At 39.3% G+C, this 115343-nt stretch carries 98 protein-coding genes and 1 tRNA gene (2 of these 99 only partly in view); 44 read left to right on the forward strand and 55 right to left on the reverse strand.

From position 1 onward, the window contains the following. On the forward strand, positions 1 to 279 hold the 3' portion of the coding sequence (locus tag RBH95_RS16135) for a tetratricopeptide repeat protein (protein ID WP_307900593.1). It extends 1713 nt beyond the left edge of the window; 279 of the gene's 1992 nt are visible here — the last part of the coding sequence; its start codon lies off the left edge, out of view; the stop codon is at positions 277 to 279. Here RBH95_RS16135 and RBH95_RS16140 read toward each other — a convergent pair whose 3' ends face one another. Continuing rightward, entirely contained in the window at positions 280 to 855 is a 576-nt protein-coding gene (locus tag RBH95_RS16140; RefSeq protein ID WP_307900594.1) for a DUF3109 family protein, read from the reverse strand. Positions 856 to 979: 124 nt separating this feature from the next. Between RBH95_RS16140 and RBH95_RS16145 the strand changes: the two genes are divergently transcribed. From RBH95_RS16145 to RBH95_RS16155, 3 genes are read left to right on the forward strand one after another with little or no spacing between them, the layout of a single operon-like run. Further along, a complete protein-coding gene (locus RBH95_RS16145) occupies positions 980 to 1567 on the forward strand; it encodes a MarC family protein (protein WP_307902268.1) in 588 nt (195 codons plus the stop codon). A gap of 14 nt (positions 1568 to 1581) precedes the next feature. Beyond that, positions 1582 to 1785 (forward strand): hypothetical protein, encoded by a 204-nt coding sequence (locus tag RBH95_RS16150; protein WP_307900595.1) that lies wholly within the window; start codon positions 1582 to 1584, stop codon positions 1783 to 1785. After that, complete coding sequence (locus RBH95_RS16155; RefSeq protein WP_307900596.1) at positions 1785 to 2387, forward strand: NAD(P)/FAD-dependent oxidoreductase; 603 nt, start codon at positions 1785 to 1787, stop codon at positions 2385 to 2387. Before RBH95_RS16150 ends, RBH95_RS16155 begins: the two co-directional genes overlap by 1 nt. A gap of 6 nt (positions 2388 to 2393) precedes the next feature. Here RBH95_RS16155 and RBH95_RS16160 read toward each other — a convergent pair whose 3' ends face one another. The 3 genes from RBH95_RS16160 to RBH95_RS16170 all read right to left on the reverse strand — a co-directional run bounded on the left by RBH95_RS16160 (position 2394) and on the right by RBH95_RS16170 (position 5278). Beyond that, entirely contained in the window at positions 2394 to 3986 is a 1593-nt protein-coding gene (locus RBH95_RS16160) for a S41 family peptidase (protein ID WP_307900597.1), read from the reverse strand. Between the two features lie 47 nt (positions 3987 to 4033). Continuing rightward, a complete protein-coding gene (locus tag RBH95_RS16165) occupies positions 4034 to 4465 on the reverse strand; it encodes a dCMP deaminase family protein (RefSeq protein WP_307900598.1) in 432 nt (143 codons plus the stop codon). Between the two features lie 222 nt (positions 4466 to 4687). After that, the gene (locus tag RBH95_RS16170; RefSeq protein ID WP_307900599.1) at positions 4688 to 5278 is read right to left on the reverse strand and encodes a HupE/UreJ family protein; all 591 of its coding nucleotides are present in this window, start codon (positions 5276 to 5278) and stop codon (positions 4688 to 4690) included. Between the two features lie 179 nt (positions 5279 to 5457). On the opposite strand from RBH95_RS16170, the gene RBH95_RS16175 reads away from it, so the two are divergent. The 6 genes from RBH95_RS16175 to RBH95_RS16200 all read left to right on the forward strand — a co-directional run bounded on the left by RBH95_RS16175 (position 5458) and on the right by RBH95_RS16200 (position 8817). Then, positions 5458 to 5907, forward strand: a complete 450-nt coding sequence (locus RBH95_RS16175) for a LexA family transcriptional regulator (protein ID WP_307900600.1) — start codon at positions 5458 to 5460, stop codon at positions 5905 to 5907. A 193-nt stretch (positions 5908 to 6100) separates the two neighbouring features. Continuing rightward, complete coding sequence (locus RBH95_RS16180; protein ID WP_307900601.1) at positions 6101 to 6589, forward strand: hypothetical protein; 489 nt, start codon at positions 6101 to 6103, stop codon at positions 6587 to 6589. Positions 6590 to 6601: 12 nt separating this feature from the next. Continuing rightward, positions 6602 to 6994, forward strand: coding sequence for a hypothetical protein (locus RBH95_RS16185; RefSeq protein WP_307900602.1), 393 nt, complete (start codon positions 6602 to 6604; stop codon positions 6992 to 6994). Between the two features lie 34 nt (positions 6995 to 7028). Beyond that, positions 7029 to 7883, forward strand: coding sequence for a DUF5777 family beta-barrel protein (locus RBH95_RS16190; RefSeq protein ID WP_307900603.1), 855 nt, complete (start codon positions 7029 to 7031; stop codon positions 7881 to 7883). 17 nt (positions 7884 to 7900) lie between these two features. After that, on the forward strand, positions 7901 to 8260 hold the full coding sequence (locus RBH95_RS16195; protein WP_307900604.1) for a hypothetical protein: 360 nt from the start codon (positions 7901 to 7903) through the stop codon (positions 8258 to 8260). 11 nt (positions 8261 to 8271) lie between these two features. Then, positions 8272 to 8817 (forward strand): YceI family protein, encoded by a 546-nt coding sequence (locus tag RBH95_RS16200; RefSeq protein ID WP_307900605.1) that lies wholly within the window; start codon positions 8272 to 8274, stop codon positions 8815 to 8817. Between the two features lie 77 nt (positions 8818 to 8894). Here RBH95_RS16200 and RBH95_RS16205 read toward each other — a convergent pair whose 3' ends face one another. From RBH95_RS16205 to RBH95_RS16235, 7 genes are all read right to left on the reverse strand, one after another. After that, positions 8895 to 10349, reverse strand: a complete 1455-nt coding sequence (locus tag RBH95_RS16205; protein WP_307900606.1) for a TolC family protein — start codon at positions 10347 to 10349, stop codon at positions 8895 to 8897. After that, a complete protein-coding gene (locus RBH95_RS16210; protein WP_307900607.1) occupies positions 10339 to 13581 on the reverse strand; it encodes an efflux RND transporter permease subunit in 3243 nt (1080 codons plus the stop codon). The genes RBH95_RS16205 and RBH95_RS16210 overlap by 11 nt, the downstream gene beginning before the upstream one ends. A 21-nt stretch (positions 13582 to 13602) precedes the next feature. Continuing rightward, entirely contained in the window at positions 13603 to 14685 is a 1083-nt protein-coding gene (locus tag RBH95_RS16215) for an efflux RND transporter periplasmic adaptor subunit (protein WP_307900608.1), read from the reverse strand. A 154-nt stretch (positions 14686 to 14839) separates the two neighbouring features. Further along, positions 14840 to 15256 carry a hypothetical protein gene (locus RBH95_RS16220; protein WP_307900609.1) on the reverse strand — a complete coding sequence of 139 codons (417 nt, stop codon included), beginning with the start codon at positions 15254 to 15256 and terminating at the stop codon, positions 14840 to 14842. A 201-nt stretch (positions 15257 to 15457) separates the two neighbouring features. Beyond that, positions 15458 to 15844: a hypothetical protein gene (locus RBH95_RS16225; protein WP_307900610.1), complete on the reverse strand. Its 387-nt coding sequence runs from the start codon at positions 15842 to 15844 to the stop codon at positions 15458 to 15460. Positions 15845 to 16146: 302 nt separating this feature from the next. Beyond that, the gene (gene trxA / locus RBH95_RS16230; RefSeq protein WP_076662457.1) at positions 16147 to 16446 is read right to left on the reverse strand and encodes a thioredoxin; all 300 of its coding nucleotides are present in this window, start codon (positions 16444 to 16446) and stop codon (positions 16147 to 16149) included. Continuing rightward, positions 16436 to 16834: a DUF302 domain-containing protein gene (locus RBH95_RS16235; RefSeq protein WP_307900611.1), complete on the reverse strand. Its 399-nt coding sequence runs from the start codon at positions 16832 to 16834 to the stop codon at positions 16436 to 16438. Before RBH95_RS16235 ends, trxA begins: the two co-directional genes overlap by 11 nt. Positions 16835 to 16991: 157 nt before the next feature. Between RBH95_RS16235 and RBH95_RS16240 the strand changes: the two genes are divergently transcribed. The 3 genes from RBH95_RS16240 to RBH95_RS16250 all read left to right on the forward strand — a co-directional run bounded on the left by RBH95_RS16240 (position 16992) and on the right by RBH95_RS16250 (position 19576). After that, the gene (locus tag RBH95_RS16240) at positions 16992 to 17399 is read left to right on the forward strand and encodes a gamma-glutamylcyclotransferase (protein ID WP_307900612.1); all 408 of its coding nucleotides are present in this window, start codon (positions 16992 to 16994) and stop codon (positions 17397 to 17399) included. Between the two features lie 88 nt (positions 17400 to 17487). Beyond that, entirely contained in the window at positions 17488 to 19173 is a 1686-nt protein-coding gene (locus RBH95_RS16245) for an RluA family pseudouridine synthase (RefSeq protein WP_307900613.1), read from the forward strand. A 58-nt stretch (positions 19174 to 19231) separates the two neighbouring features. Then, positions 19232 to 19576: an SdpI family protein gene (locus RBH95_RS16250; RefSeq protein WP_307900614.1), complete on the forward strand. Its 345-nt coding sequence runs from the start codon at positions 19232 to 19234 to the stop codon at positions 19574 to 19576. A gap of 89 nt (positions 19577 to 19665) precedes the next feature. Here RBH95_RS16250 and RBH95_RS16255 read toward each other — a convergent pair whose 3' ends face one another. Beyond that, positions 19666 to 20124, reverse strand: coding sequence for a hypothetical protein (locus RBH95_RS16255; RefSeq protein ID WP_307900615.1), 459 nt, complete (start codon positions 20122 to 20124; stop codon positions 19666 to 19668). Positions 20125 to 20493: 369 nt separating this feature from the next. Between RBH95_RS16255 and RBH95_RS16260 the strand changes: the two genes are divergently transcribed. After that, positions 20494 to 21300 carry a response regulator transcription factor gene (locus RBH95_RS16260; RefSeq protein WP_307900616.1) on the forward strand — a complete coding sequence of 269 codons (807 nt, stop codon included), beginning with the start codon at positions 20494 to 20496 and terminating at the stop codon, positions 21298 to 21300. Positions 21301 to 21425: 125 nt separating this feature from the next. Then, the gene (locus RBH95_RS16265; protein ID WP_307900617.1) at positions 21426 to 24062 is read left to right on the forward strand and encodes a glycoside hydrolase family 3 C-terminal domain-containing protein; all 2637 of its coding nucleotides are present in this window, start codon (positions 21426 to 21428) and stop codon (positions 24060 to 24062) included. Between the two features lie 40 nt (positions 24063 to 24102). Here the strand turns inward: RBH95_RS16265 and RBH95_RS16270 are convergent, their stop codons facing one another. Further along, positions 24103 to 24942, reverse strand: coding sequence for a hypothetical protein (locus tag RBH95_RS16270; protein WP_307900618.1), 840 nt, complete (start codon positions 24940 to 24942; stop codon positions 24103 to 24105). Between the two features lie 346 nt (positions 24943 to 25288). Here RBH95_RS16270 and RBH95_RS16275 point away from each other — a divergent pair, with 346 nt between their 5' ends. After that, positions 25289 to 27493: a heavy metal translocating P-type ATPase gene (locus tag RBH95_RS16275; RefSeq protein ID WP_307900619.1), complete on the forward strand. Its 2205-nt coding sequence runs from the start codon at positions 25289 to 25291 to the stop codon at positions 27491 to 27493. A 73-nt stretch (positions 27494 to 27566) separates the two neighbouring features. Here RBH95_RS16275 and RBH95_RS16280 read toward each other — a convergent pair. Then, positions 27567 to 27648: transfer RNA gene (locus tag RBH95_RS16280), tRNA-Leu, on the reverse strand. 148 nt (positions 27649 to 27796) lie between these two features. Between RBH95_RS16280 and RBH95_RS16285 the strand changes: the two genes are divergently transcribed. The 3 genes from RBH95_RS16285 to pth all read left to right on the forward strand — a co-directional run bounded on the left by RBH95_RS16285 (position 27797) and on the right by pth (position 30079). Further along, on the forward strand, positions 27797 to 28738 hold the full coding sequence (locus RBH95_RS16285) for a ribose-phosphate pyrophosphokinase (RefSeq protein WP_053990799.1): 942 nt from the start codon (positions 27797 to 27799) through the stop codon (positions 28736 to 28738). A 12-nt stretch (positions 28739 to 28750) separates the two neighbouring features. Then, positions 28751 to 29374, forward strand: coding sequence for a 50S ribosomal protein L25/general stress protein Ctc (locus RBH95_RS16290; RefSeq protein WP_307900620.1), 624 nt, complete (start codon positions 28751 to 28753; stop codon positions 29372 to 29374). Positions 29375 to 29512: 138 nt separating this feature from the next. Continuing rightward, complete coding sequence (pth, locus tag RBH95_RS16295) at positions 29513 to 30079, forward strand: aminoacyl-tRNA hydrolase (protein ID WP_307900621.1); 567 nt, start codon at positions 29513 to 29515, stop codon at positions 30077 to 30079. A gap of 50 nt (positions 30080 to 30129) precedes the next feature. On the opposite strand, the gene RBH95_RS16300 is transcribed toward pth, so the two are convergent. Beyond that, the gene (locus tag RBH95_RS16300; RefSeq protein WP_307900622.1) at positions 30130 to 32673 is read right to left on the reverse strand and encodes a reprolysin-like metallopeptidase; all 2544 of its coding nucleotides are present in this window, start codon (positions 32671 to 32673) and stop codon (positions 30130 to 30132) included. A 483-nt stretch (positions 32674 to 33156) separates the two neighbouring features. Here RBH95_RS16300 and RBH95_RS16305 point away from each other — a divergent pair, with 483 nt between their 5' ends. The 12 genes from RBH95_RS16305 to RBH95_RS16360 all read left to right on the forward strand — a co-directional run bounded on the left by RBH95_RS16305 (position 33157) and on the right by RBH95_RS16360 (position 46136). After that, positions 33157 to 35121, forward strand: a complete 1965-nt coding sequence (locus tag RBH95_RS16305; RefSeq protein WP_307900623.1) for a M43 family zinc metalloprotease — start codon at positions 33157 to 33159, stop codon at positions 35119 to 35121. A 143-nt stretch (positions 35122 to 35264) separates the two neighbouring features. After that, complete coding sequence (locus RBH95_RS16310) at positions 35265 to 36197, forward strand: bifunctional riboflavin kinase/FAD synthetase (RefSeq protein ID WP_307900624.1); 933 nt, start codon at positions 35265 to 35267, stop codon at positions 36195 to 36197. Beyond that, a complete protein-coding gene (locus RBH95_RS16315; protein WP_307900625.1) occupies positions 36190 to 37503 on the forward strand; it encodes an HTTM domain-containing protein in 1314 nt (437 codons plus the stop codon). The genes RBH95_RS16310 and RBH95_RS16315 overlap by 8 nt, the downstream gene beginning before the upstream one ends. A gap of 43 nt (positions 37504 to 37546) precedes the next feature. After that, positions 37547 to 38815 (forward strand): serine--tRNA ligase, encoded by a 1269-nt coding sequence (serS, locus tag RBH95_RS16320; RefSeq protein WP_307900626.1) that lies wholly within the window; start codon positions 37547 to 37549, stop codon positions 38813 to 38815. Between the two features lie 395 nt (positions 38816 to 39210). After that, positions 39211 to 40989: a tetratricopeptide repeat protein gene (locus RBH95_RS16325; RefSeq protein WP_307900627.1), complete on the forward strand. Its 1779-nt coding sequence runs from the start codon at positions 39211 to 39213 to the stop codon at positions 40987 to 40989. A 142-nt stretch (positions 40990 to 41131) separates the two neighbouring features. Beyond that, on the forward strand, positions 41132 to 41458 hold the full coding sequence (locus RBH95_RS16330; RefSeq protein ID WP_307900628.1) for a DUF4286 family protein: 327 nt from the start codon (positions 41132 to 41134) through the stop codon (positions 41456 to 41458). Between the two features lie 71 nt (positions 41459 to 41529). Continuing rightward, on the forward strand, positions 41530 to 42312 hold the full coding sequence (rsmA, locus tag RBH95_RS16335; protein WP_307900629.1) for a 16S rRNA (adenine(1518)-N(6)/adenine(1519)-N(6))-dimethyltransferase RsmA: 783 nt from the start codon (positions 41530 to 41532) through the stop codon (positions 42310 to 42312). 11 nt (positions 42313 to 42323) lie between these two features. Further along, positions 42324 to 43697: a magnesium transporter gene (mgtE, locus tag RBH95_RS16340; protein WP_307900630.1), complete on the forward strand. Its 1374-nt coding sequence runs from the start codon at positions 42324 to 42326 to the stop codon at positions 43695 to 43697. A gap of 8 nt (positions 43698 to 43705) precedes the next feature. Further along, positions 43706 to 44641: a 2-hydroxyacid dehydrogenase gene (locus tag RBH95_RS16345; RefSeq protein ID WP_307900631.1), complete on the forward strand. Its 936-nt coding sequence runs from the start codon at positions 43706 to 43708 to the stop codon at positions 44639 to 44641. A gap of 77 nt (positions 44642 to 44718) precedes the next feature. Further along, positions 44719 to 45177 carry a DUF1801 domain-containing protein gene (locus RBH95_RS16350; protein WP_307900632.1) on the forward strand — a complete coding sequence of 153 codons (459 nt, stop codon included), beginning with the start codon at positions 44719 to 44721 and terminating at the stop codon, positions 45175 to 45177. An 18-nt stretch (positions 45178 to 45195) separates the two neighbouring features. Next, entirely contained in the window at positions 45196 to 45582 is a 387-nt protein-coding gene (locus RBH95_RS16355; RefSeq protein ID WP_307900633.1) for a VOC family protein, read from the forward strand. Positions 45583 to 45683: 101 nt separating this feature from the next. Next, complete coding sequence (locus tag RBH95_RS16360; RefSeq protein ID WP_307900634.1) at positions 45684 to 46136, forward strand: TM2 domain-containing protein; 453 nt, start codon at positions 45684 to 45686, stop codon at positions 46134 to 46136. Positions 46137 to 46161: 25 nt separating this feature from the next. Here the strand turns inward: RBH95_RS16360 and RBH95_RS16365 are convergent, their stop codons facing one another. The 3 genes from RBH95_RS16365 to RBH95_RS16375 are packed head-to-tail and all read right to left on the reverse strand — an operon-like array spanning position 46162 to position 49757. Beyond that, positions 46162 to 48003, reverse strand: a complete 1842-nt coding sequence (locus RBH95_RS16365; RefSeq protein ID WP_307900635.1) for a lysophospholipid acyltransferase family protein — start codon at positions 48001 to 48003, stop codon at positions 46162 to 46164. 22 nt (positions 48004 to 48025) lie between these two features. After that, positions 48026 to 49276 carry an aspartate kinase gene (locus RBH95_RS16370; RefSeq protein WP_307900636.1) on the reverse strand — a complete coding sequence of 417 codons (1251 nt, stop codon included), beginning with the start codon at positions 49274 to 49276 and terminating at the stop codon, positions 48026 to 48028. 1 nt (position 49277) lies between these two features. After that, a complete protein-coding gene (locus RBH95_RS16375) occupies positions 49278 to 49757 on the reverse strand; it encodes a GNAT family N-acetyltransferase (protein WP_307900637.1) in 480 nt (159 codons plus the stop codon). A 124-nt stretch (positions 49758 to 49881) separates the two neighbouring features. Between RBH95_RS16375 and fbp the strand changes: the two genes are divergently transcribed. Then, positions 49882 to 50895, forward strand: a complete 1014-nt coding sequence (gene fbp / locus RBH95_RS16380; protein WP_307900638.1) for a class 1 fructose-bisphosphatase — start codon at positions 49882 to 49884, stop codon at positions 50893 to 50895. 49 nt (positions 50896 to 50944) lie between these two features. Here the strand turns inward: fbp and RBH95_RS16385 are convergent, their stop codons facing one another. Further along, the gene (locus RBH95_RS16385) at positions 50945 to 51376 is read right to left on the reverse strand and encodes a TerB family tellurite resistance protein (RefSeq protein ID WP_307900639.1); all 432 of its coding nucleotides are present in this window, start codon (positions 51374 to 51376) and stop codon (positions 50945 to 50947) included. Positions 51377 to 51715: 339 nt separating this feature from the next. Here RBH95_RS16385 and mfd point away from each other — a divergent pair, with 339 nt between their 5' ends. From mfd to RBH95_RS16400, 3 genes are read left to right on the forward strand one after another with little or no spacing between them, the layout of a single operon-like run. After that, positions 51716 to 55081 carry a transcription-repair coupling factor gene (gene mfd / locus RBH95_RS16390; RefSeq protein WP_307900640.1) on the forward strand — a complete coding sequence of 1122 codons (3366 nt, stop codon included), beginning with the start codon at positions 51716 to 51718 and terminating at the stop codon, positions 55079 to 55081. Further along, the gene (locus RBH95_RS16395) at positions 55078 to 55947 is read left to right on the forward strand and encodes a DMT family transporter (RefSeq protein ID WP_307900641.1); all 870 of its coding nucleotides are present in this window, start codon (positions 55078 to 55080) and stop codon (positions 55945 to 55947) included. Before mfd ends, RBH95_RS16395 begins: the two co-directional genes overlap by 4 nt. A gap of 52 nt (positions 55948 to 55999) precedes the next feature. Further along, positions 56000 to 57304, forward strand: coding sequence for a TlpA disulfide reductase family protein (locus RBH95_RS16400; RefSeq protein WP_307900642.1), 1305 nt, complete (start codon positions 56000 to 56002; stop codon positions 57302 to 57304). 41 nt (positions 57305 to 57345) lie between these two features. On the opposite strand, the gene lysM is transcribed toward RBH95_RS16400, so the two are convergent. After that, positions 57346 to 57831 carry a peptidoglycan-binding protein LysM gene (gene lysM, locus RBH95_RS16405; RefSeq protein ID WP_307900643.1) on the reverse strand — a complete coding sequence of 162 codons (486 nt, stop codon included), beginning with the start codon at positions 57829 to 57831 and terminating at the stop codon, positions 57346 to 57348. A 615-nt stretch (positions 57832 to 58446) separates the two neighbouring features. Here lysM and RBH95_RS16410 point away from each other — a divergent pair. Then, a complete protein-coding gene (locus RBH95_RS16410) occupies positions 58447 to 59448 on the forward strand; it encodes an NAD(P)H-dependent glycerol-3-phosphate dehydrogenase (RefSeq protein WP_307900644.1) in 1002 nt (333 codons plus the stop codon). 6 nt (positions 59449 to 59454) lie between these two features. Here the strand turns inward: RBH95_RS16410 and RBH95_RS16415 are convergent, their stop codons facing one another. From RBH95_RS16415 to RBH95_RS16450, 8 genes are all read right to left on the reverse strand, one after another. Further along, positions 59455 to 59850, reverse strand: a complete 396-nt coding sequence (locus tag RBH95_RS16415; RefSeq protein WP_307900645.1) for a hypothetical protein — start codon at positions 59848 to 59850, stop codon at positions 59455 to 59457. 57 nt (positions 59851 to 59907) lie between these two features. After that, positions 59908 to 60501: a TetR/AcrR family transcriptional regulator gene (locus tag RBH95_RS16420; RefSeq protein WP_307900646.1), complete on the reverse strand. Its 594-nt coding sequence runs from the start codon at positions 60499 to 60501 to the stop codon at positions 59908 to 59910. Between the two features lie 18 nt (positions 60502 to 60519). Beyond that, entirely contained in the window at positions 60520 to 61932 is a 1413-nt protein-coding gene (locus RBH95_RS16425; RefSeq protein ID WP_307900647.1) for an efflux transporter outer membrane subunit, read from the reverse strand. Between the two features lies 1 nt (position 61933). Beyond that, entirely contained in the window at positions 61934 to 65077 is a 3144-nt protein-coding gene (locus tag RBH95_RS16430; protein WP_307900648.1) for an efflux RND transporter permease subunit, read from the reverse strand. A gap of 23 nt (positions 65078 to 65100) precedes the next feature. After that, complete coding sequence (locus RBH95_RS16435; RefSeq protein WP_307900649.1) at positions 65101 to 66228, reverse strand: efflux RND transporter periplasmic adaptor subunit; 1128 nt, start codon at positions 66226 to 66228, stop codon at positions 65101 to 65103. Positions 66229 to 66249: 21 nt separating this feature from the next. Further along, complete coding sequence (locus tag RBH95_RS16440) at positions 66250 to 66750, reverse strand: GbsR/MarR family transcriptional regulator (protein WP_307900650.1); 501 nt, start codon at positions 66748 to 66750, stop codon at positions 66250 to 66252. 121 nt (positions 66751 to 66871) lie between these two features. After that, positions 66872 to 67891, reverse strand: a complete 1020-nt coding sequence (gene pheS, locus RBH95_RS16445; RefSeq protein ID WP_307900651.1) for a phenylalanine--tRNA ligase subunit alpha — start codon at positions 67889 to 67891, stop codon at positions 66872 to 66874. 35 nt (positions 67892 to 67926) lie between these two features. Next, on the reverse strand, positions 67927 to 68283 hold the full coding sequence (locus RBH95_RS16450; protein WP_307900652.1) for a hypothetical protein: 357 nt from the start codon (positions 68281 to 68283) through the stop codon (positions 67927 to 67929). Between the two features lie 111 nt (positions 68284 to 68394). On the opposite strand from RBH95_RS16450, the gene RBH95_RS16455 reads away from it, so the two are divergent. Further along, positions 68395 to 68934 carry a CvpA family protein gene (locus tag RBH95_RS16455; RefSeq protein WP_307900653.1) on the forward strand — a complete coding sequence of 180 codons (540 nt, stop codon included), beginning with the start codon at positions 68395 to 68397 and terminating at the stop codon, positions 68932 to 68934. Here RBH95_RS16455 and RBH95_RS16460 read toward each other — a convergent pair. Genes RBH95_RS16460 through RBH95_RS16475 form a run of 4 tightly spaced genes read right to left on the reverse strand, consistent with a single transcriptional unit; the run spans position 68931 to position 74024 of the window. Beyond that, positions 68931 to 71123, reverse strand: a complete 2193-nt coding sequence (locus RBH95_RS16460) for a PepSY domain-containing protein (protein WP_307900654.1) — start codon at positions 71121 to 71123, stop codon at positions 68931 to 68933. The genes RBH95_RS16455 and RBH95_RS16460 overlap by 4 nt on opposite strands. Positions 71124 to 71134: 11 nt before the next feature. Continuing rightward, the gene (locus RBH95_RS16465; RefSeq protein ID WP_307900655.1) at positions 71135 to 71620 is read right to left on the reverse strand and encodes a DUF2271 domain-containing protein; all 486 of its coding nucleotides are present in this window, start codon (positions 71618 to 71620) and stop codon (positions 71135 to 71137) included. A gap of 12 nt (positions 71621 to 71632) precedes the next feature. Further along, complete coding sequence (locus RBH95_RS16470) at positions 71633 to 73114, reverse strand: ankyrin repeat domain-containing protein (protein ID WP_307900656.1); 1482 nt, start codon at positions 73112 to 73114, stop codon at positions 71633 to 71635. A gap of 4 nt (positions 73115 to 73118) precedes the next feature. Continuing rightward, positions 73119 to 74024, reverse strand: a complete 906-nt coding sequence (locus RBH95_RS16475) for a DUF6607 family protein (protein WP_307900657.1) — start codon at positions 74022 to 74024, stop codon at positions 73119 to 73121. Between the two features lie 72 nt (positions 74025 to 74096). On the opposite strand from RBH95_RS16475, the gene RBH95_RS16480 reads away from it, so the two are divergent. Together RBH95_RS16480 and RBH95_RS16485 are read left to right on the forward strand one after the other, a co-directional pair. Then, positions 74097 to 76172: a TonB-dependent siderophore receptor gene (locus RBH95_RS16480; protein WP_307900658.1), complete on the forward strand. Its 2076-nt coding sequence runs from the start codon at positions 74097 to 74099 to the stop codon at positions 76170 to 76172. A gap of 25 nt (positions 76173 to 76197) precedes the next feature. Next, entirely contained in the window at positions 76198 to 76824 is a 627-nt protein-coding gene (locus RBH95_RS16485) for an HmuY family protein (RefSeq protein WP_307900659.1), read from the forward strand. 69 nt (positions 76825 to 76893) lie between these two features. Here RBH95_RS16485 and RBH95_RS16490 read toward each other — a convergent pair whose 3' ends face one another. The 15 genes from RBH95_RS16490 to RBH95_RS16560 form a co-directional block, all read right to left on the reverse strand. After that, positions 76894 to 77520: a carbonic anhydrase gene (locus tag RBH95_RS16490; RefSeq protein ID WP_307900660.1), complete on the reverse strand. Its 627-nt coding sequence runs from the start codon at positions 77518 to 77520 to the stop codon at positions 76894 to 76896. 12 nt (positions 77521 to 77532) lie between these two features. Next, positions 77533 to 79389 carry a SulP family inorganic anion transporter gene (locus tag RBH95_RS16495; protein ID WP_307900661.1) on the reverse strand — a complete coding sequence of 619 codons (1857 nt, stop codon included), beginning with the start codon at positions 79387 to 79389 and terminating at the stop codon, positions 77533 to 77535. A 164-nt stretch (positions 79390 to 79553) separates the two neighbouring features. Then, positions 79554 to 80183: a carbonic anhydrase family protein gene (locus tag RBH95_RS16500; RefSeq protein ID WP_307900662.1), complete on the reverse strand. Its 630-nt coding sequence runs from the start codon at positions 80181 to 80183 to the stop codon at positions 79554 to 79556. 35 nt (positions 80184 to 80218) lie between these two features. Continuing rightward, positions 80219 to 81010 (reverse strand): universal stress protein, encoded by a 792-nt coding sequence (locus RBH95_RS16505; protein WP_307900663.1) that lies wholly within the window; start codon positions 81008 to 81010, stop codon positions 80219 to 80221. Positions 81011 to 81016: 6 nt separating this feature from the next. Beyond that, a complete protein-coding gene (locus tag RBH95_RS16510; RefSeq protein WP_307900664.1) occupies positions 81017 to 82609 on the reverse strand; it encodes a SulP family inorganic anion transporter in 1593 nt (530 codons plus the stop codon). Positions 82610 to 82691: 82 nt separating this feature from the next. Further along, the gene (locus RBH95_RS16515) at positions 82692 to 82994 is read right to left on the reverse strand and encodes a hypothetical protein (RefSeq protein WP_307900665.1); all 303 of its coding nucleotides are present in this window, start codon (positions 82992 to 82994) and stop codon (positions 82692 to 82694) included. Between the two features lie 55 nt (positions 82995 to 83049). Further along, positions 83050 to 83808, reverse strand: a complete 759-nt coding sequence (locus RBH95_RS16520; protein ID WP_307900666.1) for a tetratricopeptide repeat protein — start codon at positions 83806 to 83808, stop codon at positions 83050 to 83052. A 1-nt stretch (position 83809) separates the two neighbouring features. Further along, positions 83810 to 85585 (reverse strand): BatD family protein, encoded by a 1776-nt coding sequence (locus RBH95_RS16525; RefSeq protein WP_307900667.1) that lies wholly within the window; start codon positions 85583 to 85585, stop codon positions 83810 to 83812. A 36-nt stretch (positions 85586 to 85621) separates the two neighbouring features. Next, positions 85622 to 86467 (reverse strand): tetratricopeptide repeat protein, encoded by an 846-nt coding sequence (locus tag RBH95_RS16530; RefSeq protein ID WP_307900668.1) that lies wholly within the window; start codon positions 86465 to 86467, stop codon positions 85622 to 85624. 135 nt (positions 86468 to 86602) lie between these two features. Then, a complete protein-coding gene (locus tag RBH95_RS16535) occupies positions 86603 to 87640 on the reverse strand; it encodes a VWA domain-containing protein (protein ID WP_307900669.1) in 1038 nt (345 codons plus the stop codon). A gap of 50 nt (positions 87641 to 87690) precedes the next feature. Continuing rightward, positions 87691 to 88695: a VWA domain-containing protein gene (locus RBH95_RS16540; RefSeq protein WP_307900670.1), complete on the reverse strand. Its 1005-nt coding sequence runs from the start codon at positions 88693 to 88695 to the stop codon at positions 87691 to 87693. Between the two features lie 12 nt (positions 88696 to 88707). After that, positions 88708 to 90420, reverse strand: coding sequence for a BatD family protein (locus tag RBH95_RS16545; RefSeq protein WP_307900671.1), 1713 nt, complete (start codon positions 90418 to 90420; stop codon positions 88708 to 88710). Between the two features lie 15 nt (positions 90421 to 90435). Further along, the gene (locus RBH95_RS16550; RefSeq protein WP_307900672.1) at positions 90436 to 91302 is read right to left on the reverse strand and encodes a DUF58 domain-containing protein; all 867 of its coding nucleotides are present in this window, start codon (positions 91300 to 91302) and stop codon (positions 90436 to 90438) included. A 97-nt stretch (positions 91303 to 91399) separates the two neighbouring features. Then, complete coding sequence (locus RBH95_RS16555) at positions 91400 to 92401, reverse strand: MoxR family ATPase (protein ID WP_307900673.1); 1002 nt, start codon at positions 92399 to 92401, stop codon at positions 91400 to 91402. A gap of 154 nt (positions 92402 to 92555) precedes the next feature. Further along, the gene (locus RBH95_RS16560) at positions 92556 to 93617 is read right to left on the reverse strand and encodes a DUF4382 domain-containing protein (protein WP_307900674.1); all 1062 of its coding nucleotides are present in this window, start codon (positions 93615 to 93617) and stop codon (positions 92556 to 92558) included. A gap of 311 nt (positions 93618 to 93928) precedes the next feature. Here RBH95_RS16560 and RBH95_RS16565 point away from each other — a divergent pair, with 311 nt between their 5' ends. Further along, positions 93929 to 94681: an SDR family NAD(P)-dependent oxidoreductase gene (locus tag RBH95_RS16565; protein ID WP_307900675.1), complete on the forward strand. Its 753-nt coding sequence runs from the start codon at positions 93929 to 93931 to the stop codon at positions 94679 to 94681. Positions 94682 to 94699: 18 nt separating this feature from the next. Beyond that, on the forward strand, positions 94700 to 95833 hold the full coding sequence (locus RBH95_RS16570; RefSeq protein WP_307900676.1) for an ATP-binding protein: 1134 nt from the start codon (positions 94700 to 94702) through the stop codon (positions 95831 to 95833). Positions 95834 to 96070: 237 nt separating this feature from the next. On the opposite strand, the gene RBH95_RS16575 is transcribed toward RBH95_RS16570, so the two are convergent. The 4 genes from RBH95_RS16575 to RBH95_RS16590 all read right to left on the reverse strand — a co-directional run bounded on the left by RBH95_RS16575 (position 96071) and on the right by RBH95_RS16590 (position 101044). Next, positions 96071 to 96595 carry a hypothetical protein gene (locus RBH95_RS16575; protein WP_307900677.1) on the reverse strand — a complete coding sequence of 175 codons (525 nt, stop codon included), beginning with the start codon at positions 96593 to 96595 and terminating at the stop codon, positions 96071 to 96073. Positions 96596 to 96611: 16 nt separating this feature from the next. Further along, on the reverse strand, positions 96612 to 97514 hold the full coding sequence (locus tag RBH95_RS16580) for an OmpA family protein (protein WP_307900678.1): 903 nt from the start codon (positions 97512 to 97514) through the stop codon (positions 96612 to 96614). A gap of 148 nt (positions 97515 to 97662) precedes the next feature. Then, a complete protein-coding gene (locus tag RBH95_RS16585; RefSeq protein WP_307900679.1) occupies positions 97663 to 99414 on the reverse strand; it encodes a T9SS type A sorting domain-containing protein in 1752 nt (583 codons plus the stop codon). Positions 99415 to 99490: 76 nt separating this feature from the next. Beyond that, positions 99491 to 101044, reverse strand: coding sequence for an aldehyde dehydrogenase family protein (locus tag RBH95_RS16590; protein ID WP_307900680.1), 1554 nt, complete (start codon positions 101042 to 101044; stop codon positions 99491 to 99493). Positions 101045 to 101280: 236 nt separating this feature from the next. Between RBH95_RS16590 and RBH95_RS16595 the strand changes: the two genes are divergently transcribed. The 3 genes from RBH95_RS16595 (at position 101281) to RBH95_RS16605 (ending at position 107989) form a co-directional block, all read left to right on the forward strand. Further along, positions 101281 to 106860 (forward strand): Ig-like domain-containing alpha-2-macroglobulin family protein, encoded by a 5580-nt coding sequence (locus RBH95_RS16595; protein WP_307900681.1) that lies wholly within the window; start codon positions 101281 to 101283, stop codon positions 106858 to 106860. A gap of 81 nt (positions 106861 to 106941) precedes the next feature. Next, positions 106942 to 107673, forward strand: coding sequence for a YqjF family protein (locus RBH95_RS16600; RefSeq protein WP_307900682.1), 732 nt, complete (start codon positions 106942 to 106944; stop codon positions 107671 to 107673). 10 nt (positions 107674 to 107683) lie between these two features. Further along, positions 107684 to 107989, forward strand: coding sequence for an antibiotic biosynthesis monooxygenase (locus RBH95_RS16605; RefSeq protein ID WP_307900683.1), 306 nt, complete (start codon positions 107684 to 107686; stop codon positions 107987 to 107989). Positions 107990 to 107999: 10 nt separating this feature from the next. Here RBH95_RS16605 and RBH95_RS16610 read toward each other — a convergent pair whose 3' ends face one another. The 4 genes from RBH95_RS16610 to RBH95_RS16625 all read right to left on the reverse strand — a co-directional run. Continuing rightward, positions 108000 to 110363: a T9SS type B sorting domain-containing protein gene (locus RBH95_RS16610; protein ID WP_307900684.1), complete on the reverse strand. Its 2364-nt coding sequence runs from the start codon at positions 110361 to 110363 to the stop codon at positions 108000 to 108002. A 152-nt stretch (positions 110364 to 110515) separates the two neighbouring features. Next, positions 110516 to 112420, reverse strand: coding sequence for an OmpA family protein (locus RBH95_RS16615; RefSeq protein ID WP_307900685.1), 1905 nt, complete (start codon positions 112418 to 112420; stop codon positions 110516 to 110518). An 18-nt stretch (positions 112421 to 112438) separates the two neighbouring features. Then, entirely contained in the window at positions 112439 to 113344 is a 906-nt protein-coding gene (locus tag RBH95_RS16620; protein WP_307900686.1) for a type IX secretion system membrane protein PorP/SprF, read from the reverse strand. 28 nt (positions 113345 to 113372) lie between these two features. Further along, a protein-coding gene (locus tag RBH95_RS16625) for a choice-of-anchor L domain-containing protein (RefSeq protein ID WP_307900687.1) crosses the window boundary here: on the reverse strand, positions 113373 to 115343 show its end. It continues 3870 nt past the right edge of the window; only the last 1971 of its 5841 coding nucleotides appear in the window; its start codon lies beyond the right edge, outside the window; it ends in the stop codon at positions 113373 to 113375.

Genomic DNA, 115343 nt, shown 5'->3' on the forward strand with positions numbered 1-115343 from the left:
CTACATGCTTCCAAAACCACCGATGACTATGTTACAATTTCCATTACAGACAACGGCATTGGAAGATTAGAGTCTGAAAAAATCAACAAGAATAAATTACTGAAAAGAAAATCTGTTGGTATTGCCTTAACTAAAGCAAGGCTTTCCAATTTTTACAAAACCTATACCAGTCCCTATAAAATTGAAGTAGTAGATCTATACGACAACAACCATAGACCTACAGGGACCAAAGTCATTATCCACATTCCAACACGCTCTAGCGTTCTTAGAACAGCGTAATCACTTAGTCTTTTCGAACTTTTCAGCAACTTTTTCTAATTCAGAATACCAGTCTTCACCAAACTTTCGAACAAGCCCTTGTTTGGCAAATTTGTAAACTGGCACCTGAAGCTCCTTACCTAAACTACAGGCATCATCACAAATGTGCCACCTGTGGTAATTAACAGCCGAAAACTCACTGTAATCCTGCACTCTAATAGGATACAAATGGCAGGACACCGGCTTTTTCCAGTCAATATCTCCTTGGTTATAGGCCTCCTCTATTGCACAAAGCGCTGTCCCCTTTTTATCAAAAATCACATAGGCACAATCTGCCCCATCAATCAAAGGCGTTTCCAAATCGCCATCTTCCGTGGTTATAAAAGTTCCCTGTGACTCTATGGCAGCAATACCTTTTTCTCGCAGATAAGGTTTTACTTTTGGGTAAATCTCTTCTAAAATACGCGATTCCTCTTCATCTAAGGGCGCCCCAGCATCGCCATCGATACAACAGGCTCCCTTACAAGCAGACAGGTTACACACAAAATCATTTTCTATGATTTCTTCTGAAACTATGGTTTTTCCTAACTGAAACATGTGGCAAAGATACGTCATATTCCAACAAAATAAATCCTTTGAAAAGCAATTAAATTTTACCCACTTTTATAAAGCTCATTAATTTGTAAATCCCGAAATTTGCCAAAAATTTCAACATAACATGATACAACTCAACATAAAAGAAATCATTACCACCTTTATGGTACTGTTTGCCGTAATAGATATTATAGGCAGCATTCCCATTATTATAGATCTCAGAAAAAAAGCAGGACATATCCAAAGTGAAAAAGCCGCCATCATTGCCGGAATCATTATGATTCTATTCCTCTTCTTGGGTAAAAGTATCTTATCAATGATAGGTATAGGCGTAAACTCATTTGCGGTGGCAGGAGCCTTTGTTCTATTTTTTATCGCCCTAGAGATGGTTTTAGGAATCACCCTATACAAAGAAGAAGAAAGCAACGCTATGAATGCCAGTGTTTTTCCCTTAGCATTTCCATTAATCGCCGGTCCCGGTAGTTTAACAACGATTTTATCTTTGCGTGCGGAGTATCACTTAGAAAACATCATCATTGCAGTCATTCTGAACGTTATATTTATCTACATTGTCCTTAAGACTTCTGTAAAAATTGAACGCATGATTGGCCAAAACGGCATCAGTATCATCCGAAAAATATTTGGTGTGATATTATTAGCCATTGCCGTAAAATTATTTGCCCATAACATTAAAGCCCTTTTTGAACTCGCTTAAAAACTTTTGTTACCATGAAAATATTTATCATCATATTTACAGTTATCGCCTCTGCACTAATCATATTCAACATTACTCAAATTGATTTTAGTGCTCCTTTTAAAGGGCAAAGCATTATCGCCCTTATTACAATCTTAGCTTCGCTTTGCGGTATTGTACTCCTTCAAATTTTAAGGATTTCAAAACGCATTGAGAAAAACTTAAAAAATAAAAGATAATGTTTGACGCTCTAATTATTGGAGGAGGCGCTTCGGGAATGTCCTGCGCCTTAGTATTAGGCTCTGCAGTCAATAAGGCATATGCCAAAGACAAGCAAATTGGCATTATCATGCACCAAAAGGCATCGCATCTTCAAAATGCAATATTCAACAATGCTTTAGGGTTGCCAACAGGCACTACCGGCCAATCCGTTTTGGACGATGGAAGCAAACAACTCGCCAACAATTACCCGCATGTCGTACAAATTGAAAAAGAAAAGGTTTTGGAAATACAACCTGCTGCAAACGGATTTAATATAATTACCAACAAAAACAGCTACACTTCTAAAATTGTTGTTGTAGCCGTAGGATACACCAACCTACTATCCATCAAAGGTCTAGAAACTTACATTGCTCCACATCCACGAGCAGAGGCTACCAAAGAACGCATCTGGCTGCAAAATGAGGACCACCTTGTCGCGGAAGGCCTATATGTTGCCGGAACTTTAGCTGGTTGGAGAAGTCAATTTAATATTGCTGCTGGAAGCGGTGCACAAGTAGCCACAGACATCTTGACCCTTTGGAACAACGGAATACAAAGTCATGTTCACGACAAATTATAAGAAGTATTAGTTCCCTTCGCTTAATTTAACCACTTCCAAGATCATATCATCGGAAGCATTTATGATGCGCTCATAGGTATTACCGCCATAAAGTTGGTCTGCAAGATCAGCCTTAATCATTCGTTTGATGGCATCGTGATAAGCCACAAAGGTCATTTTTACACGTTCTCTCTTATTCAAATACTCCTGGAATTTAACCACTATATCGTCACTAACTTCAAAATTTTGAATAAAATCTTCCTTATCTACATCACCATAAACACTCCTGTCTCTATCCAACTCCTCAAACACAAAATTACTCACATAACCCCTGCGCTTTATATAGGTTAATGTCTCATTGTGCACACTGCTATCCAGCGGTACAAATATGTCAGGAATAATACCTCCTCCTCCGTAAACAATTTTTCCTTTAGGGGTTACAAATTTCAACGAATCGGCTACTTCAATATTCTCTTCTTCAACAAGTTCACCATTGCGTAATCGCTTGTAATAATCGTTATAATATTCTTCATTATGACCATTGTGGTAAGGCCGCTGAATAGAACGGCCGGTAGGAGTGTAATATCTTGAAACGGTTAACCTCACGGCACTTCCATCTCCCAAGGCCATTTCGCGCTGAACCAAGCCCTTACCATAGGAACGTCTACCAATGATAGTTCCCTTATCGTTATCCTGAAGTGCTCCAGCCACAATCTCACTGGCAGAAGCTGAATTTTCATTAATAAGAATATAAACCTCACCCTCTTCAAAATCACCATTTCGGGTAGCATAGCTACGCTCTATTTTTCCCGCCTTATTTTTTGTAAACAAAATAAGCTTATCGTCTTCCAAAAACTCATCTACAATCTGTTCGGCAATCCCCAAAAAGCCCCCTGGATTATCTCTCAAATCCAAGACCAATTGGGTAGCCCCGTAATCCTGAAGCTGGTCCAATGCCGATTTAAATTCCCGATAAGTAGACTCTGCAAATCGATTAATTTTAATATATCCCAATCTGGAAGTAAGCATGTAAGAGGCATCCACACTTTTTATTGGAATGACAGTCCGTTTGATATCGAAGTCAAGCAGTCTATCTTCTCCCTTTCTGTAAACTGTTAAATGTACTTTGGAATTCTTCTCTCCCTTCAGTTTTTGAATAATGTCATCATTGGACCATTGCCGCCCGAATATAGAATCGCCATCGGCAACAATAATTCTATCTCCCCCCTTTATCCCGGCTTTTTCACTAGGCCCTCCTTCAACGGGCCTAATTACCGTCACGGTGTCTTTGTAAGTATAGAAGCTCACACCTATCCCCACAAAATCCCCTTTCATATTTTCCGAAACCCGTTCCATTTCACCCTTTGGAATATAGGTAGAATGCGGGTCTAGATTATCCAAAATTCCGTTTACGGTAACATCAACGATGCTATCTGTATTTACATCGTCAACATATTCATATTCGATATAATCTATAAGCCGATTGAGTTTATCCTTTTTGCTATTGGACGTAAACAGCCTATCCGAGGTGTCTGCAAAATTCAATTTACCCCCAATAAACACCCCAACAGCAACAGCCATTCCAACAATTAACGGTATGTATTTTTTCTTAAAACTCAATTCACTATCTCAACTTGCAATTCCTTTATACAGATATCAGGGCACCATCAATCTTCCAAATCCTCGATCAACTCCAATTCAATTCCCGCCTTCTCCAAAAATCGAAGCCCCGAATCGTCTTTGTAAGGTTGTTGATACACGACTCTCACAACTCCTGCCTGATGGATAAGTTTACTGCATTCCTTACACGGCGACAACGTAATGTACAAAGTAGCTCCTTTACAGGACTGAGTTGAAGACGCCACTTTTAGAATAGCATTAGCCTCGGCATGTAACACATACCATTTGGTGTAGCCTTCATCGTCTTCGCAATAGTTTTCAAATCCGGTAGGAGTACCATTGTACCCATCTGAAATAATCATTCTATCCTTTACTATGAGGGCCCCAACTTGCTTACGCTTACAATGTGATAATTTCCCCCACTCCTTAGCAATTCTTAAATACGCCTTGTCATAGCGCAACTGTTTCTTTTTCGGCATTTAGTATGTTTATAATAATCTGGGCGCAACGTACCTGCACCACAAAAAAGATACAAAAGTATGTCTGCAATCTTTATTCTAATATGATTTCCCACCATTTTATGGGTAAAAAGGGATACGTTTACACACTTGCAAACGCTATAACGAAGATAACGGGTTCATATTTTAATTGCAACGGGTTTAGAGTTAAAGTTTTACAAAACCCTAATTTACGCATACTCCTTAAAATAGGTATCCACTGTGCATTAATACGGGTACCAAACCTCCCAAGACCATTGCCGAAACCACCATAACCCAATCCCGTTTTGAGAACCTAAAAATGGTCTCTCCCAAGAATCCCAAAAACAAAATGATAAAGGCAATTATGAGCTGCCCCATTTCCAATCCTAATGACAATTCCAAAAGCGTTACCAATTTCATGTCTGCGGCATGCACTACTCTCCCAAAAATCCCCACATAGCCCATTCCATGAACCAACCCTAAAAACAAGGTCGCAAAAAACAAGACACCTATTTTTTCATTTTGGGCCTTCTTGCCAGAAGTAAATACATTATACAGTGCAATAATTAAAATAGTGCAAAGGATTAAAAAATCAACAAGCGAACCTTTGATCCTGATAACATCGTAGATTGCCAAAGCCAAAGACAAAGAATGCCCTAAAGTAAACAAGGTAATTAAAAACAGTACGCGTTTCCAATCCTTAAATGCAAAAGGCACCAACAAGACAATTAAAAATAAAATGTGATCGTAGGCTTTAATGTTCAGCACATGGTACATACCTTGCTGCAGGTGAGTCAAAAAATCGGCTAGCATAATTAATTACAATTTGGGATAAGTCAAAGTTACGATTAATGAGGAACTGGCAAAACAAATTTTAACATAAGAAGCTCTTTAAAATTTCTAGATGTTTATACTTTTTAATGTAATTTTAAAACCTTGTGTAACGTGATTCCGTTTACTCAACAAAACACTAACAGCCAAAACTAAACCAAATGTCCTTAAAGTTTTTAACCCCTAAAAACAGCCTAGAGTTTTTTACTCCTGACACTGAAAATTCTCTTGAAATAACATTAGCACAAACTGGAATTTCGGCAGGGTATCCTTCTCCAGCAGAGGACTACAACGACTCTAAAATTAGCTTGGACCAAACCTTGGTTCGCAATAAGGACACCACATTTTACGCCAAGGTAAGCGGCCAATCCATGATAGGGGCTGGACTTGATGACGGTGATCTTTTGGTTGTAGACAGAAGCCTAAGCCCTAAACACAATAAAATAGCTGTATGTTTTATAGATGGAGAGTTTACCGTAAAACGGCTTAATGTTACCTCCGAAGGCGTATTCCTAATGCCGGAAAACCCAGCTTACAATCCCATAAAAGTTAATACTGAAAGTAACTTTCAAATATGGGGCGTTGTCACCCATGTTGTTAAAAAGATATAATCATAAACGGCAAGCCGTTATTGATTAGACTTGACGCTAATTTTCCAGGCTCTTTATCTCATCTTTGATAGGTAGAAAAAATCTACTCTTTAGAATTATTTTCTTTGATAAAAGTATTTTACTAACTTTCATATAAATTATTAACATTTTAAGTGATTTTATCTTAAGTGTTAAAGCTAAATTCAATTCTGTTATGAAAAATACGTTTCTTGCCGGCGCCCTAATTTTAATGACCTTTTCTGTGTTGTTTTCCAGTTGCTCTTCTGATGATGACAACAACAACCAAAATAACAATGATGCTATTATTAGCGAAGTTGAAGATATTGCTGAATCCGGAAATTGGATCATCACCTCCTTTATCGATTCAGGTCAAGACGAAACTAATCATTTTACTGGATACACCTTCACCTTTGCGGCAAGCGGTACCTTAACTGCCACTAACGGCACTACTACCATGACAGGAATGTGGTCTATTACAGATAGTAACAGTAGTAATGATGATGACAGCAACAGTAGTGACGACGTAGATTTCAACATCTTTTTTAATGTGCCAGACACCAATGACTTTGAAGATCTAAATGACGATTGGGACATTGACACCTACAGCAGCTCAACAATTAAATTAATGGACATCAGTGGAGGCAATGGAGGTACTGATATATTGACTTTCCAAAAATTATAAACCTCCAAAGACATGAAATCAACTCGCAATTGGCTTTTCATTATTGCCATAATTGCCATCGTGGCCATTTTGGGGTACAATTACATTTATCATGACCACAGAAATATTGAAAAAGAAGCGCCTACTTTTACTGTAGAAGCTCAAACATTGGTCTCGGAATTTGCTACAGACCCCACAGCTGCCGAAACAAAATATCTCAATAATACCATTGCCGTTACAGGACTGGTTACTGAAAGTACTTCGCAAAGCATTACGCTTAACAACAAGATATTCTGCCAGCTATCGCAACCTACAAATTCAAGTATCTCCCAAGGCCAAACCATTACTCTTAAAGGTCGCGTAATTGGCTATGACGATCTTTTGGAAGAACTGAAATTAGACCAATGCAACCCAATCAACAACTAACTCTTAACAACCCTTTATTGAATTATTATCACATATGAAGCACCTCTATTTTTTACTTTTTCTATTTTGCATTCCATTTTTAACCTTTTCACAAGAAGATTTATTAAGCGAAATAGACACAGACACTATTGTAGACCCCTATGTTTCTGCCGTTTTTAAAGGTCTTAAAATCGTTAATTTTGAATCCACCAAACTCGTCGCCAAAAACGAATTTACCTTTGTAGTGGCCCACCGATTTGGTAGTATCGAAAATGGATTCGACACCTTCTTTGGACTTGACGATGCCGTAACCCGACTTAATTTCATCTATGGTATTAGTGACGGTTTCAACATTAGCGTTTCCAGAAGCTCCTATCAAAAAATTTATGAAAGCGCCATTAAATACCGTCTTTTTAGACAGGAAACCAATGGGTTTCCTCTAACTATTGTAGGCTATAATTCGCTATTGATAAATACAGCATTAGATGAGGATAATCTTCCAAAACTAGAATTTAAACATCGATTGGGATATACAGCGCAATTACTCATTTCAAGAAAAGTGACCAAAAATCTATCTCTGGAATTGGCTCCAACCTTTTTCCATGACAATTATGTGCAGCTTGATGAACAGGACAACTCGCAATTTGCCCTTGGTTTTGGTGGGAGATATAAATTATCGACCAGATGGTCACTAAATATGGACTACGGATGGCATCTCAACCGCGCCTCAAATTCACCATTCAAAAACCCCTTATCTATTGGCGTAGATTTGGAGACGGGAGGTCACGTATTCCAAATGCATTTCACCAATGCACAACCCATGAACACCAACGGATTCCTAGGACAAAGCACCGGCGACTGGTCTGACGGAGACGTTTATTTTGGATTTAACTTAAGCAGAGTATTTTAATAACACAAAAAAAAACTATGAAATTAACTTACACCTCAATTTTAGCCTTATTGTTATTGTTTAACTGTTCCAACGATAGCGAAGACGACTTAACCGACGATACCCCTATTACAGAAACAATTACCTATAACGAGCATATTAAACCAATCATGGATAATAATTGCATCAACTGCCACAGCAATCCACCAGTAAATGGTGCACCAATGGCATTGACAACTTATGAAACTGTAAAAGAATCTATGTTGAACAGAAATCTTTTTGGACGTATCACGACAGATAACACAGCATTGTTAATGCCTGTTGGAGGTCCTAAATTGCCACAAAACCTCATTGACCAAGTTGAGCAATGGGAAACAGATGGCCTACTTGAAGAATAAATACCATTATTATGAAAACACTTGTCTACCTCCTGCTATGCCTAAGCCTTACAACAGGCTTTGCCCAGGAAAAGTATCTCACGAAAACAGGAACCCTAGAGTTTGAAGCTTCAGTACCCTCCTTTGAGGAAGTGGCCGCCAAAAACACGTCGGTAACCGCTATTTTAAATGCTGACAATGGTGAATTTGCCTCATTGGCATTGGTAAAAGGATTTCGGTTTAAAAATGCCCTCATGGAGGAACATTTCAATGAAAACTATGCGGAATCCTCAGAATTCCCGAAAGCGACCTTTAAAGGCACTTTCAAAGATTTTGACAAGAATAGCCTTTCAGGGAAACAGCAATTCACCATAGATGGAGAGCTGATCTTTCACGGGGTTACCAATACCCTAAAGGACATTCCCGTGACTATAGAAAAACAAGGAGATCAACTCGTCCTAACAGGAAGTTTTGTGGTGCTCATTTCTGATTACAACATCAAAATACCGAGTATTGTTGAGAATAAAATTTCCAAAGATGTTAAAGTGAGTTTCAACTTCACATTAGACAAGAAATAACAAAAACAAACCCCCATTGTACTTTTCAGTACACATGGGGGTTCTCATCAACCAACCATAATTCCTATACCAAGGAATTAATTCCATCCGCCCCCGAGGGCTTTATACATTGTTACAAAAGCAGTCATTTGCTCTTTTTTGGTTTCTACCAATTCCATCTTCGATTCCAACGCATCCCTTTGGGTCAACAACACTTCCATATAGTCTGCTCTCGCCGACCTAAAGAGTTTATTAGTAATATCGATAGACTTCGTTAAAGCTTCCACCTGTTGCTCTTTCAAGTGGTAACTTTCTCTCAAATTATCAATCTTGGAAACCCCATTGACCACTTCAATGTAGGCGCCCAAAATGGACTTCTCGTATTCAAAAATGGCCTGCACCTGCCTGTCATTGGCATTAAAATATTCCGCCTTAATGGCATTTCTGTTGATAAGCGGTGCCACCATATCTCCTGCCAAAGTGTACAGCAATGAGGTTGGCGTATTGAATAGATATTTCAAACTGAAAGCCTCCAAGCCAACACCAGCCCTAATAGTAAAGGAAGGGTAAAAATTAGCCTTGGCCACTTTGACATCCAATTTGGCAGCTGCCAATTCGTATTCCGCTTGACGGATATCGGGTCTATTGGCTAACAATTGCGATGGGACTCCTACAAAAATCGTGTCCATTTCGGTATCGATAAACCCTTCAGATTCGCGATTGATATGTTGAGGCGATCTTCCTATCAAGAAATTGATTCGATTTTCGGCCTCTACCACTTCCTGTTTTACTGAATACAGTTCACTCTTGTTCTTGAAAACCTCAGCTTCCAAACGCTGAACCCCCAATTGGGTAGCCTTGGCTGCTTGCTTTTGAAGACGAATGGTCTTTAAAGCATCTTGCTGCAATTGTAAGTTTTGAGTGATAATGGCCAATTTATTATCTAAAGCCTGAAGCTCATAATAGGATTCCGCCACTTCAGAAATAAGATTGGTCACCATAAAGTTCTTCCCTTCCACCGAAGACAAGTACTCCATAACTGCTGCCTTTTTGGAATTGCGTAACTTTTTCCACACATCCACTTCCCAAGAAGCAACAGCTGCCACTTGAAAGTTAGGCAACGGCTCTGGAAACTCTTCGCCAGGTCTGATATCCGTATTGGCATCGTTGGCACCTTGACTGGTATAACGTCCCACTTTTTCTACTTCACCAGCGGCTTGAATATCGACATAAGGTAAATACTCTCCTTTTCGAGCACGAATTTCATTCTTAGCCATATCCACTTGCATCAACATGATATTAAGCTCTTGATTGTTCACCAAAGCCGTATCGATCAAAGCCGTTAAATAGTCGTCTTTGAAGAATTCCTTCCAATTGATCTTGGCAGAATTGCTCGTATCCACCACAACCTGCTCTGAGAAAGTTTCTGGCAATGCCGTATTCTCATCCCTAACTTCCTTTGTGGGCACACAACTGCTAAAGGCGAACAGCACAAACCCCACAAGTGCTCCAATTTTGAAATTGAAGATTTTAAAAACTGATTTATTTTCCATTGTTTCGTTTCATTAGTTTTTTGATTTGTTTGTTCATCTCTTTCAGTCGCTGCCTTAAAGCACTTTCTTCTTCACCACGTCTCACAAACTCTTCAGAAATTGGCTCTTGGTGCTCGTCCTTGATCAAGCTTCTGCCTTCTGCCATTTTTCCAAAAATGTAATACAGCCCAGGAATGACAACCACTCCAAAAAGAGTTCCAATCAACATACCTCCTAAAGAAGAGCCTCCAATGGTTCTATTTCCGATAGCCCCAGCACCAGAAGCGATTACCAAAGGCACCAATCCAGCTATAAAGGCAAACGATGTCATCAAAATAGGTCGGAACCTCATTTTGGCTCCTTCAATAGCCGCTTCCAAAACGGTAGCACCCTGCCTGTGCCTTTGCACCGCAAACTCCACAATAAGCACGGCGTTTTTACTTAGCAATCCAACAAGCATGATCATCCCGATTTGCGCATATACATCATTGGATAGCCCCATAGCCTTCAACATTAAAAACGATCCAAACACTCCAATTGGCAATGACAACAACACTGCCAACGGCAACAGGAAACTCTCATATTGAGCTGCCAATACAAAATACACAAAGATCAATACCACGATAAACACATAAAGAGCGTCGTTACCGCGTTGCGCTTCGTCGTACGAAAGCCCTTCCCAAGCAATATCATACCCACCAGGCAAGGTTTGCTGCGCTACTTCTTGAATGGCCTTAATGGCATCATCACTAGTATAGCCTTTAGAAGGCAACCCTCGAATGGCTGCGGAATTGTACAAATTGTATCGGGTAATCTCGTTAGGTCCCAATTTCTTTTCCAATGTCATAAAAGAAGAATAGGGCACCATTTCTCCTTCTTCGTTTTTCACAAAAAGTTTTTCCAAATCGGTTGGCAAGCTGCGGTACTCTGGAGCTGCTTGGGTGTAGACCTTAAAGAAACGCCCAAACTTGATAAACCCTTGCTCGTAGGTACTACCAATTAGAATATTGAGGTTTTCCATGGCATTTCCAATGGAAACCCCTTTTTGCATGGCTGCCTTATTATTGATCTTCAACTCATATTGAGGATAATTGGCCGCAAAGAAGGTAAACAATCCGCTCAATTCCTTACGCTGTCCCAAAGCTTCCAAAAACTCGTTGTTGATTCTTTCAAATTCATGATAATCGGTGCCATTGGTTTTATCCAATAATCTTAAGGAGAACCCTCCCGAGGACCCGAATCCTGGTACCGCAGGTGGTTCGAAATATTCAATGACCGCTCCAAGATCCTTGCTTTCCTCTTCCAGTTCTTCCATGATCTCGTGTACCGAATGCTTACGGTCCGACCAGGGCTTAAGGTTGATCAAACAGGTTCCTGCGTTGGAACCACGACCTTCGGTCATAATTTCATACCCTGCCAAAGACGATACCGATTCCACGCCTTCAATCTCTTCACACATCGCCTGAAGTTTTCTAGCGACATCATTAGTACGCTCCAAAGTAGCTCCCGGCGGCGTTTGAATGATGGCATAAATCATCCCTTGGTCTTCACTTGGAATAAATCCAGAAGGCACCACTTTATTCACCAATCCAGTTCCAATACAGAAAGCTATCAGCACCCCAAACGTAATCACCCTTCTATGAACAATGAGCTTCAGGAATCCTACATAGCGTCCCGTCAATCTTTCAAAAAGACGGTTAAAACTATCAATGAAACGGTTCAACAAAGATTTCTTTCTAGGCTGCCCATGATTGTTCTTTAAAATCATGGCACACAATACAGGCGTTAATGTCAAGGCCACTACAGCTGAAATTACAATAGCACCTGCCATGGTAATGGAGAACTGTCTGTAGAACACCCCTACTGGCCCAGTCAAAAATGAAATAGGGATAAAAACCGAAACCATTACCAAGGTAATCGCAATAATAGCCCCTCCAATTTCACCCAATACTTTACTGGAAGCCTGATAAGGCGTGAGATGCTCTTCTTCCATCTTGATATGGACAGCCTCCACAACCACAATAGCATCATCCACTACAATACCAATGGCCAATACCAAGGCAAAAAGGGTAATAAGGTTAATGGACAAGCCGAATATTTGCATCACAAAAAAGGCCCCCACCAAGGATACCGGAACGGCAATAATGGGGATTAAGGTAGAACGCCAGTCTCCCAAGAATATGAACACCACAATAGCCACCAAGATGAAAGCATCTCGAAGCGTGTGCAATACCTGTTCTATGGAAGCATCCAAGAAATTGGAAACATCATAACTGATTTTATAATCCACCCCTGGAGGCAAATCTTCCTTAAGTTCCTTTAATTTTTCCTTTACGGCCTTGATTACATCACTACCGTTACTTCCAAAGGTCTGCTTTAACACGATAGAAGCCGAAGGCTCCCCATCGAGATTGGAATAGATATCGAAGAATTCACTCCCCAGTTCCACATCGGCAATATCGCCTAGGGTAATCATTTCCCCTTCGGAATTGGCTCTTACAATAATTTCCTTGTACTCTTCAGGCTCGTTATAACGGTCACGATAGGTCAATACATACTCCAAGGATTGGGATTTTTTCCCAGAACTCCTACCAATACGTCCTGGACGTGCAAGAATACTTTGGTCCTCCATAGCCTCAAGCACTTCTTCCGCCGAAATATTATAGGCACGCATACGGTCTGGTTTCAACCAAACCCTCATAGCAAATTTACGGCTCCCTAAAATTTGGGCACTCGCAATTCCGTTGATCCTTTGAATCTCTGGAACTATTCGGGTGTACGCATAATTGTAAAGAAACTTTTCATCTGTATTGCCCTTCTTGGTATACAGGTTCACATACATCAACATACTAGGCTGAACCGGCGTAATAATCACCCCTTCCCTTTGCACCAATTCTGGCAAAAGCGGCATTACTTGGTCCACTCTGGTCTTGACCCGGACGACTGCATCGTTGGGATCAGTACCTGGATCGAAAATAATTCTTACCGTTCCTTCACCCGCACTGGTGGCATCGGAAGCAATATATCGCATTCCTTGCACTCCATTAATGGCGGTTTCCAAAGGAATCAAGGTTGACTTTACCAAAACATCGGCACTCGACCCTGGATAGGCTATGAATATGTTAACGGTGGTTGGGGCGATTTGGGGAAATTGCGAAATAGGCAATTGCTTTATTGCCAATAACCCCACAAAAACTATCATTACCGAAATGACAATAGCCAATACCGGTCTATGAATAAACTTTTTAAACATGATCTAAAATTTTTGGGATTATTATTCAGCGTAAACGTCCAAATGGGCCAAAACCTCATCTGGTTGCTCTAGCTCATAAGCAATTTTCTGACTGTCCTTAACCAAACGGATGCCTTCCAAAAGAATGATATCCTTTTCATCAAGACCACCTTCAACCACAAACAAATGCGAGAGCTCTGCGCCTACCTTGATTTCCTTTTGTCTAACAATGTGGTCCTGATCTACCACAAACACGTAACGTTTATCCAAAACCTCAAAAGTAGCCTTCTGCGGAATCAACATGGCATGTTTTAAAGGCGTCGTCATCAAGACCGTTCCTGTTTCACCATGACGCAAAATGCCATCAGGATTTTGAAAGGTCGCTCTAAAGGCAATATTTCCTGTTTCGTTATTGAATTCTCCTTCAATAGTTTCAACAACACCTTTTTGGTTGAATGTTTTATTGTTTGCCATTAACAAACGAACTTCCTTTTTATCGTCTTTGTTTTGGCTCATGACATAATCCAAATACTCGGCTTCAGGCACATTGAAATATACCCACATCTGACTGTTGTCTGAAAGCGTTGTCAACAACTCGCCTTCTTCCAACATACTGCCCTCACGCACATGCAGATGGTCCATTATTCCATCAAAAGGCGCTTTAATATTGGTAAATCCTAAATGGGTTTCTGCCAAAGCTACTTCTGCCTTAGACTTTTCGTAATTAGCCTTTGCCAGGGCCAATTCGTTTGGAGACACAACATCATTGTCTGCCAACAATTTGGTATTTTGGTATTCAATAGAAGCAGCCTCACTTTCCGCCTTTGCCTTTTGAAGTTCTGCTTGATAGATATTCGGCATGATCTGGAACATCATCTGTCCCTTTTTCACCTTTTGACCTTCATCTACTCTAATGTCTTGCAGGTAGCCCTTTTCCATGGCTCTGATCTCGATATTTCGGATGGAGTGCACCTGACAGACATATTCCTTGGTAATGGAAGTGTCCCTATACACAGGATTGGTTACCTGAAAGGTCCGTTCTTCGTGCTTTTCTTCCTTGTGCGAGTTACAACCTACACTACATGCCATGGCCAATAGACCAACGTAAATTGGGAATCTCTTCATAATAATTTTTGTTTGTATAAAGCTCCTTGGCTTTATGTTTGAATAGTTTGAAAAAAGTATGAATTGAAATAGGCAATATGTCTGCTAAAAGGTCTAGATCCTTAGGACACATTACAGAAGTTAGGCAATACTAAATTGCCCTAATACGTAAAAATCAAATCCTGAACACTTGGTACAGGACGGATATTTTTTGGGATGGTAAATGCGCATGGCACTTACTAAAAGGTAGGTGTTTCTTCTTTTCCAGAAGAATGAAGCCAGTGGCTATGGCAAAACAAATAGCCGCAAAGTAGGAGCCTTGGCTTTGGAGAAGTTTATCAAAATCGTAAAGGTGAGCACTTTCTTCTTCAGGTTCTGCAATGGAAACTTCCAATAACGGAATTTCCTTTTCGGAATTGGACCATCCCTTGGTAACGAATGCTCCTTCCTGATGCTGTTGCTCGATAGTTTGAGATTGATTAGCAACAATTTCTCCTTGCCCATTCACCGTAAGATTGGCATAGGCTTGGCCGTACCCAAACACGAGTACCGCACATACAAATAAAAGATATTTGAGAAATGTTCTAATCATTTGGGAGGCAAAACTAAAAGAAGCGAAGAACCCAAACAAATTTTAAACATTAAATATTTGCAAAAAAGTGTTGCTTTTATGAATTCCCTTATTTTGGATGATTGAATTTAGAAATACTGAAAAAAGGACCAACCCTAAAACAATAAATCGCAAACACCTATCTACCAAAGACCAAACACAAGCAACAAACGCACGAAGAAATCAGGAAGCCTCTCCTTCCAATTCTGCCATTTTCTTACCAACATGGGCAATTACCTCATTGTATTCCTTAGTAGGACTAAAATCAATGAACTTGACATTTTCCTGAACTATGGCCGTGTGACCTGCAGGTAAATAAAATACATCACCCTCTTGTAACAGGTCTTCTTTCCCATCGTCATAAAGCACCAAAAGTGCCCCTTCAATAATGTATCCCCAATGCGGGCAATGGCAACTGTTGTTGTCCAAGCCGTCTAAAAGTGGCGTAAAGTCGGTTCCGGCTGGCAACTCATTATAACAAGCGGTCATTGCTCCTAAATCGGCCTGAGCACGCATAATCGAATCTGGAGACTGCATGGTAGTGGGGATGTTTTCCTTGTTGATTTTCATGACCCTATGATTTAATTATCAGAAAGTTACGAAAAAATATACTCATTTTAACAGCGGAAATACGACAGTTATCCACAGGCAAATTTTCAAGACACCAAAAACCATCTCTTAACATTTCTCACCTAAAGTTAAGCATTCCTTAACCCAAGAAACCCATCATTTCGCTCATGAATAAGTTTCTTTGCCACTCTTTAACTGGACAACTATCGATGGGACTGTAATTAGCATGTCTTCTTAAATCATCGATAAACTCGAGGTGAAAGGCGTGGTTTCAGCTCCCACGCCTTTTTTATTTCACCTTATTAAGAATTTGATTTAATCACCTGAATAATATCTTCCTTCTGAAGCACTCCAGATTGTCGCCACACCTGTTGTCCATTTTTAAAAAGCAACATTGTAGGCACACCCCTAACCTGATACTTAGCTGCCAAGGCATTATTCTTATCCACATCTATTTTTACAATCTTAACGGAGTCGCCAAGACTTTCCTTGACCTGTTTCAAAATAGGCGCCAACATTTTACAGGGCCCACACCAATCTGCAAAAAAATCTACCAATACAGGGGTATCGGCATTGACAATATCATTAAAACTACGCTTCATTGTTAAGGTTTTTGATCACATTTTCTAATTTGGAACTCACTTCTTGGGCAACATCCTTCAAGGTGTCGTTACCCACGGCCTGCATAGACACCATGGGGTTGATACAGGAAACTTCCATTTGGTTAGGACCAAGCTCCTGAACAATAAAGTTACAGGGCAACATAGTTCCTATTTTATTCTCTGCCTGAAGTGCCTTATAGGCAAATGGCGGATTACAGGCACCCAAAATTTTATAGTTCTTGATATCCACATCTAACTTATTTTTCAAAGTTTGCTTCATATCTATTTCCGTTAATATACCAAAACCTTCCTGTTTCAATAAAGCAGTTACTTTATCTATGGTTTCATCAAAAGTTCCCATTGTGTTTGTTGAAAAATAATAACTCATATTTTTATCGATTGATTTACAGTTATTTAAAATACAAAGTTAAGAAAACCCAACTTTTTTATCGTGACCTAGGTTACAGTATTTGAACAGATAATTACTCTAAGTCAAACCCAATTTTTTATATTTTTAAAAACCAAAAGGCAACATTCTTGTAAACATGACTCCCTTAGAAAAAGATTATTTATTTGTTTATGGTACTTTATTAAAAGATACAGGACACGAGATGTCCCGCTTTTTACTTGAACATGCGCAATGGATAGGCGATGGTTATTTTTACGGTAAACTGTTTAAGGTAGACAATTATCCAGGAGCTATTTTAAGTGACGATTCCAAAGATAAAGTCTTCGGAAGCATTTACCAGCTTAGCAATACCAATCGTGTTTTTGAAGTTTTGGATAGTTACGAAGGCATCGATCCCAACTCCACAGAACCAGATCTCTACAAACGTATGAAAGTTGATTCCCATCTAGAAGATGGCAACACAGTTTCATCATGGGTGTATATTTACAATCTAGACACAGAGCACCTGGAACAGATCCACTCAGGAAACTACTTGACGCCCTAAAAATCACACTTGCAAGCCTTAGCCTCCCTTAACGACAAAGCTAACATTCATTATTATTTCGTTTCTTTGCGGCACTTTTTCAGAAGCTATGCAACATTTTGGCGACACATTGATACATCCCTTAAAGGCGGATTCGGGAGTGGACTTACCGGAAAAATTCACATTTCCATTTTACTACCAACCTCATGCCTTATGCATACAGGCAGCACAGGATTTGCAAATCTATTTGGAAAACCAAACCGATTTTGAGCATAATTTTGGTTTAGCTCCAGAAATGCAAGGCTTGGTTATTGGAAAAATGTTTGGAGTGATGGTCGTTAAAAATCAACAGGACGAATTGGCTTATCTAGCAGCCTTTTCTGGAAAATTAGCTGAAAGCAATCACCTTAAAGGCTTTGTTCCAACTGTATATGACACCTTAAACAAAGAAGGTTTTTACAAAAAGGGAGAAGCCCAGCTTAATGAACTCAATAGAACCATTGAAACCCTTGAAAGTGCTAACGACTTACAAAAAGCCAAAGAGCATTTAGCCAAAAGTAAAAAGGAAGCCGAAAAAGAACTTTCAGACTTTAAGGCCATGATGAAGACTAAAAAGAAAGAACGCAACAAACAACGGGATGAAGCCAAAGAAGTTTTAAGCGACAGTGACTATCAAGTCCTTTTTGAAAGGTTGAAAAGGGAAAGCATCGGGTATCAAATTCAGTTAAAACAACTGAAACAACATTGGGAAACCCTAATTAAAGATGCTGAATTAAATTTGGCAAAAGTCATCGCTCCCATCAACAAACTGAAAGAAAAAAGGGCATCACAATCGGCTTATCTACAAAAGCGACTTCATGAACAGTACCGTTTTTTAAATGCCGAAGGCCTTTCAAAAGATTTATTGGACATTTTTAAAGACACAACCTCCCCTGTTCCCCCAGCAGGATCGGGAGAATGCGCTGCCCCTAAGTTATTTCAATACGCCTATCAAAACCAATTGCAGCCCATTGCCATGGCAGAATTTTGGTGGGGTGCCTCTCCAAAATCTGAAGTGCGTAAACATAAACAGTTCTACCCTTCTTGCCGCAGCAAGTGCGAACCCATTTTGGGACATATGATGCAAGGCTTAAACGTGGAAGACAATCCCATTGAGCAATCCATAACCTATGACAAGGAATTGGACATTGTGTTTGAAGACGAGCATCTTTTATTAGTGAACAAACCACACGAATTTTTGTCAGTTCCAGGGAAGACCCAAAACCAATCGGTGTTGACAAAAATGAAACAATATCTACCAAAAGCAAAAGGTCCACTACTAGTACATCGTTTAGACATGTCTACGTCTGGCTTACTATTGGTAGCCAAAAACGAGCGCACTCACAAATTACTGCAAAGACAGTTTATAGAACGTACCGTAAAAAAACGTTATGTAGCACTTTTGGACGGCGAATTAGCCACCACCGAAGGCACCATAGATTTACCGTTACGTGTTGATTTGGACAACAGACCTCAACAATTGGTCTGCTACGATTACGGAAAGCCGGCCAGAACAAATTATGAAGTAGTATCTGTAGAAAATGGAAAAACCCGTATTCACTTCTATCCAATTACGGGACGCACGCACCAACTACGTGTCCATGCAGCGCATAGTAAAGGCCTACAAATTCCAATAGTAGGCGATGATTTGTACGGCACCAAAACTGATAGATTACACCTTCATGCCGAACGTTTAACATTTACGCACCCTGTTTCCAAAGAGGTCATAACCATCATTTGCGAAGCGCCATTTTAAAAATAAAGGCATTACTTACTTTTTAAAAAAATTGTATTTTAGACAAAAAAGTTCCCAAATGCCAGTAGACAATCCTTTATTTCTAATTCCGTCCAGTTCAGGAGTCATCTTTATCTTACTTGGTCTAATCATGCTAAAATTTCCTCCCAAAACCATCAACCCTATTTACGGTTACAAAACTGGCAGTTCCATGAAAAATCAGGAACGCTGGGATTTTGCCCAAGTTTACGCCGCAAAAATATTAATGATAGCTGGAGCTTTCCTTATACTATTTAGTCTATTGGGATTTGTATTTACACCATCCCATAGCACAGCCAGCGCCTTGGGCATGGCTGCATTAATTGGCTCTGTGATTGGCATGCTGATTAAAGTAGAATATGCCTTGAAGCAAAAGTTTCGCTAATACTAGACTATTTACTTACAACCACAGATTCTGATCAACATAAAAAAACCACCTATTTCTAGGTGGCTCAATACAATGAACACTGGGCTCTAAATTTTCGCTATCATAGGAAGCGCTGTTTGCAATTCATTGTCTATAGAGGTTTGCACATACCGTTCAAACTGGACAAACTGAGAGGCCTTTTTGGCTCCAAATTCCTTTTCGAACTTTTTATAGTATTTCCATTGAATTTTATCGCTCTTATCCCTTATTGAAAAGGTTTCCTTCACAATATCGTTTGCTTCTTCATTGGACAGAGATCCATACTGATAGACATATTTCTTTAGTAAGGTGATACGCCTGTCTACCAAATCTTCTCTCTCCAATGAATATTCATCGTAAATCTCCCAAAACCTAGCAATTTCAGTAGCATCCAAACCCATAAACTCTCCAAGGGCTATTTTCTTTTCCGAATTAAACAGATCCTTGAAAGCTTCCAGTTCGGAATCTTGGGCATTCATCTGAAAACCCAATAAAACCAACGCAACAAAAATAATATTTCGCATCATTTGATATGTTTTTTCAATTGTAATTAATTAAGGGACACGAAGTTATTGCTTTATTGGGAAAAATCAAAAAATTAAACACTCTAACACACTCAAAATCAACCATAAAACATAATTCTCAATTTTATCAACTAATTTTTAGAAAGAAAGCAACCAAAACTTCATTTTAAAGAAAAATATTACACATCAAAGGGAGCACGGACTCCCATTTCCAAAGTCCACAACATTTGGCTGGCTCAAATTCCACTTCAATTTTCAACTTACACACCCCATGCTCAACCTTTCGTCGATGAAATATTATTTTCATCTATAAAAATTGCAACAACTGTCTTATCTAAATAATTTAATTATCACCCAATTAGCTAAACAAAAATGGATTCTCACAACCAACCAGAGAGTATTATTAACTTTTGGAAAGAAAATTATACTCAAAACATAGCGAAAGCAGAGGCTTTTAAAAACACGGAGCAACTCATAAAAATCGCGAATATTTTTTCGCCAGGAGCCAGTTATTATTACATCCTCAACCTTAAAACCTTGGATTTGGAATATATCTCCCCAAGTGTTGAGCAAATTTTGGGCATCCCATCGGAAGAGGTTACCATGGAAAAAATGCTGGAAAAAGTTCAACCAGGAGAATTCCAAAAGATTTTAAAAAAGGAAAAGGTAATTCAAGATTTTTTCTTCCAGTTTTTACCTAAAAATGACATTCTTAATTACAAAATAATATTTACCTACAACCGGCTTGACGACGCCCAAAAAATAAAAACTATGATGGTTCAAACCTCCATTATAGCACTTAGCGAAGAAACGCTTCCCAAACATATCATAAGCATTCATACGGACATTAGCCACCTCAAAGCAAAATCCTTAGATCAGGTGTCGTTTATAAACCTGGAAGGAGAAAAATCCTATTACAATATAAATATAGACAAGGATTATTTTTGCCCACAAAACTCCTCAGACCAAAAGACGGATTGGATAGAAACCATTACCAAACGAGAACAAGAAATCATACAGCATTTAGCCAAAGGGAAAAGCACTAAAACCATCGCGAATCTTCTACACATTTCAGCCGAGACCGTAAAAACACATAGAAGAAACATTGCTTTAAAATCTGGCGCCAGCAATACTGCAGAATTAATTAGCCTGTGCATTAATGCCGGAATGATCGTTTAAACTTAACTTAAAAATAGATTCGAAAATAAGATTTTGCAACACTAAAAACTTATAAAAGACATCTTTTTCATACAAATTTCTTGGCAAACTTTTACCTTTAGGCTAAATAAGGAACACCAAACTAAATGAATATTAAACCAAACACTTCAAAAAAGTGCTTCGTTGCCTTTTTTCTATTTTTAAGTTATTTGGGCATTGCTCAAAACACCGAAATTGACTTTTCTTATTTAAATACTAATTTATCCTTTGAAAAACGAGTTGATATTTTGGTTAACCAGATGACTACTGAAGAAAAAATCAGTCAATTAGTGAATGATGCTGATGCTATTCCAAGATTAAAGGTCCCTCAATATAATTGGTGGAACGAATGTTTACACGGTGTTGCCAGAGCAGGTTATGCTACGGTATTTCCTCAATCTATTTCTGTAGCAGCTTCGTTTAATAAATCGCTTTTAAAAGAAATTGGCGATGTAATATCTGATGAAGCCAGAGCCAAACATCACGAATTTGTTAGAAACAATAAAAGAGGAATCTACACGGGCCTCGATTTTTGGTCACCCAATATCAATATATTTCGTGACCCTCGTTGGGGACGCGGACATGAAACCTATGGAGAGGATCCTTTTTTAACAGGAGAGTTAGCTTCTCAGTTTATTCTAGGACTTCAAGGTGAAGATTCTAAATATTTAAAAACAATCGCTACTTCAAAGCATTTTGCGGTTCACTCGGGCCCTGAAGCATTAAGACACTCTTTTGATGTGGATGTAAGTGACAGAGATTTATACGAAACGTATCTACCAGCTTTTAGAAAAACAGTTATGGATGCTAAGGTTTACTCCATCATGGGGGCTTACAACCGATTTAGAGGTGAATCGTGTAGCGGTAGTGATTTCTTATTAAACAAGATATTAAGAGACGATTGGGGCTTTGATGGTTATGTTGTCAGCGATTGTGGTGCTATTCGAGATATTCATACAGGCCACCATATAGCAAAAACCGAAGCCGAAGCTGCTTCCATTGGACTAAAAGGAGGTTGTGACCTAAACTGCGGAAGTTACTACAACAATTTAACAGAAGCTTTAGAGGAAGGTTTAGTAAGTGAAGAAGACATCAATATTGCAGTAAAGCGCACTTTGCTAGCGCGATTTAAACTGGGAATGTTTGATAGTGAAAATGACGTTGAATTTTCAAAAATCCCATATAGTATTGTTTGTTCCGATGCGAACAACAGTTTAGCTAAAAAAGCAGCGCTGGAAAGTATTATCCTTTTAAAAAACAGCGATAATTTATTGCCGTTAGACAAAAATAAACTTAACAAAATCGCTATTATTGGTCCCAATGCAGACAATTGGGAATCGCTTTTAGGTAACTACCACGGTACTCCTAAAAATCCGGTTACCTTTTTAACAGGCTTAAAAAATAAAGTAGAGCCTGTTATTGAAATATCATATGCTGAAGGCTGTCACCTTTCCGAAGAAAAATTAAACCTGAAGCCCATTCCTTCTGTGTTTTTTGAAACTCTTGACGGTAAACAAGGTTTAGAGGCTTCATATTTTAATAATGTCAAATGGGATGGCTCACCTGTTTTACAACGTATAGATGATAATATTGATTTTTCATGGCAAAACGATCCGATCTCTATTGATTTAGATGATAATTTCTCTGTACTTTGGAAGGGTTACTTGGTGCCACAAACATCAGGTTCCTATGAACTAGCGATTTTATCAAAACGAGGGATGTCCCTAAAAATTGAAGGACAAGATATTACTAATGGTAAGGGTTCTGCGCATCACCCTAAATACGCTACCAGCATTTTAAATCTAGAAGCAGGAAAAAAATATGAAATTGAGGTTAGATATTTTAGTGATGAAACCAATGCTCTGGCACAAATGCTTTGGGCTAGAACAGATACCTATAAAATTCAAGAAGCTGTTGAAACAGCGAACAATGCTGACCTTTCTGTTGTCGTGCTAGGATTATCACAGCGCCTGGAAGGCGAAGGTGGTGATAAAAAAGACTTAGATTTACCACAACAACAAACCGAACTACTTAAAGCCATAAAAGCCACTGGTAAGCCCGTGATTTTAGTTATTAATGCGGGAAGTGCACTGGCTATTAATTGGGCAAAGCAACATGTAGATGCCATTATTAATGTGGGATACCCTGGTGAAGAAGGCGGTAATGCGCTGGCAGATGTCATTTTTGGAGATTATAACCCTGCTGGAAGATTACCAATTACCTATTATAATTCACTAAAAGATTTACCGCCTTTTGAAGATTACAACATGAAAGGGAGAACCTATCGTTATTTTGAAGGCGAGCCGCTTTATCCTTTCGGGTATGGCTTAAGCTATACGACGTTTAAATATTCTGATTTAAAATTTCCAAAGCAAATCAAAGCTGGAGAAAATCTTGACGTATCTGTTACCGTTACAAATTCAGGAAACCGCTCTGGCGATGAAGTTATTCAAGTGTATTTAACCGACGAGAAAGCATCAACTCCAAGACCTATTAGACAACTTGTAGCATTCGACCGTATCTATTTAAAACCAAACGAATCTAAATCCATTAAAATTTCAATAACTCCAAGACAGCTTTCATTAATTAATAAGCAAACAAAACGGGTTATTGAGTCTGGTAATTTCACACTTTTTGTTGGTGGTGAGCAACCAGGTTTTACGGAAGCCAACAACGCAACGTCTACCGAAGTTATTTCAGGAGCATTTAAAGTTAAAGGGACTTTGGAAATAGAGGGTTTATAAAATTTCTTTAAGTAAGTAAATAGGCTAGACAAATAAAGCACTAGTGCTTTGTGCCAAAGGGACTGCGTTTCAATAAATATTTCATACCCGCCGAATAGGCATCTGTACCACTACCAAAAGGATTCCTAGTTTCTGAATACACATTTTTCCCTTGATCGTTAAAAACACTCAAGGTAATGTGAGTATCATACATTATAGTAGTGCTAGAATTAGTTGAGGTCACCTCGGTTCCTTTTGTTTTTTTATCTCGATCATCACGTTTTTGCTTTTCATTATATGAATTGACACTACTTCCGTAAGAGCGCGCCCCTTTATTCTGAAGGTCACAAGTACCATACAACACATACTCCACTCCCAGCATCTTCGCCATATCCCCAGGAGGCGTTGTTCTCACTTGATCTGGGGAAATTCCATTCTGACTCAACAATGCTTCGGTAGTCATAGGGTCTTGAATAGTATACATCCCTGCCTTTTCAGCTCTCAAAATAAATACACAATCATTCTGCATTTGTTTGCCCATACTATTTGGGTCCACAGCCGGATCATTTGTATTTACATTAAAAGGCATCACAGCAATCTTGTTACGTTTATCGGCGGCAGTTTTCAAAGGGTCTGCTGCAGCGACCTTTTGGTTAATCACCTCAACCCTACCACTAGAAAAAATAATTTTTTCAATCTCGGATTTCTTTAATGTATATTCCAAATCTTCACCACTATGCACAAATTTTACGGTGCTATCATCCAGTCCTAAAATTTTACCAGTTTTTTCTTCCCCACTAAGCATAATTACCTTATCCTGGGCATATACTTGAGCCATAAATCCGAAAGTCAAAAATAAAAAGAGGATAAAAAAAGACCTCTTGGTGCATAGTGTTTTCATAGGTGTAGTTTTTATTGTTGGTTGTTAGACTTTTCAGATATTGCTCTCTAAATATAATTAAAAACAATCATCTGACAAACAAATAATTACAACACATCACACTCTTTTATATAAGCTTTACTCCATTCTTTAAAAATGGTACAACACAAAGCTTCATAACTAAAAAGCATCTTTCTTAAATTATCCTTAAACTGATTTCTTATAACATCAAAACTAGAAACGATTTACTTATAATATATAATCACTCTAAACCAAAATTAAAGTATATTTAATGTTATAACTGACGGTTACAAAAACAACTCTTCACCTTTGCAAAAAACGTCCCAACAGCATTGATATTTTAATTATGCCAAAGCTACATATTGAAATAAAAGAAATTAGACATGCTAGAAAGGCTCGAAGAATTGAAGAAATTTTAAGAAACAAAATTGACGTCAATTTTGTTTCTGTTTCAGCTTCGGGAATGGTCCAATTAGAATGGGACAACAATAATGGCCAGACCAATCCATCCACCATCATCCAATCCATAGAGCAATTAGGGTTTAAAATCGGGCAGATTCATAGTGCACCCCAAAAAAATAAATCGACTGGGCATCACGAAATTTCCTCAAAACTCCTGTTTTTTGGAGAAAACACCGAATTATATTTTGCCATAATCAGTGGGGTATTTTGGCTATTTGGGTTGGTCATTTCCCTGTCTTTTAACACTGTCCAAAGTGTTCCCACCACCCTTTTTGTTATCAGCTGTTTTTGGGGTGGATTTTTCACCTTCATTACGGCTGGTAAAGATTTGTTGAAAAGACAGTTTGAAATAGATTTTCTCATGCTATTTGCTGCTGTAGGTGCTGCAGCCTTGGGCAAATGGGGAGAAGGGGCACTACTGCTATTTTTATTCAGTTTGGGCCATGCCTTGGAACATTACGCGATGAAAAAAGCGAGAAAATCGATCAGAGCACTCTCCGATTTAACACCTCCCGTAGCATTAGTCAAACGAGATAATGCTGTAACAGAGGTTAGGGTTGAGCAATTAATGGTAGGAGATATTATCGTGGTTAAGCCCAACACTAAAATTGCAGCCGACGGGGTAATAATAAAAGGAACCAGCGCCGTTAACCAAGCGCCAATTACAGGGGAAAGCCTTCCTATTGACAAACGTCCCAGCCTACAATGGAAAAATGAAAATGACATAAATAAGTTAACGCCTGAAAATCGCGTATTTGCAGGTACGATAAATGGCAGCGGCGTTTTGGAAGTGAAAGTTTTAAAGCAAGCAAAAGACAGCACCCTCTCCAGATTGATCACTTTAGTAAAAGAAGCTGAAACCCAAAAATCCCCTACACAACACTTAACAGACAAGTTTGAAAAATACTATGTCCCCATAGTTTTGATTGTGGTGATATTACTGTTGTTTGCCTTTTTAATCATTAACGAGACCTTTCAACAAAGTTTTTATAGGGCCATGTCAGTATTAATTGCTGCTTCGCCTTGTGCCCTAGCCATCTCCACACCAAGCGCAGTTTTGGCAGGAATAGCAAGGGCTGCTCGACAAGGCGTTTTGATAAAAGGCGGGCGACCATTAGAAGACTTAGGTGCGCTTAGTGCCATTGCTTTTGATAAAACAGGAACGCTCACGGAAGGCAAACCTAAACTTACCAACGCCATTCCTTACGGAAAAACGACCAAGGAACACTTATTGAAAGCTGCGGTAGCGGTAGAGGCATTAAGCGACCATCCATTGGCAGCAGCTATTGTGGAAGGTGGAAAGAAAGAATTGGGAGCAACAGACATTCCCGAAGCCGAAAATTTAGAAGCCTTGGTAGCAAGAGGCATTAAAGCCTTTTGGCTGGATTCCGTTATTCACATAGGAAATAGGCGGCTCCTAACAGAAATAACAGGTGAAGAAATCCCACCTGAAATTGACCGAAACATGTCAAAACTCGAGTCCGAGGGGCATACCGCCATGATTGTTCATCAAGACAAAGACTATTTGGGGGTCATCTCAGTGATGGACGTGGCCCGCCCAGAAGCCATAGAGACACTTTCAGCCTTAAAGGAACTTGGCATTAAAAGAATGATAATGTTAACAGGAGACCATCAAAAGGTTGCGGATGCCATTGCGAAAAACATAGGTATTACCGATCCTTTGGGCAGCCTGCTTCCAGAAGACAAAGTAACAGCCATTGAACAATTAAAAGCTACAGAAAAGGGCAGTGTCGCTATGGTGGGAGACGGCGTTAACGATGCTCCTGCCATGGCAAAAAGCACGGTAGGAATCGCCATGGGAGCGGCTGGTTCAGACGTGGCCTTGGAAACTGCCGACATCGCTTTAATGGCAGATAAATTGAACAACCTCCCTTTCGCCATTGGACTTAGTCGAAAAGCGAAGAGAATTATAAAACAAAACCTGATCATCAGTTTAGGAATGGTTGCAATTCTTGTACCATTAACGATTTTGGGCATGGTGGACCTGGGCCCTGCCGTTATAGGTCATGAAGGCTCAACATTAGTGGTCGTTCTAAATGCCTTACGGTTGTTGAAGTATAAACTGTAAAGTGGTTTAAACAAATAGAAGGCAACCCATAAAAACACAAAACCCGATTAATCTAGGATTAACCGGGTCTTTGTACCTTGGGTGGGAATCGAACCCACACTTCCGAAGAAACTGGATTTTGAATCCAGCGCGTCTACCAATTCCGCCACCAAGGCTTGAAATCGGATTGCAAAATTATAAATTATTTTCGTTCTCGCAAGAAAAATTTAGAACTTTTATTCTTTTAGACTTAAAATAAATTCATAAATTTGCACCTCATTTAACAAACCGAATTTTAATTCGTTACAAAACAAACATTTACCAATGCCTAATGTAGCTACAGAAGCCAAAATTTTTACCTGTACACAAAGCAGGGAACTCGCTGAAAAAATAGCCGAGAACTTTGGTGTTAAATTGGGGAACGTGATTACCTCAACTTATAGCGACGGAGAGTTTCAACCTTCTTACGAGGAATCTATTAGAGGAACTCGCATTTTCATTATTGGATCTACTCACCCTGGACCTCAAAACTTAATGGAAATGCTATTGATGATTGATGCCGCCAAGCGTGCTTCTGCTAGACACATTACTGCTGTATTGCCATATTTTGGATGGGCCAGACAAGACCGTAAGGACAAACCTCGAGTGCCTATTGCTGCAAAATTGGTTGCCAAAATGCTGGAAGCCGCAGGGGCAACCCGTATCATCACTATGGACTTGCACGCAGACCAAATTCAAGGATTCTTTGAAAAGCCGGTAGACCATCTCTTTGCATCTACTATCTTTTTACCGTATTTGGAAAGCTTAAACTTGGACAATTTAACCATTGCATCTCCTGACATGGGAGGTTCTAAAAGAGCTTATGCCTATTCCAAAGCATTGAGTAGTGATGTAGTTATCTGTTACAAGCAACGCGCCAAAGCCAACTTAATTTCCCATATGGAGCTTATTGGTGATGTAACTGGCAAGAATGTGGTTTTGGTTGATGATATGGTGGACACCGCTGGAACCTTAACAAAAGCAGCCGATTTGATGATGGAAAGAGGCGCCTTAAGCGTTCGCGCAATTTGTACCCACCCTATTCTTTCCGGTAGCGCCTACGAGCGTTTGGAGAATTCAAAATTGGAGGAATTGATTGTTACAGACTCTATTCCTTTAAAACAAGAAAGCAGCAAAATTCGCGTATTGACATGCGCCGAGCTGTTTGCCGATGTAATGCACAACGTGCACTACAACAAATCTATTAGTAATAAATTTTTAATTTAATATAAACAACAAATGAAATCAATTACAATCAATGGATCTCAAAGAGAAAGCGTGGGCAAAAAAGCAACGAAAGCCTTGCGTAATGCTGGACAGGTTCCTTGCGTATTATACGGAGGAGATAAGCCAGTACATTTCTCAGCACCTGAATTAGCATTCTCCAAACTGGTTTATACGCCTGATGCGCATACAGTTGTGATTGCTTTGGAAAATGGCGATACTTACAACGCTGTTTTACAGGACATCCAATTTCACCCTGTAACTGACAGAATTCTTCACATCGATTTCTACCAGTTATTCGAGGACAAAGAAATTACTATGGATATCCCAGTTCACATTATCGGTACTTCCAGAGGGGTATTAAATGGTGGTGTATTGCGTAAAAACAAGCGTAAACTTAGAGTGAAGGCACTTCCTGCTAACTTACCAGATTTTATCGAGGCAGACATTACGCCTTTGAGAATTGGTAGCAAGCTTTACATTACAGCTTTAGAAAATGAAGCGTATAGATTCTTACACCCAGACAACACTGTAGTATGTCAAGTAAGACGTTCTAGAGCAGCCATGAACGTGTCTGATGACGATGAAGATCTAGATGACGATGCAGCTGAGACACCAGCAGCAGAAGCTCAAGAATAGATTTAAAATCTTATATTCAAAAAGCATCTCCATTTGTGAGATGCTTTTTTATTTTTACACAAACAATCATGTATGTGTAGACTGTTTTTTAATTTCTTTAAAAGAAAAACTTCGGTTTTAGACAATGACATTCATTCCATGAAAAAATTTCTAATAGTAGGCCTTGGTAACATTGGTGATAAATACACCGAAACCCGACATAACATAGGATTTAAGGTATTGGATTATTTAGCCGACAAGGAATCCCTCACTTTTGAAACCCAAAAATTAGGTGATATTGCCACTTACAAATTAAAAGGAAGGCAGTTTATTCTTCTGAAACCAAACACCTATATGAACTTGAGCGGAAAAGCCGTTCAATATTGGCTCACCAAGGAAAAGATTCCTATGGAAAACCTTTTGGTAATCACGGATGATTTAAATCTTCCATTTGGGACCCTTCGCCTGAAAACCAAAGGCAGCGATGGTGGACATAATGGACTAAAAGACATACAGGACAAATTGCAAACCACTAAATACAATCGTTTCCGGTTTGGTATTAGCGATGCTTTTGCCAAAGGCAGACAAGTGGATTATGTTCTAGGTGAATGGACTCCTGAAGAAACCGAAAAGCTTCCCGAGCGACTGACAAAATCCATCGAACTGATCAACTCATTCGGGTTGGCAGGCGTTACCAATACAATGAACACTTTTAATGGAAAATAAAAAAGGAGCGATTAAATAATCGCTCCTTTTTATTTTATTTCTTCTTCTCGCTATTCAACAATAATCTTTTTGGTCGCGCTGCGTTCACCATCATTTACCGTAACCAAATACATTCCAGAATATACATTGCTCAAACTTATAGTTTGATTGAAATCCGATGAATTATCAAAAGCCTTTCCATATATCAAACGCCCTCTAATATCGTATACATCCACCTGAATATCATTCCCTGAATGAGAATTCAATTTAATAGTAAACTCTCCTTTATTAGGATTAGGAAATATATTGAATTCGTTAGCTGCAAATTCATCAATTCCTAATGAACTATTGGTCAAAGCACATAATTCAATATACCAAGAGTTTAAAGTTCCTTGGTCCGAAGAATAAAAATCAGTTATAGCCAATTGCCATTCTCCTTCTGCATTCAAATCTGAGAAGGTACTTAAAGGTGTTTCTGGTATAAATACTCCACTTACAGGATTGCTACAAGAAATGACACTTCCCTCATCATCAAAAACCACATCTAAATCATCTTGTCCATCATTGCAATTTCTATCATATAGCGTAACTACGGTCTCCCCATCTGGATGTCTCAATTCCAAAAACAAGTCCCCCGACCAATTATGCGAAATATCTGTGTATACTTTAATTGATTCAATCACCTGAGAATCTTCAATATTAATAGAACTTAACAAAATGTCTCCAGGGCTGTTTGCTCCAACACCATCCGGAATTTCTAAATTTAGATCTCCAGAATCATACTGCACACAGGTATACCCCAAAGCAAACACCTGAGAATTTACAGCATAATAAATATTATCTACCGCTTGCACCATTACCCGACAAAAAAACGATGGCAAAACATCCGGAATAACGATATCCTCTTGCCCATCATTAGGGGTATTTTCCGCCAAGACAATATCAAAACTATCGCCGCCATTAGTTGACAACAAGATGTTGACATGGGAAGTATTGATATTGTTTGCTGTAGTCCCAGCAACATCCCAAGTCACAGTTTCCGTTTCACCACTATTCCAAACAATACCTTCTTCATTTTGAGAAGTCACTGCAAAGGGCCCTGCATCAGCATTCACTGTTACAGTCATTAAATCTGCGTCCGTTTGACCGATTCCATTTCCAACTCCACTCCCATTATCACGAACCAAAAAGGCAAAATTCAAATCTCTAGACACTGAAGGGGTCACCTCCCATGTTGGTGTTAAATTACCATTCAAAACATCTTCTAGTTTTGGAAGGTAGCGCTGAGGGGAATCTGTGGGCAATAAAGAGCGATACACAGGACCCGTTGTCCATGTTGACATAGGAGTTGAGTACTTACCTGTAGGAGATGCATCATTTTGAGACCAGTTATAAGTTAATGTTTCAATACCATCAACATCGGTAGCCGAACCCGTCAAAACAAAAGCAGTACTAGCGGGAATTACATAATCGTTTCCAGCATTTGCTACTGGGGCTTGATTTACCAAATCTGTTTCTTCAGCACAATTATTTCCTACTCCCGTTTTAACATTATCCGTTATTTGTTTGACACTAATATAGTTGAAATGTGCATCACTATTACTTTGTACGTTTGGGTAACAAATACCAGCATATCCCATAATAGAACTACCACTACCTGGCTCAACTTCACTTTCACCATTTCCACTGAAACACTGTACACTTGATTGCGTATGGTATGCGCCAAACTGATGCCCCATTTCATGAGCCACATAGTCTATATAAAAGGCATCCCCAACAGGATTTGGACTACCGGTAAAACCTCTTCCTTTATGAAAACTATATTGAGAAGACGAAGCACAAACACAACCTATACAACCTGCATTCCCTCCCCCAGATGTATTAAAATTATGCCCAATGTCATAATTTGCCACCCCTATAACATCATCCAAGGTTTCAGCTGTTTTAAAATTATATTCTCCCTGCCATGGGTCTGAAAAAGAACTTAAATAAATCACCTCATCATTGTTAGGTATAAATTCCATGGTAATGGCAAGATCACGTTCATAAATTTCATTTACACGATTCATTGTAATCACCATTTGCGCCTGAACATTTGCCTTTTGAGTAGCAACATCTCCTGACCCAGCAAATAATGCACCGTACTCCCCTGTACAAGACAAGGCTAATCTATAGGTACGCAATTTTTCATCATCAGCAGCTACTCGCTGCGTAGTCACACCGTCATCAATTGAGTCTAAAGAAAGGCCATCTTCCTGTAAACAAGAAAAATCTTGTGTATTAAGACCCAAGTCAACTTTTTGATAGACCATATAATTTTTAAGATCCTCCGTATAAGGATCTATATATACAGTACTTTGTTTACCTGAAAGCACCAGAGCATGCAAACCAAACTGCGTCAAACTAAAACGCATTGAAGCCGTTGGATCCTCAATACCAAAAGCCTTGTAAGTTTTAATCATAGGGTATTTTGCTGCTAATACAGGATCCATAATTGGAGATTCCAAGACTCTGAACGACTGGAATTCTCCATTGGCTGAAGGAAATTCGATAACAGTATTGGATTTTCCTGAAATACTACCTCGTAAGGGAGCATTTTCAAGAATCTCCTTCAATTTATCAAGATTTAAAGTAAAAACCTTGAATGTATTGGGTTGAGAAGCCCTTTGTATTTTTTTAGACGTTTCCAAACTTCTAACATCTGCCCTGACCCAATATGTGTTTCTAGACTGAGAAAACATTACTGAGCTACTTAGTGCAAATACCAAAAGCCAGAAAAATTTAAGGTAATTTAACATCATTATTAATCAATTTTTAGGAATTCCTGCGAATATATCATATAATCTCAAAAGCAAAAAAAATACCCCGAATTAACCTTTAACTTTAACACTATTATTACTAGGACATTATAGCAATCAAACACTTTCACAACATTTCTATACCTATCATGAGATAACAAAAATAAAATTGCCAACAGCAAACAACCACCCATAACCTTTAGCTAACCAGAGACTACATTCCTTCAACATTTAACACTTTTATCATCAATATTTTATATTTTGGCCCCTCAAAACATAACATTACACTTTTACAAAAAAATGAAAAAAACTACTTTTAACTTAATGCTTTGGGGCTGTATGGCACTATCGCCATTCCTAAAAGCACAAAATCCCGAAACTACCCAAATCCGGACTTGCTTAACTGACGAGCACAACCAACAATTGCTAAACAAGCACCCAAATATGATGGGAAGCGAAACCTACGAAAATAGGTTAGCACCTAAAATTGAAACCTTAAAAACTCAAATCAAAAATTCAAATGGACAACGTAGCCTTCAATACACCATACCTGTGGTGGTACACGTCATCCATAATGGAGAACCAATTGGAACGGGGGCCAATATCTCTGACGAACAAGTACTGTCACAAATTCAAGTTTTAAATGAGGACTACAGAAGAATGGCTGGTACCAATGGATTTAACACGCACCCTGACGGAGCAGACGTGGAAATAGAATTCTGCCTAGCCTCAAGAACTCCAGATGGCTGTGTTACTACAGGAATAGATCGCATTGACATGTCGAACATAAACACAACATGGGCAAGCCCCAATACCATCGATGCCGTTCTAAAGCCTGCTACCATATGGGACGCTTCTCAATATATGAACATGTGGTCTGTTAACTTTGGCAGCAATGGTTTATTGGGCTATGCTCAATTTCCTGGAGGGCCAGCAAACACAGATGGTGTTGTATCAGACTACCGCTTTTTTGGAAGTAATGATGCGGAGGGAGTAACTATACCTGGTGTATACAATTTAGGAAGAACTATGACCCATGAAGTAGGGCACTATTTAGGTCTCTATCACACCTTCGAAAGTAATGGTGCAGGTAATGGTTGTAGTGGAAATGGAGATTACTGCGATGACACACCTGCGGTTGCTTCCGGAAATTACGGATGCCCCTCAAATTTAGATTCTTGCCCCTTCCCAAGTGGAATGCCCGATATGGTAGAGAACTACATGGATTACACCAATGATGCTTGCATGAATGTCTTTACCAATGATCAAAAAGCGAGAATCTTGGCCACATTACAAAATTCTGCTAACAGACCGAATTCAACCTCTTCCGATGCCTGCACAGCCTTAGCTGCTGTTAATGACGATGCATCCATCGAGATAAGATCTATGGATACGGATGCCTGCACAGGAACGGTTTCTGCTAACGTAAGGATCACAAACTATGGTGAAAGCACCTTAACCTCTGCAGAAATCAATTGCGATATCGATGGTTCCGACTCTGAAGTTTACTCATGGACAGGATCATTGGGTTATGGCGAATTTGAAGATATAACCCTCCCTACATTGATAAATTCCGCGGCAGGAGATCACAATTATAATGCCGAGGTAACAACTGCCAACAACAACTTAGATCAGCGCGACTGTAACAATTTTGTATCCTACCAGTTCACAAGTGCAGAATCATACGCCTCAACCACACAAGTTCATTTAACTTTAGTCACTGACGATTATGGAGCTGATACTGAATGGGAGTTCAGAGATAGTGAAGGAACAATTCTATATTCAGAAAGCTATTCAAATTTTGATTCGAATACGACATTCAATTACTCCTTTGATGTTATTGCTGATGAATGCTACACTTTTTTAATAACAGACTCTTGGGGAGATGGTTTAACAGACGAAGGAGGTTCCTACACTTTAACCACAGATGACGACACCGTGATCCATACAGGTAGTGATTTCGGTGATTCTGAAGAAACATTAATATCCACTTATACATTGAGTACAGAAGACTATTTTAGAACAACTGCTATTTCTTTGTACCCAAATCCTGTTAGTTCGCAACTGAATATATCTTTGGGAAGCTCTAACAACCTTCCAGATTCGTATGAGATATTTAACATTCTTGGACAGTCTATTCTACAAAAATCAATTACAAATAGTTCTGACTTGTCAATTAATACTTCTGCGTTTAGTAACGGCATGTATTTTATAAAACTTACTAAAGAATCAAGTAGTACAACATTGCGATTTATCAAAAAATAACCGCTTATATTAATCTTCTTTGGTAATTAAATTTGATTAAAGGGCTAAAGAAGTATATATCATAAAAAAGGAGGATTGAAATTATCAATCCTCCTTTTTTATTTTAAGGCCTTTAATACCTATTTTTACACAAAAAAGTAGGCTTGAAACTGCACAATTCTCCAACAACATATATAGATAAACCTTCTGTAATAACCATAGGCACTTTTGATGGTGTACATATTGGCCATCAAAAGATTATCAAACGCCTTATTACAACAGCTAAAAAGGAAGGATTGGAATCTGTTATACTCACTTTTTTTCCACACCCTAGAATGGTCCTTCAAAAAGATGCCAACATCAAACTCTTGAACACCATTTCAGAACGTCAGGAAATTTTAGAACAAACTGGCTTAAACCATTTAATTATAAAATCTTTCACCAAAGATTTTGCTAATTTATCAGCCCATGATTATGTCAAAAACATTCTGGTAGATGAATTACATGCCAAACATATTATTATTGGTTACGACCACCGTTTTGGAAAAAACAGAAGCGCCAACATTGAAAACCTAAAAACTTACGGCAAGGAGTTTGATTTTGAAGTTGAAGAAATCTCTGCGGAAGATATTGAAAATGTAGCCGTAAGCTCCACCAAAATAAGATCAGCTTTAAACAACGGAGATGTAGCCACAGCCAATTCTTATTTAGGCTATCATTATTTCTTAACAGGAACCATATCAAAAGGTAAAGGACTGGGCAAACAAATTGGTTTTCCAACTGCCAATATTCACATCGAGGAAGCGTATAAACTTATTCCAAAAAATGGAGTGTATGTTGTAAAATCACAATCAAACCAGCAAACGGTTTTTGGGATGATGAATATTGGCACCAACCCAACAGTAAATGGAAAACAACAATCCATCGAAGTTCATTTTTTCGATATCGATGAAAACCTTTACGGTAAAACCGTTCGTGTTGAACTATTGCACCGTCTAAGGGATGAACAAAAATTTGGGTCGGTGGCTTTATTACAGGAGCAGTTAAAAATGGATCGGGAAAATTCCCTTAAATTCATTGCCAACATTAATGACTAAAACCTTATTCAAACATATAGACAATAGTGCCCTAGTAATATTTAGGGTTATCTTTGGATTTCTATTAGTTTGCGAAAGTATTGGTGCCATCTTCACGGGATGGATCAAGCGTACCCTTATAGACCCCGAATTCACATTCTCATTTATTGGTTTTGAATGGCTACAACCATTACCCGGAAATGGCATGTATTTCTACTATGCTGTTATGGGGCTATTTGGTCTTTTCATTATGCTTGGCTACAAATACCGTTGGAGTATGTTGGCTTTTACCCTAATGTGGTCTGCAACTTATTTTATGCAAAAGTCATCCTATAACAACCATTATTACTTGTTGATACTTCTTAGTGCCATAATGGTCATCCAACCTGCCAACAGATATGTTTCATTGGATGCCAAGCTACATCCCGAAATCAAAAGTACTTCGATGCCTCAATGGTGTAAATATATTTTCGTGGTGCAGCTATTCATTGTTTACACCTATGCTTCTATTGCCAAAATATACCCAGACTGGCTCGATGGTTCTGCCATTGGGTTGATCTTAAAATCCAAACAGCATTATTTTTTGGTTGGCGAACTTTTGCAACAAAAATGGGTTCACTACTGCCTAGCCTATGGAGGCATTTTGTTTGATGGTTTGGTAATTCCTCTTTTGCTCTGGAAACCAACCCGTAAATATGCCTTTATTGCTTCCGTTTTTTTCCACTTATTTAACTCATTTGTATTTCAAGTTGGTATTTTTCCCTATTTATCCTTAGCCTTCAATCTCTTCTTTTTTGATCCAAGAACCATTCAAAAACTTTTCCTAAAAAACAAAAAGTTTTATGACAAAGGAGACATCATCATTCCAAAGTACCACAAAATTATTGTAGGTATCTTTGTCCTGTACTTTTTGGTTCAAATTGCACTTCCGTTAAGGCATCATTTAATACAAGACGATGTACTATGGACCGAAGAAGGACACCGTTTATCTTGGCGAATGATGTTAAGAGCAAAAAGCGGCATGGCCAATTACAAAGTAATCGATAAAGCTACAGGCAAAGAATTACCCATTAGACTTACCGATTACCTCACTCAAAAACAAATTAGAGGAGCAAAAGCAAAACCCGACATAATATGGCAGTTTTCACAACGACTCAAAAAAGATTTTGCCGATAAGGGATTTGAAGTACAAGTATTCGTTACCTGCTTTGTAAGTGTTAATGGAAAACCTCGCCAGCAACTTATAGACCCTAATGTAGATCTGGCCAATGTACCATGGGAACCCTTCAAACATAGCTCGTGGATTTTGCCCTCAAAACAAGATTGATTTTATAGCTAATTCCTTAAATTTGTTGCTTAAATTTTAAAGCATGCTACAAGTACCTTTTATTAGAGACAACCAAGCCGATATTATTGAACGTTTGTCAAAACGAAATATCGATGCCACCGAAATGATAGAAAACGTCCTTAACCTTGATGAGGATAGAAGACGTTTCCAAACACAATTGGACAATATATTGGCTGAATCCAATAGTATCTCCAAAGAAATTGGAATGTTGTTCAAATCGGGAAAAGTAGCAGAGGCCAATGCCCTTAAGGAAAAAACAGGTCAGTTGAAAGAAGACTCAAAAACACTTTCTGACCAACTTAACGAAACCACAGAAGCTCTAAACCAGTTACTGTATAAAATACCTAACGTTCCTAACAAAATTGTTCCTGCTGGCAATACCGATGAGGACAATGAAGAAATATACCGTGAAGGAGAGGTTCCCGTTTTACCAGAAGGCGCCTTACCCCATTGGGAATTGGCCAAGAAATATGACATCATAGATTTTGAATTAGGAAATAAAATAACCGGCGCAGGCTTTCCCGTGTATAAAGGGAAAGGAGCTCGATTACAGCGTGCCCTTATTTCTTACTTCCTTGATAAAAATACCCAAGCAGGCTATACCGAATACCAATTACCGCATCTGGTAAATGAAGCCTCTGGATTTGGGACTGGTCAGTTGCCAGACAAAGAAGGCCAAATGTACCATGTTACGGAAGATAATTTGTATTTGATACCCACTGCGGAGGTCCCTGCAACAAACATTTTTAGAGATGAAATGTTGAATAAAACAGATCTACCTATAGCCCTAACAGGATATACACCCTGTTTCAGAAGGGAAGCAGGAAGTTATGGAGCACACGTAAGAGGTCTAAACCGTCTGCATCAATTTGATAAAGTTGAAATTTTACGCGTGGAGCATCCAGAAAGGTCGTACCAAGCTTTAGAGGAAATGGTTGAACACGTTAAAGGTATTCTTAAAGAATTGAAACTCCCATATCGTATCTTACGTTTATGTGGTGGCGATTTAGGATTCACCTCTGCCCTTACTTATGACTTTGAAGTTTTCTCAACAGCCCAAGACCGTTGGTTGGAAATTTCTTCGGTTTCCAATTTTGAAACCTTTCAAGCCAATCGTCTTAAATTAAGATTTAAAAATGCCGATGGCAAAAAACAGTTATGCCATACACTTAACGGTAGTTCACTAGCTTTGCCAAGGGTATTGGCAGGCATCTTGGAAAACTACCAAACCGAAGACGGTATAGAAATTCCAGAAGCACTTATTCCATACACGGGATTTGACAAAATATAATCAGTAAGAAAAAACTGTAAAAAATCGATAAAAGGCAAAAAAAACATGTCATTCGTCGATTTTTTGTAGTTTTATTTTGATTTTTTGTAAATAAGTCTGAAGTTAGTACAGCGATTAAAATAACCTACTTATGAAAAATCTTAAACGCATAATTATACTTGTTTCACTTATTGTGTTGGTAAGTAAAATTTTCTTTTAATAAAGGACTTCATAAAGCCCACATATAGCATTAAAAATTGCCACAGCAGAATAATTGAATCATTTTAAAAAATAATGATTAATAGCACATTTATTTTGGCTGGTAATGCCCGAACCCTAGGGTTCGGGCATTTTTTTTATCAAAACATTCACAACAAGTGGCAGCCTCATTGCTTATATTTACATAAATTAGCCTTATGAAGAAGATAGTTTTACTTGTTATCACGCTATGGAGTACTTTGGTTTTATCCCAAAGCGAGCAACTTGCAGACAACTATTTTAAACAAGGTGACTTTGAAAAGGCGCTTATTATCTACCAACAATTAGACCAAGCGAAGCCGGGCTCAACCAAATACCTTTACAAAATTGTTGAGACCTATCAACAGTTGGAACAGTATGACAAGGCTGGCCAAATGTTATCCGACCGCATCAGTAAAAGCTCCTTTCCTACCCTACTTATTGAAATGGGCTACAATTACCAATTACAGGACAGCCTAACCCTAGCAGACCAATATTATGATGAGGCCATTCAAAAGATAGAGGAGCGTCCAATTTATGTGAGTAGTATCGCCAGAAAGTTTGAGGAACATTCGCTACTGGACAAAGCTATTATTGTTTACAAGCGAGGCATCCAACTTAATCCAGACCATAACTACAACATACAATTGGCCCGCATTTATGGCGAACAAGGTAATGTCGAGCAAATGTTCTCCAATTATATTGACTATATCGAAGATAAACCAGAGTTTATTAATAATGCCAAAAGAGCATTTAGCGATTTTGTTTCTGAAAACAAGGACAACGAAAACAATGTCCACCTCAAAAAATTGCTGCTAAAAAAAATACAAACCAATCCAGAGGTCTATTGGTACGAGCTCCTAAGTTGGCTATATGTTCAAGAAAAAGATTATTCAAAATCCTTTACCCAAGAAAAAGCACTATATAAACGCAACCCAGAGAGCCTGGATCGTATCATGGAATTGGCCCTGGTAGCCATGAATGAAAAAGATTATGAAATAGCTACAGATATTTTTGAATACACTCTTCAAAATTCACAAGATATCTCCAGCATTTTGAAAGCCCATCAATTTCTTTTGGAGATCCAAACCATTAATGCCACTCCCAAGGATTACAAAAACATAGACGAACAATATCAAGCCATTTTTGGTGAATATGGTATTTATGAGCAAACCGTTCCGCTTCAGATTGCTTATGGAAATTTTCTGGCCTTTTACAAACATGATCCCGAAACCGCCAGTAAATTCCTAAAAAAATCACTTCAATTGGAGCTTTCAGATTTCCAAGAAGCTACTGTAAAATTAAAACTTGCCGATATTTTGGTGTATCAGGAAAAATTCAACGAGGCTTTGATTTTCTATTCCCAAATTCAGGCCAACCTAAAAAACAGTACTATCTCCCAAGAAGCTCGCTTTAATGTAGCCAAGACCAGTTATTACAAGGGTGATTTTGAATGGGCCGAATCACAACTAAAAATCCTGAAATCCTCAACGTCACAACTTATAGCCAATGATGCGTTAGACCTTAAATTATTGATTTCAGACAATAAATACGAAGACTCCCTTCATGTTGCCCTTAAGCTTTACGCCAAAGCCGATTTGATGGCCTTTCAAAACAAAACAGACGAAGCCATAACATTATTGGACAAAATACTTGCCGAACACAAAGGAGAAAGCATAGAAGACCAAGCCTTGTTCAAACAAGCGCAACTATTTGAAAAGAAAAAGCAATTTGAAAAAGCTGCCAACAATTACCAAGTGATCATTGCCAATTACCGCGACGACATTTTGGCAGATGATGCCTACTACTATTTAGCGGAACTCTACACCAACCAACTAGGACAACCGGAAAAGGCAAAAGAGCTTTACGAAAAAATCATTTTCAATCATGAAGACAGCATCTATTTTGTAGAAGCCAGAAAGAAATTTAGAATGCTTCGTGGAGATGCTATCAATTAATTACACCCACCTCCTTTTCCTACCAAACAATTCACAGATATCCGCTTAGAATTACAAAAATTAGGCTTATCTTATGAAAAAAGAACAAAAGCCTTTGAAGATGATAGGGAACTCCTGTTATTTGCAAAAAAATACCTAAACTATGATTATCTACAACGTCACAACACATATTGATGAGACCATACAAGAAGAATGGTTGGAATGGATAAAATCTGAACACATCCCACAGGTATTGGCCACAGGAAAATTTAAAGAAGCAAAACTAACCAGGGTTTTGGTCGAAGAGGAAAAAGGGGGCCTCACATTTTCCATTCAATATAGAGCTTTGTCCAGAAAGGCATTGGACGAATACTATGAAGTGTTTGCCATGCAGTTGCGCAATGAAGGACTCAAAAGGTTTGCCGATAAAATGCTTGCCTTTAGAACCGAATTGGAAATCATTGATGAATATTCGGTAGATTTTAGTTAATTCCTGTTCCAAGCAAAGCTCCAATTAATTCATTACACCTCCGGTAAAATACTTATAAAACAATTGCGTTTATGGCACATCAACATCAGGTAAAAGCAAAGAAACATTTAGGACAGCACTTTTTAACCGACGAGTCCATAGCCGAAAAAATTGCAGACTCCTTATCATTGCAAGGGTACAAACACGTCCTTGAGATAGGTCCAGGTATGGGAGTGCTTACCAAGTACCTCTTAAAAAAAGACATCACCACACATGTTATTGAAATTGACACGGAATCTGTTGAATACCTAAAAAGCCACTATCTCCACCTTTCAGACCGTGTTATCGAACAGGACTTTTTAAAATATGATCTTACCAAGGTTTTTGGAAATGAGCCCTTCGCCATAATTGGTAATTATCCATACAATATTTCATCGCAAATTGTGTTCAAAGCATTGAACATGCGAGACCAGATTCCTGAATTTTCGGGCATGTTCCAAAAAGAAGTAGCGCTGCGAATTTGCTCTAAAGAAGGCAGTAAAGTTTACGGCATCCTATCGGTACTTACACAAGCTTTTTACGATGCCGAATACTTATTTACTGTACCGCCCACAGTTTTCAATCCACCACCAAAAGTAGATTCTGGAGTATTGCTTCTAAAACGCAAGGAAAATTACACGCTACCTGTTGATGAAGCCCTCTTCTTTAAGGTCGTAAAAACCGCTTTCCAACAACGCAGAAAAACACTGCGCAACAGTTTAAAAACACTCATTTCTTCAGATAATTTAAAAGCAAATGTTATATTTGGCAAGCGCCCCGAACAAATCAATGTTCAAGAGTTTATCGAACTCACATCCCTAATTGAAAACCAATAACATAGATCGCGTTGTCCGAAGATAGAGAGCACATACAATTTGAACTGACAGATGAACTGATAGCACAGGTTGAGCAACTCATTGAAGACCAAAACAACAAGGAGCTGCGCAAACTATTAAAAGAGTTTCACTATGCTGATATTGCTGAAATTCTAGATGAGTTAGATCTGGAAGAGGCTATATATATCATCAAATTGCTCGATTCTGAAACCACATCCGATGTGTTGATGGAATTGGATGAGGACAATAGGGAAAAAGTTTTAAAAAACCTTTCCGCCAAGGAAATTGCCGAAGAAATTGAAGAGCTCGACACCGATGATGCCGCCGATATTCTAGCAGAACTTTCCGAAGAACGTCAGCAAGAGGTAATATCCAACATTGAAGACGAAGAGCACAAAGCAGAAATCACTGAGCTTTTAGCATATGACGAAGATACTGCCGGTGGTTTAATGGCTAAAGAGCTCGTTAAGGTCTATGCCACCTGGACCGTTGCAGGGTGTTTACGACGTATCCGTGGTCAGGCCGAAAATGTCACTAGGGTGCATTCCATTTACGTAGTGGACAAACAGGAAAAACTCATTGGCCGTCTTTCGCTTAAAGATTTGATTACCGCCAAAAGCGATCAAAAAATTGCCGACATCTACATTAAAAACGTGGATTATGTCCATGTTCAAGAAGACGTAGAAGAAGTGGCCAAAGTGATGCAAAAATACGATTTGGAGGCCATCCCAGTAGTCGATGACAACCAGATATTATTGGGACGTATTACCATTGATGACATTGTAGATGTCATCCGTGAAGAAGCCGATAAAGACTACCAGTTGGCGGCCGGTATCTCTCAAGACGTTGAAGCCGATGATACCATCTTTGAATTGACCAAAGCACGTTTACCTTGGTTGTTAATAGGTATGTTTGGAGGATTGGGAGCAGCGACCATCATTTCAGGCTTCCAAACGGCCATGGAAAAATATACCATCCTGCTATCCTTTGTTCCGCTTATTCAAGCGACAGCAGGAAACGTTGGGGTGCAATCGTCAGCCATTGTGGTACAAGGATTGGCTAATGACACCGTAAAAGGAAAAATAGTAAGACGCCTCTTCAAAGAATTCCTATTGGGCTTGGTAAATGGTGTTGGTATTGCCATGATTGTTTTGCCAATTAGCCATTTCTTTTTTGGAACCCCTTATTTGGTCTCCATTACCATTTGCGTAGCCTTGATTACCGTTATTGTAATTGCCGCGCTTGTAGGTACCTTCATCCCAATATTTCTGGATAAACGTGGTATAGATCCCGCTGTAGCGACGGGACCATTTATCACCACTAGTAATGATATTTTTGGAATCTTAATTTACTTCCTAATCGCTAAAATGATTTTAGGTTTTTAATACCCATTATGAACATCCTTCACCTCGATACCAATCACCCCTTGTTAATTGAACAACTCAATGATTTAGGATTCATTAACCATGAAGATTACTCCTCTTCAAAAACCGAGATTGAATCCAAAATTAAGGACTATGAAGGTATCGTCATAAGAAGTAGATTTACCATTGACCAGCAATTTTTAGATACTGCAACAAACTTAAAGTTCATTGGTCGTGTTGGTGCTGGATTGGAGAATATAGATTGTGATTATGCCGAGCAAAAAGGCATTTCATTAATTGCTGCACCTGAAGGCAACCGAAACGCTGTAGGTGAACAGGCCTTGGGGATGCTCCTTTCGCTATTCAACAACCTCAATAAAGCTGATGCTGAAGTGCGCCAAGGCAAATGGCTTCGCGAAGCCAATAGAGGCTTGGAACTTGACGGAAAAACCGTAGGCATTATTGGTTATGGCAACATGGGAAAAGCCTTCGCAAAAAAACTGAGAGGTTTTGAAGTAGATGTCTTGTGCTACGACATTCAAGCTGGTGTAGGCGACAACAATGCAGAACAAGTTCCTCTTGAAGTGTTCTGCAAACAAGTAGATGTGGTGAGTCTGCATACCCCACAAACACCACTCACTCTAGGCATGATTGACAAAGCATTCATTAAAAAATTCAAAAAGCCATTTTGGTTTATCAACACTGCCCGTGGCAAGAGTGTGGTAACCGAAGATTTGGTAGATGCCCTAAAAACAGGGAACATATTGGGTGCAGGTTTGGATGTTTTGGAATATGAAAAAGCTTCTTTTGAAAATCTGTTTTTAGAAGAAATGCCCGAAGCCTTTAAATACTTGATACAGGCCCAAAACGTGCTACTTACGCCTCACATTGCTGGTTGGACCATTGAAAGTAAAGAGAAGTTGGCACAAACCATTGTTGACAAAATCAAAGCTGAATTTTACTAAACCTCATTTCATTCCTCTGGTAGAATTACTACTTTTTATACTATCTTTAGTTGCATATAACACGACAGAATTCCAATATGCAATATAAAGCTACCTCTCCCGAAGACTATATCAATCAAGTACCGGAAGAACGTAAGGACATTTTAAAAGCCTTACGACAGACCATCAAAGATAACCTTCCCAAAGGATTCGAGGAAGGCATCCAATACGGTATGATAGGTTATTATGTTCCTCATAGCATATATCCCAAAGGTTATCATTGCACCCCCGAGGAACCATTGCCATTTATGAGTGTCGCTTCTCAAAAAAATTCCATCAACCTATACCATAGTGGCATTTATGCTGTCCCCGAAATTCACGAATGGTTTGTAAAAGAATATCCCAAATACAGCAAATACAAATTAGATATGGGTAAAAGCTGCATTCGGTTTAAGCGCATCAACGAAATTCCTCTCCAACTTATAGCCGAACTATGTCATAAAATGACTCCAGAAGAATGGATTTCGGTATATGAAAATGCCTTGAAGAAAAAATAATCACTCAACAATCAACATATGAAAAAAAGAGTAACAGGTATTGGCGGTTTATTTTTTAAAACCGACGATCCCAACGCCACCAAAGAATGGTATAAAAAGCACCTTGGTTTCAATACCGATGATTACGGCTGTACTTTTTGGTGGAAAGACAAAGACGGCAATGATTGCTCTACCCAATGGAGCCCTTTCCCAAAAGATACCAAGTATTATGAACCTTCCCAAAAGGGTTTTATGTTCAATTATCGGGTTGAGGATTTGGAAGCTTTGTTGAAAGTTTTAAAGGAAGAAGGTGTCACCATTGTAGGGGATATGGAAACATACGACTATGGAAAATTTGCTTGGATTTTGGATAATGAAGGCAACAAAATTGAACTTTGGGAACCTATCGATCAAGCATTCCAATAACAAAACCTCATTCTCCTTTGAAACTCAAATCACACATAATCAACAAAAACGATGGTATTTTTTTAGTACTTTTAATATTCTAACCATTAATACACAAAGCTATGTCTGATGAAAAAAGTCTAGGAGACGACCTTAACGACATGTTGGGCGACGCCAAAAAAACAGCCAAAAAAGCGGCTGGCAAAGCCGAAGAATTTGGTAAAGAAGCCCAAGGTAGTGCTAAAGAATTTGGCAAAGAAGCCGAAGAAGCTACTAGGGAATTTAGAGAAAGTGCCAAAGAAGCTTTTGAAAAAACAACAGGTTCTAACAAGAAAGTGCTCGCTGGAGTATTAGCCATTTTATTAGGCGGCTTTGGTATTCATAAATTTGTGCTAAACTACACTAAAGAAGGGCTTATACTATTGTTAACAACTGTAGTTTTATCCTTATTTAGTTTTGGATTCTTAGGCTTTTTGGTTTGGGTTTTCACGGTTATAGAAGGGATCATTTACCTTACGAAAACCGACGGAGAATTCTATAAAACCTACCAATTAGGGAAAAAACCTTGGTTTTAATTGCCTAGTAAAGTTCACAATGCTATTACCCAGCACTCTCTACGTCGTTTTGTTCAGAGAGTTTTTGCTCCAACTCAGCTTGGAACTCTTCCATAACAGGGCGTACGGTACTTTCTGGCAAGTCGGCAATTTTAATGTACATCAAGCCATCCACAGCATTGTTGAAGAGAGGATCCACGTTAAAGGCCACCAACTTGGCATTTTGCTTAATGTATTTTTTCAACAATACGGGTAAACGCAAAGCCCCTGGCTCCACTTCGTCGATAATCTTGTCGAACTTGTTCAAGTCAGCTTCGGTTTCATCAAAGACAAAATCCTTGTCCGCATCCTTTAGCTTTACCTTAAACTCCTTTTTGGGGCGTACATATTGGGCTACATAAGGATCGTAGTAATGCGATTTCATAAACTCGATCATCAAGGACTTAGAGAAATTGGAAAACTGATTACTAATACTCACGCCACCAATTAAGTATTTGTGTTCAGGGAATCGCAGTGTAGTATGTACAATGCCTTTCCACAACAGGAATAATGGCATCGGTTTTTGTTGATATTCCTTAATGATGAAAGCACGTCCCATTTCTATGGACTGGCTCATCATTTTATACAATTCCGGTTCAAAACGGAACAAATCCTGTAGATAAAATCCATCTATCCCATACTTCTCAAATATAGCCGCTCCCAAGCCCATTCGATAGGCACCAACAATCAACTGACGATCATTGTCCCAAAGAAACATGTGGTGATAATAGGTATCAAAAGTATCTAAATCGATGGCCTCGTTGGTTCCCTCACCTACTTCCCTAAAGGTTATTTCACGCAGTCTTCCTATTTCACGCAAACTATTGGGAATGGCATTGGCAGGAGCTAAAAACACCTCATAATTCTTACTCTGCAGTAACCTCATGTCATTTTCACGCAAGGCATCTACTTCCGCAACCATAATGTCCCGAGCTATTGGCGTTACAATGCGTTTAGGTGGTTTGGTTGCTTTTAACGTTGTAGAAAAATTGCTAAGAAACTTCCCTTTTTCATCAAATGAATTTGAGAGTATATAGGTCTTTCTTCTCAGAAATTCCGAATAGCTTTCCAGAGTCAAGTGCTCCTTTTGCTCACTAACAGGAATAGGTCGACCAATTCTAACCTTAATCACCCGACGTTTTTGCGTCAACAGCTCTGATGGCAGTTTTGCAGTCCTAAACGTATCGTTGATTTTAGACAGTTCGTAAAACAACTTACTGTTTTTGGCATGAAAATAAATTGGAACTACGGGAACCTCTGCTTTTTTAACCAATTTCATAGCAGCCGCTTCCCATGGTTTATCTACCACCAGTTTACCGTCTCTATAGGTAGATACTTCTCCAGCCGGGAAAATCCCGAGAGGATGCCCATCCTTTAAATGTTTGATAGCTGTTTTAAATCCTGCCAAACTTGACTTTACATCCTTACGATCTTCAAAAGGATTTACCGGTAAAATATAGTTTTTAAGGGGTTCTATTCTATGTAAAAGGAAATTGGCGATGATCTTAAAATCCTGACGTTGCTCCAACATCAACTTCAACAACAAGATCCCATCTATTCCGCCTAAGGGGTGATTGGATACCGTGATATAGGCCCCATCCTTGGGCAAACGCTTTAAATCTTCCTCTGGAATTTCAAATTTAATCTGAAATTCCTCAAGAATTCTATCCAAAAATTCAAGTTCACTAAAGTGCTTATTTCGATTGTAAATTTTATTCAACTTGGAGATTTTGAGCATCTTCATCAATACCCAACCCGAAAAAGTCCCTACAAATCCGTACTTGTCCATTTGTATGGCCTTGGCTACTTCCTTAGCACTTACCAAACCAGAATTTTGTTGTTTAGTCATAATGACAAATGTACTAAATAGTTCAATTGGTTACCATCTGCACCGTATCTTGGGTTAATTGTTTCAAGAGCAGTGTTTTGCCCTCCTCCAAGGCCTTGATTGCCGCATCATTATAGTGCCTAACCGTGTACAAAGAGACGTTTTTATGGCAAGTAACCTTAAAATTCGCCTTCAAATCCTGTAACAGCTTGTCCAAATTGTCATATAAATTATCCACGCAAACGGAAAAGCTGATAGCAGAGTTTTGAATAACGTCTACCTTCATTTTGTAAGTATGTAACAAGTTGAAAATGGCGCTGATATTGTCTTCTACGATGTATGAAAAATCTAATGAAGACAGGGAGATCAACACTTGATTTTTCTTTACTATAAAGCATGGTACCTTTGGCTCAATATCGACACCCTTGCAAACTGTGGTCCCTTGCTCTTTTGGATTCAAAAAAGATTTTACTTTTAGCGGGATTTCCTTTCGTTGCAAAGGTTGTAACGTTTTGGGATGAATTACCGAAGCCCCATAAAAAGCCAATTCTATCGCTTCACTATAGGAAATCCTATTTAATAATTGTGCGTGTTCAAAATATCTAGGATCGGCATTTAAAACCCCTGCCACATCTTTCCAAATGGTAACACTTTCAGCATTTAAACAGTAGGCAAAAATAGCAGCCGTATAATCGCTCCCTTCACGCCCCAAAGTAGTGGTAAAATTATTGGCATCGCTACCTAAAAACCCTTGCGTAATATTTAAAACATCTGGCTTTACTTGCTTAGTAATATTGGTTTGAGTGTCTTCCCAATTTACATTTGCCTTACGATAGTAATTATCTGTTTTGATACAGTTTCGAACATCCAACCAGGTATTTGCCAAACCAATAGTAATGAGATATTCACTAACAATGGTTGTGGACACCAACTCCCCATAACAAATGGATTGATCATACACATAGTTATAATCTGGTGACTTGTTCCTATCGAAAAACTCTGAAAGTTCATTAAATAGCAATGTTACCTTTTGAAAAACAGGATGCTGTTCTTGCTCAAATAGCTCCAGTAAAATTTCATTATGATATTTTTTAACCTCTTGAAGAGAGGATTGCAATTCTGTTGGTTTATGAAAGTAATTGTGTACCACAGTCTCTAAAGCATTGGTAGTTTTGCCCATAGCGGACACCACAATCAAAGTATTTTCAACACCAACCTGCTGCAACACCGACACAAGATTTTTAACACCTTTAGCATCTTTAACCGATGCACCTCCAAACTTAAATATCTGCATCCTACAATCTTGAAATATAATTTGCTATTCCTTGTTCATCCAAATGCACCACATCCCAATCGCGTTTTACATCGGCACCTTTGCTCTCATAAAAGTCTATGGCAGGTGTATTCCAATCCAACACTTCCCAACAAATCCGTTTTACTCCCAAGTCATTACCATACTTAATAACTTCATCCAAAAGTTTGGTTCCCAATCCATGCCCACGCATGCTTTGTCTCACAATAAGGTCTTCTAGATGCAGCACGACACCTTTCCACGTAGAAAAACGTGTGTATACCAAGGCAATCCCTTCTACAGCGCCATCAACTTCGGCCACAAAACAATGAAAATTGGGGTTAGTACCAAACCCTTTATGTTCCAATTCTTCTACGGTAACTTCCACAGCATCGGGTTCTTTCTCAAAAACTGCCAATTCATGAATGAGCTCAAGAACCTTGGGCATATCTGATTTAACGGCTTCTCTAATTGTACAATTCATAATATTCGATATCTAAATTCAAATATAATTTAAAGTTAAGGATATGCTGGGACAAATTGTCCACGAAAACGTTGTAGTTGCGTAAAATTCTACGATATTTGCACAAACAAAAGGATCAACTTTCATGTCTCACAAACATCAAACTCTTGGAGAGTTTATCATAGAAAATCAAGCCGCATTTAAATATTCATCAGGAGAGCTATCAAGACTTATCAATTCCATCCGATTGGCCGCCAAAGTTGTTAACCACGAGGTAAACAAAGCAGGACTGGTAGATATTATTGGCGCTGCAGGCGAAACCAACATTCAAGGAGAAGACCAACAAAAACTGGATGTTTTAGCCAACGAAAAGTTTATACAAACACTTACCAACCGTAATATTGTTTGTGGTATTGCCAGTGAAGAAGAAGACGATTTCATCTCCATCAACTCACAGGACGAAAACAACCAAAACAAATACGTTGTGCTTATAGACCCTTTGGACGGATCGTCCAATATTGATGTAAACGTGTCTGTAGGAACCATTTTTTCGGTTTACAGACGTGTAACACCAGTTGGCACACCAGTAACCATTGAGGATTTTCTTCAGAAAGGAAATCAACAAGTTGCAGCTGGTTATGTGGTTTATGGTACTTCTACCATGCTCGTTTATACAACGGGAGCAGGAGTAAACGGATTCACTTTAAACCCAGCTATTGGCACCTTCTACCTCTCTCATCCAAATATGCAATTTCCATTGGATGGAAACATCTATTCGGTAAACGAAGGGAATTATATCCACTTCCCTCAAGGCATCAAGGATTATATAAAATATTGCCAGAAGGAAGAGGGAGACAGACCTTACACTTCTAGGTATATAGGATCATTGGTATCCGATTTCCATAGAAACATGATTAAAGGCGGTATTTATATGTATCCTAAATGCTCACCTAAAACCAATGGAAAGTTGCGTTTGCTATATGAATGTAACCCTATGGCATTTTTAGCAGAACAAGCCAACGGCAAGGCCAGTGATGGTTATACCAGAATAATGGACATACAACCTACCGAATTGCACGAACGTGTTCCATTTATTTGCGGCAGTAGGAACATGGTAGAAAAAGCAGAAGAATTTATTCAACTAGCCGACCCTAAATAAAAAAAGCGAACCAAATTGGTTCGCTTTTCTTTTTGATATGTTGAAGCAATTATTTGTTCATTGCTTTCATTTCATCCTTAAAGATTTCAATATCTACACCTTCCTTTACCAAATGTAAAGCTTTATCTGTGATGTATTTGGCATTGTCCGGTCTAAAACCAAGACCTACACAAAATTTCTCTAACATGTTCACTTGGTCATCAGATTGGATATGGTCAACCCACACCATTCTAGCCAAATCAAACAAACGCTCCAAACGTAATTCATAAGAAGTTGGAGGATTAATTGGATGTGTTTTATAGTCCTTTAGTATTGTAGCATATTCATGGTCATCAATACCTAAGTTTCTTGCCAATCTATCTAAAAACGCACGTTCTTCTTCATTAATAATTCCGTCACTCATAGCAACCCTTACAATCGCTGCAAAATGATCTTCATTACGTTTTTTAAATCCACTGTCAAATAAATCTGAAATCGACATATATTCTCTTTTTTAAAAGTCGTGCAAATATAGTTAAACTTGTAGGCTTTTAAAACATAATTTTTGCTTTTTTGAAAGCTCACATCCAAAGCACTTCACTACAACCAATAAACCACTCAAAACACTATAAAACAACCAAATAAAAACACTCCAAACCAATAAAAAACAACAACTCAAAAAGACCTAGCAATCCTTAACAGCAAAATTCACCCACCCATTTTGCCATCCTTTTTGGAATAAAACCAACATATAAAAGACAACATTTTCAAAACATATAGCCTTTTGAAGCCTAAAGCATAATTCAAATCTAAACTTTATATTTGCATAAAATATTCTGCCTTGAGTAAAACTGTTCTCTCGCAAACCTATGCACAGATGTTGCAAACGCAAAATCTGCAGACTGCTATTGCCAAAAATCAACAAACAGACGCCTTAAACACCTCTCCCAAAACACACGTGAAGGGATTAGTAGGCTCGTCTTTTTCTTTTGTAGTTGCTGAAACCTTTCAGCAAACAGACCAACCCTTTTTATTGGTTTTTAACGACAAGGAAGAAGCTGCCTTTTACCTCAACGATTTAGAATTATTATTGGGAGACAAGGATGTACTGTTCTATCCTGGTAGCTATAGACGCCCTTACCAAATCGAAGAAACAGACAATGCCAATGTATTGTTGAGAGCAGAGGTTTTAAACCGAATCAATTCCAGAAAAAAACCTGCCGTAATTGTCACCTATCCAGATGCCCTCTTTGAAAAGGTAGTAACTAGGAAAGAACTAGAGAAAAACACGCTTAAAATTTCGGTGAACGATAAACTTTCCATCGATTTTGTAAACGAGGTGCTATTTGAGTACAAATTTAAACGTGTAGATTTTGTAACCGAGCCGGGAGAATTTTCGGTGAGAGGAGGAATTGTGGACGTCTTTTCATTTTCGCATGATGAACCTTATCGCATTGAGTTTTTTGGTGATGAAGTAGACAGTATAAGGACCTTTGATGTCGAGAGCCAACTATCGACAGAACAGATCAAGAAAATAACCATAATCCCTAACGTTGCCAACAAACTCCTTGAAGAAAGCCGTCAGAGTTTTTTCAACTATATCTCTAAGAAATCGGTCGTTTTTATCAAAAATGCCGACATGCTTTTTGGCCGTATTGATGAGTTTTTTAAAAAGGCGGAAGAGGCCTTTGAAAAATTAGGTACAGAAATAAAGCATGCCACACCTGAAGAATTGTTTTGCCATTCACAACTGTTTAAAAAGCAACTTTTAGACTTTTCAATTGTTGAATTTGGAGCGTCTTCATTCTTCACTGCAGGATCTGCTAACAAAGAAGTGGTTTACAATACCACCCCTCAGCCGTCTTTCAACAAACAATTTGAATTATTAATAGACGATTTAAACAATAACCATAATAAAGGTTACACCAATTATATTGCCTGTGTAAGTGAGCAACAGGCCAAACGTTTCCATGATATTTTTGACGACATGGATCAAGAGGTACATTACGAAACCATTGTACTTTCCTTATATCAAGGGTTTGTAGATCACGACAACAAAATCACCTGCTATACCGACCATCAAATTTTTGAGCGCTATCATAAATTCCAACTTAAAAATGGCTACGCCAAAAAGCAGGCCATTACCCTTAAGGAACTTACCAATTTGGATATTGGCGACTATGTCACCCACATTGACCATGGCATTGGAAAATTTGGGGGGCTTCAAAAAATTGAAGTTGAAGGCAAAAAACAGGAAGCCATCAAGCTCATTTATGGCGAGCGTGATGTTCTGTACCTTAGCATTCATTCCCTACATAAAATTACCAAGTTTAACGGCAAGGACGGGAAACCTCCAAAAGTATACAAGCTAGGAAGCAAGGCTTGGAAAACCCTCAAACAAAAAACAAAGTCTAGGGTTAAGGAAATAGCCTTTAATTTAATTCAACTTTATGCCAAGCGAAAACTAGAAAAAGGATTTCAATACAATCCAGACAGTTATCTACAGCATGAGCTGGAGGCCTCTTTCCTCTACGAAGATACTCCAGATCAAAGTACCGCTACGGCCGATATTAAATCCGATATGGAAAGTGAGCGCCCAATGGACCGCTTGGTTTGTGGGGATGTTGGTTTTGGAAAAACCGAGGTGGCCATCCGGGCCGCTTTTAAAGCTGTTGACAATGGAAAACAGGTGGCCGTTTTGGTACCAACCACTATTTTGGCTTACCAACACTACCGTACTTTTCGGGAACGATTAAAGGATTTCCCTGTTACGGTTGATTATGTTAACCGTTTTAGAACAACCAAAGAAAAACGCACAACTTTGGAGAGTTTAGCCAGTGGCGGTGTTGATATCATTATTGGGACACATCAATTGGCTAACAAAACGGTGAAGTTTAAAAATCTTGGTTTGCTCATTGTCGATGAGGAACAAAAATTTGGAGTTGCGGTTAAAGAACGTCTTAAAACCCTTAAAGACAATGTAGACGTGCTTACCCTTACTGCTACACCAATTCCCAGAACCTTGCAGTTTAGCTTGATGGCCGCCAGAGACCTTTCGGTAATTACCACGCCACCACCTAACAGGTACCCAATTGAGAGCCATGTAATCCGTTTTAGTGAGGAAACTATTCGTGATGCCGTTACGTATGAAATTCAACGGGGTGGGCAGATTTTCTTCATCCACAACCGTATTGAAAACATCAAGGAAGTAGCCGGGCTAATCCAACGCTTGGTACCTGATGCCAAAGTTGCCATTGGCCACGGCCAAATGGATGGTAAAAAATTGGAAGAACTGATGTTGTCCTTCATTAATGGTGAATTTGACGTGCTTGTAAGTACAACCATTATTGAAAGTGGTTTGGACGTACCAAATGCCAATACCATTTTTATCAACAATGCCAATAATTTTGGATTGAGCGACCTTCACCAAATGCGGGGGCGTGTAGGCCGAAGCAACAAAAAGGCCTTTTGTTATTTTATAACCCCTGAATACTCTGCCATGACTCCGGATGCCAGAAAGCGTATTACAGCTTTGGAGCAATTCTCCGAATTAGGTAGTGGTTTCAACATCGCCATGAAAGATTTGGAAATCCGTGGGGCCGGTGATTTGTTGGGTGGTGAACAAAGTGGATTTATCAATGATATTGGTTTTGATACTTACCAAAAAATATTGAACGAGGCTATTGAAGAACTTAAGGAAAATGAATTTAAGGATCTTTATCCGGACGATGGTAAGGAAAAAGAATATGTAAAAGATATTACCATCGACACCGATTTTGAATTGCTATTCCCCGATGATTACATCAATAATATTACAGAACGCCTCAATCTTTACACGCAACTAAATGATATAAAAACTGAAGACGCCCTTCAAAAATTTGAATCGGAATTAGTTGATCGTTTTGGCGAAATGCCATTCCAAGTGGTGGATCTTTTGGACAGTGTACGCATTAAATGGATTGCAGCCAAAATGGGCCTTGAAAAAGTAATTATGAAAAAAGGCAAACTTATTGGCTATTTCATAAGCGACCAACAAAGTAGTTTTTACCAAAGTCAAGGCTTCACCAAAGTCTTACAATACGTACAATCTAATCCTCAAGCCTGCAAGATGAAAGAAAAAGAAACCCGTACAGGCCTTAGACTTCTACTAACATTTGACCATATAAAAACAGTAAAACAAGCCTTAAGTAGACTAAAAGATATATGAAAGGAAGCCATCTAAGCCATGTCTTTTGGCTAACTCTTGCCACCATTTTCATTAGCACTTCGGGAGCTTTGGGCAAATACATCGATATGCCCACAACGGTAATCATATGGTGGCGGTCCATTTTGGCTGCTGTATTCTTGTTTCTCTACTGTCATTTTAAAAAGATTCCTCTGGAAATTCATTCCAAAGACCGCTTTACTTTTTTGATAAGCGGATTACTTATGGGAGGCCATTGGATCACCTATTTTTACGCCTTAAAACTTTCCAATGTTGCTATTGGCATGCTATCCCTATTTACATTTCCCGTAATTACGGCATTATTGGAACCCCTATTTTCAAAAGTAAAATTCGATCCCATTCACCTTTTGTTGGGAGCCCTGGTTGGCTTTGGCATTTATATGTTAGCACCTGAATTCAGTTTGGAAAGCGGCCAATTTAAAGGTGCTTTGTTTGGTATTGCATCTGCCCTGTGTTATTCCGCTCGCATCTTGATTTTGAAACAGCATGTGGCCCGCTATAACGGCATTATGCTCATGTTCTATCAGGTGGCCATTCTATCCTTCGTTTTACTCCCATTCATTTTTCTTTTCGGTTTTGGAAAGGTTTCAGAACAATTTCCCTATGTTTTGATGCTTGCATTAGTAACCACAGCTATTGGCCACACTTTATTCATACAAAGCCTACGCTTTTTTGAGGCTAGTACGGCCAGTATTATAAGTAGTACCCAACCCATTTTTGGGATTATAATCGCTTATCTATTTTTAAATGAAAGGCCTACATGGAATACGTTTATTGGAGGAACATTAATTATATTTACTGTTATGATCGAAAGTTTTCGATCTTACAAAAAAAACGCCTCAGTCTAAATTTGGCTTAGTTATTGAGCATACAACCAACCATAGTCCTAATAAAAACCACATGAAAACACTTGCACATCTTTTATTGTTCCTACCCACGGTATTGATAGCCCAACATAAGGTTTCCGGCAAATTTACGCCCGCAAAAGATTACACCTATGCGCTGCTATACGAAGCCACTCCAACAGGGACCAATTTTGTGGATAAGAGCGAAATTGAAGAAGATGGCAGCTTTCATATTCAATTGGAGAGTTCTGTAAAACCGGGTATTTATAAAATTGTATATGCCCTACCCCCAGAAGAATACAATTTTGATTTAATCTATAACGGCAAAGAAGATGTAGCCCTCAATTTCAGCATTGAAAAGGGATTGGAATTCACAGCTTCCAACGAAAACAAACTTTGGTCTTCATATACCAAGAGTATGGAGCTGGTAAATATGGCTATTAGTAATTTTTATTCCCAAGAAAGTGCGGACCATGAAGCCTACAAAGATATTTTTAAAACCTTGGAAGACACTCAAAAAGGTTTTGAAGACGCTTCAAAAGGCACCATGGCCCATACGTTTATTACTGCCAATGCTCCCTACATCCCTCAAAGCTTTGAAGACCTCTCCACCTACTCCAATAATTTAAAACGTACCTATTTTAAACATGTAAATTTTTCCAATCCGCTATTGTTGAGCTCCGATTTTTTGAACGACCGAGTGCTGGCCTATGTATTTGGGATGGCTGCAGGGAGCGACAACGCAATTTACAAAGCCAATGTAGATGCCTTAATGGATACTATGAAAGAGGCCGACCCCATGGTACGAACTTCTTTGTTGCAAACCGTTTGGGACCGTTTTACTATAATGGAAAATACAGAAGTGGCCAATTACATAATTGATACTTACCTAGAAGACCTAGCCAAGAAAACCAACAATGGCGAACTGAGTAGAGCAATTATCAACTACAAGAAAAATGCGGTTGGAAATAAAGCCCAAAACTTTGATATGACCATACAAAAAGATGGCAAAGAGGTATCGACCACTCTATACGATTTGGATATAGCCGACCGTTATCTGGTAATTTTTTGGAGCAGCACCTGTTCCCATTGTCTGGCTGAATTACCACAGGTAAAAACTATTATTCCAAATGATATGCAGGTGATAGCAATTGGTCTAGAAAACAACAGCAAAACATGGGATTCTGAAAAATTGAAATACCCAAACTTTATCCATGTACTGGCTTTGGGAAAATGGGACAACAAATTAGCCGAGGACTATAATGTAACCGGCACACCTTCTTACTTTCTATTGGATAAAAACAAGATCATCACTTCAAAACCCTACGATATTGAAGAACTGAAAGAAGGTTTAAAGTAAACCCCTCATTTTCCATTGGGCCTGTTGATACTTTAACACTCTTAAAGCAAGTGCGGAATACGCAATACCTGTCCTGGATATATTTTATCGGGGTCTTTAAGCATGGGCTTATTGGCATCAAAGATAATGGGGTATTTCATGGCATTGCCGTAGTATTGTTTGGCAACCTTGCCTAGGGTATCTCCACTTTTAACCGTATAAAACTGGGCTTCAGGCTCCTTGTGCTCAACAGTCATCTGATCGTCAACCGTAGCAATCCCATTGGTGTTTCCAACAACTAAAACAACTTTTTCTTTGGTAGATTGATTGTAAGCCATTCCTGAAACCGTGGCCATATCTCCAGAAATTTCCACTTTTAACCCCTTTACCTTCAAGTCTAGATCGGCAATGGTTTCTTCTAAATTTTTAGCTGCTACTGCTTCGGCTTCCATTTTTACAGCAGTTGCTTCTGCCGCTTCTTCAGCCTCTGTTTTTCCTATGCCAAACACACTGGCTCCTGCGTCTTTAATAAACGAAAATAACCCCATAACTATCTGATTTTTAAATATTAACAATTCAATATTGTAAAATTCAAAAAATAATAGTTCAAATCCAATTAAAGTTACTAACTAAAAAAGTAAGAAAAGAAGAAACGCTCACTCGAAGAAATCGAAGTGAGCGTTTTAGGAAACTAAATAACCAACCAAAATTTAGTTTCTATCGTTATATTTTGTTTCTAACTAACGTAGAATTTTAATTTGCAATCTATTTTGAAAGCACTTTTCAATCATTCTATTTTTGAGCAGCACCCTCTTTCTTAAGAACGCCCAAAGAAACAAAATCTTGACCTAACAAATCATAATCTAATGTTAAAGTTTTAAGTTACGAATTATCCCCCACATTTACAACACTTTAACCGTTAAATAACGCGGTAAATATAGGAAAGATAACTGCAACACACCTTTGTTTCCAAGAAAAATATTTTCATTAAAATATCCTGTCTAACATATCGCATATTCAACCCATCAAAAGTTATACAAATTGTAAAAGGTTTAGGCTAGATAATTCTCACATGTAAAGCATTTCCACAACGGACTTCAACCTTTAGTAACATTTAAGATTTATATTTTATGTATTTTTGGCCTACAAAATTGTGACAACAAATGAGCACCCCCTTAAAATATGCTGTTTTTGGAGCCGGAAGTTGGGCTACTGCCATAGTAAAAATGCTATGCGAAAACTTAAATGAAGTTGGTTGGTATATGCGCAGCAGTTACATCAAGGGCCACCTTGAAAAAGAACAGCATAACCCAAGTTATCTTAGCTCTGTTGAGTTCCATTTGGAACAATTAAAATTGAGTAACGACATCAATGAAACGGCAGCGTATGCAGATGTATTGATATTTGCCATCCCATCGGCATTTATGCACTCTGAGCTTGAAAAATTAACTGCCGATATCTCCCAGAAAATAGTGGTTTCGGCTGTAAAGGGAATCATTCCAGAATCGGGACTGTTGGTTGGAGAGCACTTCCATGACATCTATAATATTCCTTTTGAAAATATTGCCGTCATTGCAGGGCCTTGCCACGCCGAAGAGGTTGCTCTGGAACGCTTGTCGTACCTAACCATATCCTGCGCCGATTCCAGCAAAGCCAAAGCAATAGGCAAAACCTTATCTAGCGATTATATCCGCACCAAGATCAGCGATGATATCATTGGGGTAGAATATGCCGTAATGTTGAAAAACATCTATGCCATTGCTGCGGGAATTGCCCACGGCTTAGGTTATGGAGACAACTTTCAAAGTGTCTTAATGAGTAATGCCATTCGTGAAATGAAACGCTTTATTAAAAAGATGCACAAAATGAAACGTAACATCAATAATTCGGCGTATTTGGGTGATTTACTAGTAACAGGATATTCGGTTTTTTCACGTAACCGCATGTTTGGAAACATGATCGGCAAAGGCTATACCGTTAAATCTGCACAAATGGAAATGAGCATGGTGGCAGAAGGTTATTATGCTACTAAAAGTGCCTATTTACTCAATGAGAAAAATAAGAAGAAAACCAATCTGCCTATCATTAATGCAGTTTACGATATCCTGTATGATGGTAAGGAACCAAAAAAGGTTTTTAAAAAATTGACTGAAAAACTGGACTAAACCTAATTATTTTACCAAAACACCTTTTTCCTGCATTAGCGGAACGGTTTGTAGCGCCTTTTTGTTGATGGTATTTTTTCTAAACAAATAGGTTTTATCAAACATTGTGTTGCCCTCAAAAAAGGTAATCTTAAACTCATTGTTTAGGCTCAGTAGTTCATCGGGCATGAATTCAATTTTAGCAAAACTACGTGCTGGCAACATTTTTAAAGTATGACGCATTATGGGGGTTTCCTTACTTTCGCTATACCCTTTGGACACAATTAACACGGTATCCAAATCCACATCCTTATTGTTGATAATGTAAGCGTTCCAATCCTGGGTTCGGTGTACTTTATTAAATTCATTGACTACTGCAACGTATACATCTTCTACCTTTGGAATTTGAATATCTTTCTTCATAATGCTTGTATCTACTTTTTAGGCTTGATAATTTTTGCAAAATTAGTCAAAAACGGTTTAATCAAAATAGGCATTTGAATAATTTGCTTCTGTAAAACCGCGAAGGTTATAGACTATTAAGTGGTTTAAAATTTCTCTTTTATTGTAAACTTCAAAGAGGTTGTTATTCCTGAAAGCAATTGCATCAATTCTTAAAAAGTAAAGTTCACACACCAATTTTAGATTCACACCAGGCTTGATATTGCCCTTTTCCTTAGCTTTTTCGAGCAATTGATATACAATATCAAACACAAAAACCTCCGAAAAATCATTAAACACTTTGTCTGCCTTAGGGTAATACTTTTTGATGCCAAATAAAAAAGAGGGCTTAAAATACCTCAAGTATTCAAACCCTCTTTCATAAATTAAAATGATACTCAAAATGGGATCTTCAATATTATCTTGAATAACCTCATTAATTTCTTCTTTGTACTCTTTAACTAAAACTGCTAAGCTCTCGGTTACCAGTTCTTCTTTATTCTTAAAATATTTATAAATGGTCTTTTTGGAAATACCCATGACCTCTGCAAGTTCATCAAGTGTAAAACGCTTACTTCCAAATTTCGTGAAATTTGTAATCGAACACTGTAAGATGTCACTTTTAAGGCTCATGATAATTTCCTTTTCACATTATTTCCATCCTCCTCCAAGAGCTTCATACAAGGTTACCACTGTTTGAAGCTGTTGTAACTTACTATCAATAACATTCAACTCGGCGCTTAAAGCACTTTGTCTAGCCGTCAATAAATCCAAATATGTTCCAAATCCATTGTTCAACAATTCTTCAGAGTTGCTTTCGGCTTGTCGCAACGCTTCAACCTCATTTTGTCTAAATTCATACTTCTTAGTTTCGGCATTGTAGGCATACAAGGCATTGGATACTTCTCCTCCCGCTACCAACAATGTCTTTTTAAAACTCAATAAAGCTTGCTCCTGTTGGGCCAACGCTACCTCTTGCTGGGTTTTAATTTTACGCTGATTGAAAATAGGCTGGGTTAACCCTCCTACAATATTAGCAAATAAGGATCCTGTATCAAACCAGTTGTTAAACTCCAAACTTTGAAATCCTCCCGCTGCGGTTAGGGTTAAGGATGGGTAGAAATTGGTTCTAGCTACATTGGTCATCTCAAAGGCTTGCACCAAACTATACTCCGCTGCCATAACATCTGGCCTGTTTCGCAACAATAGTGTAGGTACTCCCAACTTCATTTCCGTATCGATACTTTGGCCGTCCAATTGACTTCTTTCAAATTGTTGTGGCTGTTTGCCCAATAAAAGTGCCAAAGTGTTTTCTGAAGTAAAGATGGCTCTTTCAATATCTACTTGTAAGGCTTTGGCATTATTAAGCTGCGCAATGTTTTGATCTACCGCTACCTGGGTTACCTGTCCTGCATCCTTCAATGCTTTTATGGTTTCTACGCTGCGCTCTCTGTTTTCAATGGTCGCTTTGGTAACCTCCAATTGCGCATCCAATGCCAATAATTGATAATAGACTCCGGCAATACTGGAAACCAATTGTGTTTTCACAGCTTGGTGCGCTGCAACACTTTGTAAGAAGCTAGCTTGCGAAGCCCGCTTTTGACTTCTAATCTTTCCCCAAATATCGGCTTCCCAAGAAAGGTTTGCCGATAATTGGTACTGTTGTAACGAACCATTAAAAAAAGATCCAAACTGACTGTTTTTTGCCAGTTCTTGATGTGTTAAGGAAGCATCTGCCCCTATTGTTGGCCAAAATCCAGCCTTAGCCTGCCTAACATAGGACTCCGCCGCGGCCATTTGTTGAATGGCAATTCGGATGTCCAAATTGTTATTGAGTCCCTCCTCAATGTACTGTTGCAAATAAGCATCTGTAAACAATTCTTTCCAGGACACATCTGCCATAGAAACGCTATCCTGTGGTAAATTGTCTGTCCTGTACAAGTGCTCCGTTTCTTCCAACTCAGGACGTTCATAATTTTTGGCAACAAAACAACTTTGTAGCGTAGCTGCAACCAAAATTAATACTACAAATTTTAGATTTTGCGGTTTTATTATTGATCTCATATTATACTTCTTCATTGTGTTGTTGTATTACTGCTGGTTTACTAGATACTTTTTCTTGCAACCATTGGAATAAAATAAATAGAATTGGTATTACAAAAATCCCCAATATCGTTCCTATCAACATTCCCCCGGCAGCACCACTACCAATCGAATTGTTTCCTTCTGCACCTACACCTTTGGCCAACACCAAGGGCATTAAACCTAAAATGAAGGCAAAGGAAGTCATCAAAATTGGTCGCAAACGGGCCTGGGCTCCGTGTATGGCTGCATCTGCTATACTTTCTCCTTGGCGTCTTCGTTGCACGGCAAATTCCACAATTAAAATGGCATTCTTGGCCAATAACCCAACCAACATGATTAATGCAATCTGGAAGTAAATGTTATTCTGTAGTCCCATCATTTTTGTAGTAAAAAACGCTCCAAACACTCCCAAAGGAAGCGACAGAATTACAGCCAACGGCAACAAATAGCTCTCGTACTGTGCCGCCAAAAGGAAGTATACAAATACCACACAAAGCATAAAGATGAGCACAGTTTGATTTCCTGCATTTACTTCCTCCCGTGTTAAGCCTGAGTAAGCCACATCATACTGAGTTGGTAAACTTTTAAGTTCTTCTTCAATAATATCAATGGCATCTCCAGTACTAAATCCAGGATTGGAAGCTCCGGAAATTTTGGTGGAGTTATACAGGTTAAAACGAGTTACCGATTGTGGGCCATATACTCGTTTAAGCTTAACAAATTGAGTAATTGGAGTCATCTCCCCACTAGCTGTCTTGATGTACAACTCGTTGAGCGACTCCTTTTGGGAGCGATCTTCTGGTGCGGCTTGTACATACACCCGGTATTGCTTTCCAAATCTAGAGAAATCAGCTGCATAAATTCCTCCAATATAGCCTTGCATGGTTCCGAAAATAGAACTGATAGGCACCCCATATCTTTTAGCCAGAGGCACATCAATATCCATTTCATACTGTGGATATTTGGTATTGAACGACGATTGCCCATATTGAATTGCAGGATGCTGCATTAATCCGCCAATAAAGTCTTGGGTGGCAGCTTCAAGGTCGGCAAAATTACCTCCGGACTTGTCCAATAGGTTCACTTCAAAACCTGACGAGAGTCCAAATCCAGGAATACTTGGAGGCGCAAAGAAAATGATTTTGGCCTCAGGAATACTGGCAGCAATGCCAAATAGTTTACCAATAATGGCAGAAGCGGTTTCGTCCTCGTTTTCCCGTTCTTCCCATTTGTTAAGTTTTATAAACCCTAAACCATAGTTGGAACCGGTTCCGCTTATTAAACTCCTACCGTTAATTACCGTCACTCCTCTAACACCCGGCAAATCTTTTGCTTTATGGTACATGTCCTGCATCACCATATTGGTGCGGTCCATGGAAGATCCTGCAGGCAATTCTACATTCATAAATATAATCCCACGGTCTTCATCTGGCACAAATCCAGTTGGTGTAGTAGTGGCGGTCCACCAAATACCAACGGAAGCAAGAATTAAAATAACAGCGGATATCCATTTGTTTTTGTAAAGGAATCTTAAAGATTTTCCATAACGCGCTGTCGAGGCATTGAACCCTTTATTGAAACGGTCGTAAAAACCTTGCAAGAAACTTTTCTTTTCGTGGTCTTTTTCATCATGTCCTTTAAGAAACAAAGCACATAAGGCCGGACTTAAAGTCAATGCGTTGACGGCCGAAATCAAAATGGCCACAATCAAGGTAACTCCAAATTGCTCATAAAAGACACCCGTTGGCCCTTGTATAAAGGTTACAGGAATAAATACGGCAGCCATTACCAAAGTAATGGAAATAATAGCCCCAGAGATTTCGTGCATGGCATTCAAAGTTGCCTTTTTGGCACTGTGTTCGCCTTCATCCAATTTGGCGTGAACCGCCTCTACCACCACAATGGCATCATCTACCACAATACCAATGGCCAATACCAAGGCGAACAAGGTCAATAAATTGATAGAATATCCAAAAACACCAAGGAAAAAGAACGTACCAATAATAGCTACAGGTACCGCAATGGCCGGAATTAAGGTCGATCTAAAATCCTGCAAAAAGATAAACACCACGATGAATACCAAAATAAACGCTTCAATAAGCGTATGCTTTACTTTGTTCATAGAGGCTGTAAGGAATTCGTTGGTATCGTAATTGATTACGTAATGAACTCCTTCCGGGAACTCTTGGGACAAGCGCTCTAATTCCGATTGAATCTGTTGAATGATTTCCTGGGCATTTGATCCTGCCGTTTGGTAAATCCCCATGTTAATACTAGGGTTCCCATCGGTAAACCCAAAGGAATCGTATGATTGTGCATCCAATTGAATATCGGCAACATCTTTCAAACGTAAATATTCACCATTATCCAGTGCTTTAATAATAATGTTGCTATACTGGTCTTCCGACTTAAAACGTCCGCTATACGTAATGGTATAGGTAAACGCCTGTCCGTCATTTTGCCCCAAAGCACCAGCCGAAGCTTCCAAACTCTGTTCTCGTAATGCTGCAGTAACATCGGCAGGCAACAAATTAAAAGCGGCTAATTTTTCAGGTTTCAACCAAATACGCATCGCATAATCCTGGCTACCAAAAACGTTTACATTTCCAACACCTTTAACCCTTTGTAGCGAAGGAATAACATTAATTTTTAAATAATTCTGAAGATACGTCGCATTGTAATCTTCATTTTCGGAATACACCGACATAAACATCAAAGCACTGGTTTGTTGTTTTTGGGTTAAAACCCCCGTTTGAATTACCTCTTGAGGCAATAAGGGGTTAGCTCTAGCCACACGGTTTTGTACGTTTACCGCGGCAATATCCGGATCTGTTTCCTGATCGAAATATACAGTAATGGAAGCTGTACCTGCATTGGAAGCTGTAGAGGTAATATAGGTCATCCCTTCAACCCCATTGATCTGTTCTTCAATAGGAATGATTACACTCTCCATAATGGTTTCGGCACTGGCCCCAGGATACGTGGCATTTACCGTAATGGTTGGTGGCGCAATATCGGGGTATTGCTCTACAGGAAGCGTGGTAAAGCCCAGCACCCCTAAAATGACTATAATGATGGAGATTACGGTAGACAGTACCGGTCTCTCTATAAATGTTTTTAACATATGTCTTTAATTTCTATTTAGAATTATTGAAATAAAGGTTGGATGGGCTTTGCAACACTGTCAAAAGGGACTTCCTGAGGTTGTATAACAGTTTTGTTTCTTAATTTTCCTGTTCCACTAGCCACAATTTTATCACCAGACTTAACACCTGAACCCACCAAATACAAGTAACTGTTCTTGTCCTTTACGGTAATAGGTGTTGCAACCGTTTGGTTTTGCTCATTCACTTTGTAAACAAATATTTGTCCCTGTTGCTCAAAAGTTGCCGATTGCGGAATTACTGGTGCGTTTTGGTATACACTAGGAATTTTAATAATACCGCTGTTACCATTGGTAACCAAGCCATTTGGATTATCAAAAACAGCCCTAAAACTTACCGTTCCAGTAGTAGCATCTATTTGGCCTGTTACGGTTTGTATGGTTCCTTTTTGATCATAGTCCTGACCATTAGCCAATACCAAGGTTACTTTTGGAAAATTATTCACCTTGTCCTGAATTGTTTTTCCTTCGGTACTTTGCAAGAAATTTAAATACTCCGATTCACTCATTGAAAAGAAGGCATACACCTGGGCAATATCGGATACTGTAGTCAGGGCAGGGCTTGTGGCACTTACCAAAGACCCTTCACGATATGGAATAGCCCCAACATACCCATTCACTGGGCTTTTAACAGTGGCATAACCAATATTGGCAACCACACTGTTATAATTGCTCTTGGCTTGGGCCAATTGAGCTTTGGCTGTTTCCAATTGTACATTACTAATGATACCCTTTTTAACCAAGGGCTCCAGCTTTTCAACTTCTACCTGAGCCACATTTACAGAAGCTTGGGCTGCTTGAGCATCTTGACTTAAGGATTCTGTTTCCAACTTAAACAAAGCTTGTCCCTTACTTACCTTTTGTCCTTCGTCTACCAATACTTTTTGGATATATCCGCTTACTTTGGCTCTTACTTCACTAGATACAACACCCTGAATACTGGTTGGATAAGTTTTATATGCCGTCATTTCCTTATTAGGAACTGTCGTAACAGGAAATGGCTTGGGTTGCTGCTGTTGCTGCGCCGCTTGTTGCTTATTGTCTTGTCCACAACTTAATATAAACATCGCCGACACTGCGAACGACAGTATGGTCATTTTTCTTTTTCTCATATTATGCTAAATTATATAGTGCTACTCGTTTGATTGTTTATCTATGATTTTCTTTTTAAGCATACTAACTGCTCCTATAACCTCATCTAGAAATCCAATATAGTTGTCATGAAATTCCAGGTCGAACTTTGCAGTTCCATCTTCAGAAATAGTGTTTGCTCTTTCTTTATATGATTTTATTTCAAGATGTAGATTTCGTTGGGAAGACCACATTTCAATGAGCGCATTGATATGCTGAAAAATACTATCGCTATTGACGATGTAATACTTTTTACGGTCTCCAACTTTTGTGAAGTAGGTAAGTCTTTTTAAATCCAATAAATGGTTTAAATGTGTAGAAATAGTGCTTTTGCTGGCGCATAAATCGGTTACAAGATCATCAAAGGTCAAACCGGATTTTCCCGTGAGAATGGCGTAGGATACTATTCGCGCAGCTACTGGGGCCAACTTCTCGGTATTTTCAATAAGTACCCCTAGTTTTTCGACCAATCGTTGCTTTTCTGTTAACATATCATTCTCCATAACCAAAAATATTTCCACAAAAATACGTTTGGTTCGGGAATAACCGAACTAACTGGCCGTTAAAAAATTGTTAAATAAAAAAGCCGGTCTAAACCGGCTTCTTACATATATAAGGTATCTCTTAAAGTGCTGATTTGAACTGCTCTAAAAATCTCACATCATTCTCACTCAACAATCTAATATCATTGATTTGATGCAATAACATTGCGATACGATCAATCCCTACTCCAAAGGCAAATCCGGAATATACTTTTGGATCGATATTGCAGTTGGTTAAAACATTTGGATCTACCATTCCGCAACCTCCAATCTCCAACCAACCGGTCCCTTTGGTAATTCTGTAATCCGATTCTGTTTCCAATCCCCAGTACACATCAATCTCGGCACTTGGTTCGGTAAATGGGAAGTACGATGGTCTTAATCTAATTTTAGATTTCCCAAACATCTCCGTAGTAAAATATTGCAAGGTCTGTTTTAAGTCCGCAAAACTTACATCCTTATCAATATACAATCCCTCTACTTGGTGGAAAAAACAGTGTGAACGCGCCGAAATAGCCTCGTTTCTATACACTCTTCCCGGAGAAATTGTTCTAATAGGCGGTTTGTTATCTTCCATATAACGTACCTGTACAGAACTAGTATGGGTACGCAATAAAATATCAGGAATGGTTTGGATAAAGAAGGTGTCCTGCATGTCTCTTGCCGGATGGTACTCTGGAAGATTCAAAGCGGTAAAGTTGTGCCAATCGTCTTCAATTTCTGGCCCTTCGCTTACGTTAAAGCCAATACGTGAAAAAATATCAATAACCTGATTTTTAACAATCGACACGGGATGTCTCGCGCCCAATTCAATGGGTTCTCCCGGACGGGATAAATCGCCATAAATGCCTTTTACCTCCTCCTTAGCTTCCAACTCTTCCTTTAATGCATTGACTTTTTCTTCGGCTGTCTTTTTAAGGGCATTGATTACCTGACCAAATTCTTTCTTTTGGTCGTTGGCTACATTTTTGAATTCTGCAAAATACTCCTTCAACAAGCCTTTAGACCCCAAATATTTAATTCGGAACGCTTCAACTTCCTCTTTGGATTGTGCCTTAAATTCTTCTGCTTCAGCAATTAATTCTTTAATCTTTTCTATCATGATATCCTTTGAAATGACTGCAAATTTAATAAATCTTATTCTATATATTCTGCTTCCACAAAATAGTTAACAATGGCTTCTTTCATCAACACCGATTGCTCTCCAGCCTTTAAAAACGGTAAGGCTTCCTTCACCTTATAATGAGGCCATTTGTCTTCATCATAATAATCAAATTCATAGTAACCATAGGGTTCTAACAAACGGCAAATAGCAATGTGCATCAAATCCACTTTATGGTCCTTTTTAAAGCGGCGGCCCAATTGGCCCAATTCCTGCACCCCAATAAGATAAATTATAGCATCAAGGTCCAACGTATCCCCATCAGCAAATTGTTGGGACAGCTTTTGCACCACCAAATCCCATCGTTCTTTTAATTGTTCGTCTCTTGACATAGCATTTTTAAAAGGGCAAAGTTACTAAACATCATTGTACCTAAGGACATCTCTTCCAAAAAAAGACGATAAGTGCCCGTAATGTGTATATTTGTTGAAATTATTGACCCCATGAGTGTAATTGACATTGTATTAGGAGCCCTACTGCTTTTTGGAATAGTTAGAGGTTTTTTAAAAGGTCTTTTTGTAGAAGTAGCTTCTTTGATTGCTTTGGTTGCAGGTGTTTTCGGCGCCATGCATTTTAGTAACTATGCCGCCAATTTTCTTGAAAGCAAAGTAGATTGGGATGAAAACACCATAACTATTACCGCCTTTGCCATAACCTTTGTGATCATTGTACTGCTGATTGCCCTTGCGGGAAAAGCACTTACCAAATTAGCCGATTTTGCAGCCTTGGGAATCATTAACAAATTATTAGGTGCCCTTTTTGGAGGTTTGAAAATTGGACTGATTTTAAGTGTCATCCTAATTGTTTATGAACGCATGAATAACTCCATGCCTTTCTCTAATGAAAAGCAATTTGAAGATTCCATTCTCTATACCCCTGTAAAATCTTTGGCTCCTATGATATTTCCGGCCTTTTTAAATCCGGAACAAATGGAAGGCTTGCTTGACGGAGATTCTAAAACCGAAGACGACAGCAAGAGTTAATAACAATCCATTTTCAGTTGCCCTTGTGCTTGATAAAAGCTTAAGGGTTTATGGGTAAACTCGACACAAATAGATTCCAAAACTCCCAACACTCCTTTTTGCATTGCCAAGGAGCCGCAGAGCATAATGACGCCGCCATTATAAAGGGTTTGTGCTATTTCGCTAGCATTGTCATGCAGTTTGTCCTGCACATAGCATTGTTCAGCTTCACGGGAAAGTACCAACTCAAAATCATTCAATTTTTTCTGAAGTAACAAGGCATCTATTTGCGGTTGATATAAATTGAAGGACGCCTGAGTTCGCAAACCTAGATAAAGTTTGGTTTCCCTATGCTTTTTATTTTGATGGAGCATTCCCAAAAAAGGCGCCACTCCGGTACCATTGGCAATAAGAATGACCTTTGGAGCTTTAACTGGAAAATGAAATGACGTATTTTTGATGATTTTAGCCTTGAATTTATCTCCTACCAACAAATCATTTAGGTAATTGGAGCCCAAACCGTGCTCGTAGAATTTAATGCTCAATTGAATGTTTCCATCAACCTTCCCAATCGAATACAACCGCTCCCGATAGTCATTCTTTGGATAGATAGCCAACAAATCCCCAGAGGTAAACTTCTGTGTTTTTTTTGGTTTTAATTTGAGTAGAAAGGTACTATCTAGATTATCGCTAACCGATGTCTTAGCCACAACCTTGATTTTTTTAGTTTGCTTTCGGTTAGGTACTAAATCTCCCTCTGGAATTTCCACAGTTAAACCTACATTGGCACTCCATGAACCTACAAACTGATGGAAGGCTTCTAGAGATTTATCGTTAATAGTGGTAACTTCCATGGCTCTTTCAAAATACACCTCCATAGCTTTATCTATATCATAAGCGAATTGACAAAAATCGGGATAAGCTAAAGAACCAAAACCAACTACTGCATACCTACATTTATTAGGTTGTTTGATGATTTTTAATTGTTCCAAAAACTTATCCGCGTTGGTAGGCGCTTCTCCCTGCCCGTAGGTAGCTGTAAAAGCAATAAGATGTTCAGCTTTTGGAAATTGAGTATAATCGTTCAACTCCGTAATAAATACCTTTTCTCCAGCCTCAATTAACTGTTTATAAAACGCATTGGCATATTGCATGGTCGAACCATTTTCGGAGCCTACCAAAATGATGTATTGACATTCCTCTCTTCGGAATTTATTCTTTAATCCCGACGCACGACGCTTCAAGGTCATATCAAAACCGGAATAAATAAAAAACAAGATATTGATACTAGCCAAACCCAAAATAAAAGCCCAAATTGTATTGCCCCTTCCTGTATGCAACACCATGCTTAGATTGGTAACCACTTCCACCATGGGTGCTTTCAAGCTACTTAACACTTCTCCCGTATATTGGTTCACTACCAACTCTTCCTGTTTTAGCTTTAAGGTAAAATAATCCTCTACATCGTCAGAAAAGGGAAATTCCAATGTTTCAACTTCAGAAAGTGGTGTGTTTTGGAACAATTCAAATTCAGAAACATCACGTTTTGGAATCTCTGAAATTGTATTAAAATCAATCTTGTGCTTTTCCTTGCTTTCTGGCAACAGATTGAATTTTTCCAAAGACAGGTATACCCCAGTAAGGGTAATAATGATGATAGGAATTAAGGACAGACGCCCCAAGACCACATGCCAATACTGACTAAAATTCTCATTGACAATCTTAGCAAAAAACTGTTGGATGCCTCTTTGTCGTTTCACTATTAGAATGGTCCCGGTAATAGCAATCACAAACAGTAAAAAAGAGCACAGTCCCACAAAAAAACGACCGACACTCTTTAAAAATAAAGACCTATGAAAATTGGTAACCCATTGAAAAAATTTGGAAGGCTGCAGTTTTGCTCCCAAAAACTCAGCCGTAACTGGATTAAAATACCCTTCCAAGTTGTCGCCATTCTCTGTGAATACAGAGGCTATTACAAAATGATTGGCATCAACCTTGATGTCGATAACTTCCGGGTAGGTTTCCTTAAATACCTCAACAGTTTTGGCCACAGACACCTCATCCAAATTGGCAACTTTGTAAGGTGCCAATTGTTCAGAAATAGGCTGAAATGCCAAAATGGCCCCAGTTATGGAAGCCAAAAGGATAAAAACAACAGAAGATACAGCCAATGCAAGGTGACTGTATCTCCAAATTGAAATGGTCATATTACGATTGTTTAATTGGGCATCATGCGGACATACCGAATAAACCCAGTGCCTTCCACTTTACTTTTTATGCTTTCTGATGTCAATGGAAATTCAACATCCTGGGTATAATACCCTTGGTCTTCCACAGCTGTTTCAAAACGAATGCTGTAGCCTGCATCAATTTTGGAATCTTCGATTTCGATAACATTAATACTGCGCTCTCCCCCTGAGATTGTAGCCCCAGTAATAGCATCGATATTGTTTCGTTTTTTACCGTAAAATTGCCACCAAGATTCCAAGGTATTGTACCACTCATTATCATCTCCCTGCACAAACAGTGTTTGCTCATAGTCACCATCAGGATTGATCAATGAAATGACTACATAAGCCCCTTCCCCTGTATAATTGGTCAATTGGATCATGCATTTATATTTGGTTGATGGTCCTTGATTGGTAAATGACGCCAATCCAAAAACCATAGTCAATCCAAGTATTATTAAACGTATATTTTTCATTCTGTAAATGTCTTATTTTAAAAATTCTATTGAAATGTTATTGCTTTTCAACAATTCATTTTCCTGGGCCAAGTCGTAGGCCGTCTCCTCAAATTCGGTCATAAGGGTTTTGTTCGCACCTTGTGCCACCAAGTATTTCATAATGCCATCATCGGAAGCTTTCATGGCTGCCAAATGCAAAGCAGTGTTCCCGTCTCCATTTTTAGCATTCACATCAATTTTCATTTCCGAAGCCATTTTCAACAACTCCAAACTTCCTTTTTCAACAGCCATATGATACCATGTATTGCCATTTTTTTGGGTTTGTCCCAACAGTAATCCATGTTTCTCTAGGCTGCTTAATTTTTCGGAAAACTCCTTAGGGTTTCTAGTTGAATAAGAATTTACCAAAGCATAAACCAAACTATTTCCCTCAGTATCTACAACATCTATTTTCGCTCCTCTCTTCATCAAGAATTCAACCACTTCAACAGAATTTCCTTCCACAGCATAAAACAAAGCTGTTTGTCCTTTTTTGTTGGCATGATTGATATCCTTAAGGGTTTTGGACATTAGTTTTACCATGTCTAAATTATTTCTGTAAGCGGCATTCATAAAAGGTGTATTTCCATCATGATCTTCTTCATTCACGTCCAAACCTTTCTCCAAGAGATAGCGTATCAATTCTTCATCCTTACTTCTTGAAGCCAAAATATGTAAAGGTGTCTGCCCTTCTCTATTGATGACATTAGGATTGAGGCCTTGTTCCTCCAAAAATTTATAGACTTCAATACCGTTAGTCTTTCCTCTGGTTCCATAGGCTGCAAACATAAAAGCTTGGTTATTCCCATTTACACCTCTTCCTTCTAGAACTTTCAAGGCTTCCAAATTACCAGTCCTTGCCACGTAGTTAAAAATCCCATTGCCGTCTGAATCCACGCTATTGATATCCAATCCCTTTTTCTGAAAGTATTCTACCAATTGAAAATCCTCATCATTTGGTGCTACCAACAGCAAAGCATTTGCTCCATTAGGCGTGAGATCTTTTTTTAAATTCGCACCATTGGCCAAACAAAGGTCGTACACATCAGTGTTCTTCTGACCTGAAGAGGCTGCAAAATTTAAGATGGTATTGCCTTTATCATCTGTAATATCGGTTTTGGCACCGTGCTGCAACAAATACTCCATGACTTGGGTATTGCCCTTATACGCTGCCCAGAAAATGTAGGTACGTCCGTCGTGGGTTAGTTTGTTAACATCATTGCCTTCTTGGGATATCAAATAGGTAATGCTGTTAAATGGAGCATCTTGTAAAATGGCATATACCACGCCATCAAAATTATTACCATTAGCTTGAGCAGGGTCATTCCCTTCTGCAATTTTCGCTTTAATCGCCGCTACATTTGGTTGCGATTTCCAAAAGTCTCGGTTTAAAAAAACGTTATCCTGTGCAAACGATTGTATCCCCAGTAGCAACATAGCACCGAGGATACAGGATTTAAAACAACTATTCATAAGCTTATTTTACAAACGATTCAATTAACGGATTGATTTCCTCCGCTGTTTGGTATTTTTCAGCATCAAACAAATATTTGAACAACACCTTGTTATCCACTTTTTCCTGCAAATATAAATCTTTATGTCTTGCAAACACGTCATCCCACTTAGCTCTTACCAAAGCCCATTTTGCCTGATTGGTATTCCAGTAATCTTGAGCCGCTTTACACATGCTATCGACTACTTTTACATAGGTATTGTATCCTTTTTCCTGAGCCAAGACCTTATCTTCCTTTCCTTCCTCACGCACTAACTTATCATTGTCTTGATTGTGAATCCAACCGCTAGCTGTAATCTCGTGACGATTTCTTCTTACCGTCACATTATAATCACTACGTTGGGTATACTCGCGTCTTGGTAGTGGCGCAGTTGTAGTATTTTCCCAATAGCTTTTGCCATCTACATGTACCCAAGTCGCAGTCCCTTCATATCTTGGGCTGTCGTCCACTTGAAATACTTTTTGCGTCCACTGTCCTTTTACTTCACTTTTCGGCAAACTTTGGTAGCTCCATTTATTATCATGGTCGTACACATACAAATCGGTGTTTTCAAATTCCCAATCCTGTCTCCAATGCTTCACAATATGAGGCGCCTCCGATGGTCCTACAATCAATAAATGCTGCATGGAAATTTTATCCTTGCTATCCTCTACCAACTGTACCCACTCCAAACCTCTATCGTGTTTTGTTTTGGAAGGCACATATGTTGAATCTCCCGAATACTCAAAGGTTTCAGCAAAATTGAAATTTACCTTATAACAGCCACACATATCTTTAATGGCTTGTTGATCTTGTTTCTTTTTGTTTTGGGCATGTAGGTTCACACTTAAAAATAATGCCGCTGCAACTAATGGAAAAATACGTTTCATTGAAAAAAATTATTCTTATTTAGATTGATTTAAAATAACATTGATATATTTGCAACGCAAAACTAATCAAGAATGAGTCTAAATAAAAATAAAATTATCGTTTATTTTTTACTTTTTTTAAGCCGCTTCGCCTTTTCGCAGGAAGTAACACAGGACTCTACCCAAATTGAAGAACTCCAAGAGGTCATGGTTACGGCCACTCGAACCGAAAGACAGCTATCGTCTTTACCGCTGCCTGCCCAGTTGATTTCGAAAAAAGAAATTCAACAAATCAACTCCATGAGATTAAGCGATTTAATCAATGAACAAACTGGTTTAATTACTATACCCGACTTTGGAGGTGGGGAAGGCATACAAATGCAGGGCTTAGATTCGCAGTATACTTTAATCATGATTGATGGCGTCCCTTTAATTGGACGCTCGGCAGGAACTTTGGATATCAGTAGAATTTCCGTTGGAAATATTAAACAAATAGAAATTATTAAAGGGGCCTCCTCCAGTCTTTATGGAAGTGAAGCTCTTGGAGGCGTAATCAATATTATTACCGAAGACCCTAATGCCGGAATCCAAGGACAAGTAAGTTCCAGATATGGTTCTTTCCAGACTTATGACACATCGCTTTCCTTAGGCTACAAAAAAGAGGCCTTTGCCATAAGTGGATTTTACAACCGTTTTAGCAGTGAAGGTTACGATTTAAACAAAACTGATGCTCTAAATACGGTAGAGCCATTTGCTAACCATACTGTAAACACTCAAATTACCTACAATTTCTCAGAGCAAACAAACCTGTCTTTATCAGGAAGATATTATACCCAAAATCAAGATTATGTAGCTTCTGAAAACCTAAAGGGAAAAAGTGATATAAATGAATGGAATACCCATTTAAAACTCAACCACACATACAACCCAAAATGGAACAGCTATTTTGAATTGTATGCCACGCAATACAAAGCAGAGGAATACCTTAATAATATAGACTATTCTAGATATAGCGATGCCTATTTTGACCAACTCATGATGAGGCCAGAAATGCGTGCACTTTTTGAACCCAATGACAAGCATAATGCGATAGTTGGAATTGGCTGGACACATGAACGCTTAAATAGAACTGACTTTAGCACCAATCCCGAATTTAACTCCCCTTACATTTATGCACAATATGATGCTAACCCAACGGACAAACTTAACCTTATAATTGGAGCCAGATTTGACCACCACAGTGAATACAATTCACAATTCAGTCCAAAGGCAGCTTTACGTTATAAATTAAACACAAAGATTGCAGTTAAAGCATCTGTTGGTTATGGCTTTAAAGCTCCAGATTTTAGGCAACTCTATTTTGATTTCTCCAATTCCGCCGTCGGATATACGGTCTTAGGATATAACGCGGTTACCACAGCAATTCCTCAAATGGAAGCCAATGGTGAAATAGCCAACATTGTAGTACCAATTTCAGAATTCGAAGCCCATTTAAAGGCCGAAAATTCCATAGCCTATAATCTAGGGGTCGATTACAAGCCTTTTTCATCTTTAAAACTTAACCTAAACTTGTTCCGAAACACTATTAATGATTTAATAGATACCCGAGTTGTTGCAAATAAAACAAATGGTCAAAATGTATTTAGCTATTACAATGTAAACAACGTCTTTACTCAAGGCTTAGAACTCAATACAAGTTGGAAACCCAATAACAATCTAACTATATCGGGAGGGTATCAATTACTATATGCAAAGGATAAAGCGGCTCAAGACAACTTTGAAAACGGAACTGTTTATGCTAGGCTTACTCCAAGCTCCCCATCGTTTCAACTCAACAAAAAAGACTATTTCGGCCTTTATAATCGTTCAAGGCATATGGCTAATTTCAAGGTCTTCTACGTGTTCCCAAAATGGAAATTGGATGCGAACCTTAGAGGTACCTACCGAAGTAAATATGGTCTGTATGATACCAATGGCAACACCTATCTAGATGCCTATGATGAGTTTGTTGACGGATATTCAATTTGGGACATTGCCTTTAACAAAACGGTTTTTAAACATTACAAAATAGGTTTTGGCATTGACAATCTGTTTGGCTTTACCGATACGCAACATATCAGCAACATATCAGGTCGCAATATTTACGGAAAACTTAATATTCAAATTTAAATAAACATCAAAAACACTTACTTTTATGAAAACAATTAAACATTTAACACTAGCACTACTTTTTATAGGTTTTACTTCTTGTAGCAATGATGATGATAACTCGAGTGCTTTAATGGAGATTGAAGCAGAAACAATCACGAATCTTCAAGCCACCCAATCGGCAGACTATTCCACCACACCGCCAACAATAACCGGAGATTACATAAAATTTTCCTTTGACGCTGGCGCCATTACTACCGGAGACGAATGGGATATCGCGTTTAGAGGCTCTACAATTATTATAAATGGAGGAGAAGCCACAGCAGAAGACCAACCAGAAAGAACAGGTGAAGGCGGAGCCTATATTGCTTCAGGGACATTTGCTAGCGTAACAACTGTGGACCCTTCATTATTCAATGCAGACAGCACTACCAACGGACTAGCAATTCCAACAGGTTCTGACAACGGATGGTATAATTACAACCCAACAAACCACCTAATCACTCCTCTTGCGGGTAAAATTATTGTTGTGAAAACACATGATGGGCGCTTTGCCAAAATAGAAATTTTAAGCTATTATGAAAACAGTACTCCTAATGAGGATTTAACCAATTCGCAATTCTACACATTCAATTATGTGTACCAACCAAACCAAGGAGAGAGCACATTTTAATTGTCTCTTTTAAGATTAGCTGCATTAGTCAAACTAAAAGGCCACTCAATTTGAGTGGCTTTTTTTTGTTTAGTCCAAATGATAAATCTGTCGAATTTTTTCCAATATGGATTCAAAGTCTATTTTCAAGTCAATGAGTTTGCCAGAATGCACATCAAACACCCAACCATGGACTTTTAAGCCGCGTTCCCGAACGGCTTTTTGGATGGCAGCTGTTTTGATTAGATTGACACATTGCTCCTGAACGTTCAATTCTATTAAACGATCATATCTTTTATTTTGGTTGTCAATGGCATTAAGCTCTTCGGCGTGCAAACGATACACATCCCTAATGCTTCGCAACCAAGGGTTCAACAATCCCAAATCTTCCGAGAGCATAGCTGCCTTAACACCTCCGCAGGCGTAATGTCCACATACCACCACATCGGCAACCTTCAAATGGTTCACGGCATAGTCCACTACGGACATTGCATTTAAATCGGTAGCGATAACCATGTTTGCAATGTTACGATGAACAAAAGCCTCCCCGGGCTCCAAACCCATAAGACCTTCCACATCTACACGACTATCGGAACAACCGATATATAAAAATTGAGGGCTTTGACCCTTCCCCAACTTATTAAAGTAGTTTTCATCCTTGGTCAATTTCTCCTGAATCCACTTTTCGTTGTTCTCAAAAACTCTATTTAAATCCATTTTGTAATCTAACTATATCACATTATTTTTTATCCAATTTGTAGACGCTTTAAAAGTATCAAAAATACGATCTTCTGATATCAATTCCGGAATAATTCCGATGCGTTCCATCATGTACCTAGGTTGCCTTAACAGGCCAACAAACAGAACTGTCACTCCATTTTTAGCCAACTCTTGCAGGACATCCTCAAAAGCATATAATCCTGACTGATCCATATACTGCATGCGCCCCAACCGAACCACCACCGTTTTGGCCGTAGAAGGTATCTGGGCCGCCAAACTTTGAAATTCGCTGGTAGAACCAAAAAACAACGGGCCTTTTACATGTTTAATAAACACTTCTTCTTTTAACTTTTCAGAAAAATTGGAGGCATTGTCCCAGGCCTTTTCTTTAGCCAAAGGTTTTACGTCTGATCTTTCGGCTGTCAAATCTCCAATTTTTTTCATAAACATGAGCGATGCAATAACAAGTCCTATTCCCACAGCATATACCAAATTCCAAATGGTGGAAAGCACCAATACCACGATCATGATCATAACCTCCGAGCTTAGTTTGACAGGTCCAATGCCGATATCTTTTGGAAGGCTTGGAATGGCCTTCAACCCTTTGTAATCCATCACACCTATCCCCACAGTAATTAATATGCCTGCCAAAACAGCTGCAGGAATTTTGGATGCCACTGGCCCCAATAATAACAGAATGATCAGCAATACTAAACCTGCAATCATTCCCGAAAGTCGGGTCGTCCCCCCCGATTGAATATTCACAACTGTCCTAATGGTTGCACCTGCACCAGGAATACCACCAAAAATAGCCCCAATACTGTTTCCGATACCCTGGCCAACCAATTCCTTATTTGGCTGGTGTTTGGTTTTGGTCATATTGTCTGCCACAATACTCGTGAGCAAAGAATCTATAGCCCCTAAAAGGGCCAACGTAAGTGCCGTGAAAATATAAGGGCTTACTTGTTGCAACCTAAAATCGGTAAACATATTTAAATTGGGCAATGGAAACCCACTTGGGATTTGTTGGATTGGTTTATAGTTTAAATTGAAAACTATGGCAATGGTAGACATCACCAATAAAGCCACCAAAGTACTAGGCACAGCTTTGGTAATCTTCTTAAACCCATAAATAATGATAATAGTCCCTAGTGCCAATACCAATTCCAACCAATTAATATTCATAAGTGCTCTAGGAAATACTTTAATTGCCCCAACAACACCTGAAGCGTTATTAGCTGCCATCGTTTCTGATTTTTCGAGAATTTCCTCTTCAGAAATATGTTCCGCCCGATCGATCGTTTCCCTAAAGTCTTCCAATACCAAAATACCTTCCCCTGCTTCCTCCTTCAAAATATTTTCAAGAATGGCCTCCTCGGCCATTGGTTTAAACTTTGCCACATACTCCTCGTCCTCCTTTGGATAATATCCCAAGGATGGCAAAATTTGTGTCACAATAATAATCACACCTATCGCCGACATAAATCCAGATACCACGGGGTAAGGAATATACCTTATGTACCTTCCCAAACCTAAAACTCCCAACCCTATCTGCATAAGCCCAGAAAGCAAAAACACGATTAAAATGGTAGGGAGTGCCTTTTGAACATCACCGTCATTGGCCGCAATAATACCGGCAATAACTACCATACTTACGGCTGTCATGGGAGCCGTAGGACCGGAAATTTGAGTATTGGTACCTCCTAAGAGGGCTGCAAAAAAACTTAAAAAAATGGCGCCATAAAGCCCTGCGCTGGGTCCCAACCCAGAACTTACTCCAAAAGCAAGAGCTAACGGCAATGCCACAATCCCTGCTGTAACACCTCCAAAAAGATCACCCTTAACATTGGAGAATAATTTGTGCAATTTTATCTTTTTTAACGGTCTCCCTAATTTAACCTTTATCTTGTAAAGAAAAAAGTGAACACGAGACTCTTTCTCATTACAAACCAGTCCATTGCACATAAAAAAGAAGCATTAACAATATTGTTAATGCTTCTTTTTTGAATACTATTATTTAGGAATAGCTTCTATTCATAAAAAGTTACGGCGCCAGTATTAACATCATACATAGCTCCTATAATTTTAATATCCCCACTCCTTTCCATGTCATCTAAAATAGGACTTTCTTTACGAATTCGATCAATAGTTAAATGCACGTTCTTTTCTGATACAGCATCCACAAACTCCAAATTCTTTGAGTTTCTTAAGCTTTCATCAGCGGGTTCGGTAACACTGTTTACGGCTGGCGTAATTTTTTCGATCAACTTGGTTAGATTGCCCATTTCGGCATGATCGCAAGCTCCCTTTACAGCTCCGCAACTCGTGTGCCCCAAGACTACAATTAGTTTGGTTCCTGCCAATTTACAGGCAAATTCCATGCTTCCAAGGATATCCTCGTTAACAAAATTTCCTGCAATTCGTACACTAAAGATATCTCCCAATCCCTGGTCAAAAACCAACTCCGCAGAAACTCGAGAATCGATACAGCTTAAAATAGTCGCAAAAGGAAACTGTCCTTCACTAGTATCATTTACCTGCTCCAATAAATTTCTGTTGGCTTTTAGATTATTTTGAAACCTTAAATTTCCTTCCTTTAAAAATGTCAATGACTTTTCTGGCGTCATTGTTGCCTGTGTCTCCTTGGTATGTGCTTTCATAATTTTATTTGTTTGATAACTCTCTTTAAATGCCCTTATTGAGCCGATACTAAAAGAGAGATATTAATAGTGTTTGCTATATTTAGTATATCTGTATGTTTGGTCTTTATATGATTTTCGGTTTTAGAGTGTCCTCTTTCTACACAAAACAAATTTACGCTGCTTTTGGATAGATAATTGGACAGGTTTTTAATACTTTCATCGCCCTCTTCAAAAACATATTCTATTGTGTCTACTTCCTGTTGTTGTTCAATTGAATTATCTTTTACATAGGCTATTTTAAAAGACTTCAAAGGTTGGTTACTAAGTACCTTTAAACTTCTGGCCAGGCCAAAATTGGCACCGTTAAAAACACCCAATGAAAAGGGTTGATTGGGTTCTAGAGCATGCTCGGTACCCACAATCATCATCACACCCTGGTGTGTATCCATCACAAATTGGGTTAAACCATCGCTTCCCAAATTAAACAGTTTGGGTTGCTTTTTTCCCATAACAATAATATCGGGGCGTCGGTTTTTGATATAAGTATCTATTTCATTTTTAACATTTCCAAACGAAAAGCTATAATCAATAGGAACCCCATAAGTAGCTACAGTAGTCTTGATCCTTTCTTGAATGAGCTTATTGGTGCTATTTTTTTCTTCATTAATGCTCCTAATAGCAGACAACTGATTTTCCTTTTGAACAATGTCTCCCGGCTTTTTCACATAAAACAAGTCAATCGTACCATTGACCATCTTCGCCAAGCTCACTGCACTTCGCAAGGTGATATCGGTTGTGCTTCCCAAATCTGAAAGTACCAATATGCGTAAGGCTTTTGGTTCCATGTTGTTTTAGCTCAAACTTAGTTTAGATTTTGGACGCTCCTTGAAAAACTTCACAAAGCTAGGAGGGTTTTCTACGATTCCACGTTTAGAAACTAATTTCACATCAATATTTCGTTCTTTCGCCTTATGGGTAAAATCTTCTAAAATCTCAATAATATCATGATCCAAATATCGGGTCTTCATAAGGTTAAGTTCTAAATACGTATCACGAGGCAGACTGTCCAATTCCTTAAGGATAGCACCTTTGTTAAAAAAGGTCACTTCCTCAGCAAGGGTCATTTTTATCTGGTGTTTCCCATTGCTTTTATCTTCTATGTGCAAGAAGTGAGAATTTTGGTAGCTTTTTAGAAGGATTACAATGATTCCTGCCAAAAGGCCTAAGCTAATTCCAACTAGCAAATCGGTGAATACAATCCCCACTACAGTTACTAAAAATGGTAACCACTGTTTCCACCCCAACTTGTACATTTCAATAAACAATTTTGGTTTTGCCAACTTATACCCTACAACTAAGAGAATGGCGGCCAAAACAGATAGCGGAATCATGTTCAGTAATTTTGGAATTAAAATCACCGAAACCAATAAAAACAAACCGTGAATGATTGCTGATAACTTCGTACGTCCTCCCGATTGAATATTAGCGGAACTCCTTACAATTACCTGAGTAATTGGCAAGCCCCCAATTAAACCTGAAAAGATGTTTCCAGTTCCTTGAGCCAACAACTCTCTATTGGTTGGCGTTACATTTTTATGCGGATCAATTTTATCCGTAGCTTCCACACACAATAAGGTTTCCAAACTTGCAACCAAAGCTATGGTAAAAGCAGTTACCCAAATTTCATGATTGGTAATTGCTCCAAAATTTGGAAAAGTAAACTGCCCTAAAAATGAATTGAAATCATCTGGAATTGGTACGCTCACCAGATGGGTTGTTGATATGTTTAAAGCATCATTTGATTTGGTGATAACATAAAACACAATACCCAATACCACAGCTACCAAAGGCCCTTGAATGATCTTAAAGAATTTTGCCTTTTTGGCCAGAATATTATCCCAGATAAGAATCACTGCCAGCCCTATGATACCAATAACCATAGATCCAAGGATAAGATTATCAAAAATGTGAAATATGGAAGAAAATGTATTCTCTCCTGAAAGTTCAAGGAAACTATCAGCTCCCTCCGGTTCGGCATCGTAACCAAAGAAGTGTGGAATTTGCTTTAAAATGATGATGATTCCAATCCCTGTCAACATTCCTTTAATAACCGATGACGGAAAATAATATCCAATCACACCGGCTCTTAAAACACCCAACACCAATTGAATCACTCCACCTAACACCACGGCGACAAGGAAATTTTCATATCCTCCCAAGGTACCAATTGCCGTCAATACAATAGCTGCTAAACCTGCTGCAGGGCCACTAACTCCAATATTGGACCCACTTAAGGAACCTACTACAATACCACCAACAATTCCTGCAATGACCCCTGAAAACAATGGAGCTCCACTTGCCAAGGCAATACCCAAACACAGGGGCAATGCCACAAAAAACACGACTATACTAGCCGGTAAATCTTGTTTAATATATTTAAACATACGCTAATTTTTTTCACCTTTAAAAGGCTATAGTTAAACTGAAAATATATGCCCAGAGAACACCTCTGAGTAAGGTCTGTGTTTAAGCTATCGTATGTTCTGGGGGAGGGGAAATGATTTTAAAAAACTTCTTGGAGTAATGGTTCAAAGGCAGTACAGTAATCCTTTTCTTTTTGGACACATCAAATACCAATTCACTCTTTCCAAATTCAAAAAACTTGATTTCAGTATCCTTAATTTTTTCAACAGATTTTTCTTCTTCTTCATTGATACTGAAAAACGCTGCGGTATCAAAATCGTTATCAAGGACAGCCACAACAGTTGGAGCCGCAATAAAAGCGACAAACACTGAAAAAAAGAAAATTGTAATGGCCTTTTGAATCATTTATTTCTATAAATAACAAATATAAGACGTGTTCTTAAGAAATATACAAAATAATTCAAAAAGTCTTCAACATCCTGATGTCGTTACCGCTTATCCAACCTGTTTTTCCGTCGGTAAGTTTAATTTTTTTCCAATCGTTAAGGGTGTCCAAAACTTGAACCTTTGTACCCTCGTGTAACCTAAAGGCTTCCTCGCTTCGTAAATTTGGTTCGCTCTTCACCTGACTTTCCTCTGCAAACACAATTGCCGGTTGATCTTTTCTTTGCAATTCATACCTGTGAAAAGCAAGTGTCGTGGTAATTAAAGTAATACCCAAAAAAGCAAAACTTGCCACAAAGGTGAGGCGTTTTGTAACGGTTGCATAACTAAAGTAATAAACCAGATAAAGGACCACAAAAAATAACATTCCTATAACGGCAACATAAGCCCAACCATCAAATCCCAAGGCTCGTGTAAAACCATTTACAATTTTGGAAAGCCCAACCTCAGGAATTACATCTATAGCATCTATGGTCATATTCTTGGCAAAGGCAATATTGTTTTGGATCTCTTTATCATTTGGTGCCAATTGCAAGGCTTTTTCGTAATAGTAAATACTTGGCGCAATATTATTGAGCTTATAATTAGCGTTTCCGAGATTAAAATACAACTCTGCCGAATGTTTGCCATTATTCAAGATGGCTTCATATTTCTCTATGGCTTCTGCATAGTCGCCATCATTGTAAAGCTTATTTCCCTGCTCAAACAACGAATCGTTTTGGGCAAAACCAATAGCAGAAAACAGCACAGAAAGGAATAGGAATAGCTTTTTCATCTTAACTAATTTGCTTATCAATTAATGAAATTGTTTTTGCAGATTTATCATAATCCTGCTGCATTTCTACATTCGTAATAGGTGTATAGCGCGCCAATTCACAATTCTTTAAAATCCCTACAAACTCTTCCACAACGGAAGTTTCCACATTTTTGGAAGTAAGAAGTTCCTCTATCTTGTCTTTACTGAATTCACTGGTTTCTATATGCAAAGTTGCTTTTAAATAATTGTGAAGTGCCTTTTCAAGCGCCACGTAAAAGGCCTCCTTCTGACCTAAATTACGCTTTGCTTCACTCAGATATTTCTTAGCCAATTTATCGGCCTTACGAATTTTATTTCCGAAAACATCTGCTGCTCGTTTGTCGCGCTCTTTTCTGTAAACCATAGCTAACGGTATGGCCAATAAAGGCAACAACAAGGAACTCCAAAACCAAGTAGACTTAAAGAAGTAATTGGGCTTAATAGTAGTTAAATTGGCATCGGTTTTTATGAAGGCAAATTGGTCGTTGCTCAAAATAACCTTTTGTTTATTTCCCGCCACAGTTGTAATGCTGTTATCCGAAGTAGCCGTATTGGTTGGCCCCTCCAACACATCTATAATCAATTCATCCGAAGTAATACGTTTGTAGGTTTCAGTTTTTAAATCGAAATAAGAAAAGGACACCTTTGGAATAGGATATTTTCCCTTAAACTGGGGCACCACAGTATAGCTGTCGGAAATGCTTCCTTGCATTCCTGACAAGTTTGTTCTTACATTCTCAGTGTACTCTGGCTCATAAATTTCCAAAGAACTTGGAACCGTTAACTTGGGAAGTTTGAACAATTTCAAGTTTCCATTTCCAGTAACTTCTACTTTCAATTGTAAGGATTCTGTAGCGTTCAAGGATTTCTTGGAACCCGCCACTTTAAAATTGAATGCTCCAACGGCACCCGTAAAATCCGATGGTTTATTGTCTTCTGGCAAAGGTTTCACATTAATTGTCCTTGCTCCCGCAGACACTGTGCGGTGTACTTTGGTCATTAATCGACCTCCAAATATGTCTCGTCTATTGGTAGGTACATCCACCGTTACATCCAAACTTAAAGGCTCTATTTCCAATTTTCCAGTCTTCTGAGGGTACAGCACTGTTTTGCGCAAAACTACATAACGATATTCCTCACCCTTATAGGTACCATTCTGCACTTTTAGACCTTTAATATCAATATTCTGACTCCAGAAATCACTAAACTTGGGATTGTCTATCTCCCGCCAATTACTCACTCCAGTATTGGCAGACACATATAATTTATACTCAACAGAAATAGCTTCGTTAAGATAGGGATCGGTTTTGGAAACCTCAGCAACCAAATGAATATTGTCTTCTGCAATATTATCGGCATTGTAAGGGTCATTTGGACGCTTTACCGCTGCCGTAACCTCTACAGCAACCGTTTGGGTTTTATAGATTTCGCCTTCAATTTCTATAGTAGCCTGATTGATGGTGATTTTCCCTCTTTTTTTGGGCGCTAAAAAATAACTGTACGTTTTTGAAAAGGATCGCTCTCCATTAAGCCAAGAATGACTCACCGAGGTATTGGGCCCTCCCACTACGGTAAAACCATTAAAATCTGGAGGGGTAAAATTGTCCCCATCTTTATTCATTTCAAAATCAATACGCAAGCGCTCATTAATCCCAAGTTTGGTCTTGCTTACTTTAGCTTCAAACTTAACCTGAGCTACCCCTATTGTGGTGCTTAAAACAAATAACAATAATGTGATATGTTTGATCAATTTCATGTGTCTATCTGCAACTATAAATCTTGTAAATTTGTTCTACCAATCCTTATCCGTTTTCACAGGAGTCCCTTTTTGTTTTTCAGCATTCATCTTTTCCTGAACTTTTTGTTCTTGATTGTTCATGGCCTCCAATAAATTCTTTATCTGTTGTGGCGACAATTGTCCAGGCTGTGGCTGCGGCTTTTGCTGCTCCTTGTCCTTCTCGTCACCTCCCTGATTGTCTTTCTTGTCGTCCTTAGGCTTTCCTTTCTCATCCTCTTGATCATCACCATCTTTTTCATCTTGATCACCTTGATCCTTTTGATCTTGGTTTTGCTGATCCTGATTTTGTTGATCTTCTTTCTCCTGATCCTGGTTATCCTCTTTATTCTCGTCTTCGTCCTTTTTGTCCTTATTGTTTTCCTGCTGACGCTCTGCACACTCTTTGGCCATGGCTAAATTATACCTTGTTTCATCGTCCGTCGGGTCATTACGCAAGGCATTTTTAAAAGCTTCCACAGCTTCCTGGCACTTTTCATTTTTCATCAGGATATTTCCAATGTTGTGGAAAGCTTTGTGTTTTCCGGCTCTGTCTGTAGCATTTTTGGCTGCCTGTTGGTGACGATAAAGAGCTTCCTCGTAATTGCCCTTTTGGTAATAGGAATTTCCCAAATTGTAGGTTCCAGATACGGTTGTAGGCTGTTCGGAAATGGCCTTTCTATACTCCATTTCGGCAGCTACATAATCATCTTTATCCACCAGTTCATTTGCATCATACACATATGAATTGGCCTTTTGAATTGCCTTTAACTGTTCCTTTTCCTTGGTATCGTCCTGTGCAAAGGAAAACCAAGAGGTAACCATTAAGAGTATTAAAACCAATTGTTTCATTTGTGACTTCATTGTTATTATTCAAAAGGGCATACCCTTTGTTTAAAACCATTGGACATACCAAGATATAAAACCCTGTTTTTTATGTCCGTTAAAAAATTTATAAAATTGTCGTAATGCCGACAAGCTACATAAATAGTAGGGAACCTACAGGTTTTCGTTGAACAAATTCAACTTTTTCAACCAAGCAGTCTTGCGTTCCAACAAGAAAATATCAATGAACAAAAAGAAAATCCCAAAGCCCAAAAACCATTGGAACTGATCCTTGAAATCGGCAAATTCCTTGGCTTCAAACTCTGTTTTATCCATCTTGTTCAAAATCTCTCTAATGGTTTCAACAACCGTAGCTGTATTGCTCCCGTTAATATATTCTCCGTTGGCTTCCTCTGCAATACTCTTTAAAGTTTCCTCTTGCAATTTGGTAATAACCGTTTCACCCTTGCTATCCTTTTTATAGTTAAGGACTACCCCATTTTTCTTAATGGGAATAGGACCTCCTTTGGTATCTCCCACTCCAATAGTAAAAATGCGAATACCTTCTTTGTTTGCTTCTTCTGCAACACTTGTGGACATTTCGCTGTGATCTTCCCCGTCTGAAATGATGACCAATACCCTATTGGTTTGTTCTTCATCATCAAAATAGGTTTTGGCCAATTCAATGGCTTCATCAATGGCCGTTCCCTGGGAGGACAACATGTCCGTATTCATATTTTGAAGGAACATTTTGGCCGAAGCATAGTCTGTGGTAATTGGCAATTGCGGAAAGGCTTTCCCTGCATAAGCAATAATCCCTACACGGTCGCTGGCTAAATTATTGATAATTTGTGTTACCAACTGCTTAGCTTTTTCCAAACGGTTAGGCGCAATATCCTCGGCCAACATACTTTTGGACACATCTACCGCAAACACCACATCAACCCCTTCTCGTTTTACAGTTTCCAGCTTGGTCCCTATTTTAGGATTTACCAAGGCCAAGGCCAAACAAGCAAAGGCTAAACACAATACCACAATTTTCAGTATGGATTTAAATAGGGACTGATTGGGACTCAAGCGCTGCAACAATTCCTTATTGGCAAACTTCTTTTGGGCTCTGTATTTCCAAACCTGGAGCATCAAAAAGAGCAGGATAATTATTGGAATGACCAACAATCCCCAGAACCATACTTTTTCATCTAATTGATACATATTCTATTGTTATTGACAATCAGCATTAGGATTGTCCATTTTAAATCTTATTATACAAAACTTCTAAACACGGTAGACCGCAACAATACTTCCACGAGTAGCAATATACTAGCCAATAGCACCAATGGACGAAATTTCTCTTCATAATTATAGAATTTGAATTCCTCAATTTCCGTCTTCTCCAGTTTATTGATTTCTGCGTAAATTTCTTCCAACTTTTTATTGTTGGTTGCTCTAAAGTACTTTCCTCCTGTGACCTCCGCGATTTCCTTGAGCAGAGCTTCGTCTATTTCTACCTGCACGCGGCCATATTGGAACTTTCCATTCGGCATAATGGCAATTGGTGATAAGGCCATTCCGTTTGTTCCCAAACCAATGGTATACACTTTAATACCGTATTCCAATGCCAGTTCACTTGCAATCTTAGGATCGATAAACCCTGAATTGTTAACCCCATCGGTTAACAAAATGATGATTTTACTTTTAGCTTTACTGTCTTTTAACCGGTTTACAGAAGTCGCCAATCCCATACCAATAGCCGTACCACCTTCAATGATGGTGTTGTATTTTATATCGTCCAAAGAGCGCAATACAATGGCCTTATCACTGGTGATTGGTGTTTTTGTGTAGCTTTCTCCAGCATACTCTACCAAACCAATTCTATCGTTGGGACGCCCCTTAATAAACTCTGCCGCCACATCCTTTAGGGCCTCCAAACGGTTAGGCTGCAAATCTTTTGCCAACATACTGGCCGAGACATCTATGGCCATAACAATGTCAATCCCTCTCGTGGTTTTGGTTTTAGTAGAAACATCCACAGTTCTAGGTCTGGCTAGAGCTGTAATAAGTAATCCCAAAGCCAAAAGCCTTAAAACAAATAATAAATGCTTCAATGTTGGCAACCAAGTATTGGTTAGTTTAAAACCTTTTAAGCTGGAAATCTTCAGCTCTGCCGTTTGTTTTTTATGCTTCAACACATACCACAACAATGCCAAGGGCAATACCAGCAATAACCAAAAAAATTCTTTATTTAAAAACTCTATACCTTCAAGCATATAGCATGTTATTTATTTCTCTTGTTCAGCTTCCTGTTCATTTTTCACCAATTCCACCGAATTGATGATACGATCTATCATTTCATCAGCATACACGTCATTATCTGGCCAGGTAACCATTACCTGCTGTAACACATTTTCTGCCGTAAACTGTAAAATGGTATATTTTGCAGGCACCAATGTCTCGGTATTCAGCAATGGAATATTTAAACTACCATAGGTTTTTAAACCTTCAGCTGCATTGGGTGTGATAAACTGCTCTCTTTTCACCAGAATATCCTTAGCGCCTTTTTGCTCCATGCCTGCAATAGCCATTTCAGAAGCTTGGGCTAAATCAATCTTCGGAGCCTTTTGATCGGTTCCTTGAGCTTGAGCTTGCCCTCCTTGTGTTGGCTGCTGCACCACAGTAGTGCTAACTGTTACGCTGAACATATCCAATAGAGTCCCATAACTAAATGCAGTAACCTTTACAGAAGCTTGGGCTTCTTCCGGAAGTGGTACTTCAACACGTTTCAATACTCTAGGAGTCGAAATACTTATTGGCGGCACACCATAATCACTACGCACCCATTCACCTTCCAACAATTCTTTACTTTCATGACCAATAACCGTATCCTTAACATAGGCGAAACCATATTTAATTCCGAAGCCAATAAAGGTTGCCATAATCAAAAAGAAGGCAACCACAACTGTAATGATCACTTTTTTGCGCTTCTTTTTGCGTTCCTGTTCTTCCTTGTATTGCTGGTCTAGTAATTTTTCTTCTTCTGTAGGTTCTGGCAAGGATTCCTTCACGTGATCGATCTCCAAATCAATCGTATTTCTATCCATTTCGGCCAAGGCCACATCTGGAGCAGATTTGGCAAATTTTACCAAATCGGCACGCTTCAAGATGCTTTCCAAGTTTTGGATGTCTTCTTTGCTTATGGAAATTTGGTTGCCTTCCCTAAGCAAATACAAGCGTTCGATAAGCTCGTCCGTAGTACTTTCCAAAGCACGGTCATAGACCTTTTCATCCAAATACCTTCTTATGATGAAGGTCAATTCAGAATAGTATTCTTTCAATTCTGCTTTTTGCAGGTAGTCGCTTTCATCCAAGTTTTTCAAAGCCATTTTTGCACGATCGTAGGGCGGCAACAACGCTATTTTTTCTTCTTCGGTCAATGGCTTTTTTCGCCATAAAAACCAATATAGTAAACCGCCTACCAAAGCAAATATGCCCAAAACAGCCAAGAGGATTTTCCACCAATCACTAGATGGTTCCTTGACTTCCATAAAGGGTTTGATGTCGTACAAACCTTGTTTAGTGGTGTCCACCACTACTGTATTCACCTCAACTCTTAAAGAATCGGTAAAAAAGGTTTTGTCGCCAATAAGGATTTTCTGTTTTGGAATGATATAGTTCCCAGAATCAAACTGGGTCAAACCATATTTCTTGATTAGGTTGAATTTGGCCCCCTGCTTTGTAGTGTCTATTTCATAAGATTGAATGACTTCCAAAGGCGAAAAGGTTTGCCCTTCGGGGAAGACAACCAAATCTGTTGAATCCGCTTCCACGGCAATTTTGTAGGTAATCTGTTCTCCAATTTTAATTTTGGTAGAATCTACGGTAGAACTTACTTGACCATATGAAACCTTTGTAAAACCGAATACCAAAAACAAAACACCCAAAACTTGTAGTTGTTTTTTGAGGTTCAATTTTATAATTCCGAGGCTGTTTTTCATAGGTTATTATCTTTTTTAAGCGCGTCTTTTAAAATATCCCAACAATTTTTTCACATAGCTTTCATCTACGCGGCAGTCAATAGTTCCTGCTCCAGATTTTGTAAAACTGTCCCTAAAGTAATCTACCTTGTCATGATAAAATTTAGAGTAGTTCCGGCGTACGGTTTTGGATTGTGTGTTGACCAACATAAGTTCGCCCGTTTCCTCATCCTGCATTTGCACCATCCCAATATTTGGGATTTCCTCTTCGCGTTGATCATACACCCTAATTCCAGTAACATCGTGCTTACCACATACTATTTTTAGGGTCTGTTTATAATCGTCTGCAATAAAATCGGAAAGCATGAATACAATGGCCTTTTTCTTCATGACGTTGGTCAAGAACTTTAAGGCTTCCACCACATTGGTTTGTCTACTTTTAGGTTGAAATTCGATAAGCTCACGAATGATGCGCAGTACATGCGATCTTCCTTTTTTAGGTGGAATGAAAAGCTCTATTTCATCAGAAAACAAAATCAAGCCAATCTTATCATTATTCTGTGTGGCCGAAAAAGCCAAAGTAGCGGCAATTTCGGTAACCACTTCGTTTTTGAATTGCTGTTCTGTACCAAACAACTCAGAACCCGACACATCTACCATCAACATCATGGTCAGCTCGCGTTCTTCCTCAAATACTTTTACATACGGTTCGTTGTAACGTGCAGTAACATTCCAGTCAATATTCCGTACATCATCCCCAAATTGATACTGCCTAACTTCACTAAAAGTCATACCGCGTCCCTTGAAGGTAGAATGGTATTCTCCCCCAAAAATATGATCGGACAAACGCCTTGTCTTAATCTCTATTTTTCGAACTTTCTTTAATAACTCTTTAGTATCCATATTGGCCTACAGTATTTAGCAATCAGCAAATAAAATATTGGTCACAGTTTGGCTAAGGCCTTGCTGCGAAACAAAATCTATCTCACAAAGACACCGATTAAGGCACTTCAATTTCGTTTACAATTTTATTGATGATATCTACGGAAGTAATATTTTCTGCTTCGGCTTCGTAAGTAATTCCAATTCTGTGGCGCAATACATCATAAACCACCGCACGCACATCTTCAGGAATCACATAGCCACGGCGTTTGATAAATGCGTAACACTTGGCGGCAGTGGCAAGGTTGATACTTCCACGAGGAGAAGCTCCAAAGGAAATCAACGGTTTCAAATCGGCCAATCTATATTTCTCTGGATAACGGGTCGCAAAAATGATGTCGAGGATGTACTTCTCAATCTTTTCATCCATATACACCTCACGAACCGCTTTTTGGGCACTCAAAATCTGTTCGATGGACACCACAGGATTCACTTTTTCAAAAGCACCTTTTAGGTTCGCACGAACAATCAATTGCTCTTCTTCCAACTTAGGATAATCGATCACCGTTTTCAACATGAAACGGTCTACCTGAGCTTCTGGCAACGGATACGTCCCTTCCTGCTCTACTGGGTTTTGGGTTGCCATTACCAAGAAGGGCTTGTCCAACACAAAGGTCTCATCACCAATGGTCACCTGCTTTTCTTGCATGGCTTCCAACAAAGCCGACTGTACTTTGGCAGGCGCCCTGTTGATCTCATCCGCCAACACGAAATTGGCAAAAATTGGTCCTTTTTTGATGGAGAAATCATTCTCCTTGATGTTATAAATAAGGGTTCCCACTACATCGGCAGGCAAAAGGTCTGGAGTAAACTGAATTCTACTAAACGTACCATGTACCGCTTTCGAAAGCGTGTTAATAGCAAGCGTTTTTGCCAATCCGGGCACTCCTTCCAATAAAATGTGTCCCTGTCCCAACAAGCCTATAAGCAATCGCTCCACCATATGTTTCTGGCCCACAATTACTTTATTCATTTCTAGGGTAAGTAAATCAACAAAAGCACTCTCTTTTTCAATTTTCTCATTGATGGTCTTAATATCAATTGTACCTGTTTGTTCCATTCTATTTATTTTTAAAACTCGAATATAGTATCCTTAATTGAGGCTTGCAAATTGTTGAAATTTTTCCTGCCAAACTGTTAATTGTAGGTTAAAAAACAAAGAGCAGCACGGAATGTGCTGCTCTTTAACAATTTTTTATTAGGCTACTAACATTTTATAACATTATGTCTCCCATATTGGTTGTTTCTCCTGAAATCACTTCGACCTCTACAAATTCTGAAGCTTCTAAACTAGAACCTTCTTCCGGAGCAACATAAACCGTATAGACGCCCGCAGGAATCTCTTCCAACAAAAAGACACCAAGCTCATTGGTTGTAGCTGAAACCATCTCTCCTTCAACCATCACAGAAGCAGTTGACAGAAGACCTTCATTAAGAACTGTTCCCGTGATCGCTCCAGGCATTAATGGTAAGTTAACAACACCAATATCTGTATATTGTCCATTTACAACCTCCACTCCTTCAACAATAGTATAGGTATACCCTGATCCTTCCGCAGGTGTTATGGTTACATCGTATGTCCCCTCAGGAATGCCGTTCAAATTAAAAATACCTTCTTCATTTGTGTAGGCAGAAATAATATTCCCATCCACTTCAACAGACGCCACTGCCTGTATATTGGAAGGGGATACCATACCTTCAATTATACCAGAAGCATACTCTGCACTAGCATAAATAACAGGCTTTAAATTAATATTTCCAGAATTTCCTGCGATGACGATAGATTCATCAACCGTAAAATCCAATAAGAATTCATAGGTAAAATTAGGATCTAAGGTTTCGTTTACCTTAATTTTCAATCCAGACTGTTGTGCACTTGGTGTTTGCAACTCATGTGTTTCACCGTCTATCACAACAGAATTGTCTTCTCCCAACACCAATCTAATTTGATTGAGCATGCCGGAAGGCACTTCAAAATTATCAACCAATAATACACTTATGCCGCCTGTGAGCTCCAAAAGGTCATAAACACCGGCATTGATAGGTCCTAAACTTTGCCATCCACTATCACTCTCACTGTCATCATTAACCTTAACCATAACGTCTTGCACGTCGATAAAAACGTTATCAAAATCTCCTGGTTCATCCGATAATCTAACAGAAATAAAAGAAGTTCCCTCTACCGTACTTCCCGAAGAGGAATCACTACTACAGTTTGAAAGGGTAAAAAATATTATAGCGCTAAATAATAAAAAGGATGTTTTTAAAATCTTCATAAATAATTTGGGGTTTTGTCTATATATACGCAGCATATCCTTCATTTAGATTATTCAACTCAAAAATCCGACCATACATTTCTAAAAAACAATCGATTACAAAAATATTTTAACATAAACAGTCAAAACTTCACAAATAAGCTTTCTTCAGCTTACTTTATTCCTTTACATTTCTGTAACTTTAGTTTGTTTTTAAAGACCTGTACCGCCAAAAAAGTTTGCAAATTTATGCCATTTCTCAATTTAGGAAAGGCATTTTTGCAATAATCTAAAATCATAAACGCTAAAATTACCTAATTAATATAAAATCAATGAAAAAAACTGCTTTAATCACCGGAGCAACCAGCGGAATTGGACGCGCCACCGCCCATATTTTTGCCAAAAACGGCATTCAATTGGTATTATGCGGCAGACGACAAGAACGTTTGGACACTATTGAAGAAGCCCTTAAGAAAGAGACCAACGTGATTACTTTAAACTTCGACGTGAGAGATAAAGAAGCCACTTTAAATGCCATTGCTTCCTTGCCAGAAGATTTCAAAAATATCGATATTTTAATCAATAATGCAGGCAACGCCCATGGACTGGACCCTATACAAACTGGCTCTTTAGACGATTGGGATGCTATGATGGACATTAATGTAAAAGGACTGTTATATGTGAGCAAAGCGGTAATCCCTGGAATGACAGAACGCAAATCTGGTCATATTATCAACATCGGCTCTTCTGCGGGAAAAGAAGTATACCCCAAAGGAAATGTTTACTGCGGAAGCAAACATGCCGTATTGGCTATAACGGAAGGAATGCGCATTGACCTCAACCAATTTGGCATTAAGGTAAGTGCCGTGAATCCAGGGATGGTAGAAACCGAATTCTCTCAAGTGCGTTTTAAAGGAGACCCTGTAGCGGATACCGTTTACAAAGGATTCGAGGCCCTTCAGGCAGAAGACATTGCCGAGATTATTTATTTTGTTGTGTCACGCCCGGCACACGTCAATGTTGCAGACTTATTGATATTTCCAACGGCACAGGCCTCCTCAACCATCGTTAAAAAAGAGCTATAACCTTTAATAAACAGCTATATGATCAATAAACGCCTACTCATTAAAAACCTACTCGCACATAACGACGAGAACAGTTTTTATGATAAAAAGCGTAAAATCGATATTAGCCAAAAGGAAGGAAAGGCCAAATTTTTAAAGCACATCTGCGCGCTTTCCAATAGCAACCCCAAAAACAACTCGTATATCGTTATTGGTGTTGATGATGAAGACAATAAAATTTGGGGAGTGGATTTCTTTGATGACAGTAAGATTCAAAACCTGATCAACGCCTATTTAACCAACCCACCCATTGTGCAATATGAGAATATTCCCTTTCCGCATTTGCCAGATAACAAGGTGGTGGGTTTGGTAACCATCAGGCCCATTGGAAAAATTACTTCCCTACGGAAAAACATCTGGAAATACTATGGAGGCTCCGTGTTTTTCAGGGAAGGCAGCATGAGCATGCCCAAAGTTTTCGATGTTGAAATCAAAGATGTCAACTCTAAAATTGTAGCAGCCATAGAGCACCACTCCCAAAACAATATTGAATACACCCTAGATGGTGTATTTGACTTCATGAACAAGCGCAAGGATTACAATCCGCAGTACAAAGTCTTTAAAGAATACTTCGTGCTATGCTGGTCAGGAAAGAAAAAAACAGTCAAGGACGAAATCTTCTTTTCGAGGGTAGACATTGAATTGGTCAATGAACAGGTTCGGATTTTCTTTTCCAATCTAGACGAGGTTTCCATCAGTTACGACGACAACAGTTTCAAAATCATTGAATATGTTAGATTGGGCCTTCAAAATTCTTATAGATACTACCCGTTGGAAGAAACCCTGATTAGTTTTGAGGACAATGCCAATTACAATATCGATGCTAAACTACTTTTTCAACCTCCTCAATTCGATAAAAAAGTTTTGCATCATATTTATAACACCAACAACACCTTATTGGCAAAGCTCAAAAAAGGATTGACCTTAACCTCTAACGAGCTTGCCGACTTAAGAAACCTCCCTGAAACCTATTTAATCTGTTACCTTAACTTGTTTCACAACGCCATAGACAAACTTAACGAAGCGAAACCTTACTTAAGACAATACAGCGAAAGCATCTATGATTCCTATAAAGATGCTATGCGAATTTTGAGAAAAGTGAAATACAGCTAAATGGTCGTTTCGACCTTTACCGATTATACATTTTTTAGTACCAACTACAGAAACACCCCCATTTCCCAGCTTCTTTTTCACGAATTTAGCACAGCTATTAATCAATTAAATACATACCCTATTTCTCCCGATACAAGTTCGGCATTGAAATAGGGTTTTGTTTTTCAAAAAATTCTAAAAAATAAAAAAGCCGTTTCAAGTTTTGAAACGGCTTTTTTATTTTATTCCGGCTTAGCATTAAAGACCTCCATCAAGTTCTTGTTGCCAATCAAAAAGTTCCTTCCATTTACCTTCATAGGCCAATAAAGCCTGTTTTGGCCAAGTTTTTGGATTATGAATTTTATAAGCCTCTCCTCCATCATCCAACACTTCTTGACATTTCGGTACGCTACATTCTGATAAAGCCTTCCAAGTATGCACACCATGCTTGTGGAACAATTCTTGAATTTTAGGCCCAATACCTTCTACGATGGTAAGATCATTTTCCTTGATTGCCCTACCAAAAATAGCCTTGGCTTCTGCTGCATTAAAAGGCATGGCCGCATGTGCCATAGCTGCCGCCATACGGCTATCCTGCATTTGGATGGCCCCTAATTTATCTTTACAGGATTTTAAATTACCCTCCAGTTCGGCTATCTTATTTTTTAAAGCTTGAATTTCAGCGGTATTATCAGGACCTTTTCCAAGCATTTTTCCTAATAGATACCCTAAGAGCGCACAAATTGCGCCTACTATAATTGGAATTAAACTACACATGTTCATAATTTATTTTTTTGGTTTATGGTTTGTTAACGGTTACAATAGTTCTTCGATTGGCAGCACGCCCTTCAGTGGTACTATTATCGGCTATAGGTTCAGAAGAACCTTTGGACACAGTAATAACTTTACTTTCTGGGATATGATGCCGCACCAAATAGGCTTTGGCGAAATCAGCGCGTTCCTTACCTAAGACCATATTATGATCTTCGGGCCCAGTGGTATCGGTATGTCCTACAATGTTACAAGTAGACCCTTCTGCCTTATCCAGATATCTAGAAATTTTAGCAAACTTGTGCCGCTGTTCTTCGGTAAGGTTAATAACAAACTTATCAATACCAAAATTCAATACCAGAGGATCCTTGTTAATTTCATCTGCCAAAGCATCAAGGTCGCCATGATCCCCGGTAGTTGCTACTGCAAATTCTACGGGCCCGTAGTAAATGTTGTCTGCATCTGGTACCATGCCATCATACAGCTTGCCGTGAGTATCAATAATTCGCGAAGAAATTCCTTTGGACACAAAATAGTTTTTGACAGCCCCTGCCCTAGCTAATCCCAAATTAGGATAGGCCGTATGGTTGACTTCATCACCTTTGTAATATCCGGTAATACTTACTGATTTGTCTGGATGTTCAGCCAAATAGGCTGACAATTCTGTCACACCGCCAATCACCCTTTCGGAAAGCGGTTCTAAAATGACCATTTCTGATGCCTGAAAGTTAAAATTGTCATTAACTTTTACATCTAAATTGCCATTGGCGTCTTGAACCAAAAACGGATTTTTGGTTGGTTCAATTACTGGTTCTGAAACAATCTCTTCAACCACAATTTCCTCTTCCATATTACAGCAGTAATAATAGTTTAAAATTGCGCCAAGAAGGATCGTAATCAAAATACCAAGTTGGTACGTTAATTTACTCATCTAGCTAAGGATTAATTAATTAACCATGAAGTTACTAAATTTTAAGCAACTTTTAACATAAATGAATAGGGAAAATTTTTACAAGTTTTTACTTAGGATGATTCAAGTATTTTGTCCAACATAAAATCGAAAATATACGTTTGAAAAATTACTTTTTAAACACCTTTTGGAGATAATTCGAAAAGTCATCACACACTATTTCTACGAAATACATTCCTGATTTCATAGCTGAAAAATCAATGACAACATCTAAAGTACTGCCATTGGTACTCATTAATTCCTGCCCTAATGTAGTATACACGTTAACCTGCTTAATTTTCCTTGATGAAACAATATTGAGTTGATTTTGAACTGGATTTGGAAAACATCTTATAGATCCTGATAATACATTTTCATTAACACCCAAGCTATTGACCTCAAAACTATTTTCTAGGGAAAATTCAGAACCTTCATATTGGTTATCTATTGACTGGACTGCCCAATAATAAGTGCCATCCGGAAGATCTAACAATGAAAACTGGCTTTTATATTGTGCATTCCCAAGCTTCACCACTTTTCTATATCCTGAACTTATATTGGATTCTGGTGTTACAACATCTGTTCCTTCTGTAATTGTACCAACATATACATTATATGACAACTGTTCTATTGGAGACTCACTATCCCATCCAGATTCCCAACTTAAAACAACTTCATTTTCCAGGATCTCCACACTAAGCCCTGTGGGCGGATTTGGAATTATGTTTTCATTCGTGGATTTATTGCTAAAGGTATTACAAGCATTCCCATTCATTATAAAAACATCAACATCATGATCGTTATCAAAATCCCCAATTTCAATGTCATTAAATGAGCCATTGCTAATGCCACTCGTTACATTCTCACTTAATGTCAAATCCCCATCATTTGCATATATAGAAGTTGAAAAGTTTAACTCTGTATAAGGCTGTTCTCTTCCTGACACTAAAAAATCCAGCTCCCCATTACCGTCATAATCAGCCGAGACCATATTGGCAAAATCTCCAACCGAAGCAAAACTTACCGAAACATTCTCTGAAAATTCAAAATCTCCCGAATTTAAATACATCCTTGTTGCATCTCCATCATCAGTAGTTCCATTCTTGATAATATCTATAAGGCCATCATTATTACAATCTCTCAGCTCTAGATCTCCATTAAAAAAACCTTCCAAACTCAACTCTTGAGTAAAATTAAAATCCCCATTATTTTTGTAAACCTCCAAATAAGAAACCACAGCCATCTCTCCTTGAATACCGCCAACAACAACATCATTATAGCCATCATTATCCAAATCTGCCATTCTAATTGCACCTTGGCTTAAGGCTAAAAAAGAATGGGTTAGACTTGTAAAATTGCCACCTCCATCATTTCTGTACACATAAGCATAATTTTCCATAGCTTGAAAATTCCCCATTAAAATCAAATCCAAATCCCCATCATTATCTAGGTCTCCCCAACAAAATTGATTGTTGATAGTATCTCCTCCAAACACGAACGGAACTTCCGTAAACACCCCTAATTCATTAGTATACAATCTTGATTTCCCTCCAGATAAAGTCAATCCTGAAATAAAAACATCTAAGTCATTGTCATTATCATAATCCAAAAATTCAACCTGCCCATTTCTATAATTTTCTCCAAGATCAATTGTGCTTAATGAAAAATTACCTGCTCCATTGTTATCATAAATCTGTGTAGAAATACTGCCATCAACAAGCCCCATCAAAATGATATCCAAATCGCCATCGTCATCATAATCCCCAACATCGGCACTTGAAACGGTAGGTGTTATAAAAATGTTTTCATTTGAAAGAAGAAATGTTTGTGCATTAAGATTCAGAGCAAAAACAAAAAGTAGGAATGGTAATTTTTTAAGCATTTCAGGTTGGTTTAATGGTAAAAATAAAAAAGCCGCTAATATATTAGCGGCTTTTTTTCATCTTTTAAAATATCTTTTACAGGTCGAATTTTATTCCTTGTGCCAATGGCAACTCAGTAGTATAGTTAATCGTATTCGTTTGTCTACGCATATACACTTTCCAGGCATCACTACCAGACTCACGCCCACCACCGGTTTCCTTTTCACCTCCAAAAGCACCTCCAATTTCGGCACCTGAAGTTCCAATATTTACATTGGCAATTCCACAATCAGACCCTGCAACCGACAAAAAGCGTTCTGCTTCACGTAAATTATTGGTCATAATTGCCGAACTCAACCCTTGGGCAACACCATTTTGAATCTCAATGGCGTTTTCAACCTCCCCTGAGTATTTCAACAAGTACAGCACAGGCGCAAAAGTTTCGTGCTGAACTATTTCAAATTCCGGCTGCGCTTCGGCAATGGCCGGTTTTACATAGCAACCGCTTTCATAACCCTCTCCAGAAAGCACACCGCCTTCAACCAATATATCACCACCTTCGGCAACAACTTTAGTCAAGGCTGCTTCGTAATTGGCTACAGCATCTTTGTCAATTAATGGTCCCACATGATTATGCTGATCTAAAGGATTTCCTATTCGTAACTGTTTATAAGCATCCACTATAGCTTGCTTTACTTTATCATAAATACTATCGTGAATGATTAATCGGCGAGTAGACGTACAGCGTTGTCCACAGGTTCCTACAGCTCCAAATACAGCTCCAATTACTGTCATCTTGATATCGGCATCTGGTGTTACAATAATGGCATTGTTTCCTCCCAATTCCAACAAGGACTTCCCTAAACGTGAAGCCACTTCCTGCGCTACAATTTTCCCCATTCGGGTAGAACCAGTTGCAGACACCAATGGCACGCGGCTATCTTTTGTCATAAATTCCCCTACGCGATAATCTCCATTAATCAAACAGGAAATTCCTTCCGGCAAATTGTTGGCGGCGAAAACTTCGGCTGCCAAATTTTGGCATGCCACTCCACAGAGCGGCGTTTTTTCACTAGGTTTCCAAACGCACACGTCTCCACACACCCAAGCCAATGCTGTATTCCATGACCAAACAGCCACCGGAAAATTAAAGGCCGAAATAATACCAACAACTCCCAAAGGATGGTACTGTTCGTACATTCTATGACCAGGACGTTCTGAATGCATGGTTAAACCATGTAACTGTCGCGATAACCCAACTGCAAAATCACAGATGTCTATCATTTCTTGAACTTCTCCCAAACCTTCTTGGTAAGATTTTCCCATCTCATAAGACACCAATTTACCTAAGGCTTCCTTTTTTTCTCTCAATTTATCTCCAAACTGCCTTACAATTTCCCCCCTTTGCGGCGCAGGCGTATTACGCCAAACTTTAAAGGCCGACGTTGCCGCCTCCATAACCTTTTCATAATCGTCCTTTGTGGTAGATTTCACCTTGGCAATAAGCTGTCCATCTACTGGGGAATAACTTTCGATAATATCACCATTTGAAAAACTTTGGGTTCCTGTAGAAGTCCCTTCATTTATATTTTCTATCCCCAATTCCTCTAGGGCTTTTTCTATCCCGAAATCTATTGCAACTGCCTGCATAATTTAAAATTTTTGAATTATTTGTTTGCTTTTTTGCGAATATACTAATAATAAGTCGCTTTTATAAAGCCTCAGAAGTTTAATAAGTGTTAACTTTAGCCTTTTATACCATAATTTTAAGACTAAATTAACAACCCAACCGAATCTAAACCTAACTCATTGAACGTAATTATTTTAACAAGAAACCACGCACGATTTCTTACAATTAAGTTCATTCATTTTATCACCACCAACCTATGCTTCTAAGAAAATTATTTGCTATCGCACTTGTGATGGCGCTTGCCGTATCCTGTAAAAAGAACGAAGAACCTGACAATATTTTTAAGTTCAGGGAATACATTAGTTACACAACCTCTGGAATGGTCTCCGTGGCCGACCCTATTCAAATTAATTTGGCCAAAGATGTGCAAGGCTGGGAAATGGGACAGGAGATCAATGATAAATTAGTAAGTATATCACCGTATGTACAAGGAACCTTAACCGTTGCAAACAACCATTCCTTGTTATTTACGCCTGATGAACCGCTAGATTCCTCAACAGAGTATACGGTAACCGTTAAATTGAAAGACATTTACCAAAACATTCCTGATGAGTTTAAGGACTACACGTTTCAATTTAAAACCATTACTCCTAACTTTAACATTACTACAAACAACCTGCAATCATACAGTAAGAATTGGCAATACTTGGAAGGTATCATAAAATCGGCTGACGTGATTTCTCTTGACAATGCCAAACAACTGCTTACAGCCTCCCAAAACAATAAGCCTCTAAGTATTGTTTTCAATGAAAGTAGTGCAAGTGCCAAGGTCTTCGAATTCAAAATTGATAGTATCAATCGCTTGGTGGAAGACTCTAAAATTGTGGTGACTTGGAACGGAAAAACCATAAAAGCCACCAATGAGGGAGAACGCGAAATCACCATTCCCGGCACCAACAACTTCACTATTGTTGATGTATCTGTAATCCAATCGCCAGAGCAGTGCTTATCCCTAAACTTCTCCGATCCTTTAAAGCAGCAACAAAACTTTGATGGTTTAGTAAGCATTCAAAATGTGAAATCCCCAAAATTTGTGGTAGATGGCAATGTGTTAAAAGTCTATCCAGATGCTAAATTGGTGGGCAATATCCAAATTGATGTTTTTCAAGGCATCACCAACCAAGATGGTTTCAAACTAAAAACGCCTTATTCTGAAATCGTGTCTTTTGAAGAGCTCAAACCCAATGTAAAATTGATTGGAAGCGGCTCGATTTTACCAAATTCAAAAGAACTGAAATTCAATTTTGAAGCTGTCAACTTAAAAGCGGTTGATGTACGCATCATCAAGATTTTTGAAGACAACGTATTACAGTTTTTACAGGACAATAACCTAAACAGCAACAATTCCCGTGAAATAAGAAAAGTGGGACGAAGAATTGCCAAACATACCATTCCGCTTATTCAAAACGAAACTGAAAACACAGGAAAATGGAAGTCTTACAGTATCGACCTTTCCCAATATTTCCAAGCAGAACCAGGCGCCATCTACCGCGTAGAATTGAGTTTCGACAAAAGTTATTCTCTGTACCATTGTGATGCCCATTCGGCTTCCAGTACTTCCAATGATGGTGAAGACTACGATGAATACTATTATGAAGACGAATATTATTACGAAGAAGATTACACCGAAACCGACACTCAGGATGAAGATTTAAAGGAAGAAGAATATTGGGACAATCTCACCTACCGGTACCGTCATTACACCTATAATTGGAAAGAGAAAAACAATCCTTGCCACGATGCCTATTATCATGAAGATCGTATTATCACGCAAAACCTGATTGCATCCAACTTAGGGGCCATTGTAAAACAGGGAACCAACAACTCTTACTATTTTGCCGTAACCAACATTTTAACTACCAATCCAGAGTCTAGCGCCACGGTAGCCATTTACAACTACCAACAACAGGAAATTGCCAGAGCCACCACAGATGAAGAAGGCCTTACTATAATTGACTCCGATAAACATGCGGCGTTTGCAATTGTTTCCAAAGGACAAAGTACCACATATGTCAAACTTCACGATGGAAATTCATTATCCCTGAGCAAATTTGACATCTCCGGCAACAAATTGCAACGCGGCCTAAAAGGTTATATTTATGGCGAACGCGGGGTATGGCGTCCAGGCGATTCACTGCACCTTACCTTTATTTTAAATGATGCCCAGAACAAACTTCCAAAAGGGCATCCCGTAAAAATGGAAGTGATGGATCCTAGCGGCAAACTCATCTATAAAAATGTCACTACCGAAAATGTTGATCAGTTTTACAAATTTACCGTACCAACATCATCCGAAGGAAAGACAGGGAACTATGGCACCAAAGTTTCTGTTGGTGGCGCAGTATTCCATAAATCCCTTAAAATAGAAACGGTAAAACCCAATAGGTTAAAGCTAAATTTGGATTTTGATAATGAGGTCTTGGGTTACAACGCACCTCTCAAAGGAATTTTGGATGTGAAATGGTTGCATGGAGCCCCAGGAAAAAATCTAAAAGCCGAAGTAAAAGCTAAATTCAGTACTTCCTATAGCGGTTTTGAAAACTATAAGGACTATACCTTTGTAGATCCTTCCAGAGAATTCAACACCGAAGAGCTCAACATTTTTGAAGGCAATGTAGATGCCGAAGGTTTGGCTCAAATCAATTCAAAACTGGAGATTGGCAAAAATGCCCCAGGAATGTTGAACGCCCAATTTTTGGTACGTGCCTTTGAAAACGGAGGAGATTTCTCATTAAACGCTTTCACAAAATCTTATGCCCCATACAAAACTTTCGTTGGTTTAAAATCCCCAAAAGGCAATGCCTACGGGTCTTTACCCACGGAAGAAGACCAAACCTTTGACATTGTTGTTGTGGATAAAGATGGAAAACCTGTACAACGTGATGGCTTGGAAGTAAAAGTATATAAAATTGAATGGCGCTGGTGGTGGAACTCCTCTTACGACAACTTATCCAGCTATGCTTCCAGCTCATACCATACACCGTTTTTCAATACAACGATAGACACAGATTCCAAAGGAAAAGGAACTTTTAAAGTAAATGTACCTGATTATAGACGCGGCCGTTACCTCATTAGAGTTATCGATCCAGTAAGTGGGCACGCTACCGGGCGCACCGTTTATTTCTACAAAAACTGGTGGCAAAAAGCCCCGTCAGCCGATAAGGAAGCCGCCAAAATGTTGGTATTCGCTTCCGATAAAGAAACCTACAATGTTGGCGAAACAGCCAAAATCACCTTCCAATCCGGATCTGAAGGAAGAGCTTTGGTAAGTGTTGAAAATGGCACCGAGGTTATCGACTTCAACTGGGTAAAAACACAACCCGGAGAAACCACTGTGGAATTGCCAATTACGTCATTAATGGCGCCAAACGTATTCATCAATATTTCGCTATTGCAACCCCATGCAATTTCTGCCAACGATCTCCCCATTAGGCTTTACGGTGTCATTCCAATTATGGTGGAAGATCCAGACACTCGTTTGGAGCCCGAACTAAAAATGCCCGATGTGTTGTGTCCAGAACAGATCTTCGAAATCAGTGTTTCCGAAAAACAGGACAAGCCAATGACCTATACCATTGCGATGGTAGAAGAAGGCTTATTGGATTTAACTCGTTTCAAAACCCCAAATGCTTGGGATACCTTCTATGCCCGTGAAGCTTTAGGTGTAAAAACCTGGGATATCTATGATGATGTAATTGGTGCGTATTCAGGAAGTATTGACCAAGTGTTTGCCGTAGGTGGCGATGGCTATGCTACTGCTGGTAAAAACAAAAAAGCCAACCGTTTTAAACCTGTCGTAAGTTATATAGGACCATTCTCTTTAAAAGCTGGTGAAACACGCACTCATAACTTAAAACTCCCAAACTACATAGGAGCCGTGAGAACCATGGTGGTTGCTGGAAACAACCAAACTGAAGCCTATGGAAGCACAGACAAATCTGTACAGGTTAAAAAACCTTTGATGGTTTTGGCATCGCTTCCGCGGAAATTAAGTCCTGGCGAAAAAGTAACACTTCCAGTTACTGTTTTTGCTATGGAGGACAAGGTAAAAACCGTCAACCTAAGCTTAAAATTAAGCAATGGCATTACCATAGAAGGAGACCCTTCCCAAACGCTTTCATTTAATAAGCCTGGAGAACAAATGGCTTACTTTTCATTGGATGTGAGTAAAGCCAAAGGCATCAGCACGGTAGAAGTCATTGCCAAAGGAAGCGGCGAACAGTCTTCCTATAAAGTTGAAATGGACGTTATCAATCCCAACCCAATAAGCTCAAAGGCTATAGATTCCATTTTGGAAGGAAACACCAATAAAACGATTGACTTTGCCACCTTTGGAGTGCCCGGTAGCAACAGTGCTACCGTAGAGTTTTCAACCCTCCCTCCAATGGATTTTACACGTAGATTACAATACTTGATCCAATATCCTCACGGCTGTGTAGAACAAACTACTTCTAGCGTGTTCCCGCAATTGTATTTGGGAGACATATTCGATTTGACTGGAGACAAAAAGAAAGCCATCCAGAGCAATATTGAAAACGGCATCAAACGTTTATCACATTTCCAAACTGCAAATGGTGGTATGGGCTATTGGATGGGTGAAGCAACAGCCAATGATTGGGGAACCTCCTATGCGGGCCACTTCATGTTGGAAGCCGAGAAAAAAGGATTTGTACTGCCTTTGACCTTTAAGAGCAATTGGCTGCAATACCAAAGACAAGCTGCTAGGGATTGGAGACCAAGTTACCGCTCCCATAATTCCGATTTAGCACAAGCCTATCGTTTATACACATTGGCTTTGGCCGGAGCACCAGATTTGGCAGCCATGAACCGCTTGCGTGAATTTACAGAATTGTCCAATGAAGCCAAATGGCGTTTAGCTGCTGCTTATGCGTTGGCCGGTCAAAAGGAAGCAAGTGAGCAAATTTCCAATTCGGCGAATATTCATTTCACGTCTTCCCAATACAACTATTACACCTATGGCTCAGTAGAAAGAAATCGTGCCATGGCCTTAGAGACGATGGTCTTGACCAAAAACCCGCAGATGAGGGAAACTGCCGAATATATTGCTAACAGCCTCTCTAGCAACAAATGGATGAGCACCCAAACTACGGCCTATTGCTTGATGTCCATGGCAAAAATGGTAAATGCCAACGGCGGCAAAGCTTTAAACCTGGCTTACACCTTCAATGGAAAAACAGAAATCATAAACACCCAAAATGCCATTGCACAACGTCAACTGAAGGTTTCTGAAGGTACTAATGCCATAACCTTCACCAATAACATAAACAACACGGTTTATGTACGAATCTTGAATTCTGGAAAATTACCCTTAGGAGAAGAATTGACTGAACAACGCGGATTGAGTGTTTCTGTAGTTTACAAAGATCTAGGCGGTAATCCTGTGGATATAACCAAACTTCAGCAAGGACAGGACTTTGTAGCCACAGTTAAAGTGAGCAACCTAAAAGAAGAAAACGTCAACGATATCGCATTAACCCAAATATTCCCTTCGGGCTGGGAGATTGTCAACACACGTTTCACCGATTTTGGTGATACCACGGTTAGTCAGGCTCGCTATACAGACATTAGGGACGACCGCGTGAATTTCTACTTCGATTTGAGCGAAAAAGGATCTCAGGACACTAAAACCTTCAATATTATGTTAAACGCATCGTATTTAGGCACCTATTACCTTCCCGGAATTCAAGTAGAAGCTATGTACGACAATGATTACCTAGTGAGAACCAAAGGAAAATGGGTGAATGTTGTAAAATAAATTGAAGCTGAAGACAAAATAAATGCGTAATTTTAAGGAAGACCACAACTGCAATAATATCCTCCTTGAAAATACACCAAAATGAAAGCGACAGAGCTATTACAACACACAAAACACCGCTCGTTTAACATACCAAAAAGGCCTTGGAAATTCTATCAAGAATGGAACAAGGCCCTTTTTTTTCATTGGGAACTAGAGCCAAAAGAATTGGAGCCACTACTCCCTCAAGGATTGGAATTAGATACCATAAATGGAAAAGGATGGATAAGTTTGGTAGCCTTCGACATGAACAATATTGGCGTACGCAGTGTTCCTAAATTGCCCCATATTTCCGATTTTCATGAAATCAACCTTCGTACTTATGTCAAAAGACATGGAAAACCTAGCGTTTATTTTTTGAGTATGGAAGGTAGCAAAAGATCCTCTTGCAGTATCTTGAAAATGATTTCGAAGTTCCCTTATCAACATGCCAATATCAAGCGCAACGATTATAGCTATCATTCCCAAAACACCAAGCAAAACAATAACCTTGATGTGGAATATCGGCTTGGAGACTATTTGAATTATAAGGACGAGACGGATATATGGCTAACGGAGCGTTATACCGTTTTTCAGGATTATCGCGACAGCCTAATTGCTTATGATGTGCATCATTTGGAATGGCCCATCCAAACGCTCAATGTCAAAAAACTCGAAGTTCATTATCCTAAATTCGACAAGTTATTAAAGAATGCTCCCAATCGAAGCCACTACTCCAAAGGCGTACAAGTTTTGACTTGGGGAAAACGCAAATTGCCCATTGCCCACTCATAACACACAACCAATGAACACCAAGTTTCACCCCTATTATGCGGTTATATTCACCTCAAAACACAGCAATACACTCGAAGGCTATACTGAAATGGCGATACAAATGGAACAACTGGCCAAAGAGCAACCAGGCTTTTTGGGAATGGACAGCGCCCGAAATGACATTGGCATAACCGTTAGCTATTGGGAAAGCTTAGACAGTATTACACAATGGAAACAACACAGTGACCATTTAGTAGCTCAACGCAAAAGCAGAAACCATTGGTACAGCTGGTACAATGTGAAAATCTGTAAAGTAGAACGCGAATACGAGTTCTAAACCATTAACATTATCGCTTCAATGTAAAATGCCCTTGAAACACCTGTCCTTCAATCTTAATGAAATACCAATAATCGCTTGTAGGCATTAGGGCATCGTTATAGGTGCCATCCCAAGCAAAAGAGGTATTCTTTGAACTTACCAACAATTTCCCATAGCGATCAAACACATAGACTTCGGAAGACGAAAAAGACTCAATACCAACCAAATCAAAACGATCATTTTTCCCATCAAAATTAGGCGTCATGAACTTTGGAATCATAAAATGAAGATATTCCATCACCGCTTCTTCACAACCATTAATTTCTTTTACATGGATGGTATAATATCCTCCAGGCACATTGGTAAACACATTGCTGGATTGATAATCTTCCCCATCTAAAGAATACAAATAGTCCCCGTCATTTTGCATGGTAACAATAATTGAAGCACCATTTGAAACCACGTTTTGGATCACTGGTGGCCCAACTTCAATTAAAGTAATGGTCTTTGTAGCTTTACACCCTTCCGGACTGGTAACTTCCACCGTATAAATTCCTGCCTCATTAACATTTATCGCCTCCGTGGTCTGTCCGGTACTCCACATATAACTCACATCCATTATTTCAGCATGAAGCATAATATAATCTCCCTCACAAAAATACAAGGTTTCATCCCAAACATCTGGGGTTTCGAAAAGATGCAGGCTTACAGGAACACTTCCTTGTGAAGGACAGCCGGTATCTTCAAAAACAGCCACAGCATAATAAGTTCCCAATTCTGAAACTTGCAAAGATGTACTATTTTCCATTAACAAAGTGCCTCCAGTTTCGGAATCATACCAATTAACAGTCACTCCAACTGGTACTGTAACACTTAATTCCGCCGTTGCTTCCTCGCATACATACACATCACCATCACTCAAAGGCAATTCCGGATAAATCATTGAGGTTGAAACCGGTGTTCGCATATCTGAAGTACACCCCGTATCAGGAAATACTGCTTCTGCGTAATAGGTGCCCTCTTGTATTGCTTCATAGGTTAGACTATTGGCCAGTAACAAAGTGCCTCCGGTTTCAGAATCATACCAATTTACCTGAACACCATTTGGTACAGAAACAGAAAGTAAGGCCAAATCATCATAACAATTAAACGTTATGTCTCCATCACTCAAAGGCGCATCAGGAATACTACCTAGCGCTGACACTTCTGTTCTAGGAACAGATACACAGCCTGTTACAGGATCTACCGTCTCCACGTAAAAAGTGCCCGCCGTTGTAGCATTATAACTAAGACTGTTTTCTTCTAATAAACTCCCATCTGTAGCTGCATCATACCAATTCACAATAAGACCATTTTCCGCTGTAACGGATAATAAAGCCTCTCCTGTATCGCAATTAAAAGCAACATTCCCCTCACTAATTGCCGCTTCGGGATCTGGATTGATATCAATATAAAATACTTCGGAATAGGTGATACATTGATCATTAGCTAAGTTAATCGATGCTTCTGCAACTTTAGTTCTAAAGTATTTTGGGCCATCAACCGCTACTGTAACATTTTGTCCTGTAACCCCCGGAATATCTGTCCAATTTACACCATCAATACTCGCTTGCCACTGAAAAGCATGGGTAGTATATACGGCGTAATCTGGCGTAGCATTTAGATCTAAATCATACGGAATAGAACTATTACAAATGGTCGCTTCAGTGTTGCCCAAAGTATCGGTCACCACTGTCGTATCTCCACACGCTTTAAAGGCAATATCGTCAATGGCTAAATCATTTCCGCAGCCACCCGGTGCATTGTTGATCATTTTTAATATTACGGAGGTTTGCCCTGCTTCAGTTTGAAAAACCAACCCATATTGATCCCAAACTATATCAGTTTGTGAATTAATATCACCTGTATCGCCTGTAGCCAAAATATTGGTATTAGTACTGTCCCAAATTTGAAAAGTAACATTAATTGGGATCCCCCCATTAGCACAAACCGTTGTAGAAGGGTTCACCAAATTTAATATCCATGCTGAAAATTCGTAGGTTGTAAATTCACAAAGTCCTGTAATCGTCGTTTCATAAAATATCCCCGGCACAAAATCTCCATTAACAATTAAGCATTTGCCATTGGTATCATTTGGGGTATGATCCCCAGTTTCATGCCAAGCATGATAATCTGTAGAATTGGAAATTGTATAGGCTCCTCCATTAGGAGCTCCACTTATATAATTATAGGTTGTCACCGAACTAGACAATGGTGGTCCATTGGTTGTTCCAGTTCCAAAATCTTCAACAAAAATAGGGTCTCCAGAGCTACCAGTACAAAAACCTAATTGGGCAAAACTGGAGAATGTTCCCAAAACATAAATCAACAAGATTAGCTTAATAAATTTCATTTAAAGAATTAACATGAATTAATCAAGAAACTTAAACGATATGAAAATTATTGGAAAATTTAAATCAGGTATTAACTTTCAAATAACATTAAGAACAAAAAAGCCCCGTCATTATAACAGGGCCTTAAACAATTTTGGTTGGTTATTGTAGGTTAGTTTGCTGTTTTAGGTCCACCGCTTACGATGATGAACTCCGATCTACGGTTCAGCTGGTGCTGCTCCTCGCTGCAGTTGGCTCCGCAGTCCACCTTAGGCTCGCTCTCTCCACGTCCCTCTCCGGTAATGCGGCTCTTGTCGATTCCCTTCGAGATCACGTACTGTGCCGTTGACTTTGCTCGTCTGTCAGACAGCGACATGTTGTAGGCGTCAGAGCCACGGCTGTCCGTATGCGAAGTGGCCAAGATCACCATCTCAGGGTATTTGGTCATCACCTGCACCAGTTTGTCAAGCTCAAAGGCCGCCTGTGCCGTGATGTTCGATTTGTCAAAGTCGAAGTAGATAGGGTTGAGCACTACCTGGTCCGCTACGATAAGCTCCTCGATAGGTGCCAATTCTACAGACTCTTTCACTTCCTTCTCCAAGCTGCCCTCGATCGATACGCGCTTCCCGATGTGGTCCGCAGAGGTCACACCAAGTTCCGTATCCGTCTCGCACAATATGCTGAAGCTTACCATACCCTGCGCATCCGAAGTCGCACTGCCAAGTTCCTCGCCATTGGCTGCGTAAAGCGTTGCCATGGCTCCTGCGATGGCCTCCTTGCTCTTCTCGTCGATGATCTTCACCAACAGCTGCGTATCGCATGGCTCCTCTACCTTTCTCACGCGGTAGATATCGTCGTTGCCCCTACCGCCTGAACGGTTCGAGGACACATAGCCCATACCTGTGGCATCGTCATAGCTAAGCGCAAAGTCGTCCCCGCTGCTGTTAACAGGTACCCCCATGTTGTCCACACCGGACATGTCCGACTTCACCTGGAACATATCCAGTCCACCTAGGCCCAAGTGCCCGTTCGAGGCAAAGTAAAGCTCGCCGTTGCTCCCCGCAAAAGGGAACACCTCATGGCCCTCCGTGTTGATCTTGGATCCAAGGTTCTCCGCTTCGCCAAGGCTGCCATCGGCATTGATGCCCGCCCTGTAAAGGTCAAAGCCGCCCATACCTCCCGGCATGTTCGAGGCAAAATACAATGTCTTCCCGTCGGCGCTCACCGCTGGGTCCTTTACCGAGTAGCTATCGCTGTTCATCGCAAAGCCCTCTGCAGGCCCCCATTTGCCGTCCACTTTCTTCGAGCGGAACAGGTGGATCACACTGATCTTCGTGCGGTCCTCCTTCTCATAGACCTTCTCAAAGAAGCTCTCCCTTGAAAAGTACATCGTGCTGCCATCCGGTGAGAAGGACACCGTACCCTCGTGGTACTTCGTGTTGATCTCCTTACCTAGCAGGTCTCCCTCGCTGTAGCTGCCGTCCTCTCCCTTGCTGAACTTGTAGATGTCAAGGAAAGGCTCACCGTTCCAGCCATAGGTCTTGCGGCTCGTGTTGCGCGCCGATACAAAGTAAAGGTCACCGTCCTTCTCAACGGCACCGAACTCCGAGTACTCCGTGTTCAGAGACATGTCCTCTACCTCAAAGCGCTTGCGCGTGGACTTGATCTCATCGATATAGTCCGGTGCAGAGCGGTACGCCTTCGCGCGCTCGTCACCCGGTGCCATAGAGGCAAACTTAGCCATCTGCGCGTTGGACTCGCTGTACTTCCCGTTAGCCTTCAGCATCTGGGCATATCTGTAGATGGTCTCCGAATCCTGGTTGCCGGACTCGATCGCCTTGGCATACCAGCGCTCGGCCTCCTCTGTATTGTAGATGTTGTAGTTGGCCTCTGCCAGCTGCGTGTAGACATAGGCATCGCCCTTGCCCTTCTCCACAAGCTTCCCATAGGCCTCAGCGGCCTCTACGTACTCAAAGCGCCCGTAGAGCTCGTCTGCCTTCTTTGTGTCCTTGTTCTGGGCGGTCATGCTCATGCCCCCCATCATCGCTATTGCTATATATGTATGTATGTTCTTCATATCTGTTTCGTTGTCCGGTTAGAAATATCTTGGTGATCGTGATACCTTCTTGCTAAAGTTCAGGTCCCAAAGCAACATGATCTCGTGCGACGAGGAAGCATACTTGCTGATGTCTGAGGTAACTCCGTCATAGGCATAACCGATACGAAGGTTCGGCGTGATGCCGAAGTTCACAAGGCCGGAGAACGAATCGTCAAGACGGTACGAAGCCCCGATCTCGAAGCGGTCGTAGAACAGCGCGTTCAAGTTCACGTCAAACGACGTCGGTGCAGAAAACGCCGACTTTACCAAAAACGAGGGCTTGAGCTTCGTGTTGGCAGATACGTCGAACACATAGCCCCCTGTCAAAAAGTAGTGGCTCACCTCAGAGCCCAGCTCGTAACCGTCAGCATCAAGGTGCACCGAGTTCAGCATGTTCGGTACCGAGAACCCTACATAGTAGTGCTCCGTGTAATAGAAGAACCCTGCTCCGATGTTCGGCGTCGTGCTGTTGATGTTCTCCGAAAAGAACGGGTCGTTATCGTCGAAAAGCTCCAAGTCCTGGAGCCCGATGTCGTGGAACGTGGCCCCTGCCTTGACACCGAAGGCCAGGCGGTGTTCGCCGCCAAGCCTTAGGGTATAGCTGAAATCTGCGTAGACGTTGTTCTCTACTACAGGTCCGATCTGGTCGTTGATGAACGACAGGCCTAGCCCCATGTTGCTCCCGATTGGCGAGTGCGCAAAGAACGTCCCCGTCTGTGGGGCACCGTCGATACCGCTCCACTGCCAACGGTAGAGAACACCCAGACTGAGTGCCTCCTTAGAGCCCGCATACGCCGGGTTCACAACGTTCATGTTGTACATATACTGCGTGTACTGTGGGTCCTGTTGGCCGTACAGCTGTACGCACATCAATAGGACCATTGCCATATATATTCTTTTCATTTCTCTCTTTTAGTTTTATAGGTTGCTCTTATTTGTTGATGTAAACCCAAGCACAGTGTGTTTGGCCTTCTCCGTACTCGATCGTGTAAAAATAAGTTCCAACAGGAAGCTCGTCACCGTCATTGGTCTGTCCGTACCACTCATTGGTATAATCATTCTTCGAATACACCAAGGTACCGTAACGGTTGAAGATCTCGATTCTGTGAACCTGGAAATTGCTCAGCTCGAAGCTATCGTTCAAACCGTCTCCGTTAGGAGAAATCCCTTGTGGGAACTCACATACTACAGATTCCATAACTTGTTCGGTAATAGCAATACATCCCGTATCGTTAAAGATCACTTCAATTTCATAAAGACCTGCTTCCAACACTGGTAACGTCAAGCCATGCTCGCCTTCAATCAATACTTCATCTTGGTACCAATTAATGCTTACTTCATCTTCTGTATAGTTCTCCGGAGTTGCCTCAATGGTAACCGGCACATCATCTCCAATACACACTATATATTCAAAATCTTCAGTAAACGATGTCATTGGAGACGTTCCAATGGTCAACATAAAGCTGTTGGTTACATAACAATCTGGAAGCCCAACAGTTTCTACGCGCACCCAAACCGTTTCGTTACCAGCACTTGTATAAGGGCTTGCAAGTGGATTGGCTGCATCCATGGCATCTTGCTCAGAAGCATAATACGTCACGTTGTAAGCTGCAGCATCCTGACCGTCCAAGATATAAGTGCTGTGCGCATCCAAATCGTATTCTGCAACACCATCTCCATCATTGTCACACTCCAATAGGTCTACACTGGTAGCCGTATGAGTTGGAGCTGTCAAGATTAATTCGAATGTGTCATAAGACACACATCCTGTTTCCAAACTAAGCACTCGTACCCAAACAGTTTGCGGAGATGAGATATTTGTATAAGGAGACGTCAATGGATTCACATCATCCATAGCCTCTTGCTCTGTTAAGTGATACGATATCGTGTAAAGGGACGCATCCAATTCCCCTAACACAAGGATATCATTCTCTGTAAGGTCAAATACCCCAATTTGGGTTTCCGAACACACTTCAAGATCCATAGGCTCTGAAATAGCCGGGCTAGGTATAAACTCCACAAAAATGGTATCATCTTCAGTACATGTTGGTGAGAAGATTACTTGAGCACTATACTGACCTCCTTCGGTAATTTCCAAAGTAGATCCCGTTTCGCCCTCAACAACAAATCCATCTTTGTACCATACGTGCTCTACCGAATCAGCCCCCGTACTTAAAATGATAGACTCTCCTTGACAAACCGCATTACCATTAGCCTGAGTAATGTCGATTCCTAAATCGAAAGTACCCAAATCAAAACTACCTGCCCTAAGGAATACAGCAGAATCCAAGGCAGAATCCCCTTCATCGGCCATCACCAATTTGATATGGTAAGTTTCCCCAACATTTACTTCTGAGAACGCCGTAAACTCAACAGTTCTACCATCATAGATCATAGGAGGCAGATCATCTGGCGTGTAACCGCCAAAATACTGTTCGTTCATAGGACCACAGGCCGTATTTTGAGGGTGAATATTGGTCACCAAGATTGGTGTTGTTGTTCCCGGCAATACTGCCAAGTTGGTGGTCACTCCAGCTTCATCGGTCAATAGGAAGGCAAAGGCATCCGAGTAGTTACATTCAAAAGAAGCGCCATTGTACTCTTCCGAAGCCATAATAAAGTCGAAACTAATTTCATCGGCAAATGGCACGAAATCGAACTCAATGATAGACGCATTATAGGTATTACCATTTACAAATTCCTCTAAATCCATATCTCCAGGCCAATCCCAACTTCCTGAAGAGGCTGTTGTAGACACATTAGGCCCATCCGCCAAAGAGGCATTTCCGGAGGCTAACATGATTCCATCATCAAATGGGAATCCTGGACTTTCTGTATAGAAATAGGCAATACCGTTTACAGATTCATAATCTGTTCCTGTAGAATAGCTAATATTCGAAAT

The organism is Mangrovimonas sp. YM274 (assembly GCF_030908385.1).
Classification (GTDB): Bacteria; Bacteroidota; Bacteroidia; order Flavobacteriales; family Flavobacteriaceae; genus Mangrovimonas_A.

Excerpts from the sequence above, each read along its gene's own strand:
- RBH95_RS16520 (WP_307900666.1), bottom strand. The coding sequence starts at position 83,808 with ATGAAAAAGCTATTCCTATTCCTTTCTGTGCTGTTTTCTGCTATTGGT.
- trxA (WP_076662457.1), bottom strand. The coding sequence starts at position 16,446 with ATGAAGCGTAGTTTTAATGATATTGTCAATGCCGATACCCCTGTATTG.
- RBH95_RS16510 (WP_307900664.1), bottom strand. The coding sequence starts at position 82,609 with ATGTTTAAATATATTAAACAAGATTTACCGGCTAGTATAGTCGTGTTT.
- RBH95_RS16470 (WP_307900656.1), bottom strand. The coding sequence starts at position 73,114 with ATGAATAGTTGTTTTAAATCCTGTATCCTCGGTGCTATGTTGCTACTG.
- RBH95_RS16525 (WP_307900667.1), bottom strand. The coding sequence starts at position 85,585 with ATGAAATTGATCAAACATATCACATTATTGTTATTTGTTTTAAGCACC.
- RBH95_RS16200 (WP_307900605.1), top strand. The coding sequence starts at position 8,272 with ATGAAAACACTTGTCTACCTCCTGCTATGCCTAAGCCTTACAACAGGC.
- RBH95_RS16250 (WP_307900614.1), top strand. The coding sequence starts at position 19,232 with ATGCCAGTAGACAATCCTTTATTTCTAATTCCGTCCAGTTCAGGAGTC.
- RBH95_RS16505 (WP_307900663.1), bottom strand. The coding sequence starts at position 81,010 with ATGGAACCAAAAGCCTTACGCATATTGGTACTTTCAGATTTGGGAAGC.
- RBH95_RS16535 (WP_307900669.1), bottom strand. The coding sequence starts at position 87,640 with ATGTATCAATTAGATGAAAAAGTATGGTTCTGGGGATTGTTGGTCATT.
- RBH95_RS16270 (WP_307900618.1), bottom strand. The coding sequence starts at position 24,942 with ATGAAAACACTATGCACCAAGAGGTCTTTTTTTATCCTCTTTTTATTT.
- RBH95_RS16555 (WP_307900673.1), bottom strand. The coding sequence starts at position 92,401 with ATGGAACAAACAGGTACAATTGATATTAAGACCATCAATGAGAAAATT.
- RBH95_RS16615 (WP_307900685.1), bottom strand. The coding sequence starts at position 112,420 with ATGAAGAACATACATACATATATAGCAATAGCGATGATGGGGGGCATG.
- rsmA (WP_307900629.1), top strand. The coding sequence starts at position 41,530 with ATGGCACATCAACATCAGGTAAAAGCAAAGAAACATTTAGGACAGCAC.
- RBH95_RS16590 (WP_307900680.1), bottom strand. The coding sequence starts at position 101,044 with ATGCAGGCAGTTGCAATAGATTTCGGGATAGAAAAAGCCCTAGAGGAA.
- RBH95_RS16395 (WP_307900641.1), top strand. The coding sequence starts at position 55,078 with ATGAAAGGAAGCCATCTAAGCCATGTCTTTTGGCTAACTCTTGCCACC.
- RBH95_RS16465 (WP_307900655.1), bottom strand. The coding sequence starts at position 71,620 with ATGAAAAATATACGTTTAATAATACTTGGATTGACTATGGTTTTTGGA.
- RBH95_RS16180 (WP_307900601.1), top strand. The coding sequence starts at position 6,101 with ATGAAAAATACGTTTCTTGCCGGCGCCCTAATTTTAATGACCTTTTCT.
- RBH95_RS16155 (WP_307900596.1), top strand. The coding sequence starts at position 1,785 with ATGTTTGACGCTCTAATTATTGGAGGAGGCGCTTCGGGAATGTCCTGC.
- RBH95_RS16365 (WP_307900635.1), bottom strand. The coding sequence starts at position 48,003 with ATGACTAAACAACAAAATTCTGGTTTGGTAAGTGCTAAGGAAGTAGCC.
- RBH95_RS16580 (WP_307900678.1), bottom strand. The coding sequence starts at position 97,514 with ATGAGTAAATTAACGTACCAACTTGGTATTTTGATTACGATCCTTCTT.
- RBH95_RS16500 (WP_307900662.1), bottom strand. The coding sequence starts at position 80,183 with ATGAAAGCACATACCAAGGAGACACAGGCAACAATGACGCCAGAAAAG.
- RBH95_RS16140 (WP_307900594.1), bottom strand. The coding sequence starts at position 855 with ATGTTTCAGTTAGGAAAAACCATAGTTTCAGAAGAAATCATAGAAAAT.
- lysM (WP_307900643.1), bottom strand. The coding sequence starts at position 57,831 with ATGGGGTTATTTTCGTTTATTAAAGACGCAGGAGCCAGTGTGTTTGGC.
- fbp (WP_307900638.1), top strand. The coding sequence starts at position 49,882 with ATGTCTCACAAACATCAAACTCTTGGAGAGTTTATCATAGAAAATCAA.
- RBH95_RS16360 (WP_307900634.1), top strand. The coding sequence starts at position 45,684 with ATGTCTGATGAAAAAAGTCTAGGAGACGACCTTAACGACATGTTGGGC.
- RBH95_RS16170 (WP_307900599.1), bottom strand. The coding sequence starts at position 5,278 with ATGCTAGCCGATTTTTTGACTCACCTGCAGCAAGGTATGTACCATGTG.
- RBH95_RS16560 (WP_307900674.1), bottom strand. The coding sequence starts at position 93,617 with ATGAAGATTTTAAAAACATCCTTTTTATTATTTAGCGCTATAATATTT.
- RBH95_RS16435 (WP_307900649.1), bottom strand. The coding sequence starts at position 66,228 with ATGAGAAAAAGAAAAATGACCATACTGTCGTTCGCAGTGTCGGCGATG.
- RBH95_RS16540 (WP_307900670.1), bottom strand. The coding sequence starts at position 88,695 with ATGCTTGAAGGTATAGAGTTTTTAAATAAAGAATTTTTTTGGTTATTG.
- RBH95_RS16475 (WP_307900657.1), bottom strand. The coding sequence starts at position 74,024 with ATGAAACGTATTTTTCCATTAGTTGCAGCGGCATTATTTTTAAGTGTG.
- RBH95_RS16150 (WP_307900595.1), top strand. The coding sequence starts at position 1,582 with ATGAAAATATTTATCATCATATTTACAGTTATCGCCTCTGCACTAATC.
- RBH95_RS16345 (WP_307900631.1), top strand. The coding sequence starts at position 43,706 with ATGAACATCCTTCACCTCGATACCAATCACCCCTTGTTAATTGAACAA.
- RBH95_RS16350 (WP_307900632.1), top strand. The coding sequence starts at position 44,719 with ATGCAATATAAAGCTACCTCTCCCGAAGACTATATCAATCAAGTACCG.
- RBH95_RS16425 (WP_307900647.1), bottom strand. The coding sequence starts at position 61,932 with ATGAGATCAATAATAAAACCGCAAAATCTAAAATTTGTAGTATTAATT.
- RBH95_RS16215 (WP_307900608.1), bottom strand. The coding sequence starts at position 14,685 with ATGAAGAGATTCCCAATTTACGTTGGTCTATTGGCCATGGCATGTAGT.
- serS (WP_307900626.1), top strand. The coding sequence starts at position 37,547 with ATGCTACAAGTACCTTTTATTAGAGACAACCAAGCCGATATTATTGAA.
- RBH95_RS16185 (WP_307900602.1), top strand. The coding sequence starts at position 6,602 with ATGAAATCAACTCGCAATTGGCTTTTCATTATTGCCATAATTGCCATC.
- RBH95_RS16455 (WP_307900653.1), top strand. The coding sequence starts at position 68,395 with ATGAGTGTAATTGACATTGTATTAGGAGCCCTACTGCTTTTTGGAATA.
- RBH95_RS16260 (WP_307900616.1), top strand. The coding sequence starts at position 20,494 with ATGGATTCTCACAACCAACCAGAGAGTATTATTAACTTTTGGAAAGAA.
- RBH95_RS16175 (WP_307900600.1), top strand. The coding sequence starts at position 5,458 with ATGTCCTTAAAGTTTTTAACCCCTAAAAACAGCCTAGAGTTTTTTACT.
- RBH95_RS16575 (WP_307900677.1), bottom strand. The coding sequence starts at position 96,595 with ATGAACATGTGTAGTTTAATTCCAATTATAGTAGGCGCAATTTGTGCG.
- RBH95_RS16195 (WP_307900604.1), top strand. The coding sequence starts at position 7,901 with ATGAAATTAACTTACACCTCAATTTTAGCCTTATTGTTATTGTTTAAC.
- RBH95_RS16585 (WP_307900679.1), bottom strand. The coding sequence starts at position 99,414 with ATGCTTAAAAAATTACCATTCCTACTTTTTGTTTTTGCTCTGAATCTT.
- RBH95_RS16605 (WP_307900683.1), top strand. The coding sequence starts at position 107,684 with ATGAACACCAAGTTTCACCCCTATTATGCGGTTATATTCACCTCAAAA.
- RBH95_RS16570 (WP_307900676.1), top strand. The coding sequence starts at position 94,700 with ATGATCAATAAACGCCTACTCATTAAAAACCTACTCGCACATAACGAC.
- RBH95_RS16600 (WP_307900682.1), top strand. The coding sequence starts at position 106,942 with ATGAAAGCGACAGAGCTATTACAACACACAAAACACCGCTCGTTTAAC.
- RBH95_RS16375 (WP_307900637.1), bottom strand. The coding sequence starts at position 49,757 with ATGAATTGTACAATTAGAGAAGCCGTTAAATCAGATATGCCCAAGGTT.
- RBH95_RS16355 (WP_307900633.1), top strand. The coding sequence starts at position 45,196 with ATGAAAAAAAGAGTAACAGGTATTGGCGGTTTATTTTTTAAAACCGAC.
- RBH95_RS16480 (WP_307900658.1), top strand. The coding sequence starts at position 74,097 with ATGAGTCTAAATAAAAATAAAATTATCGTTTATTTTTTACTTTTTTTA.
- pth (WP_307900621.1), top strand. The coding sequence starts at position 29,513 with ATGAAAAAATTTCTAATAGTAGGCCTTGGTAACATTGGTGATAAATAC.
- RBH95_RS16610 (WP_307900684.1), bottom strand. The coding sequence starts at position 110,363 with ATGAAATTTATTAAGCTAATCTTGTTGATTTATGTTTTGGGAACATTC.
- RBH95_RS16265 (WP_307900617.1), top strand. The coding sequence starts at position 21,426 with ATGAATATTAAACCAAACACTTCAAAAAAGTGCTTCGTTGCCTTTTTT.
- RBH95_RS16205 (WP_307900606.1), bottom strand. The coding sequence starts at position 10,349 with ATGGAAAATAAATCAGTTTTTAAAATCTTCAATTTCAAAATTGGAGCA.
- RBH95_RS16440 (WP_307900650.1), bottom strand. The coding sequence starts at position 66,750 with ATGGAGAATGATATGTTAACAGAAAAGCAACGATTGGTCGAAAAACTA.
- RBH95_RS16450 (WP_307900652.1), bottom strand. The coding sequence starts at position 68,283 with ATGTCAAGAGACGAACAATTAAAAGAACGATGGGATTTGGTGGTGCAA.
- RBH95_RS16190 (WP_307900603.1), top strand. The coding sequence starts at position 7,029 with ATGAAGCACCTCTATTTTTTACTTTTTCTATTTTGCATTCCATTTTTA.
- RBH95_RS16290 (WP_307900620.1), top strand. The coding sequence starts at position 28,751 with ATGAAATCAATTACAATCAATGGATCTCAAAGAGAAAGCGTGGGCAAA.
- RBH95_RS16515 (WP_307900665.1), bottom strand. The coding sequence starts at position 82,994 with ATGATTCAAAAGGCCATTACAATTTTCTTTTTTTCAGTGTTTGTCGCT.
- RBH95_RS16220 (WP_307900609.1), bottom strand. The coding sequence starts at position 15,256 with ATGATTAGAACATTTCTCAAATATCTTTTATTTGTATGTGCGGTACTC.
- RBH95_RS16330 (WP_307900628.1), top strand. The coding sequence starts at position 41,132 with ATGATTATCTACAACGTCACAACACATATTGATGAGACCATACAAGAA.
- RBH95_RS16530 (WP_307900668.1), bottom strand. The coding sequence starts at position 86,467 with ATGAAGTCACAAATGAAACAATTGGTTTTAATACTCTTAATGGTTACC.
- RBH95_RS16240 (WP_307900612.1), top strand. The coding sequence starts at position 16,992 with ATGACTCCCTTAGAAAAAGATTATTTATTTGTTTATGGTACTTTATTA.
- RBH95_RS16325 (WP_307900627.1), top strand. The coding sequence starts at position 39,211 with ATGAAGAAGATAGTTTTACTTGTTATCACGCTATGGAGTACTTTGGTT.
- RBH95_RS16490 (WP_307900660.1), bottom strand. The coding sequence starts at position 77,520 with ATGGATTTAAATAGAGTTTTTGAGAACAACGAAAAGTGGATTCAGGAG.
- RBH95_RS16285 (WP_053990799.1), top strand. The coding sequence starts at position 27,797 with ATGCCTAATGTAGCTACAGAAGCCAAAATTTTTACCTGTACACAAAGC.
- RBH95_RS16545 (WP_307900671.1), bottom strand. The coding sequence starts at position 90,420 with ATGAAAAACAGCCTCGGAATTATAAAATTGAACCTCAAAAAACAACTA.
- RBH95_RS16165 (WP_307900598.1), bottom strand. The coding sequence starts at position 4,465 with ATGCCGAAAAAGAAACAGTTGCGCTATGACAAGGCGTATTTAAGAATT.
- RBH95_RS16245 (WP_307900613.1), top strand. The coding sequence starts at position 17,488 with ATGCAACATTTTGGCGACACATTGATACATCCCTTAAAGGCGGATTCG.
- RBH95_RS16235 (WP_307900611.1), bottom strand. The coding sequence starts at position 16,834 with ATGAGTTATTATTTTTCAACAAACACAATGGGAACTTTTGATGAAACC.
- RBH95_RS16210 (WP_307900607.1), bottom strand. The coding sequence starts at position 13,581 with ATGTTTAAAAAGTTTATTCATAGACCGGTATTGGCTATTGTCATTTCG.
- RBH95_RS16460 (WP_307900654.1), bottom strand. The coding sequence starts at position 71,123 with ATGACCATTTCAATTTGGAGATACAGTCACCTTGCATTGGCTGTATCT.
- RBH95_RS16565 (WP_307900675.1), top strand. The coding sequence starts at position 93,929 with ATGAAAAAAACTGCTTTAATCACCGGAGCAACCAGCGGAATTGGACGC.
- RBH95_RS16550 (WP_307900672.1), bottom strand. The coding sequence starts at position 91,302 with ATGGATACTAAAGAGTTATTAAAGAAAGTTCGAAAAATAGAGATTAAG.
- RBH95_RS16385 (WP_307900639.1), bottom strand. The coding sequence starts at position 51,376 with ATGTCGATTTCAGATTTATTTGACAGTGGATTTAAAAAACGTAATGAA.
- RBH95_RS16595 (WP_307900681.1), top strand. The coding sequence starts at position 101,281 with ATGCTTCTAAGAAAATTATTTGCTATCGCACTTGTGATGGCGCTTGCC.
- RBH95_RS16415 (WP_307900645.1), bottom strand. The coding sequence starts at position 59,850 with ATGAAGAAAGATATTCAAATTCCAAAGGTAGAAGATGTATACGTTGCA.
- RBH95_RS16485 (WP_307900659.1), top strand. The coding sequence starts at position 76,198 with ATGAAAACAATTAAACATTTAACACTAGCACTACTTTTTATAGGTTTT.
- RBH95_RS16305 (WP_307900623.1), top strand. The coding sequence starts at position 33,157 with ATGAAAAAAACTACTTTTAACTTAATGCTTTGGGGCTGTATGGCACTA.
- RBH95_RS16430 (WP_307900648.1), bottom strand. The coding sequence starts at position 65,077 with ATGTTAAAAACATTTATAGAGAGACCGGTACTGTCTACCGTAATCTCC.
- RBH95_RS16225 (WP_307900610.1), bottom strand. The coding sequence starts at position 15,844 with ATGAAAATCAACAAGGAAAACATCCCCACTACCATGCAGTCTCCAGAT.
- pheS (WP_307900651.1), bottom strand. The coding sequence starts at position 67,891 with ATGATAGAAAAGATTAAAGAATTAATTGCTGAAGCAGAAGAATTTAAG.
- RBH95_RS16400 (WP_307900642.1), top strand. The coding sequence starts at position 56,000 with ATGAAAACACTTGCACATCTTTTATTGTTCCTACCCACGGTATTGATA.
- RBH95_RS16315 (WP_307900625.1), top strand. The coding sequence starts at position 36,190 with ATGACTAAAACCTTATTCAAACATATAGACAATAGTGCCCTAGTAATA.
- RBH95_RS16620 (WP_307900686.1), bottom strand. The coding sequence starts at position 113,344 with ATGAAAAGAATATATATGGCAATGGTCCTATTGATGTGCGTACAGCTG.
- RBH95_RS16410 (WP_307900644.1), top strand. The coding sequence starts at position 58,447 with ATGAGCACCCCCTTAAAATATGCTGTTTTTGGAGCCGGAAGTTGGGCT.
- RBH95_RS16255 (WP_307900615.1), bottom strand. The coding sequence starts at position 20,124 with ATGATGCGAAATATTATTTTTGTTGCGTTGGTTTTATTGGGTTTTCAG.
- RBH95_RS16420 (WP_307900646.1), bottom strand. The coding sequence starts at position 60,501 with ATGAGCCTTAAAAGTGACATCTTACAGTGTTCGATTACAAATTTCACG.
- RBH95_RS16370 (WP_307900636.1), bottom strand. The coding sequence starts at position 49,276 with ATGCAGATATTTAAGTTTGGAGGTGCATCGGTTAAAGATGCTAAAGGT.
- RBH95_RS16275 (WP_307900619.1), top strand. The coding sequence starts at position 25,289 with ATGCCAAAGCTACATATTGAAATAAAAGAAATTAGACATGCTAGAAAG.